The following is a 115,343-nucleotide window of genomic DNA, read 5'->3' on the forward strand; positions in this document are numbered from 1 at the left end:
TTTCTCAGTTTTAGCTATGATCAATGCCGAAGAGCTCGGCATTACCTCGAAAAACGTTGATGAAATGCTCAATAGCAAAAACCCAGTGATCCAACGCTTCCTCGGGGTCTCTCCCGGCAACGGCAAGGCTCTTGGACTGGATGAAAAGTGGGCCTATAACATCATCAAACAAGTTGGTAATTATGGTGAAGTTTTTGAGCGTAATGTTGGTATCAATACGACATTGGGGATCGAACGTGGTCTCAACGCCCTCTGGACCAATGGTGGCTTGATGTATTCACCACCATTTAAATAGTTGATAGGCAGGACACAACATGCCGTCGGAACGTTCATGTTTCGACGGCTCTTTATTGATCTCTTCAGCCTAGGGAACAGTCACTTTGAAACCAGAAGATCACTCTACAGCAACTGACACAGGCGAGGCAGCCGTTCCTTTCTGGCACGATGCGGGAAAACGATCGATTGTTTATCAAGTTTTTGCGCTCATTGCTGTCATTGCCATCAGCTACTACCTTTTCAGCAATACTCAAGCCAATCTGGCACGACAATCGATTGCCACCGGATTTGGTTTTATGGGGAATGAGGCCTCGTTCGAAATCGGTGAATCACTGATCCGTTATTCAGCGGCCGACAGTTACGCCAGAGCTTTGCTGGTTGGTGCATTGAATACTCTCAAGGTTGCCTTTATCGGCATCATCCTGACAACAATCCTCGGCTGTATTGTTGGGGTTGCACGGCTTTCTACAAATTGGCTCATTTCAAAGCTGGCCGGAGCCTTTATTGAAGTGATGCAAAATATCCCCATTCTGCTGCAGCTGTTTTTCTGGTATGCAATTTTTTACGAATCTTTCCCTTCGCCACGACAGGCTCTCAATCCGATTACAGGGGTATTCATTTGTAACCGGGGTCTGATTTTTGCGATCCCGGAACCTCACAGAGCTCATGCGGCAATGGGACTGGCTTTTGTAGCTGTATTGATTGGTGGCTGGTTTCTCAACCGCTGGGGATATAAACGTCAGGAATTGACGGGTCAATTTTTACCCGCCGGGAAAATCACCCTCGCTCTGGCGGTTTTTATCCCGTTGCTGGTTTGGGCTGTCTACGGCGCCCCAACCGCTATGAATATTCCGGAATTACGCGGTTTCAACTTTCAGGGAGGATTAACTGTCAGCCCGGAGTTCAGCGCTTTATTGATCGGACTGGTTCTTTATACCTCCGCTTTTGTTGCCGAAATCGTCAGGGCCGGGATTCAATCCATCAACCGAGGTCAAATCGAAGCCGCCAAAGCGATTGCCCTTCGGCCGGGACAGGTTCTGCATCTGGTCATCTTGCCTCAGGCATTGCGGGTAATTATTCCACCGTTGACCAGTCAGATGTTGAACTTGACAAAAAATAGTTCGCTGGCTGTTGCCATCGGTTATGCCGATTTTGTTGCCGTCGCCAACACAACTATCAACCAAACTGGACAGGCAATTGAGGGGGTCGCTTTGATCATGGTTGTTTACCTGTTCTTTAGTCTGTCCACGTCTATTTTTATGAACTGGTACAATAAGCGTATGGCTTTGGTGGAGAGATAAGATGGCAGAATCAACCACAGTTAAGAGAGAACGTTTAAAGCCACCTATCACCAATGTTGGCGTTCTGGGTTGGCTGCACACCAACTTGTTCAATTCCTGGTACAATTCACTGCTCACAATTGTCACCCTGATCGTCATGGCTTTTTTGTTACCCCCAGCTTTTCAGTGGGCATTCGTTGACAGTTTGTGGAATAGTTCCGCCGAAGCCTGCCGTGATATTGATGGTGCCTGCTGGTCGGTCATCCCTAATAACATCCGCTTCATCATTCTCGGTTTTTTCCCCTCAGGGCAAGAATGGCGACCGATTCTGGCCATGGTGCTATTACTGACATTAGTCGTTTATTCTAAAGAACGCTCACGGTGGAAATCATCGCTGCTTTGGCTCTGGGCTATCAACCTGATTATCATGGGCACTCTGATGTATGGCGGAATCTTCGGAATGCCGGTTGTTGAGACGTCACAATGGAGCGGGCTGCCATTGACCTTTATCCTCTCCTTCTTCGGGATGATCGTCGCCTACCCTCTGGGGATCCTCCTGGCTCTTGGACGGCAATCAAACATGCCGGCAATCAAAACGCTATGTGTTGTCTATATCGAGTTGATCCGCGGCGTTCCCTTGATCAGTCTGCTGTTCATGTCCTCAGTGATGTTTCCCCTGTTCTTGCCTGAGGGGGTCACCATCGACAAAGTGCTTCGGGCATTGATCGCGATCATTCTGTTTACAGCTGCCTATATCGCTGAGGTTGTCCGTGGAGGCTTACAGGCGATGCCAAGAGGGCAATATGAAGCCGCCGATTCTCTTGGGCTAAATTACAGCAATACCATGCGTTTGATCATTCTCCCCCAGGCGCTAAAAATTGTCATTCCACCCTCGGTTGGCATCTTACTTTCAGTTTTTAAAGATACCTCTCTGGTGGTTATTATCGCCTTGTACGATGTTTTAAAGACAACCATGGTGACCCTCTCTAACCCCAAATGGGCAGGATATTCAAGAGAGTCCTATATTTTTCTGGCGCTCCTCTATTTCGGCTTTTGTTACGCCATGTCGAGCTACAGTCGCAAACTGGAAAAAGAACTCCACACGGGACATTAACCAGTATCCACAGCAAGTGAGATCGTCATGAAAGATTTGCAGATGAATAATAAGACCCAAAAGTCAAACCAACCAATCATCGAAATCCACGACATGCATAAATGGTATGGCGACTTCCATGTGCTCAGCAATATTAATCTTCAGGTGCAGCCACAAGAGAAGATCGTCATCTGCGGCCCGTCAGGTTCGGGGAAATCAACCCTCATCCGCTGCATCAACCGCCTCGAAGAACATCAGCGCGGTCAAATCATCGTTAATGGCATCGAACTATCTAATGATATTAAGAATATCGAAAAGGTACGCGCAGAAGTCGGCATGGTGTTCCAACATTTCAACCTCTTTCCCCATTTAAGCATTATTGACAATCTCACTCTCGGACCGATCTGGGTGCGCAAAACCCCTAAAAAAGAAGCTGAAGAAATGGCGATGATGTATCTGGAAAAGGTTCAGATCGCCGAACAGGCAAAGAAATTCCCCGGTCAACTTTCAGGCGGACAACAACAGCGCGTCGCCATCGCCCGCAGTCTCTGCATGAATCCTCAAGTGATGTTATTTGACGAACCGACCTCGGCCCTTGATCCCGAAATGATCAAAGAAGTCCTCGACGTTATGATTGATCTGGCAGGAGAAGGGATGACCATGTTGGTTGTCACGCATGAGATGGGTTTCGCCAAGAGTGTCGCTGATCGGGTGATGTTTATGGACGATGGCGAGATAGTAGAGCAGAACAGTCCGGATGTCTTCTTTGACAACCCTCAGCATGAACGGACTAAACTCTTTTTGAGCCAAATCCTGTAAAGGTTTTCGTCTGCTTCCAAACGACAGAACTTAATGCTCAGCGATATATTGAGCGGCACCAGAGTGCAATTGCAAGCCGTTTTCATCCATCTGCCCAGGTTCCGGGATAAATGGACGCAATGCTTGATGCGCACTTTGTAGATACGCGCTATTCTTATCGAGAACGTCCATGATGCCATAGACCGTCTCCTGATCCAGATTTTCAGAAGCGACCAGCATGGCGCGAGAACCGAAAGTAGTGACTTTCTGGGGCTGAGTAGAATAAATTCCCGCCGGGATCTCAACTTTCCAGAGCGCAGGATCGGCATTAATCAAAGAAGCAATGTCGTCGTCATCCATATTCAGGAGTGTTCCATTGCAGCTCTTAAGTAACCGCCGCAACGAAAAATCAGGATGGATGTCAACATACAGCATCGCTTGCATGGTGCCATAACAAAAGGCCTTGGTGTCACTGTTAGATTGGGATCGAGAGAGATCTCCGACCAGACTAAAATCCTCTCGGCTCCACCCTTTTGCGGTTAAAATTCTTTTCATCTCCCGATACTGAACAGTTCCCGGAGTCCCGCCATTAATCCGTTTCCCTTGCAGATCAGCCAACGATCTGATCCCCGCATCATTGCGAACAACCATCACAACCGGAGTTTCGTAAAGGGAGGTGATCCCGCGGAGGTTATTATAATCAATATCCAGATAAGCGAACATTCCTGTCTTGTTGACGGCCGCAAACAGGGGGTGCGAGTCAACCAGAATCATATCCAGTGAACCACCCTGAAGGTTGGTCAGATTGTAAGCGTCATGATCTTCCGTTGCTGCGACTTGCTGACAGTTAATATCGGTCAGCTGATGATTGATCAACCGGCAAAACACCCGACCGGAAAAATAAGAGAAGGAGCCCGGGGGACCAGTCCCTAAACGAACATCAAAGGCTAAAACAAGACCAGGAGAGAGCAACAGAGCGATAGAGAGCAAAAGACACAGAATCCAGCCAACGGTTTTCGTTTGCATGTTGACCTCCCTGAGAAAGCAACCATATTAAAAAGCAGCATAGGGGGCAAAAGCCTTTGTCACAAAAAAATTATAACAGAGGCCAATGTAAATACAACAAAGCTGCCGTCATCATAGTTCGTTTGACAGAGCTTGGCTGTTGCTCTAGAAACCGGATTGTTCAGTTCTTACTCGATAAGGAGGGGCAATGATAGCGGCAGTGACCTCTTAAATATTTTCAAAGCGGTTCATGGCAACGTTTTTCCGGGATGAGGCCGGAGCAAAAATTTTGCCATTCATTGCAATCCAAACCCCGGGCGGCAACAACTGTACAGAGGTTATGGCACTGGCAATATTGTAGATCGCATCGGTAAAACGAAATCTGGCGGGCTGCATAGCCCCCGTTAACACAATGGTTTTACCGGACACATCCTGTAACCATTGGGCCGTTTTTATCATCGTATCGGTTCCGTGGGTGATCACAATTCTTTCCGCAGCGGATTCAGAGACAACTTTTTTTATTAATTCTCTATCGGCATCACTGAGATCCAAGCTGTCTTTGCGAAACAGAGGAGTTATGCGATAGTCAATGGTAATATTTGCCTCGCGTAACACATTTTCAATCTGTGGTTCACCGATTTCATAACTGCTTTTTGCATCAAAATAAATTTTATCTATCGTTCCGCCCGTCGTTATAATTTCGATCATCATCCCCCCTCACCTATTTAATCATGTGGTTTTATGACCAAAACGTGCCCCGACAATAGAGCCTCAATGATTTTTTTCCGCCCGCTGGTGACTAGCCGCTGAACCGTACCGCGCGAAACTTCCATCTGCTCTCCTGCTTCTGCTTGAGTCATCGCATCACGGTCACACAGAGACAAGGCTTCAAGCTCATCAGCCTCAAGTTCCACAACCTGTAGCTTTGAAACAGGGGTTCCAGCAGGTTTAAACATATGATCAGCAGGGCGTCTGCTTGGGCAACATTTTCTTGGTTTTCGTGGTCTTGGAGACATAGATTTTTCCGTTTAAAGAGCTTCTTTAATGGCCAGAACTAACGACTCACACACTGCCACATGCTGTGCGGGAAATTCCGCATCATCAACTAACTGAGCAACCAGCGCGTCTGAAATTTGCAACATCCGCACTTGAGTCTTGCCATCTTTACTAAAAACAACGATATAGCGGGGCAAAAGAACTGCCCGCTCCAGATTCTTCATCAAAGACTGAGCTGACTTTTTCGGTGCGCATACCTGCACCATATGCAGATCAAAGCCATCCGCCAAGTCAACACCATGGTGGCCAAAGTGATGAACCATTTCCATCCTATCTTCATTATGGATCATGAAACCCTGCATCGCCATCGCTTTGCCAAGGTCTTTGATAAAACGGGGGATACTCTTTTGCGTTTCCGCTAAAAAAACTTCTGCATTCATAAAAGTCCTTTTTGTCACTGCGTCCAATATGTGCATATGCACAGCAATGATTGTAAACGTAAATGTCAAATCTAGCAAGAATAAGGATATGTAAAATTGGCAGCCCCCTTATCCCCCTAATAAACCGTAGAAAAATAATGAGGTTCTCAGCTAGACAATTTCCCTTATCTGAGAAATTGGTAACAATAAAGTAGTTGTTTTTTTTCTCATTATGCAAAATAATACAAAATCCATTTGTTAAATAGCCTACTTGCTCACCCGATAAATGGGTAGCGTCGCATTTCAGAACAAAAAAAGTATCAAAGTATCTAGTAAACGGAAACAAACAACCTTAATCACAGTTTGTTTCACTTATCCAAGCACATACAACAGTACTCTATCGAACCCTAAAACGAGGAGGAACCATGAAACGAACACTAATCACCATATTTATAACTGCCATCGCTGTGATGCTGGCAGTCCCTGCGATGGCAACACAAACCATCAAAATTGGCTTCAATATTCCCATGACCGGTGATATTCCAGAAGTCGGTGAAGGTTCCAAAAATGCAGCGGAAATGTATCTTGCTGACGTGAACGGTGCCGGAGGTCTTGACGTTGGTGGCAAGAAATATATGCTTGAGTTCATTTATATGGACAACGAATCCAAGGCCGATTCTGCTGTTAACGCTGCACTCAAGTTGATCGAACAGGAAGAAGTTGTAGCGATTATCGGCCCCAATTCTTCCAAACAAGCCGTCCCTGGCGGCGGGACCGCTAACGAAAACCGGGTCCCAATGATCAGTCCTTGGTCTACGAATCCCAACACCACCTTGGATCGCCCCTGGGTGTTCCGCGCTGCCTTCCTCGACCCCTTCCAGGGTCCAGTTGTCGCCGACTTTGCCGCTAAAAAATTTGGTGCCAAAACAGCAGCAGTCCTCTTCGATGTCGCCAACGACTATTCTGTCGGTTTGGCAGAAGTCTTTAAGTCTGCCTGGGAAGCCAAAGGGCTGGGTCCTGTGGTCGCCTACGAATCAAATGGCACCAAAGATCAGGACTTTTCCGCTCAGCTGACCACCATCATTAAAGCCAAGCCTGACTTTATCTTTGTCCCGGAAAACTACAACCAAGTCGCTTTGATCATTCCTCAAGCACGTGATCTCGGCTACAAAGGACCATTTATGGGTTCCGATGCCTGGGGGACCCCAGATCTCGTCAAACTCTGTGGTGAGCAATGCAACGGCCAGTACTTCTCAACCCACTATGCTGCGGCTGGGGCAAAGGGTGCGACCAAGGTTTTCATCGACCGTTACATGGAAAAATACGGTGCAGAGCCAGCTGATTACGCTGCCTTGACCTGGGATTCCATTGGTCTGATGGTCGAAGGGATTAAAAATGCCGGAGTGGTCGATTCCAATCCGCGTAAAATGCGTAAAGCTATCCGTGATGGCCTCGCCGCTATCAAATCTTTTGACGGCGTTACCGGATCATCCAAGTTTAATGAGCAGGGTGACCCCATCAAATGTGCTGTTGTGGTTAAAATCTCTGACGAAGGAACCTTTGTCTTCGAAGAGTCTGTTTGTCCATAATACTGCGGTAGTAAAGCGGGGATCTGAAGATCCCCGCTTTATTTTGACAACCAAAGAAGTCGTTATTCACGACCTGCAACTCCAATTATTTTGAAGGACAATTTCCAGTGGATTTCATTATTCAGAATATCCTGAATGCCATGCAATGGGGGAGTTTTTACGCCCTTATTGCTCTGGGCTACACTCTGGTTTACGGAGTTCTGCGCCTGATTAACTTTGCCCATGGCGATATCTTCATGGTCGGAGCCTATATTTCCTTTTTCGTCGCCAGTTTCCTCATCAGTCCCTTCACAGGCCTTTCCCCTGCAATGGCTTTTATCATCACCGTCCCTTTGACGATGCTACTCACTTCGCTGGTTGGTGTGACCTTAGAGCGAATTGCCTATCGCCCCTTACGGCGCAAAGGGGCACATCGTCTTTACGTTGTTATTACGGCGTTGATGTGCGGCTTGATTCTCGAATATTCCAACTTGGCTTTACTGGGCGCCAGCCGCTTGAAATTTCCAGAACTGATCGAAAAACAGGTCTGGCGTTTCGGTGATGTCACCCTGACCAACCTGAAGGTTATGGTCATCGTCACAGCCGTTCTGGTCTTCTTGTTTCTGCAGTGGGTCGTCACTCGGACACGGGTCGGGATGGCTATGCGAGCCATCTCCTATGATAAATTTGCCATTCCACTGATGGGGATTCCCATTGACAGAATCATCGTTGTCACTTTTGTCCTCGGATCCGGGTTTGCAGGACTCGCCGGGCTGCTTTTCGCCATGAGTTATCCAGTTCTAGAACCGTTTATGGGAATGCTCATTGGCTGGAAGGCTTTTATTGCTGCAGTTGTTGGTGGCATCGGTGACATCAAAGGGGCATTCGTGGGAGGCTTCCTACTTGGTTTTATTGAGGTCGGCGTCGTCACCGTTTTCCCCTCAACCTACAGAGATCTTTTCGCTTTCACCATTTTGCTGCTGATTTTGTGGATAAAACCCACGGGGCTGTTCGGCATACCACAGTCGACCAAGATATAGGTTAGTAGATAAAAACATGAAAAAATACACGTTCAACATCCTTCTGGTCGCCTTTGCCATCGGGCTCCTTTTTGCGACTCACTTCCGCATGATTGATGGCTATATCCAGATAGTTGTCATGACCATTGGTATCAACATCATGATGTCCACTAGCCTGAACCTGGTCAATGGCAACATGGGCGAATTCACCTGCGGTCACGCTGCATTCATGTGTGTCGGAGCCTATGTTTCGTCCATTTTGTCGGTCATCTGTTTTGGGACCAAGTTTGGCGACCCGTTGTTGCCCGCCGCTTCAGTGGTCGTTGTATTCCCTCTTATTCTGCTGATTGGTGGAGCTGTAGCCGCTGTCTCCTCTTTGTTGATATCAATCCCTTCATTTAAAACCCGCGATGACTATCTAGCTATCATCTCCATTGCCGTCAATTACATGATTATTTCAGCCATAGAGAACATGGACTTCGTTGGTGGCTCACGGGGATTTCAGGGGATGAAGGATACCGTCTGGGCAATGGTCGATCTTTTCGATGGCCCGTGGATGCTTTTCTGGGTCATCAACTTCACCATCTTCACCGTCTGGGTGATCCGCCGCTTCATCTCTTCCACCTACGGTAAAGGTGTCAATGCCATCTGCCAAGATGAAGTTGCCGCGGAAATCATGAGCGTTAACACCAACAAGATCAAAATCATCAACTTCATGGTCGCAGCTGGCTTGGCTGGTTGTGCTGGCGGTCTTTACGCCCACATCGTCGGCTATGTAAATCCACAGTCATTCAACATTCTCAAATCGACTGAAGCTCTGGTTATGGTCTATCTCGGTGGCATGGGATCTCTATCAGGTGCCATCATTTCCGCCATTATTTTTACTGGGCTGTTGGAAGTGCTCCGTTCTCAGGCAATTGTCGACGGCCTCCTTTCACCTATCACCTTTATGTTTCCTGACTGGGAGCCTTCAGCTGGGGTTATTAAGTGGGTCATGATCCCCCTGATGCTAGTCATAGTCATGCAGTTTCGCCCTGAAGGAATTATGGGCAACCGGGAATTGGGAGATGTCTTCCCCAAGCTGAAAAAATTTTACAGGTTTAAATGATGGTACAGACACAAAAACAAACAGAATCGACACCTGTCCTCGAAGTGCGTGGCTTGACCCAGCGTTTCGGTGGTTTAACTGCAGTCAATGACTTCAATGTCAAGCTGATGCCGGGAGAGCTCTCTGGTCTGATCGGCCCGAATGGCGCGGGGAAGACCACTGTTTTTAACTTGGTCAGTGGCTTCTATCAACCGACTGAGGGGCAAATTTTTGTCGATGGCAAACCCACCGCGGCTCTTAAACCACATCGAGTTACCGCTCTAGGTGTCGCCCGTACTTTTCAGAATATTCGTCTTTGGAACGATATGACGGTGCTCGACAATATCCGCGTCGCACAACATTATCAATTGGGCTACGGTTTTTTCCATGCCATCGTCCGCAGCAAACATTATCGCACCAGAGAAGAACAGGTTGCCAAAGAGGCCGAAGAACTGCTCGATGTTTTCGATCTCAAACGCTATGCAGAAGAGATGCCGAAGAATCTTCCCTACGGCACCCAGCGCAAACTTGAGATTGCTCGCGCTCTTTCAAGTCATCCTAAGCTGTTACTTCTTGATGAACCTGCGGCGGGACTGAACTCTGCCGACGCCAAAGATTTAATCCGTCTGATCCGCTGGATCCATGAAACCTTTGACGTCACGATCTGGATGATTGAACACCACATGGATGTCATGATGGAGCTCTGCACCCAGATCAAGGTTATTGATTTTGGCGAAACCATTGCTGAAGGCAGTGCTGAACACGTACGTAATCACCCTGCCGTCATGAGTGCTTATCTGGGAGATGAAAATATCTGATGTTATTATCAGTTGAAAATCTTGAAGTGAAATATGGCAATATCCAGGCCCTGCATGGCATCAGCTTTCATGTGAATGAAGGTGAAATTGTCACTCTGATCGGGGCTAACGGAGCTGGGAAAACGACCTGTATGCATACGATTACCCGCCTGCCGCCTCCTGAAGCGCCAAGGGTTATTGCTGGGGATATCAAATTTAAAGGGGAATCGATCCTCAAGACCCAGCCAAGTGATGTGGTCAAAAAACTGCACCTCGCCTTGTCTCCGGAAGGTCGGCGAATCTTTGGGAATTTGACAGTTTTAGAAAATTTGAAGCTGGCCACCTACGCCCGCACCAAGGATGCAGACCTAAACACGGAATACAACTATATCTTTAATCTTTTTCCGCGATTAAAGGAGCGGCGTAACCAACGCAGTGAGTCGTTGAGTGGTGGTGAGCAGCAGATGCTCGCAGTGGGTCGAGCGCTGATGACGGGCTGTAAAATTCTGCTGCTGGACGAACCCAGCATGGGATTGGCACCAGTACTCAAATACGAAATGTTCCGCAAGCTGAAACAACTCAATGAAGATGGGATGACCATCCTTCTGGTTGAACAGAACGCCAATCTGGCCCTAAAACTGGCACATCGTGGCTATGTTATGGATACCGGAAATATTGTGGCCGAAGGGACAGGGGCAGAGCTTCTGGATAATCCGGAAGTCAAGAAAGCCTATCTGGGAGGATAGGAGTTCAGGCTGACGCGGAACTCTACTTCTCAACGCGTTCCAATATCACCATAAAATTAATCAGGCACAAGCCACCAGTTGCGAATTGATGCAGTGGTGGCTTGTGCTTTTTTTATCCAGCAACAGTGAATTAAAAAATCTCACTCGCAAAGATTCTCTCACTTGCGCCAAAGGTAAGATCTTCCTATGATAAGCAATAAAATGACATTCGGCAGGCGGCAACAAGTTCTTCATCGATGACATGAGTCAAACAACCTCCAAGGAATGATTATGATAACTTCATTGCGCCACCAGATTTCAGCCAGAATCTTTCTGCTGTTGCTAGGTATCCTGTTCTCAACCAGTCTCTTTGCTGCCGACACAATCAACTCAGGGGAGATGTTCCCGCAAATTGCACTCCCTGCCCCCATGGACCAACTCCAGCGTTCTTATCTGGGATTGACTGACGAACAACCCTTTACTCTCAACCAGATTGATGCCCGTGTGGCTTTAGTTGAAATCCTCAACGTCCATTGTCCCCATTGCATCAAGCAGACTCAACCTTACAATAAACTCTACCGGATGATTGAAGCTGACCCCGAAACCCGAGGTCAGATCAAAATGCTCGGGGTCGCAGTCGCCAACGACGATGAAGCCATTGACGACTTTGTGGTTATTTATTCTGTCGCCTTTCCGGTTATCCCCGATCGCAATTTTAAACTGCACAGTGCCTTACGTGCAGGGCCGACCCCGTTTTCAGTCTACGCAGTACGCAACACCCCCAGGGATCTCTTCGTCGTCACCGATACCCATCTGGGTGGTGATGATAAAATCGATGAACTGTTTGATTACCTCAAAGATCTATTGAGTATGGATTCTGCCGAGTTCACCTCGCTGCCGCAAACAGAGAAGGCAGCCGCCACCGAATTACTGCCGCCACAATCCGAAGCTGAAATCAACACCATGGTCAAGACCGCTTTCGGCCGACAGGGGCAGAATCTCCATGACTTCCGTAAACTTGATCTGCCTAGCGACCGCTGGGTTTACTCCGCCACCCTGGAGCGCAACGGCCAACGTCAACCGATATTTGCCGAAGTGGCAAATCGCTCTGCCATCTGCGATGTCTGTCACAGTGTCCATTTCTTCTATCTCTTTGATCGCAGCGGACTGATCCTCGATTTTATCCCCTTGCAACTGACAAAGTATGGCAATGTCGAGTGGAACAAGGGAGAACTGAACTACTTTAGCCGCCGTGTCATTGGCAAACATCTGGCAGATTCCTGGGCCTTTTCTCCCAAAACCGACGCTGTCACCAGTGCCACGATGACATCAGCAATCATCTTTGATGATCTGGGACAAGGGCTTAAACTCCTTGAAGAATTGCAGCAAGAAAAATTGTTAGAACCTTAAAACGATTATTTTCAAGACGCTGTAGCAGTGAATCAGTTCCACCAACAGAGATGGATAACATGACCACAAACCATAAAAACGACACGCAAATTCCTTGGGAACTGATTGATACCGCCCCCATTCCCGGACAGGGGACAGAGTTACAGCTATTTCAACGAGAAGGCGAATTTTCTATCAGTATCCTCGATGGAGGCGTGTTGATGAGTACCTGGGCACACCAGTCTGAAGATGCTTTGGCTCAATTACCCTGTGCTAAAATTGTCAACCGCAACCAGCCCCGTGTCCTTATTGGGGGGTTGGGGATGGGCTTCACTTTGGCTGCCGCGTTAAAAACCCTTGGTCCTGAGGCCAAAGTTGTGGTCGCAGAATTAGTTCCGGGGCTCATCGAATGGAACCGCGGGACCCTTGGCAAGTATGCCGGCCATCCGTTGCAGGACCCTCGCACTCAGGTTCGGGTCGGAGATGTCGCTAAAGTGCTACGCGAACAACGCCAAGCCTATGATGCCATTCTTCTGGATGTCGATAATGGTCCTCATGCCATCACCCGCAAGAAGAATAACTGGCTTTACACTACCGATGGCTTGACAGAAGCCTATCGAGCCCTGCGCCCAGAAGGAATCCTTGCCATCTGGTCCGCCGGACCGGATCGGGAATTCATGCAGCGACTGCAGAAGATCGGCTTCAAGGTGAAACAGGTTCGAGTTCGAGAGCATCAGAACAAAGGGGATCTGCATGCCATCTGGTTTGCTGAACGGGAAGCCTGGTAACCCTGCCAGCAACAGATAGATTCTGCAATTGAAAGGGACATTGATGAAATCTTTTACCCAGAACATTCAGGTCCGCTGGTCAGACCTTGATCCTAACGGTCATGTGCGTCATTCGGTCTATTTTGATTACGGTGCCCAGGCGCGGATTGCTTATTTGCAAAAACAGGGGTTAGGCATTGACTGGATGCACCGCAAAGGGATCGGCCCGGTATTGTTTCGCGAAGAAGCTCAATTTCACCGCGAGCTCAACGCCGGAGATCAGTTGATCATTGACGTACAACTCTCCGGACTATCCAACGATCATCGCAAGTGGAGCATGCGCCATCGCATCCTGCGGGGTGAAGAGATCTGTGCCACGCTCAATCTGGACGGCGCCTGGCTTGACCTGAAAAGCCGGCGTATTGCCCCGCCGCCAAATGAGCTGGTGGAAAGATTTGAAGATCTGCAGCAGACCGAGGATTTTCAAATCATTGCGGCGCAAAAAAAGACCTGAGACAACCCGACAAATGGATGTCGTGTTTATTCTCAAACCGGCTGTTCCCCTCCGGCGGCGTCATATGAGAATCAGTGGTTCAAAGCAGGAGCAACAAGCATGGATATTGTTTCGATCTACCAATTGCAAGGCGACATGGATCAATTGGCCCGTAATCTCGCCAACGTCCTCGGGACGACCCCCTACGAAGCCCGTGCCCGCGTCAGTATCTCCAGCGGTGGTCCGGCGATCGTTGCTAATTTTGCCACCACTGAACCCGCCGCAGACTGTGCTGCACGGTTAAAAACTCTCGGCTTCAAAACCCTGGTGGTCGGCTCCGAGCAGATAGAATCTGATCAGCAACGTCAGCTGGTCAGACAAATCCAATTCACACGCGACTCTTTTCAGCTTGTCACCCGCGATGACACCAAGCTCGACATCCCCTACTCCGAGATCAAACTGTTGTTACGCGGAACAGGAATCACCAGCAGTATTCAGGTCGAAACCGACACGAAAAAGAAGTTCGCTCTCGGCCGTGCAGTCGCCACCGGCGGGCTGATGATGAGAAAAAAGGTCACGACCACAACGACAAACAACACTCAGGATCGTCAGCCTTTCTGCCACATTTATGCAGCTGGTCAACCACCACTGGTCCTCCGTCAGGCAGAAATTGACTACAGTGTTCTCGGTGACAACCTGCAACCCAGCCGGGATGCAAACTTCAACTGGATTTGCACAGAACTGCGCCGCCATTGCCCGACTGCAGACTGGGACGAGCGCCTGAAAACCCGCTCCGGACTGGCACAACTTCTCGGCCCCGCCTTTGATCCCGAAAGCGACCTCGACCTGGCGATTACTCTCATTGTGCTGGCGAAAGAAGACAACGACAATGGCGGAGAAGTCTAAAAAGATCGGCCGTCAATTCAATCACAATCTCCCGTGTGACGTAGCTGGAATGGAAGAGTTGATTTGAGTATAAGAACGGCAAATGTTTGAAAACATCTACCCTAAGCCGTTAACCCACCATTAGCACAAATATCCTGCCCCGTAATCCAACCTGACTCAGGGCTGGCCAACAATGCCACCGCTCCAGCAATATCTTCTGGAGTACCAATCCGGTTGAAAGCCGCCATCGACCCTAACTGCCTGATCTGTTCTTCGCTCTTGCCTTGGCGAAACAGGTCGGTATCGGTCGGACCGGGAGAAATCGCATTAACGGTAATACCGCGCGCGCCAAGTTCCTTCGCCAACACCTTGGTCAACTCTTCAACCGCCCCTTTACTTGCGGCATAGAGACCATAATTGGGCAACATCATTTTCGTCACCGAAGTGGAAATATTAATAATCCGACCACCGTCAGCCAATTTCCTGGCCGCTTGCTGACAGGAAAACAGTAATCCCTTAACGTTGAGTGAAAATAGCTGCTCGTAGTCGTCCTCTGTCACCTCAGCAATGGGTTTGTAGATAGCCAAGCCAGCATTATTGACAACAATGTCCAGACCTCCGAACTCATGGATCGCTTGATCAAATAACGTCTCAATCGCCGCCGGATCAACCATGTTTGCTTTGATCGCTACAGCCTTTCCTCCTTGTGCGACAATCTTGTCAACAACGTCTTCAGCAGCGGCCGTATTGCTCATATAATTGACCACAACGGCAGCACCCATCGCTCCCAGTTTCAAAGCCGTTGCCCGACCGATCCCACGTGAGCCACCGGTTACCAGAGCCGTTTTTCCTGTTAAAGATTTATCCATGATCGTCTCTCCTTCTTCTAAGCGAACTATTAAGTAAAATCTTTCAGCGGCTAGTTGCAGATTTTCTACATATGATACAATCTTTTATCATGATCAGAAACACCTCAAAGCCCTGAGTTGTTTTTGTTGTTGCATCACTCTTTATAGAGGAGATTATCATTATGAAGTTAAACCTGCTTATGATTATTACTATTATGACTTTAACATTTTCTACCAATGCTTTCGCTCTTGAGGTCAATTTTGCTGACAACACTTGGGATGGTATTAAAGTCCCAGCAGGACAACAGTGTCAGAAGTTTGGTGGCGACAATCCAGCAACACCTAAATGGATCGTCTCTGATATCCCGGCCGGATCAAACGCACTCTTGCTCGAGTACAGTGACCGCGATTCAGAGAGGATGAATAACGGCGGACATGGAAGGATGCAGTTTGCCATCAACACTTCCGCCAGCACCGTGACAATCCCTTCCGTTCCAGGACATACCTATATGTTGCCGCAGGGATTCACAATGGTTGAAGCGCACCGCGGTCCAGGTTGGGATAAAGAAGGTGCTTATATGCCACCCTGCTCCGGCGGTAAAGACCACGCCTATTATTTGACCATAAAAGCACTCAAAGATGAGATGGTTACCGCTGAAACGGTCATAGAAATGGGTAAATATTAGTCACCACTCTTGGTTTATGGGTCGCATCGGGGGGACATCGTATCTGTGACTTCGTCCCCCCGAACATCCATTCATAAATCCGGCTATACTTAGGAAATAATTCAATCGCAGAGAAGGTCGCAGGGTTGTGGCCCCGCTCGACACCATACTCTTTTGTCGCACCACAAATGAGTATGCAGAAAAAGGTGCCCAGCTCCTTGCCCTCTGGGTTCCCTCCACTCCACAACTGCTTTGAGGAGCGGCAAAAACTCGGGCTGAAGCCCTCAAACATTTGCCGCTCTGATCTCAAATCAGCCGTTCCATTCCGGCTGCGTCACATGGGAGTGGCTGACAGAACTTTGAATGGGATAGAATTTCAGTCCTTCTCCCCTTATACCAGCGCTGGAGTGTAGCAAACCAGCGATGAGATAAGCGAGGAATGTTTGAGGGGGTGAAACCCCTGAGTTTTGCGAGCGCATCGCTGGGTTGCGGAGCGGAAGGAACCTGCCTTAGCAGGCGCTGGTATTGGGGCGACCTCTTTTGGAGACTTTTCTATGTCGCGATAGAAAAGTCTCTCGGCTGGCGGGACGAAACCCGCCGGTTTTCTCTCATCAATCACAAGAACGTTTTATCGAGCAAACACTGGAACAAGATTGAATAACGGACAAGGTCACGGGGTTGCGACCCCGCCCGACGCCATACTCTTTTGTCGCACCACAAATGAGTATGCAGAAAAGGGTGCCCAGCTCCTTGCCCGCGATATCGCGGGTTCCCTCCATTCCACGACTGCTTTGAGGAGCGGCAAAACTCGGGCTGAAGCCCTCAAACATTTGCCGCTCTGATCTCAAATCTGCTGTTCCATTTCGGCTGCGTCTCATGGGAGTGACTGACAGAATTTTGAATGGGATAGAATTTCAGTCCTTCTCCCCTTATGCCAGCGCTGGAGCAGAGCAAACCAACGATTAAAAGAATTCCGGGGACATAATACCAATTTCAAGAAATAAGTATTATGTCCCCGGAATTACTCGACATCATAACGGGGTAAAGTATTGTTCCCGGCTTATGACTTTTATCTTGTCCTCATAGGGTAATTTTTCTAATCTCTACTCATCACACTCAATAAAATTCTATGGAAGATTTTCGCATGATGATGACAGCACGGAAGTTGAAACCGTTGAGCCTGTTGGATAAAGGTGCTGCGTTTTTTGTCTTTGAGGTTAGATATGATGTTCTCGTAGATCCAGAACTCGGAACCGGTCAGATTTCAAGATGAGAGGAATAAGACAATATGAGCCATCTAAAAAATAAAACCGTCCTCGTCACAGGTGCAAGCAAAGGAATTGGTGAAGCCATTGCCAGACACTGTGCTGTTCAAGGCGCCAATGTAATTCTCGCGGCACGGAATAAACAGACACTCGACAGAATTGTGACAGAGATTCGGACTCTAGGAGGTCAGGCGCTTGCGGTTCAATGTGATGTCAGTGAGTACCACCAGGTCAATATCGCGGTCGCTCAGGCGATCAAAGCATATAACCGCCTGGACATCCTGATCAACAACGCGGGACTGATTGAGCCAATTGCGCGTCTGGCTGAAAGCGACCCGGAGACCTGGGACTTTGCTATTGATGTTAACGTTAAAGGGGTTTATCACGGCCTCAGGGCTGCCATACCGGAAATGCTGAAAACAGATGGTGGCACGATTATCAATATCAGTTCAGGTGCGGCTAATCGCGCATTGGAAGGTTGGAGCCACTACTGCTCATCCAAAGCAGCGGTCCTGTCATTGACGCGCTGTGCCGATAAGGAATATAGCGGACAGGGAATCCGCGTTATTGGATTGAGTCCGGGGACCGTTGCCACAGATATGCAGAAAAGCATTCGTTCCTCTGGTATCAATCCGGTCAGCCAACTGGACTGGGATGCGCATATTCCCCCAGAGTGGGTCGCCAAAGCGGTCGAATACTTATGCGATAAAGCTGGGGATGAATTCTTAGGAAAAGACTTTTCTCTGAGAGACAACGAAGCAAGGAAGCAGATGGGATTGCCGCAGAGCGCTAAATGAGATAGTCCGCACCACAGAGGTCAGTCGAAAGCAGACTTGACACCTTTTTTCTTGTCCTCGCGAGAGAAATTTACTAACTTGTAGGAATAGTGTTTAAAAATGATCCATGGGGGGATGTTCGCATGAAAGCAACGACCCGAAATTTAAAAGCCGCATTGCCTGTTGGATCAGGTGTTGCGGCTTTTTGTATTTGGGGTTGGTGACATAATACCAATTTCAAGGAATGAATCCCCGAATACTCTCGTCGTGGACACCCAAGACAGTACGCGCCGGGGAAATGGACGTGGGTACAGGCGTGTGTTGTTGGTAGGGGAAAAGGAATTGTTACAAAAGACTATTCTGCAAAGTACGAAAATGCTGCCCCCGAATTATAAAAATCTAAAAAGTCGTACAACAACTTAATCAACGCGGACGGAAAACACTTTTTCTTCAAATTGAAAAGCAAAACCAAATTGAAGGGGGTCACGTAAAATCACATCGCGGCCGGTTATCATGAACCGTCATGCAACAATAAAATATTTGATTTTTACCAAGGCCAGGTCATTTAACCAACACAGGAGGAGGACAACATGCCAAGCTTTGTAATCAACAAGAACCAGCAATCTAACAGTGATCATGAAGTTCACAACGCGACATCGGGCTGCACCTACATGCCAAACCCAGAAAATCAAATAGACCTAGGTACACACGTAGACTGTCATGGCGCAGTTGCAAAAGCAAAAAGTTCATGGCCAGATTCAAAAATTAATGGTTGCTACTATTGCTGTAATGCTTGCCACACAAGTTAAAAGTGGGGCTATCCTAAACGATCAAAATTTACCTAAGGCGAAATTCCAGGGCCAAAATACTGAATTTTGGGGACATAATACCAATTTCAGGAAATAAGTATTATGTCCCCGGAATTAGCCCCACACTTAGCGAACACTGAGGTTATATCGGGGCGCAGTTGTAGGCATCTTCTTTTAAATATTCATGGAGCGAACATTGCCGAAAATTGATCTTCACATACACACTGTACCTACAATTAGCGATGCACACTTTACGTTTTCACTAGCCAAGTTATGTGAATATGTTAATTCAGCTGAACTTGACGCCATAGCTATAACAAATCATGACATGTTCGACCTCGGCCAATTTAACAAGATTACTGAAAAATTAGATTGTGTCGTATTTCCTGGTATTGAAATAAACATTGATAAAAGTCATGTTCTCGTCATATCCGAAAATCAAAACCTAGATGAGTTTCAGCTCAAAACTCAAACTGTATCTGAGAAGATTACCGCCGTAGGAGATTCAATATCCGTAGATGAATTGGTTGATATCTTTGGCGACCTCAATAAATATTTGCTCATACCCCACTATGAAAAGAGGCCTGCTATCTCAGGAGATACCCTTAATCAAATTGGGGGATTTATCTCTGCGGGTGAGGTTGATAGCCCCAAGAAGTTTATTCGTATGGCAAAAGATGAGACTGAAATAACACCAGTAATTTTCAGTGACGTACGAATTCGCGAGGATATGAATAAGTTTCCAACGAGACAAACATACATTGATTGTGGTGAACTCTCCCTAAATTCGTTGAAATTCAGCCTTCGTGATAGGCATAAAGTGGCTCTATCTAAGTCAGAAGGAAACTCACTCTTTCAGGTTTTTGATGATGGTCAAAGGCTTTCCACTGGGTTGAACATTGTTCTTGGGGCAAGGTCTTCAGGGAAAACTGTAACTTTAACTCAGATAAGTAAAGACTGTACAAATGTAAAATATATTCCTCAATTCTCCCTTGTTCAGAGAGACGATGCTAGCTATGAAAAAGAATTCAATGCGGATGTCGCTCGCAAGAAGAGCACGTTCGCTGATAAGCACCTGAGTCCATTCAAGACTGTTCTGGACGATATATTGAATATTGATCTTGGGATTAACCGACGGAAAGTAGAAGATTATCTGGCAACCCTTCTGAAATCGGCTGAAGAAGCCGAGAAACTTGACGCATTTTCTAAAGTAGCTCTGTTCAATGAAACTCTATTTGAGGTTGGGGTGGACCAAGCACTTAGCGACCTTATTGGTTCTGTCCGTCAGTTGATAGAAAATATTGAGTATAGGGAAGTCATTGATAAGCATGTTGATGTTAATAATTTGAAGGCACTGGCGTGTGAGCTAATAGAACTTCTATGGGCTAAAGCATATGAAAGGAAGAAGAGAAGTTTTGTTAATGATACTGTGCGGGATGTTAAAAACAAACTTCAGCTAAGGACATCAGCAACTCAAGTTAAAGATGTCGATTTATACAAAGTAATGATTGAGAACAAGAAGGTCTCTAAATTTAACCAAATTTCAAAGCTATTGCAGACTGAAAAAGTGATATTTGAGGAGAATATTCAGGATTTTAAGGTCGTTTGCAAGCAGCGATCTTTTGAAGGTTCTGGTGAAATAAAGAATATCAGTGGTCAAAAGGTCGCTTTTAGTGATGCGTACCGAAAGTATGCTATTCCCTATGAGTACCTTGTTGCGTTAAAGGAGAATGAAGCTCTGACTCCATCCGAGTTCTACAAATATTTTGCATGTATTGAATATGAAATACTAAACAAAGATGGGTTTAAAGTTTCTGGTGGTGAAAGGTCTGAGTTTCGGCTGCTACAAGAAATCAAAGATGCTCAAAATTTCGACTATCTATTGATAGATGAGCCGGAATCTTCATTTGATAACCTTTTCTTGAAAGGAGAAGTTAACCAGATGTTGAAGGAGATTTCACAGACCATGCCCGTGGTCGTTGTCACGCATAACAATACAGTTGGAGCCTCAATCAATGCAGATTACATAGTGTATACGTCCAAAGAGATTGCAGGGAAGGATATCGTATATAGAAGGTATTCTGGGCACCCATCTGATAAAGAGCTGTGTTCAATTGAAGGTAAAAAGATAAATAATTTCCAAGTGACCATGAACTCATTGGAAGCAGGTGAAGAGGCTTATGTCGATAGGAGAGGTGGGTATGAAAGCATTAAAAATTGAAAATTATCAGGGCCATTTTCTGACGGAAGACGACGACTACGAAACTGTCGATAAAATAGATAAGGCCATTTTACTGAGGTTGGTTAACTTGGCTCTGGAAGACGGCTTTGAAATCGATGACTACGATGGAGGGGAGCTAAGGAACCAAGCCCACCAAATTATCTACAAGAGTATCAGTGAAAAGCTCAACGATCTCCACCAGAAGCGAAATCAGTTCCGTGACGAGTCTGAGCGTTTGTATTTAGATGAATATGAGAAGTACAAGGCTTGATATACCCAAGTTACTCCCGAAAAGTTGACATGTAATGTAAGTATCTGGCCGAATGATGGCAGTTTGAGATTTGTTCAAGTACCGTATAACAAAGCGCTGCTGCCGGACAAATTTTACGCTGAAGAAATTCCGAGGACACAATACTAATTTCAGGAAATAACCCCGGAATTAGTTCCATCTGGCTGAGATGAGACCTTCTCAGGAGGGTTTTTCTACAGCCTCGTTGAGGCTGTAGAAAAACCCTATAAGATAAGGGGTCAAGTCTGTCTTTGGCTCTTACTACCAAGATTTCGTTATCTCCCCCCTTATGCCAGCGCTGGAGCAGAGCAAACCGGCGATGAGATAAGCGAGGAATGTTTGAGGGGTTGCAAACCCTGAGTTTTGCGAGCGCATCGCCGGTTTGCGTAGCGGAAGGAACCTGCCTTAGCAGGCGCTGGTATTGGGGCGACCTCTTTTGGATACTTTTCTATGTCGCGATAGAAAAGTATCTCGGCTGGCGGGACGAGACCTGCCGGTTTGCTTTTATCAGCCACAAGAACGCTCTGCCGAATCAACACTCAGAAAACAATTTAATCACAGACAAGGTCGCGGGGTTGCGACCCCGCCCGACGCCATACTCTTTTGTCGCACCACAAATGAGTATGCAGAAAAAGGTGCCCAGCTCCTTGCCCGCGATAGCGCGAGTTCCCTCCATTCCACGGCTGCTTTGAGGAGCGGCAAAAACTCAGGCTGAAGCCCTCAAACATTTGCCGCTCTGATCTCAAATCAGCCGTTCCATTCCGGCTACGTCACATGGGGTGAGGGGTGAAAGTGAAAAGTGATATTTGGAATATCGCATAGAAAGAACACTTCGCGGCTTGACGGTTGACCTGTTTACGGACTATATTTAGTCTCATGAAGGAGGATGTACATGAAGCTATCGAGTCAAATCAAACCGATCAGTTACCTGAAAGCCCATGCCGCAGAAATCGTGCGCAATATGCCAGAACAAGGTGAACCCTTGATTATCACTCAGAATGGCGAAGCCAAGGTCGTGATGCAGGGCATCGAAAGCTATGAGCAAACCCAGGAGACCATGGCTCTTTTGAAGATTCTCGCGCTCGGCTCGCGGCAGATTGAGGAAGGCAAAGTCCAGTCCGCCGGTGATGTCATTCAGCGAATTCGGGGTAGGAACAAGGGCCAGGCATGACCTTCCAGATATTTCTGACCGACGATGCTTCAGGGGATTTGGAAGAGTTGTACGACTACATTGCATCCCACGACGCACCGGGGAAAGCGGATGACGTTCTCGATCAAATAGAGAAGGTCTTTTCGAGCCTCTGCGAGAACCCGGAACGAGGGGTTTATCCAAAAGAACTGCTGGCCATCGGGCTTCGCGAGTACCGTGAGATATTTTTCAAGCCCTACCGCATCATCTATCGAATCATGGCTGATAATGTTTATATTATGGTGATTGCCGATGGCCGCCGCGATATGCAGACGTTATTGCAACGACGGTTATTGCAGGCATAATCTGGCGAAGTGAAAAACTGCTATGAATTCCTGGGACATAGCTAGACCTCTCAACTCATCTGTCAGATCCCGCGTTACTCCCAACCATCATCCCACCACTCACAAAAACCAGCCCCCCCACTTACATCTACAAACCAGAGTGGAGTAGACTTTACTTATGGCATAGGCCATACATAGAGAACGTCCTGCTGACCGGGATCATTTGATAACCAGTGGAGATAACATGTCGAAGATCCAACCTCCTTCTGGTGCAGACCTGGCGGGGCCGTAACCGCAAACACGGAGTTGACAGACCTACGGTGTCAACCGCATCGGTCTGTAGAAACAACTCTGCTTCACATTTAAAGGAGTCGTTTATGTCTTTCACATTACCCGAACTTCCTTATAGCTATACAGCCTTGGAACCACACATCGATGCTCGAACAATGGAAATCCACCATACTAAACACCATCAAGCCTACATCACCAATGTCAACAAAGCGCTGGAAGGTTCACAGTTGACAGATCTGCCAGTGAACGAGTTGATCACGCGTCTGGACGATGTGCCTGAAGCGGTCCGTACCGCCGTGCGCAACAACGGTGGTGGTCACGCCAATCACAGCCTGTTCTGGACCATTCTCAGCCCGGATGGCGGCGGCAAGCCCAGTGGAGCGCTGGCCACCGCAATGACTCAGGAACTCGGCGGCTTCGACACCTTTAAAGAGTCCTTCAATCAGGCAGCGATGACCCGTTTCGGCAGCGGCTGGGCCTGGCTGAGCCGCAATCCGCAGGGGAAACTGGTCGTCGAAAGCACTCCCAATCAGGATAGCCCGCTGATGAACGGCAATCAACCAATCCTGGGGCTGGATGTCTGGGAACACGCTTACTACCTGCATTACCAAAACCGGCGAGCCGATTACGTCAGTGCCTTCTTCAACGTCATCAATTGGGCGGAGGTTGAACGGCTATATCAGACCTAACCATCCGCTCAGTCGAGCACAATCTACAAAAGCCACCTCGCAATGGGGTGGCTTTTGTTCTGCAACCCTGACTCCTTTGGACACAAAACTCTAAAGGATAAAATTAGTGCCATCCCCCTCTCCTTATACCAGCGCTGGAGGGTTGCAGACCCAGAGCGGTTGGCAGGACGAAGAAAAAGGGGGCAAGTCTTTGCTTGACTCATCTGGCGGTAGAAATTCCGGGGTCAAAATACTAGATTCAGATAATGAGTATTATGTCCCCGGAATTATGCTCATTACCAATGGTTTTGCTATCTGCCCCCCTTATACCAGCGCTGGAGCAGGGCAAACCGGCGATGGAATAAGCGAGGAATGTTTGAGGGGTTGCAAACCCCGAGTTTTGTGAGCGCATCGCCGGTTTGCGGAGCGGAAGGAACCTGCCTTGGCAGGCGCTGGTATTGGGGCGACCTCTTTTGGATACTTTTCTATGTCGCGATAGAAAAGTCTCTCGGTTGGCGGGACGAAACCCGCCGGTTCTTCTCTCATCAATGACAAGAACGCTTTATCGAGCAAACACTGGAACAAGATTGAATAATGGACAAGGTCGCGGGGTTGCGACCCCGCCCGACGCCATACTCTTTTGTCGCACCACAAATGAGTATGCAGAAAAGGGTGCCCAGCTCCTTGCCCGCGATATCGCGGGTTCCCTCCATTCCACGACTGCTTTGAGGAGCGGCAAAAACTCGGGCTGAAGCCCTCAAACATTTGCCGCTCTGATCTCAAATCTGCTGTTCCATTTCGGCTGCGTCTCATGGGAGTGGCTGACAGAACTTTGAATTTTGAATAGGATAACTTTGCAGCCTCCCTCCCCCTATGCCTGCGCTGGAGCAGAGCAAACCAGCGATGAGATAAGCGAGGAATGTTTGAGGGGCTACTAGCCCCGAGTTTTGCGAGCGCATCGCCGGTTTGCGTAGCGGAAGGAACCTGCCTTGGCAGGCGCGGATATTGGGGCGACCTCTTTTGGATACTTTTCTATGTCGTGATAGAAAAGTCTCTCGGCTGGCGGGACGAGACCCGCCGGTTTTCTCTCATCAATGACAAGAACGCTTTATCGAGCAAACACTGGAACAAGATTGAATAATGGACAAGGTCGCGGGGTTGCGACCCCGCCCGACGCCATACTCTTTTGTCGCACCACAAATGAGTATGCAGAAAAGGGTGCCCAGCTCCTTGCCCGCGATATCGCGGGTTCCCTCCATTCCACGACTGCTTTGAGGAGCGGCAAAAACTCGGGCTGAAGCCCTCAAACATTTGCCGCTCTGATCTCAAATCAGCCGTTCCATTCCGGCTGCGTCACATGGGAGTGGCTGACAGAACTTTGAATGGGATATAATTGCAGCCTCCCTCCCCTTATGCCAGCGCTGGAGTGGAGCAAGACGGGGATGAGATAAGCGAAGAATGTTTGAGGGGTTGCAAACCCCGAGTTTTGCGAGCGCATCGCTGGGTTGCGTAGCGGAAGGAACCTGCCTTAGCAGGCGCTGGTATTGGGGCGACCTCTTTTGGTGACTTTTCTATGTCGCGATAGAAAAGTCTCTCGGCTGGCGGGACGAAACCCGCCGATCTTCTATTATCAATCGCAAGAACTATTTATCAGCCAAATACGGGAGCGTGATTCCATAACGGACAAGGTCGCGGGGTGACGACTCTGCCCGACGCCATCTCTTTCTCACCTCATGACCAAATCGTGTATAACAATTGTAGCCACCATGCTTGTTTTTCACCCAACCACTGGTATTCTTGTTATTCATCACATAATTATGTGGAGACAGTTGCTAAGACACCTCCAAAAGGAGAACAAGATGAAATTAATGACGATTGTATTTGCACTTTCGGCTTTTTTAATTCTTTCCGGCTGCAGTAAAGAGGAAGAAACCGCTTCTTCTCCGAGCAGCGCCCCACCAGCGGTTGAAAAATCAGCGGTCGCAGAGAAAACCGAACAAGCGGTAAAAATGGTAGAAGAGAAAGTCGCTGAAGTCACCGAACAGACCAAAGAAAAAATCACCCAGGTCACAGAACAAGGACAGGAAAAAGTAGAGCAGATGAAAACCCAAGCTCAGGGAATGATCACATCGGCTCAAAGTATGTTACCTTCCGGCACTGGGCAGACCGTCTATAGTAAAAGCTGTAGCAGTTGCCATAAAATGGGCATCATCGGAGCACCAAAAACCGGTGACAAGGCAACTTGGGAACCGTTGATCAGTGGGGGGATGGAACCTCTTGTAACGGCCGCAATCAATGGTAAAGGCAATATGCCCGCAAAAGGTGGCAACTCCAGTCTAACCGACGACGAAGTCAAAGCAGCGGTCGAGTATATGGTAGAACAAAGTCAATAATTGCTCATTTGCTTTATCAGGCAAACATTGGAGCACGATTCAATCGTCTCCCTTATATCAATGCTGTAGTGAAACAAATCGGTGATGATACAAACGAGAAATGTCTGAGGGGTTGAAAACCCGGATTTTACGAACGCTTAGGCGGTTTGCGTAGCGGAACAAACCTGCCTTGGCAGACGCAGGTATTGGGACAACCTCTTTTGGAAACTCTTCTCTATCGTGATAAAAAAGTCTTTCGACCGGCGGGTCATGTCCCGCCGGTTTTCTTTAATCAGTCGTCAATAAACATTCGCGCTGGTAAATAGTTTTTTGCTCCCTCCCCATTCACCCACACAACCAAGGATCTTAAAATGGATGGCAGAAATCGCGCAAATATTGCGCCAGGATTAAACGTTAAAATTGTGCTTAAAAAAGACCAGAGATCAGGTCATCTAACAGCAGGAATTGTCAAAGATATATTGACCCGTTCCGCTTTCCATCCTCATGGTATCAAGGTTCGTTTGCAAAGTGGCGACATCGGCAGAGTCAAGACAATCAGCGCCTTCCAGGAAGATAATATCCCTTAAATGGTTGGTTCGATGGATATGTTCTCCCGGTCAGGTTTTCTGAAAACAATGATCTACCCCTGAGGGCCCTCATGTGAAATCAGACAATTTCAAAATAATGCTTATGCGACTGTTTCTGCCATTTGATCTCGGTTCAGTCATAACTGATATAGACCCGAAATAGAAGGTCGAAAACACGAGACATCTCCTAATCACTCTACCCAGCAAAAGAGCAACTTTCTGTCTATAACTACGCCATTCCTGTCCCAAACTGAATCTCAGTATCTCTCCCCCTAAGGCAAAGAGCCGATTGACAATCGTTATGACATATACTATATAACGAAAATAAAGCGTTATTACTTTTATGTATAACGAAAAAGGAGCGCATAAACTGAACGTCAACGTACAGAAAAGATTGGGCACAACCCTTATCAAGGTCGCTTTTGAAGTCCCCGAAGAGGGGATAACAGTGCTTTACGGACATTCTGGTGCAGGCAAAACCAGCGTGATAAACATGCTTTCTGGGCTAATCACACCTGACAGTGGCACCATCTCTCTCAACGGAAAAGTGCTCTTTGACTCTGCAACAAAAATTAATATTCCAACCCATAAAAGAAGAGCTGGCTATATTTTTCAGGATAAGCGCCTGTTCCCTTTTATGTCGGTCCGCAAAAACTTGCTTTTTGGCTGCAGAAACAAAAAAAACGACAAGATGGTGCTCACCAATATCGCAGAACTGCTGGGAATAGCAGACCTGTTGGACAGAAAACCAGACTCGCTCTCTGGAGGAGAAGGGCAGCGTGTCGCCATCGGCAGAGCGCTACTCTCACAACCTGAATACTTGTTGATGGATGAACCACTGTCTTCTTTAGATCAACAGAGAAAAAATGAGTTGATTCCTTACATCAAGCAGATACCGGACAAATTCAATGTCCCGGTGATTTTGGTCACCCATTCTTATGAAGAAGCAGCATACCTTGCAGATCACATCGTTCTTCTGGATGGGGGCGAAGTCACCTGTAATGGCACAAGTGAGCAGATACTGCCGCAGATATCCTGTCAGTCGCCGCTAAGTTTCGCAGTATAAATTCGATAAGGAGAAAATATGAAAAGGCTCTTAACTTTTTTGTTTGTTGTGATTGTTTTCATCTCTTCCACTGCCCAAGCAGATGAAATCATCGTTGCATCCGGCGCTGGATTCAGGAAGATGGTTGTCGACATAGCGGACACCTGCCAGAAAGATTTTGATGTCAAAATGAACATGTCATTTGGCAACTTGGGGCAAGTCATCGCCCAGATTAAAACAACAGGGCTGGTTCAAGCTGTGATCGGCGATCCGAGATTCTTGACCAAAGCGGGTACAGAGATCGCCGAATCCCATCGCATTGGTGAAGGGAAGCTGGTTCTCATCTGGAGAAAAGGGTTGGATATCAAATCGCTGGATGAGATAACCTCAGATAAAGTGGCCAGGCTGGCAATACCTAATATGCAAAAAGCCATCTATGGTCGTGCTGGGGCGGAATACATGACATCCAAAGGCATCACAGAAAAAGTGCAGGACAAGCTGCAAGTGGTAGCAACTGTGCCGCAGGTGACTTCATATGTCGTCACTGGTGAAGTTGATGCTGGATTTTCAAATCTTACCGATACCCTTGGTTCGCTCGACAAAATAGGCGGATATATCCTGATTGATGAAGGATACAGCAAGATAGATATCATCACAGGAATCATCAAAGGCTATGAAACTTCCGCCGCTGTGGCAAAATATCGAGAGTGTATCAATTCTGAACAAACAAAAGCGATTGCGAAAAAACACGGCCTTTAATGGACAGAATCCTTGAACTGTTAAGCGATAAAGACCTGGCATTCACCATCGCTCTGACAGCTAAAACATGCTGTATTGCGGTTGCCCTGCATGCCATATTCGGACTTTTAATCGGCTATTATCTAGCTCGAAAAAAAAGTTTCTGCGCCGCTCTTATTGATTTAATGGTGACTCTTCCTCTGGTCTTTCCTCCAATCGGAACAGGTTTTATCCTGCTTCTGATGTTCGGCAGAAACGGCGTACTGGGCAAGTTGGGGATAACCCCGGAGATCATCTTCACCGAAGCAGGTGTGGTAACAGCAGCCTTCATAGCCGGACTCCCCCTGGTGGTCAAACCAATCCAATCGGCGATCGAAAAAGAAGTTTTCAAACTGGCTGAAGCAGCAAAAACATTAGGGAAGAATGAAGTTCAGGTTTTTTTCCTCATCGTCGTTCCAGCCGTCAAAAGAAGTCTCGGCGCTGGGTTGATATTGGCAGTAGGGCGATCGTTGGGTGAAGTGGGAATCACCCTCATGGTCGGCGGGAATATTATCGGCAAGACCAACACCATATCACTGGAAGTCTACAACTCCGTCATGGATGCTGATTTTCTCCGTGCCGGGGTGTTGTGTCTCATCCTCGGGAGCATATCCGTTTGTGTATTCTTTGCATTAAGGCGTTTATCGGCCCTATAATAGTGCACTATCTCAAGCCAAAGGAGTTCCAACGTGCTATTTCATGATGATCTCATCAACAAGCTCTTAACCGAAGATGTTCCCTATGGAGACCTCACAACTGAAGAAATGGGGATCAGCGGTGTTCAAGGTGAAATGATTTTCCGGGCCAGATTCGACTGTGTCCTTGCGGGAGCAGATGAAGCCGCAGCAATCCTGAAAAAGTTGGGTGCGGAACTGAGCATCTCAGCCGCTAACGGAAAAGTGATGCAGGCCGGTGATCACATCATGACGGCCAAGGCTAACGCCGGGATACTGCACAAAGGCTGGAAGGTCGCACAGAACATCATGGAGCATGCCACAGGCATCGCGACACGTACCGCTGCAATGGTCGCAAAGGGAAGAGCCATCAATCCAGATCTCATCATTGCCTGTACAAGAAAGAGCTTCCCCGGCGGAAAAACCATCTGCATGAATGCAGTCCTGGCCGGCGGCGGAACTCCACATCGACTGGGCATTTCAGAAACATTTCTCCTATTTTCAAACCACAGCAACTTCTTCCCTGATGAACAGTCACTCCTTGCGGCATTGACAAAAGCGGTCAAAGCGCAACCCGAAAAAAAACTCACGGTAGAATGTGAAGACCTCGATTTCGCTGAAAAAGCGATAAAAGCAGGCGCAGGCAATATCCAGTTCGACAAGGTCAAAGCAGATAAGCTGCATGAATATATCCCCTATCTACGACAAAAATATCCGTATGTGACCTTGGAGGCGGCAGGTGGAATTAACATCGAAACGGTCGCTGAATACGCAATGACAGGGATAGATGTGGCGGTTACATCATTTGTCTACACTGGGAAACCGATGGATATTGAGGTGGTGATCAGACCCGTCTGACAGCTATACGGATAAGGGTGTAAAAGGGAGGAAAGCTAAGAGGCAAGTCTGTTTTTTTGATTTGTGTTGCAGCAAAACAGACTTGCCTCTCTCAATTGACTTATCTACGGGAGATCAACCTTAATCTGGTTCTGGATCATTCCTGATCGGGCTGAGCATCGGCACAGTTTTCTTTTGGCTTAACACCGGATCGACCATTGTTTTGACAAAGTGTTCCACCTGTTCCGGAGCTCTGCCAATGAATTTTATCGGATCCGACAGCTCCATGATCTCTTCCATTGACAGTGGAATTTCGGGGCTGTCCGCCATTTTTTGCAGCAGATCATTATCAAGCCCCTCGTTGCGCACTCTTTGAATGGTCTCCATACTCATATCACGGATGAGATGGTGCATCACCTGTCTGTCGCCACCTTTCTTACAGGCCTCCATAATGACATTTTCTGTAATCAAGAACGGGAGTTCTTCGTTGATATTGCGACGGATCATTTTTTCATAAACCACAAGACCGTCTGTCACTCGGATCAAGGTTTCCGCCAGCACATCCGCAGCCAGGAAGATATTGGAAATCGCCAGAATTCGGATGGCCAGATTATCACAGGTTTGTTCCAGCAGTTCCTGTCCTGTTGCCTGATAAACCGCCGGTAAAAGAGTGATGATAAAACGGCTGTAGGCGGCCAGATCCTCGGTTAAAACCGGGTTGCGTTTAAACGCCATGGTGCTCGAGCCCACTTGATCTTTCCCGAACGGCTCCTCCATCTCTTTGAGCATGGCCATGATGCGCATATCATTACCAAACTTCTGACAGGTTTCACCAAATCCGGCCAGAGCCGACATCAATCTTGATTCCAGCTTTCGGGTATAGATCTGCGAGGTTATAGGCAGACGTTCAGTAAAACCCAGCTTTTCGGAAAAACGCCGGTCGAGTTCCTCCACCGTTGCGGAATCATCATCGAACAGTTCCATGAATGAAGCCTGCGTCCCCGTCGCACCCTTGAGCCCGCGAAAATAAAACCCATCTATGGCTTTCTGCAACCCTTGAATATCGAGGATCAGATCCTGCAACCAGACAGAGGCCCTTTTACCGACAGTCACCGGCTGTGCTGCTTGCAGACGCGTCCGACCTAAAATGGGCATATCTTTGTACTTGAGAACAAAGTCCCGCAGATTCGCTGCCGATGTATACATTTTGGACAAGACAAGTTGCGCCGCATCCTTCATGTAGATGGTATTGGTATTGTCCCACAAGTCATTTGTGGTCGCCCCCAAATGGATGATCGGCTTTGCTTTTGGAGCAACCATACCGAACTGTTCAATTGCTGCTGGAGTGATATACAGATATTTCTTTTCCAGTTTGTAGATGAGATCCATATCAATTTCATAGAAGTGGTCTTTCATCTCCTGAATCTGCTCATCAGTGATATTGAGACCTAGTTCCTGTTCTGCTTCGGCCAGCGCAATCCAGATTTTACGGTAAATAAGATACTGGTTCTCGTCAGAAAGAATTTGCTGCATTTCTCGACTGGAATACTTTTTCACCAGAGATTCAAAATTATATTTCATGGCTTTTCCTTATAAAATAAATGAGAGAAAAATATAAGCAACAGCAACTGCGGCAAGCATGCCGGGGATGTTTCGCTTTGCAATCGTCAGCGGATTGGCCTTGGCCAAGGATGCGCAGATGATCGTCGCACCGGCGATAGGTGACATCGTCCGCCCCAAAGCGGCCCCAATGTTCACAAGGCTCCCCATGTTAATGATGGTCATATTATAGTTAGCAGCAAATGGCGTGACAGCTTCATTAAACGCAAGAGATGCCGCTTCGCCAGAACCTGTCATGACAGCGAAAAAAAATGGTCCGAGAGCAGCAGAGATGCTGGCAATACTTTCAGACTTGGCAAGCATGGCATTAAACTCGTCGACAAGACCGAGAGCATTCATCCCACTGACAAATACTGCGGCGGCAATGATGATCCCGACAATATCTCCATAACCTTTACCCATCCCGTCAAAAAATCCTTTCACTGCGATCGATGGGCTGGTCCTGGTAAGCGCAATACCAAGAGCAGCTCCGAACAGCATCGCATGGGGAACCTGGATACTTTTTGCCCAAGGAATAGCCAGCCTTACCGCGTCATTATTAAAGAAGAGCAGCAGGAGAACCGGGATCAGAGGGACGATAGCAAAAGCAGGATTGACCTTCAGATTTTCAGCGACTTTAAAATCATCATCTGCGGGGACATAACCTTTGTCCTCTTTTTTCAGATGGGCAACAATAGCAAGGACTATAGCGCCCGTGATAATCGCAAATATGGTTGCGATACTGTGAGCAGAAACGATTTCAATCGGTTTAACATCTGCAAGTTTTGCCACAAAAGCATTTCCTGACAGACCAGGACTCAACAAACTCCCCATCGTTCCCGCAAGGACAGATGCACCTGCTATCACCGGATGAACCCCCAAAGAGATGAGCAAAGGGATAAATATCGCACCGACGGCCGCGGAGACCCCCGCAGCACTGATGAGCGAAGTATTGATCATCGCGGTGACAATGGCGGCACCGGGAATCAGGGCAAAACGAACCTTCTTTAACCCTCCGGCGAGCAAGTGAATCAGATGCTGATCACATTTGGTTATCTTCATCGCAATCGCAAATCCCATGACGGAACAAATACTCTTGATGAAAACCGGAGTGACCATGCGGCTGGAAAAAGCATCAAAAGCCGCAAGAGGATTCCCCGCGGCCAGAGCGAGCAGAAAACCAGAACAAATAAGAACCATCCGGGTTTCATATTGTTTGACCAGCAACACAATTGCTCCAATAATGATGATCAATCCTACAATCGTTGACATAAACAACCTCCTTACTTAGTATGAGTGTAATGTATTGGTATCATGTAGAAATATGAAAAAAAGTGTTCTAAATCACAGTGCCAATGTGATCTATGTCACAATTTGTTGGAGAACCTGAGAAATGGATAAAATTGAAGAGACAGAAAAGGATTTATCACGGATTTTCAGCAGATATCTACCATGGATGGATAAGCCGGCAAAAGAACTGGAAGCTGTTTTTGAAAAACACGGCACGAAAAAAAGCTTTAAGAAGAATGCCGTTTTTAAATTCGCCTACGAAAAAAACGATTACATGTATTTCACAAAAAGTGGAATATGCTGCACCTTCTCAACCACAGAATCAGGACAGACCAATATCAGCAGACTGCTGACTTATGGCAGCATCTTTGGAGAAGTCGCCCCCTTCTGTCGGGTTGTCTCTCTGACAAACACCATCGCCCTTGAAGACAGCGTTGTCTATAAGCTTAACTATAAAAAGTTTGTTGAATTGATATCTCAAGATGAAGTTCTCGTCGGCGAAGCCATGAAGATGATGGCATGGCGCATCTACGCATATCATGTCGGAGTTTTTGTTAAAAGCACCTATCATAAAGAAGAAATGATGGCTCTGCTGTTTAAATCTCTAATGGACTATGACGCCTTAGAGAACAACCATGCTCCCCTCAAATATCATCTTAACCATCAACAGATTAGTGAACTTATCGGTGCGAGTCGAGAGACCGTTTCCAGAACATTATCACAGTGGCATAAGCACAAAATTCTGGTGAAGGAAGATAAAGATACCATTGTGAACTACCAAGCTCTGGATCTGATTCTCGCAAATTGCCCTTACCACCTCTCCCAGGGGTAAAACTGGTGTTATTTCCAGATAAAATTCATCATACGATAGCGATGAAGCCACTTGATTTCTTTAAGCCATAGAGCAAATGTGAAAAGAATCCGCACACCAGACTTGAGTCCACCCACTACGAAAATTCCGGGGTAACATAATACCTGTTGGCCAAATTAATATTATGTCCCCGCAATTCCCAGATGGAAATTTTCATAATGCATTCAATACCGATTCTTTACATCGCCAACCTTGCGGAGATTGAAAAAATGGTCCATGGTCGTTGCCGACGCTCTCTTTGGATTTTATATCGCTCTCATCACTCAGGTTCCAGCCATGATTAACTCTACTTACAAAGCCCCCTGGTTATTCCGTAATGGGCATGTGCATACCATCTACCCAAATCTATTTCGCAAAGTGGAAGATGTCGTCTACCAACGTGAGCGCATGACCACCCCCGACGAGGATTTTCTTGATCTTGACTGGTCAGTGGTCGGCAGTGACAGCCTGGTCATCATTTCGCATGGACTCGAAGGAAATTCGCTCCGAGCCTATGTCACGGGGATGGTTCGGACGATGAATCAGGAAGGGATTGATGCACTGGCTTGGAACTTTCGCGGCTGCAGCGGCGAACCGAACCGACAGCTGCGGCTCTATCACAACGGCGACTTTGAAGATCTGCAGAGCGTTGTAACGCATGCCGCGCCCGCCTACCGGAATATCTATCTGATCGGTTTCAGCATGGGGGGCAACATCAATCTCTTTTACCTTGGCAAGCACGCAGCAGCGGTGCCAAAATGTGTCAAAGGAAGCATCAGCTTCTCGGTCCCCTGTGACCTGACCGATGCATCCATTGCCTTGGGACGCAAAGCGAACAGCCTGTACATGAAACGTTTTCTCCGCTTGCTGCACGAGAAAATCAAAACTAAACAGACGCAGTACCCACAACTGATTAACGATCTGAATTATGAGCAATTGAAAACCTTCAGCGATTTTGACAGTCGCTATACCGCGCCCATCCACGGATTTAGCAGTGCCGAAGACTATTGGCAGAAGTGCAGTTGTCGTCCATGGTTGGAACAGATCAAGGTACCATCCCTGATCGTCAACGCGCTGGATGACCCGTTTCTGGAAGGTGGATGCTATCCGCGAAAAGAATGTGAAAAGAATCCCCATACCAAACTGGAAGTCACTCGCTACGGAGGACATGTTGGCTTTATAGCACTGAATCGACAGCATCGGTATTGGTCGGAACAGAGAGCGATGAAATTTATTAAAGATGAGGTTTGAGCCCACGAGAAATATAGAAGAGTCACACTTTCTCGTGTAACACAGTCAGGATGGAACAATTTATTTGAGATCAAAGAAGAACCGGCGGGTCTCGTCCCGCCAGCCGAGAGACTTTTCTATCACGACATAGAAAAGCCACCAAAAGAGGTCGCCCCAATTCCCGCGCCTGCTAAAGCAGGTTCCTTCCGCTACGCAAACCGGCGATGCGCTCGCAAAACTCGGGGCTTGTAGCCCCTCAAACATTCCTCGCTTATCTCATCGCCGTCTTGCTCCACTCCAGCGCGGGCATCAGGGGGAAGAAATGCACTTTAGTGGTCATTTCCCGTGTGACGCAGCCGGAATGGAACTGCTGATTTGAGATCAGAGCGGCAAATGTTTGAGCGAAGCGAGTTTTTGCCGCTCCTCAAAGCAGCTGTGGAATGGAGGGAACCCGTAGGGCAAGGAGCTCGGGTGCCTTTTTTTGCTGACTTTTTTGTGGCACGACAAAAAAGCCAGGCGTCGAGCGGGGCCGCAACCCCGCGACTTTATGGATTTATTATTTTAAGATCAGAAGGGAATCCGCACAGACAAACTACCAATCACTCGGATAATCATCCTCAACCTGTGCCGGATCATTATAAAGCAGGATAGAATCCTCATCGCGTTTGAGAATCTTTAAAACCGCTTCAGTGGGGATCAGCACAACATCTTTATCTCCCATGGCTAACCCCGCACGCCCCGCAGACAGCTTATCCGCAACATCCTGGGTGACAGAGATCTGTTTGATCTTGCCACTAGCAACATAACGATAGACAACATCACCTTCGTCGAGAGCCAATTGATTGCTTTTGATCAATTGCTTCGCCGCAGCTTGATCCGCTTTACGTTGTCTTTGCTGATTCTGTTCCGCGCTTAATTTCTGCTGTTGTTTTGCCAGTTCAGCTTGTTGCTGCTGCAACTTGATTTTGGCGCTATCCTCAGCAGGGGCTCCATATTTTCTCTTCTTTTTGTTTTTGACTCTTTTCTCATGCTCAGCTTGTTTCACCTGCTTTTTATTGACCATTCCAGCCTTAAGCAATTGTTCTTGTAAGGAAAGACCCATTAATAACTCCACGTGATATTTGAATTCGTCAGTGTCAGCGGACAAGGATTAATAACTTATTGAGCGTGGAATCACAAGCCTCTATGCTTAACTTGTAGATCTCACGCCCCCTCCTGATAGGAGAAACAGGAACCAGACAGATGTTGTGCTACAATCTCGGACAGTTGACGTATTTCCAACACACTTGCAACTTTTACCTTGTCCTGGCGGGAGAAATTCTCTAACTTGGTGGAATAGTTTTTAATCATGTTCTGTGGGGGGATGTTCGCATGAAAACAACAACCCGAAATTTGAAAACCGCATTGCCTGTTGGATAAGGTGCTGCGGTTTTTTGTGTTTGGGTGTTGAGATAGTGCCTTAGAACTCAAAGAGGGCTCAAAAATGATTGATTTTACAAATGCAGTCATTGGTGGTGTATTGGTTTTTATTGCATCACAATACATTCAAAAATTTATCTTTGAACCTATACTTGATTATAAAAAAACCACAACTGAAATTTCACACTTACTACTATTGAATCAAGCGAAATTGCATAATGACGGTGAAGATGAAAATGAGCTAAAAAACAATCTTCACGCATTGTCATCAAAATTAAGGGCATTCACAAAAACAATCCCATTTTACTGTTTTCTCAGGTGTATTAGAATTTTTGGGTTACCAGAAAAAGAAAATATCTTAAAAGCCAGTCATTGTCTCAACATTTTAGGGTACGGCGTTGTAAACAACGGAGAATCAAGAAAAAAGAAAATAACAAAAAATATTGAATCAATAAATGAATTACGAAATTTATTAAATATTGAAACTAGTTATTCAAATGCAGTTGACAAACCCTAACAATTTAACCAGACGATAAATACTTCTATCCTCAATTGAAAAGCAAAACCCAATTGTGGTGGTGGCCAAAACTTCGCGTCGCCGCCGGTTATTTTCTCAAAAGAAATCGAGGGACATAATACCAATTTCAATAATTCTTGGGACAGCATATCTAACTAAGGGTTAATACACACGTTGCCCCCAGAATTTAAAAAAAAATCGATGTATCCAGTATTCGTGGACAAGATCATTCAATTAAGGAGGGGACCTTATGAAAACGACTATTTTTGCTCTAACCGTTCTTATCTCTGTATTAGTACCTATCACACCTGTCATCTTAAAACTTTTAGGATTAGGTGGCATGTACGGTAAATTCTGGGGACAGTTCCCACCCTCTCTGTATATAGCATCAGTACAGATATTTCATTTCGGTATCTCACTTCTACTAGCACTTTTAATCATAAACCGATTGAATTTGCGAACCCGAATTCCGTCACCTATCGCCGGGAAACAACTGATATGGATTGGCGGATTATTACTTATTACACCTGGTTTTTTGAGAATATTTACATCAATGATTGAAGGCGGTGGCGCATCATTTGCGTTGATGTCTGTAGCGGCACCCATTGTACGCATAGCTAAGCCTTTGTTTTTCATAGGAGTATTTTTTTTGTTATTAGCTATCAAACCGAGTAAGAAATACTCATTTCCAGAATAAGAATCTGGGGACATAACACCTATTCCCTGAAATTGGTATCACGCCCCCAGAATTACCGTTATGGCTATGAATCATAAAATCATCATAATCCTCATTTTTCTACTCATTCCACTGCAGACACACGCTTCATGCGTTGTCCTTCTTCACGGTCTGGCTCGTAGTAACAGCTCCATGAAGAAACTGAACATTGAACTTCAAAAGGAGAACTTCCAAACGGTCAATGTCGATTATCCTTCCAGGGACTACACCATAGAGAAACTTGCAAAAATCGCCATTCCCCCCGCACTTAAGCAGTGTTCAAGTCATGACGAAATCAATTTTGTGACTCACTCCTTGGGCGGCATATTGGTTCGTCAATATCTATCAAACCATGCAATTCCCAAGCTGGGACGGGTTGTCATGCTGGGGCCGCCCAACCAAGGAAGTGAAGTTGTCGATAAACTGAAACGCATCCCCGGCTTTCACTTCATAAATGGCGACGCTGGAGTGCAACTGGGCACAGGCGATATGAGCATTCCCAACCAACTTGGTCCAGCTAATTTTGATGTAGGAATTATTGCGGGGACAGAAAGTATCAACTTAATTTTGTCTATAATCATACCCAGCACAGACGACGGCAAAGTTTCCGTCGCAAGAACGAAACTAGAAGGGATGCATGACCATATTGAAATGGAAACGTCTCACCCCTTTATGATGAAAAACAAAAAGGTCATTGCTCAAGTTATCCATTATTTAAAATATGGAAACTTTGAGCGGAAAAAGCTCCAGCAAGATCCAGAGACATAATACCCATTTTGTTTTAGAGCCCTCTTCCCCGTGTGACACAGCTAGGATGAAACAGCTGATTTAAAATCAAAGAGAACCGGCGGGTTTCGTCCCGCCAGACGAGAGACTTTTCTATCACGACATAGAAAAGTATCCAAAAGAGGTCGCCCCAATACCAGCGCCTGCTAAAGCAGGTTCCTTCCGCTACGCAAACCGGCGACGCGCTCGCAAAACTCGGGGGGTTCACCCCCTCAGACATTCCTCGCTTATCTCATCGCTGTTTTGCTTCGCTCCAGCGCGGGCATCAGGGGAAAGAAAATACTTTGCTAGTCAATTCCTGTGTGACGCAGCCGCAATGGAGCAACTGATTTGAGATCAGAGCGGCAAATGTTTGAGGGCTTTAGCCCGAGTTTTTGCCGCTCCTCAAAGCAGCTGTGGAACGGAGGGAACCCGTAGGGCAAGGAGGTCGGGCACCTTTTTCTGCATACTCTTTTGTGGTGCATCAAAAGAGTATGGCGGCAAGCGGGGCCGCAACCCCGCGACTTTCTAGGTTATTATTTGGATATTAAAAGAGAATCGAGAGTGACAAATATCTAAGAATTTAACCCAAGGACATAAATTAAATCGTGGCGATAAAAAACTAAATCAGCAACACTCAACTTCAATCTGATGTAACAGTTTTAACGCCTCTTCGTCCTCATAGAGCTCAAAAAGTTCTTGAATATTATTGATATAGCTGTGGATCAAAAAGAGATAATCTTTCCCTGTGCCATTTTCTGAATCGGCAAGCAGGCCTTTAAACTTATCCCAAAAGGCGTTGTTTTTATCTGGATCATCAATATGGCGCCGCAATAAAGCTACTAATTTAGCGGCGTTTTTTTCACACTCAATACCTTTATAACTCACATATCTATCACTTTTGACACTCATATAGTCTATAGCTTCCTTTTCTATAAACAGGGAGTTGCAGTTTGTCACTAACACAACATCTCAATTGAACCACATCAAAACACAAAAAACGGACAAAAGACAAGAAATGCCCATGCGCTTATACTAGAGTTTTAAGTCTTTACAATAACAGGCAACAACACCCCAAAATCTTATGGGATATTGTCCCCTTCCCGTTGTGTGGCAATCTTATCCAACGCCTCTTCTACCGTTGCTAAAATCGACCTAACAATAACATCCACACCAGCGCGGGTTGGATGAATGCCATCCGCTTGATTTAACTCAGGATCGCCAACAACTCCAGCGAGAAAAAAAGGATAGAAAGGGAGGTCGTACTTTTGCGCCAGATCGGGGTAAATCTGATCAAACTTGGTATAATAATCTTCACCCATGTTGCGCGGTGCCTTCATCCCTGTCAGCAACGCTTGTACCCCCTGCTGCTGAAGTCGAGCAAGGAGACGGTCCAGGTTTTCCCGAGTCTGTTGCGGGCTGAGTCCACGGAGCGCATCATTCGCCCCTAACTCGACAATCATCAAATCAGGATCATCACCAAGGGACCAGTCGAGGCGAGCTAAACCACCCATACTGGTATCACCGGAGACACCCGCGTTCACCACCCGAACCTGGCGCCCTCGATGCTTCAGGGCCTCTTCCAGTCGGGCCGGAAAAGCAGCCTCTTGCGGCAAACCGTAGCCAGCAGTTAGACTGTCTCCAAGAACGACAATGCGTAATTCGGCAGATGGAGCCGCAAAACAATCGCAGCAACAGAGAAGTAGAACCAACAGCAGAGTGCCAACAGGAGTTTTCATGAGTCATCCCATAGTCGATATCCAGAACCTGCATCTCAGTCTAGTCGGCGGGGCTGGGCGAGTCAACATTTTGCGCGGGGTGAACCTGCAGGTTGAGACGGGAGACACTCTCAGTATTGTTGGCCCCTCAGGGGCAGGCAAGACCAGCTTGTTGATGGTCCTCTCAGGGCTGGAAAAAGCCGATTCGGGATTGGTTCAGATCGCCGGCACCGATATGCAGCAATTGGATGAAGATGGGTTAGCGCGCTTTCGACGTCAACAGATCGGCATTGTGTTTCAGTCCTTTCATCTGGTACCGACCATGACGGCTTTGGAGAATGTCGCTCTGCCATTGGAATTTGCCGGGGTCGATGATGCTCTCGATCAAGCGGCAACGGCTCTGGCAGCGACCGGTCTTAAAGCTCGCCAGGATCATTTTCCGGGGCAACTCTCAGGTGGAGAGCAACAACGGGTCGCTCTGGCCCGCGCATTTGTGGCGCGACCAAAACTAATTCTAGCTGATGAACCCACGGGAAATCTTGATCAGGAAACCGGTGCCATGGTGATGGAACTGCTGTTTGGCTTGCAACATAAATTTGCGACCACCTTGATTCTGGTAACCCACGATGCTCGTCTGGCTGCCCGTTGTCAGCGCACCGTGCGGATGGCGGATGGTCTCATCTATGAAGCAACAGAGGCCCGTGCATGAGTCAGACCTCTGTTGTGCATCAAGCGGTACGGTTGGTTCGACGTGAACTGCGATCTGGTCTGCGTGGTTTCGGCGTCTTCCTCTCCTGTCTGTTTCTCGGTATTTTTGCTATCAGCGCAATTGGCAGCTTCAGCGCCGCAGCTCGCTCTGGCTTATTAGCCGATGCCAGTGCCCTCCTCGGCGGTGACCTGGAAATCCGCTTATCCCAGCGACCGGTCACCACAGAACAGCGCGATTTTCTCAGTCAACAGGGTCAGCTCTCCGAAATCCTCGAATTGCGCACTATGGCTACAAATCCCAATAACGACCAACGTGCTCTGGTTGAACTTAAAGCCGTCGACAGCACTTATCCCCTCTACGGAACGCTACCCCTGGAACCACCACAACCACTGGCAGTCGCCTTAACGGGTGCTGAAGCAGCATTTGGAGCGGTGGTGGAATCCAGCTTTCTTCAACGCTTCAACATTCAGGTAGGGGAACAACTGCAGGTCGGAAAAGCAACCTTGACCATCCGTGGGGTTTTAACCTCTGAACCGGATCGCAGCTTGCGCGCTTTCCATATCGGCCCCCGCTTGTTGATCAGCCAGGCAGCTCTGACGGCAACCCAGTTGCTGCAACCGGGCAGTCTGGTCACCTATCGTTATCGCCTGAAATTAGCTGATCGTAACCAGGCAGAGCCACTGAAGCTGATACTACAAGAACGTTTCCCCGATTCTGGCTGGCGGATACAAAGCTGGCGAGAAGCTGCACCTCGGGTGCGTTTCTTTCTTGACCGGATGGAAACCAATCTGTCGCTGCTCGGCCTCTGTGCCTTGCTGCTTGGCGGATTGGGGGTTTCCGGGGCTGTGCGCGGTTATTTGAATGGCAAAATAGTTCATATCGCAACCATGAAGTGTCTTGGTGCTTCCAGTCGGCTCATCTTTACCACTTATCTCTTACAGATCCTGTTGCTGGGAACCATCGGCGCTGGAGCAGGATTATTACTGGGAAGTTCAGTTCCATGGCTGCTCACCAAGATTAGCGGTAACGCCTTGCCAATCCCCTTGCATCCCGGATTTTACCCTCTAACGTTAGTGGTTGCCGGGTCCTTCGGTCTGTTGATCGCCCTCCTCTTTTCGCTTAAGGAACTGGGGATCGCTCGACGGGTTCCTCCAGCAATGCTGTTTCGGGGTTACCTTGACAATAACCGTAAAGGTCCTGGTGGAAAAATCTGGCTGGCAATTTTGGTCTGTGCTCTGGTTTTAGCGCTCATCGCTATTTTCAGCAGTAGCGATAAACGTCTGGCGATCTGGTTTATCATTGGGGCCAGTACCTGCTTTATCCTCTTCCGACTGTTAGCTGTTGCCGTGGTCCGGTTGATACAACGTTTACCTAAGCCCAAAAATCCACGCCTGCGCCTAGCTAAAGCAAACATCAACCGTCCCGGAGCCCCTGCCAGCGGGATCATCTTTTCGTTGGGGCTGGGCTTAACTGCGCTGGTCATGATCGCCTTGGTGCAGACCAATCTGAACGACATGGTCAACGACACCATCCCCGAAGAAGCGCCAACTTTTTTCTTCCTCGATATTCAACCAGATCAGGTCGCCCCCCTCGAAACCCTGCTGGGCAGTTATCCCCATGCTCGGATGGAGCGCTCTCCAACCCTGCGTGGTCGCATTACCGCCATTGCCGGAATTCCTGTTGCAGAGGCCAAAGTTGCACCCAATGTGAGTTGGGCTGTACGCGGTGATCGCTTTCTCAGTTACAGCGCAAAAATGCCACCTGGGACAGAAGTGACGGTTGGTGACTGGTGGCCAAGTGACTATAATGGCCCACCACAACTCTCGCTCACGGCTGATCTGGCAGAAGGGTTTGGTGTGGGGATTGGTGACAGCCTGACAGTGAATATCCTTGGTCGGGAAATCAGCGCCAGAATTGTCAATCTGCGCACCGCTGACTGGTCTTCTCTCAAGCTCAACTTTGCTCTATTGTTCGCCCCTGGGGTATTGGAGAATGCTCCACAGACTCACCTCGCCGCAGTCCACTTGGCCGACGAAGATGAAGATGCGGTTTATCGGGCGGTGACCGGTCGCTTTACAAACATCTCGGTCATTAGCACCCGAGATGTTCTGCAGAATGTTTCCCGCACCCTCACCCGCATCGGCAGCGCCTTTCAAGGGATGGCTGGGATCGCCCTGTTGACCGGATTCCTTGTCCTAATCGGCGCAGTTTCTGCCGATCAGCACCGACGAATTCATGATGCTGTGATCTTTAAAATTTGCGGTGCTACTCGGCGCGATATCCTGCTGATTTTTGCTACGGAGTTTACCTTACTTGGAACCATCGCCGGACTACTCAGCGCATTGATCGGCAGCCTGGCTGCCTTCGCCATCCTTAAAGGGCCACTCAACGCCCCCTTTAATTTACATCCAGAAATTATTCTCCTGACGTTGCTGATGGGGATCGGACTGACATTGCTACTGGGATTGTTCGGCACCTGGAAAGCCCTAGGTGGAAAGCCTGCGGGATATCTGCGAAGTGAATAAAGATCATTTCATCGCTGGATCTCCAACACGTTGATTAACTGATGTTTTTATTCTTGTTGTCAAATTTAAGGGGGATGTGTAAGATTGCCAAAATCTAATCCCACAGTTGTCTTGCGATCTCAACGTGGCGTTCAACCGCATCTAGCCGTCAAAACTCAGCATAGACATCCGGGCGAACCTTATTGGAATAGTGATTTCTCAAGCGCGTATTAAAACAAGAACTCGCGACAGGCCATTAACATTTATACGCTTTGTTGACAAACAGGATTCACAACCTAGCACCGTATCCCGCAGCCATCACAGAGAGGTGAGCATGTATATTGTCATATTGATTCTGGCGTGGATCACGCCTGCGGCCATAGCTGGAGCATTGGGTTGGTCCGGAATCTGGGGCTCGGGATCGGCTTTTGCCGAGTATCTGATCCCGATACCCGTTGCCGGTGGGGCTTTTCATGTGCCGAGTTTCGTGATCACCGCTGCAATAATTCTGGTGTGCCGCAATGCGACAGGAACCAAAATTCGCTTTTTACCTGTTCTGGCGTTTAGCGCCTTGGCCGCAGCGCTGTCCCTGATGTTGGAATTCGATCGGCTCCACGCTTGGTTTTTTACTGATTACCAACCCTTTGGCTCACCGTTCAGGCTTGATGGCAACCCGTTACTCTTGTTTATCGCAACCGATGCTTTCTGGGTTGGAGCCTACGCATTAATGAAAGGCTTCGTACCGCCCGCACGGTATTGGCTTGCTCTGCCACTCGTTCCTGCTGCGATCATAGGGCTGAGCGTCATTAACTATCAAACGAGCGGACCAATCTTCAAAAAGGGTGGTCCAATGTATTCCGGCGTCCGTGGCGAAGAAATCGTCATGGTTTATGCCTCAGAAAACTATGATGAAAAAGTTTTTCTCAACTGGGTAAAGCAAAATAGTAACTTCGCACGCCCTTGGCTAAACGTAAACACTGAACATGTTGCGATTCTATTCACAAATAGTATGCAGGTGATCAAGTGGCGCCAGTATGATCAAATGACAAAGGATAGCACGATAGCGACAGTGTGCCTGTATGAAGAAGATCGCTCGATCATCCCACATGATGGTTACTACGATTGTTTCACAGATCATCCCACTGTCGACCAAGAGCTTGCTACCCTGATTGCGAAGAATTCACAAGATCTTGGTACTGATATTGATCATTGGTATGCACGTCTCCTGATGTGTGAAGGCATGGACATATCCGACACAACTCCGACAGATATCGCCCGTCTGGACGTGTGCCGAGCTATGCATCGTGGCTATTCGAGAGATGTCATGAGATTTATAAAAAAGTATGGTGAAGATTCGGACCAGGTAAACTTCATCAAGACCAAGGCTATAAGCGGTGGCTTGACCACAGAGTAATGAATCCAATTCTTGATTCAATATGACCTTTAAGCTGTCTCAATCCAGTTGACGGCAGAAATAATTGCATGGATCTTCTATTACAGGTTTGGGGTGGTAGCTTTTACCTTGCCAATAAGATTTTACTCGCCGTCGCCCTAAGCCGAACGGATAAAAACAAGAGGCTCTTTAGACTGCTTGGATGGTGGATTTACATTCTCGGAGTACCGGCGTGGGTGATTGTTCTGGCGTCAAAACAGAATTGGATCGCGGCCTCGATTGAGGCTGGCGGCGTCCCTTCAATGCTGCTGGGACTTTACAGTGTATACAAACAATCTCAAGCAGCGCCCAAAAAGCTGATACGACTTGCCAAATCAGTGACTTACGCAGCGATCATTTTCGGGATTGGATATAGTATCTATACAAATGGGGGCATCAATTCACTGACCCAGTTACTTGAAATCGGGACTGTGGTCGGCTTTTTGCTAGGGAGCTATTTATTGGCATTAAATCAGTTGACAGGTTGGCTGTTTTTCGCCTTGATGAATGGTAGCATGGCGACCCTGATGTTGATTCAGGATAAGCCCATACTCTCGATTCAACAACTCTGCTCATTATGCTTTGTTGTCTATGGTTTCATTGTGGCAACCAAGATGAAAAACAGATCATAATCACATTCATTGGCCATAAAAGAGGAGCGCCATGCCACAACTCAGTGCATCGCAACAAAAACTATTAAAAACAATCCATCTGCTTGCGGCGGGACTGTGGTTATCAAGTGTTATCATTTTAATGCTGCTACCATTGCTCTCGAGAGGAATCACTTCAGGAGATGAGATCTACATGTATAACCGCGCCTATCACTTTATCGATATGCTGATCCTCACCCCCGCCGCGATTGTTACGTTTCTGACCGGTCTTATTTACTCATTGTTTACCCAGTGGGGATTTGTTCGACACGGATGGATCATTTATAAATGGATCATTACATTATTGATCATTATTACAGGGACATTTTATCTTGGTCCCATGGTCACAAAACTTCTGGCAATTGCGGATGCCAAGCGAATCGTAGCACTGCAGGACTCTTATTATATTCAAGGGGAAGTCATCGGTCTTTCTGCCGCAATCATCAATTCATTACTGCTCATTGTTGCCGTGTTATTCTCTGTTTATAAACCCTGGAAAAATGTAAAAAGATAAGAAGAGACAGCGATTCAACGGTAACATCAACGATCTGCCTCAATCGTGGAACGGGGTCCTGGTCGGCCTTTCGACGCTTCGCATTTCGAAGAGATTGTACTTATGCGTGCAAACAATTTTTCTGGCTTTTAACTCACGAAAACAAAATTCTTTTTTCCTATATGACAAGTCAACACTATTGCAACTTCGCACCATCTGTTATACTGACAACTCAAAGACGGTCTCACCTAACAAATGACCGTAATATTAACTACCAGGAAAACAATCCGTGCCTCTAGAACCCAGAATCAGCCTCGCTTGCCCTTACTGCGACGAATTGATCTACGAAACCCTCAGTTGGTTTAAGCAGCCCTATTTCAACTGCCCCGCTTGCGACAATGGCTTAGCCGCTGGTCAATTCACCAGCGTTATCCGTGAATTAGAGCATGCCATGGATGCAAGGGTCGAAGAAATAATTAATGATGCGCCGCACACCAGTTGTTGTGGCAAGAAATCTTGCTGCCATTAAGGGGCTTTTGATTCACATTTAAGTAACAAAAAAGGGAACTCTCCCTTTTTATTTATCCCTGTTCGTGAAAAAGCGGATTCGAGCTACCTCGAAAAACATGAACAACTCGATGTAAGGAATTAATTTATGTTCGAAGACAACCACCCTGACCTACGAAAAATCGTGAATACTTATCTAGGAGTTGATGCCGGTGGGGCGTCAAAGACGGCCTTTGATAAGGCCAAGTTGGAGATTATCTCGACTAAAACCGCCCTGGCCAAAGCCATCGGTCACATCACAATGGACAAATATCTTGAAATTGTTGGCAAAGATTCTCCGGATGTGGCTCAGATTGTAAAAGATGCGGTCGCAATGTTGGATAGCTACTATATCCCCCTCCCGAGTGAATCAATCAACGCAGGTTTTGCTCGGGCAAAAAAAGAATCGATCGCGAAATTAAAAAGTCATGCGTCTCAGTTAAAATACTTTTCCTTTAAAGACTATACCGTCAGGAAAAAGAAAAAGGCTGCTGCCAAAAAAGCACGCTCGACAAACTTCGATAATGTTCGCGTCGAAATAAGAAAAAGTGTAAAGAGTAGTTGAGATCCCCAGTAACATGATCTGATGAGCTTATCGTAACCCTGCAACAACTCTCTTATTTTATAAAATCATAAACGAAGGGATAATCCGGTTTCAATCCTCCGCAAGGAGAGCTGCAAGGGTCGCAAGGATTGCCGCTACATCATCCGGGGCGACCTCAGAAAACCAGATTTTCTGTGGGTAAATCATCACATTTGCCCCTTTTTCACAGAGCCCCATACACCCGGAGGTCGAAACTCTGACAATCCCCTTCCAACCCTTTTCCTCAACCCCGGCTTTTAATCTCGATTTCACCTGCTGACTGTTATTGTCGGCACATGACTTCCTCGCCCCATCACGATCATTAGTACAAACAAAAACATGAGCAGCATAAGGGGATTCATTTTGTTGAAGCATCAGAAGATATCTCCTAAATATAGGTTAGTTTCGTAAACAACAGATTTCAGAGCACCTGAAAAGACCCATCAAATAAAGGCCCGCCCTGACCTAGATTAAGTCGATCCCGCTTAAAATGGAAGGGGGAGCCCCACTGATAGCATTTATTTTACCAATAGATGATATCGATTATATTTATATTAACTGTTTGTTTTTTCATCCGAATTCAATTAGGCTTCAGGAGTTGTCATCCTCAGTACCATGTTTCAAAAAGGATGCTGTAGCTGTGGAGTGAAAAGATGATGATCGTGGCAGGTCACCCTTTTCGCAACACAAACAGCTCCAACCTGTTAAGGCGGGGAATCTCTTTCCCCGCTTTTTCTTTTGGTCGTAAATCCCGTCAACAAGACAGAAATATCCCAAAGTAGCCTGAGAAAAAAGGGTGACTAACCTTAACTTAACGTAAAAATAAAATGAGGATTTTGGTAAAGAAGATCATGCCGATAAGCGCCACTGGATAAACGGTTGCGTAGGCAGCAGCAGCATAGGGTTCGTCGGAAATAGCCGAGGCACTCGCCAACCCCGGGGTACTGGTCATCCCTCCAGTCAAAACACCAATCATACGTAAAAAATTGATTTTGAGCAGATAACGGCAAATGAGCATACTCAGCAACAATGGTACAGTCGTCACGACCAGGCCGGAAATGAAGAGTGGCAACCCTTGTTGAGACAGGGTCTCTAGAATTGTGGCTCCGGTTCGGGTACCGACTGTCGCCAAAAAAAGCAACAACCCCAATTCACGGATAAAGGTGTTGGCAGTGGAAGGGATTTCCCAGACAATAGGTCCAGTTTTATACAGGTTGCTTAAAATCAGACCAGCGAGTAAAACCCCGCCCGTAATCCCTAACGAAAAAGATCCAATCCATGGCAAAGTCAGGGGGATTCTCCCCAGCAGGAAACCGGCAAGAAGCCCTAAAAATATGGGTAACAACTTAATCCGGAAAGTCTCTTTGACGTCATTCCCAAGGATTCGGCTGACGTTTTTAATGGCATTTTCTTCACCGACAACGTGCAGGATATCGCCCAAGTGGAGTCGGGTATGCGTTTCTGCTGGCAGCTCAATGCCGTTACGGACCACCCGCGACACCCGCACATTAAATGCGTCTCTGAGGTTCAAAAACCCGATGGAATGTCCCACCACTTTCTGCTGGGAAACAATAATGGTTTTCTTGGTCATCCCCCGAGTAAATTCAAGCTTACCCTCGACTGGATGTCCCATATAGAGTTCCATTTTTTTCAAATCTGCTTTGCGACCGACAATCCGCAGCAGATCTCCCTCGCGCAAAATGGTCTCACCGGAAACAAGAATCGGCTCTTCTGCCCCGCGCCGCAATAATCGGGTCAAAACCACGGGGGCAATATTTTTTAAATAGATATCGTGAACCTTTTTGTCAAACAGGTTCGGATTGGTCACTTCTATGTGGTGGTAAGTGAATGGGGGATTATTATCGGTCAACTCACGATGGAGCGACTCTTCTTCATCCTTAATATTCAGGTTGAGGACTTTCGGTAGCAGATTGATGAAAACAATCACACCGACAACACCAAAACAGTAGGTGAGCCCGTAAGCCGCCGGGGCCTGACTGTGTTCAACGGCTTCGACAGCAACGGCGAGTCCCGGCGTACTGGTCAACGCTCCGGCAAAAAGTCCAGCCGCAATCCCGAGGTCAAACTTAAAAAACCAGGAACAGACCAAAGTCATCAAGAAACCAACAAAAACAACAGAGATGGCCCCTAATGCGAGACTTAAACCATGACTCCTGAATGAAGGGATGAAGCCCGGCCCCGCCTGAAGGCCGACCGAATAGATAAATAACACAAGCCCAAGGGTCTGAAACTCTTGCGGAAGAGAATAACCAAAGTGGCCAAAGGCCAGAGCGACAAAAATAATCGCTGAAGAGCCTAAAGAAAATGATTTGAGTTTGATGTGACCCAACATCTCTCCAAGAATAACAACCACCAAGAGGAGAAAAATCGAGTTATGCATAAGTGTCATAAAAGTCTATCTCGCTTTATTTTTAATTCGCTAGAACTGTAACAAATAAGAGAGCTTTCCGCAATCACCTGAACTGCAAAAAAACTTTTAAATTTAAATACTTACAAACATTGTTTTAGTTCTAAGGAGCGTAACAATAGTGTTACAAAAAACTGCCTACAACAGTCGAGGGATAAACCGCTAAAAACTCCGAAAAAAGGGATATAAATTATATCTCTCTTCAAAATCGCTTATGATAAAATGACATCGTCGTCAAAAATAACGCTTTTTGCTGCGCCGGGTACCAATGAAAAAGTTTTATTACATAATATTCACAACTTTATTGCTGGTCACCTTGCTGCTGTCTGCTAGCAGTTGGTTTTATGCTGAACAGATCCTGAATCAGTTGCTTCGTCCTGAAATTGAAAAAACCGCGACCCAGTGGCTTCAAGCTCAGGTCCAGATCAACCAATTGACGTGGTCTGACGGCGAGCTAAAAGTCTTGGGGGTAAACATCAAGTCCCCGCAACAACTGATCATTACCATCCCCGAAGTGATGATAAAAGTGACCCTGAGAAACCTCTGGTCCCATCAGTTGGATGTGCTGCACCTGAAGAGACCGCGAATAGAGATACTCCAACCACCGCATGAGGAAGAGGCTGTCAGCATTGGGCTGAAAATTCCCGACCACCTCCCTTTCACCATCTCGGAAGTGATCCTTAGCGATGGTTTGTTGTTGTTCAACCATGCAGACCAGAAGTGGCAACTACGGAAACTGAACTTTTCGGGGGCATTGCAACCAAACAGCCGCTTCACTCTGTCCAGTTTTTGGGGAGCAGACGACAGCGCCCCTCTCGATATCGCGGGAAAGATTGAGATATCCCCGCAGCAAATTCTGACCCTGAACAAACTCACTTGGCAACAACAGCAGTTACTCACGACCCCCATGCAGATTGCCTTTTCTGGCGCCGACATGAATCTGGATCGCACTCACCTGCAACTTGAACAATTTGACCAGAGCAAATTACAAGAACTGTTAAACGCCTTTGGACAACCGCTGCAGCTCCCTGAAGCATTGACCTTCTCTCTGCGCGATGCGGATCTTGTTTTTTCTCTCCACGATCAGGCGATCACTTTTGAATTGCAGATCGCCACAGGACAACTGGGGTGGGACCAGAAAGAAGGGTCATTGACTGAGTTTAACATTTCAGGACAACTCACCCCAAAAAACAACCAATGGGTTGCAGCTACCACCGTAACGATCGATGAGGTGGGCCTCCCAGATCTGACTATCAGGAAATTGCTTGCGACGGCCAAACTGAACTTCAGACCAGATCAACTCCATCTCGATAACACGGAGGTTAAATTTAACCTCGCGAGTGATCATGGATTAAGCGGTCAGGTCAATATGCGCGGGTCTGGAGAATTCTCGTCACAGCAGGGATCACTGGAATTACAACAATTATCCCTATCTCACTGCGATTATATGTCGACAGATGGAATGGCCGGAGTGGGAGAAGCAGGGATCAAACTCCAAGGCCGTCTTCATGGTCTCTGGAGTGAAGGGTCGACAAACTTGGATCTGCATGGCACTGTGACCGCGCACGAAGCTCTTCTGGGAGAACTCTACGCCAACCTCTCCCCCTATCGAGGCGAGTTTTCCTTCACTGGAGAGATCAACCCTCAGCTGAAAACAGTCACGGCAACAGCAGTCACAATCAACATTCCCCAGGTTGGTCAGCTGACGGCTAGGGGACGACTACACCGTCAGCAGTTCAGCGTTCAGGGGGATATGCAGATGGCCGATCTGCACCGCAGCTACGGAGAACACCTGGGACCAGTCCTCGCTGAAATCCTGCCGACGTTAGCGGATCTCAAGCTTGAAGGGGCTATATCCCTCGACTACAAGCTAGACTGGAACCCGGCCGACTGGCAAACTCATGGGGCATTACAATTCAGAGATGTGAATGTCGATTGGGGTGAGCAAAAACTGCAAATTGAGTCAGCGAACGGTTCCATCCCGTTTGTCATTCATTCAGGAACAAATCCATCGGCACCACCAATAGAAGCCACAGGAAGAATGGTTTTTTCCACTATTTCTAACGGATTGACAACCCTTAAACAAAAATCTCTTGACCTGCTTGCAACAGACAATCGACTGACCTTTTTGTCGCCATTGCAACTGCAACTTGCCGGCGGGCAGGTGACCGTTGACGACCTGAAATTGCAATGGGCAAAGGGGGAACCACAGGGCTCAGCACTCATCAATATTGACAATGTTAACCTTGAAACCTTGACCAAAGAACTGAACCTTCCGATCATGCAAGGGCAACTGAGTGCTAACCTGGGAACCCTTCATTATGCCGACCAGAACCTCATGACGACGGGTCTTGCCAGAATTCAAGTTTTTGATGGTCTGCTGCAACTCCGCAACATGAAGTACAGTGCCCCATTCTCCCGCTACCCGAGTTTTGAAACCGATATCGATTTTTATGGATTGAATCTGTTACAGGCAACCAAGGTTTTTGATTTTGGCGAAATGAACGGCGTTATTGACGGACACATCCATGGACTAAAACTCTTTGGCACCACCCCGGCAGCCTTTGAAGCAACAGTTACAACCCGGGATACAGGGAAACGGAACATCAGCGTTAAAGCCCTGAATAATCTCAGCGTCATCAGCCAAGGGGGGATGACTGCGGCACTATCGAGAGGGATCTATCGTTTCATCGATTTCTACCGTTTCCAAAAGATTGGTTTCAAATGTGCGTTGGATAATGATAACTTTACCCTGTTGGGGACGGCTCTCAGCGGATCAAACAAATATCTGGTCTATGGTGGGTTCTTACCCCCAAAAATCGATATAACCACCACCACGCCAACCATATCATTCAAAGAGATGATGAACCGACTCAGCCGCATTGACCGGACTGGGAATTGAAGCTAAAACAGAAGAGAGAGGATCAAAGATGAAAACAATCACTCGCAGCCTAATGTTATTACTGACGCTGACAGTTATCTCTTGTGTGACTATTAATATCTATTTCCCAGCCGAGGAACTTCGTGGCGCAGCAGACAAGATCGTCAACGAGGTTTGGGGGGACCCTTCGCAAAATGGAGCTGATGAAGCCTTACCACCAGCAGAAGGAAAAACTCCCGGCAGTAGCTTTTTCCACCTTCTTGCTCCCACAACTGCGGTTGCTGCTCAGGATATCAACGTCAGCACTCCGACAATCCGAGCCATCAAAGAGGCAATTAAAAATCGCTCTGCCGAGTTGATAGAGTTCCTGAACTCGGGACATATCGGTCTCAGTTACGATGGTCTGCTCAAAATCCACACCGCTGCAGGCCTATCCATGAAACAGAAAGCTCAAGTAAATAAACTGATCAAGGCAGAAAATCAGGATCGGCAACGACTCTACAAAGAGATAGCCAGCGCCAATAATTTTCCTGATAAAGCGAACGAAATCCAAAATATTTTTGCGGAGTCATGGCGCAAGCAAGCGCAAACAGGGTGGTATATAGAAAAGTCAGACGGTAGCTGGGGGGTAAAATAGCCTGTCTGATCTGGAAAGCCCTCACCTGGCTCTCCTCTGAAGAGAGAACCAGGTGAGGGGAAAGAAACCATGACAACATCCCCCCTCATTCACTCTTCGTCTACCCGACTTACTGACCGCAACACTTCTTATACTTTTTCCCGCTGCCACAAGAACAAGGGTCATTCCGTCCAATTTTAGTCACGCTGATCGGCCGGGGCTTAACCATCTCACCCTCACTGAACAACCACTCTTTCCCTTTGCGTAAGAAGTGGCCACGCTCATGATGAGTGCGAGTTCCATCATCGTTACGAAAGCGGGCGACAAACTCAACCTCACCCTTCTGATCTTCCGCACCACCAGCCTCAGTTGTAAGGATCTCCAGGCCCAACCATTCGGACTTCTCCGCCCAGATCTTGGTTCCCTTATGGTCATAACCCTCGCGAAAATCGGGATGAGTACTCTCATAGATAAAATCGACATCGACAACAACATGAGCCGAATAACGTGCCCGCATCAGTTGTTCCGCCGTTTCGGCTAAAGTCTTCCCGGTAATAATCGGTTCGCAACAAGCGGCGTAGTCAATGCCACTACCACAGGGACAGCTGTTCATAAGTAATCTCCTTCGCAAATCGGATTTAAAAACCTGCCGGAGTTTATTCACCCGTGAGCAAAGAGTCAAGATGGTCTTGAAACTTAAAATTTATGATCAGGTCAAACCTGAATCTCAAGAAAGATGCTATAGTTCCAAGCAACAAAATTCAGGCCAATCAAAATCAATCTTTAACTCTTAGTCGCGAACAGATAGAAACAAGGCAGAGAGATGCATATAGCAATCATTGGTGGGGGGGCAGCGGGTTTCTTTGCGGCGATCAACGTCAAACGTAATCACCCGGCGTCGACAGTTATCATTTTTGAGAAGTCACAACACCTTCTGGCCAAGGTCAAAGTTTCAGGTGGAGGCCGTTGTAATCTCACCAACAACTGCACCGGTATAAAAGAGCTCTCAGCCGCCTATCCACGCGGCAGAAATGCTTTAAAAAAAGCTTTTCGGCGGTTCGACAACCAGCAGGCTATCCACTGGTTTGAGTCGCGGGGCGTTCCCCTGGTCACTCAGGAAGACAACTGTGTCTTCCCTGTCTCACAAAACTCCCAAAGTATTATTGATTGTTTTCTAGAACAGGCCGCTAAAGCCAAGATCAAAATTGAACTGAGGATGGGGGTCAAAGCGATCACTCCGATCGATACTAAGTTGCAGCTGGACTTTGTGGGTAAAGAGAATCCAGCCAGGATCTTTGACAAGGTCATCGTTGCCACAGGAGGATCACCGAAAAGGGAAAACTTACTCTGGCTGGAAAAGCTGAAACACCAGATTGAGCCGCCAGTTCCATCGCTATTCTCGTTCAAAATAGCGGACGATCCGATTACCGAACTCATGGGGATTGTTGTGGAAAATTCCTTGGTCAGCATTCAGGGGACCAAGTATAGATCTGCAGGGCCCTTGCTGATCACCCATTGGGGAATGAGTGGCCCGGCAATCCTGAAATTGTCATCCTTGGCCGCCCGCTGGCTCAGTGAAGAGAACTACCATTGCAATATCCTGGTGAACTGGACAAATCAACGTAATCAAGATGAGGTTCTGACCCAATTGCATAACATGGCAACTGCACACCCAAAGAAACAGTTGGCAAATCTCAGACCCTACTCTCTGACTGATCGCATGTGGAGTTACTTGCTAGACAAAATTAACCTGTCGACAGGTAAACCATGGGGCGAGATCGGCAAAACCGGATTCAACCGGCTGGTCAATGTGCTGACCAATGATATTTATACCGTCAAGGGACAGACTCAATTTCGCGACGAGTTTGTGACTTGCGGGGGAATCAGCTTGAACAGTATCGACGTTAATACCATGCAAAGTAAAACCTGCAAAAACCTCTACTTTGCTGGGGAGATCATGGATATCGACGGGATTACCGGTGGGTATAACCTTCAAGCGGCATGGACGACAGCTTTTATCGCCGCCCAATTGGATTGACAGCAGGGGCGCAATCAACTACTGTCCCGCCCAATTAGCTTTATTTATCAAACGTTTCTGGCAACCGGACAGGCTAGTCCAGAGCCACGACAACATAGCCATAAGGATTTGTCCATGTCGTTTCAATCTCTGGGATTATGTGCCGAACTGCTGAGCGCAATTGCCACTCAAGGGTACACCACCCCCACTCCGATCCAGACCCAAGCAATACCGGTGGTGTTTGCAGGTCTTGACTTACTCGCTGGCGCGCAGACAGGAACCGGAAAGACAGCGGCGTTTGCCCTGCCCATTGTGCAGATGCTAAGCGCAACCACTCCAACAAAAAAACGTCGTAACCCACGTGCTTTGATCCTGGTACCAACCCGCGAACTCGCGGCTCAGATTAGTGAACACATGCAGAATTATGGCCGCCGGTTATCATTGCGATCAACCATGATCTACGGTGGAGTGAATATCCAGGCACAGATTGAACGGCTGCACCGGGGAATTGATATTGTCGTCGCCACACCGGGACGGTTGCTCGATCACGCCGCTCGCGGAACCATTAAACTCTCTGAAATCCAATTCCTCGTCCTCGATGAAGCGGATCGAATGCTCGACTTAGGATTTATCGATGAAATCCTCAAAGTCGCAGAGTATCTGCCACAAGAACGACAGTCGCTGCTTTTTTCAGCGACCTATTCCCAAACCATCAAGCAGCTAGCGGATGAATTGCTCAAAAACCCAAAACAGATTCAAGTCGCACGGCAAAACATTGCTGCGGATGATATCAACCAGGTCATCTATCCGGTAGAACGCAGCCGCAAGCGGGAGATGATCTCTCACTTGATCCGCCATGGTCAATGGAATCAAGTTCTGGTTTTCACCCGAACCCGCTACAGCGCTGACAAACTCACCGCTGAACTCCTCTTTGATGGGATCAACGCCGCAGCGATCCACAGCAATAAGAGCCAGTCGTTGCGGACACGCACTCTGAAACAATTTAAACAGGGGGAACGACAAGTTCTGGTCGCAACCGATGTCGCATCACGGGGGCTCGATATCGCCCACTTGCCCTATGTGGTCAACTATGAGTTGCCTGATGTTCCCGAAGACTATATCCACCGCATTGGCCGCACTGGACGCGCAGGTGAATCAGGCCAAGCACTGTCACTGGTCTGCCCTGCTGAACAACCCAAGTTACAAGCCATTGAAAAATTACTCAAAGGGACCATCCCGAAACAGACCATCGCAGAATTTCCGCTGTTGCCGGTGAAGCGAGGCGCGCTGAAAAAGCCCCGCAAAGCGACCATCAGCAAACCGGATCCAAAGAAAGTTGCGGCAAAAACGAAGGCCAACGCACCCCATAAAGGCAAGTCGACACCAAAACCTAAAAAAGTGCAGAAGTCGAACAAATCCAGAACCGTTGGTCGAAAAAAGGCAGCCCCCGCTCGCGCAACATCTCAAGGCGGACGTCGAGGAAACAGGTCATAGCGTGCAGCAAGAGTCGCAACAATTGACAATGCGCAAGCTGATACTTTGCGACGGTAACAATAGTCGAACTTAAAGGTATCGGCATTTTTTGAAACAGGATCAGCATGAAGATAACAACAAACACTCTCCATATTATAACCATTGCACTCTGGCTAACTCTTTGCTCCGCCATACCAGCGATGGCAGTTCAATCGGGCTGTCGACAGGCAGCAGATCGCTGGATTTTGCAGTTAAATGACCCAAAGAATACCGAACTATTTCAACGCTATGCGGACAACAACTGTCAATTCTCGGGAAAGTGGGTCAAACGCTCTGAGGATAATACATCCAAACCTCAAAGAGAGAGGATGTGCCAAGATCTGGTTCTGCTCTGGTCATACAAAAATTGTATTTATTTCCGGGACGTCATCAATCCCGAAGCTTATGAACCCTGTAAAGCCTGGAGCCGGGAGATGCATCAGCACTGTATGGATAATGATGTTCAGTGGTTTCCTTGAGTGCAGCAGCGCAAGTTTTCTAAAAGAGAAAATTCGCCACGTGGTCAGCTTGTAAATACCAGGGCATAATTCCTCATTGATACCATCCTTGCTTCTCTTGCAACTTTAATTGCCCATAGTTATGGCGTAAGTCTAAAGATATGCTAGAGTGGAAGCGCCCTTTCACCCGCGCAGATTGCAGGTGATTTTTTAATTCCTCTCATCCCTTTTGGAATCACCATGAAAAAAACGTTTAAAATGTCCCATCCAAAGATTAAACTCCCGAGGTTGGTTGAAGCCTTCAAATATGAAGTTAAAAAGTATATCCGCAGAGAACGGCGCAAAGAGCTCCCCCCCGGTGTAGATTTTTGGGACTTTGACTGTCGTTATGGTGCTGATGAAGCTAGCAGTGAGGTCATCCATCTCTCTGCGATCAATAAATGTATTTCCCAGGCCGAAGCAGAACAGCTCGATTCCTTTTATTTGGAAATTCTCGTCAAACCGGGATATCGAAGTAAAAAACCCAAGGACGAGCGGCAAACAGAAGAAGAAGGATCAACGACTCAAGTCCCGGAATATAAACAGTAGCGACTCAAGTCACTTGGGGAAGAACGAAATTCCAGATAATTTTAACCTTGCAGTTCTGATTGGAGCATCGCCGTGACCAACAATGACGTCTTACGCCGCATCCGCTTTATTTTCGATTTCAGTGATTCAAAGATGATGGCACTGTTTGCCCTGACAGAGCATCAGGTCACCCGGGAGCAGATCAGTGACTGGCTGAAAAAAGATGATGATCCTGCATATCAGAGCTGTAACGATGCACAACTGGCAATTTTTCTGGATGGATTAATTATTGAGAAACGCGGTAAAAACAATGGGCCACAGCCCGAACCAGAGCAACGGTTGAATAATAATATTATCTTCAGAAAATTGAAGATCGCATTAAATCTACATGCCGAACACATCTTGGAAATTATGGCTTTAGTTGATGTGCAGATCAGCAAGCACGAACTCAGTGCCTTTTTCCGTCGTCCGGGACACAAACACTACCGTGTTTGCAACGATCAAATCTTCCGTAATTTTCTCAAAGGGTTACAACTCAGATATCGTCCCGATTCTTTGACAGTGAACGCTGTAGAGTTGCCCGTGGATTAATCCACCTCTGAACCCTGGACTTTCACCCTGCGGTAAAGCAGCTAACACATCAACTGAATATGCGTACTTTATAGAAACGTCCTTTAATTTTATTGCGGCTCAAAAATGCCAACGCTTCCTTTGCACTCCCACGGCGGATGGCAACATAGGTATGAAAATTAAAAACATTTATCTTCCCAACCTCACTTCCAAGAATCCCCCCCTCACCGGTTAAGGCCCCAAGGACATCACCGGGACGCATCTTGTTTTTACGTCCACCATCAATACAGAGAGTCACCATAGGTGCTGCGAGGGACGCAGAAGAGGGCATAGTTAAACTCTCCAACTCTGCCCAGGGGACACTGGAGCCCAGATAGTTTTCTATCGCCGTTGCGCGACGATTCTCCGCTGCCGCCACCAGGCTTAAAGCCACCCCCTGTTCCCCGGCTCGCCCGGTGCGACCAATACGATGAATATGCACCTCTGGATCGCGGCTCAGTTCATAGTTAATAACAGCAGCTAACTCCTTAATATCGATTCCCCGCGCAGCGACATCGGTTGCGACCAGAACCGAGACACTTTTATTCGCAAAACGTGCCAGCACTTGATCACGCTCACTCTGCTCCAGATCACCATGGATCGCTAACGCTGAAAAGCCACGTTCCGTTAAGGCATCTGCCACCTCCTGGCACCCTTTTTTGGTGTTGCAGAAGATCAGCGTTGATTCAGAGCGGTAATGTCCGAGAATCCGGGCCACAGCAGCAACCCGCTTGTCTGCTTCAACAACAAAGAAGCGCTGCTCGATTTGCTGATCATCGTGGGTAGCATCGACTTTCACCGTCAGCGGATGCTGCTGTATCGATGCGCTCATCGTGGCTATCGATGGTGGATAGGTCGCTGAAAACAAAAGGGTTTGACGATTTCTTGGAGTCGCAGCAACAATCACGTCCAGATCGTCTTTAAATCCCATATCGAGCATCCGATCGGCTTCATCAAGCACTAACATCCGCAACGATTTCAGATCAAGACTACCGCGTCCCAGATGATCCAGAATTCGTCCCGGGGTCCCAACGACAATATGAGCACCGTGCTCTAAAGAACCAAATTGAGGCCCAAAAGGGACTCCTCCACAGAGGGTGAGAATCTTGACATTTTCAATCAAACGGGCCAACCGCCGTAATTCTTTGCTGACTTGGTCGGCAAGTTCCCGGGTTGGACACAACACCAGCCCCTGAATACAAAAGCGGGGGACCACGATCCGCGACAAGAGACCGATACCAAAGGCCGCAGTTTTACCGCTTCCGGTTTTTGCCTGAGCAATAACATCGGTTCCCGACAGAATCAGAGGCAAGCTATCGGCCTGAATCGGGGTCATCTCATGATAATCAAGAGAAGCGAGATTTTTGAGCATTGCAGCTTTCAGGGGCAAAGAGGCAAACAAGGTCGATTTCATGAAGGGCTCTTCTTTAAAAGGAATAAGTTCAGATGGCACGAACAAAGTTCGTCAACCATTTCGTTCAGCACATCAATAGCACAATTTACGGAGGAATGGTGGGGTAGTTACCAAGGATCGGGAGAGAACACAGCAAGGCTCCCTGTTGCCAGGCAGCCTTGCTGTAACTTTGAGAGCTAGTATTTAACCGATAAACATCTGTCCAAGAACATAGCCAACCAGACAGGCGACGATAACTCCAATCAAACCCGGCATCATGAAACTGTGATTAAAGTACCATTTACCGATTTTTGTCGTCCCCGAAGTATCAAAGGTCACCGTAGCGATATCTGACGGGTAATTAGGAATGAAGAAATAACCGTAGCAAGAGGGCATGATCCCGATCAGTAAAGCTGGTGACAGACCGAGTCCCAGACCGACTGGCAACATCATCCGGCAAGTTGCAGCTTGGCTGTTAACAACAACCGAGACAATAAACATTGCCAGAGCGAAAGTCCACGGATAAGCGGTTACCATTTCAGTAATTCCACCTTTAAAGCTTGGCATCGCGAATTTAAAGTAAGTATCACTCATCCAGGCAATACCAAAGATAGCAATTGCAGCGACCATTCCAGATTTAAACACAACACCTTCAGGAACTTTGGCGGTTTTGGTTTTAGTCGCAAGGAGAATAATGCCACCAAAAGCAAGCATCATCATCTGGATGATAACCGACATTGAGACGGGCTTGGATCCTTCAGACAGAGTACGGATACTCGGAACCATCGCGATCACGACAATGGTTGCCAACGCGAGCAAGAAGATCAACACGGCATTCCGAGCGGAAGTCGGTAATTTCTCATCAAGAGTCGTAGCGGTTGTTTCTTCAATGCGTTTTTTCCAAGTGGGATCTTTTAGACGTTCTTGATATTCAGGATCATCCTTCAACTCACGCCCCCGCCGCAGACTATAAACCGACATGGCCAAGACACCAAGCAGAGTAGCAGGAATCGTCACCGAAAGAATGGTGATCAAAGTAATATTGGCACCAAGGCCGGACATTTGTGACAGATAATAAACAACCGCAGCGGAGATTGGACTGGCGGTAATCCCCATTTGTGAAGCCACTGAAGATGCTGCCATAGCCCGTTCTGGGCGGATATCATTTTTCAAAGCAACATCGCCAATAATTGGCATAATGGTGTAAACGGCATGGCCAGTTCCGAGCATAAAAGTCATGGTATAGGTAACCAATGGGCCCAAAATCGTGACCATTTTCGGCTTGGACCGGAGGATCCGTTCTGCCACCTGCAACATATATTTGAGACCACCTGCTGCTTCAAGAATTGCGGCACAGGTGACAACCGCCAAAATAATCAACATAACCGTGATCGGAGGGCTGGTTGGTGGCATCTTGAAAATAAAGACTTCAATGACCAGACCGATACCGGAAACCACACCGAGACCGATACCACCGTAGCGACTACCAAGATAAAGCATAAGCAACAGAAACAGGAATTGAATGTACAGCATGACAAATCTCCTTTGTCGAGGGGTGAGCGTCAATTGACGGATCATCGTTCGTAAGGATACTTTATTTGTCCTGCAACTATCTGTATACAAAAGGAATTTAAAAAAGGTTTATTCTTTTGTGGTGATTTTGGTGATTGTGCTCACGGAGCAGATTTCTCAATCAGTGGGGGCAGATAAGTTAGCCGATACGCAAATAACGCCGCTCCGGCCGGCCGACGACTCCGTAAATCAAGTCGGCCTTGAGAAACCCTTCCGTCACCAGGAACTCAAGATAACGGCGCGCGGTTGAACGACTGATACCAACAGCTTTACCAACTTCTTCCGCGTTCATATTCGACACTTCTGTATTTTCAAAAACTTCACGGACCTTACCGAGGGTCAACGCGTCAATCCCTTTAGGGATCGCTCCGCTCTCGGTGGTTGCCACATGGTGAGGATGGAGCAAACGGTCAACATCTTTTTGTTCGAGCGCCCCACCTGTCTGTAATTGCCGAAAGTAATCGTGGAATTTATGTAATGACTCCTGAAAACGGGGGAAAAACACCGGCTTGATGATATAGTCAAATACGCCGCCACGAATAGCCTCTTGCAAAGAAGACATCTCTCTGGCAGCGGTGACGAGGATCACATCACAAGGCTGATCACTACTGCGGATCTGTTTCAGCAGATCCATCCCGTTCCCTTCGGGAAAAAACAGATCAAGCAGAACCAGATCAGGTTGTAAAATTTCAACCATATCTGATGCGTCGGCAATATTGTTAGCCACCCCGACGACCTCAAATTCCGCGAGTTTTTCAACAAAGCGTTGGTGTAACTCGGAAATACGCATGTCATCTTCAACCACCAGAACCCTGACTTTTTCCTCAGTCATACCTTTATCCATTTCCCTTAAAAACAGGACTACTTAGGAAGAATAACCGTAAATAAAGCACCACCTAATTCACCATCGCTAAAAGTCATTTGCCCGTTGAGGCTCTCGACCGCCCGCTTAACCAGGCTCAGACCGGTGCCACGGCCATGACCCGCCTTGGTTGTCACTCCAACGGTAAACAGATCATCGACAACCTCAGCAGCAACCCCCTTCCCCGCATCTTCCACCTCAATAATCAGATCGTGGCCAAGATCTGTCAGATAAAGCCTGACGAGCTGTTGCCCTTTGGCTTCACGCACAGCATCAAAAGCATTATCAAGCAGATTCCCCAGAATCGTCACTAAGGACTCCCGTTCAATGTCTGCAGGTAAGTCGACAAAAGAATTCTGGGCATCAAACTCCAATTCGATTTTCAATTCGCAGGCGCGATTATACTTACCCAGAATCACCCCGGCAACTACCGGATCGGGAACGGACTTGGCCAGATTATGGATTAATTGCTGATAACCGCTGGACTCGTTAATCACCAGATCAAGGGCTTCCTGATGGGCTCCGAGCTGAATCAATCCAGCAATCGTGTGCATCTTATTGGAATACTCATGGGTCTGGGCGCGCAACAACTCTGAATACTCTTGCACATGCGACAATTCCCGTGCCAATCGATCCAGCTCATCTTTGGGGCGGAAACTGACAACCAACCCTCCCCGTTTCGGATCAAGCGGCAAGATATTGACAATCATCGGTCGATTCAGCATCTCCATCTCTTGATCTAAAACTTTGACACCGGCGTGCAGGGCTTCTGCGAGGTCGGGACAGGGACAGACTTCTTTAAGTGGCTGCCCATGCAAATTCTTATCAAAATCATTCCCCAGGTAACGCCGTGCCGCCGTATTGACGAAGGTCAGCTCACCCCGGCCGTCAACTGCAATTATCCCTTCACGTATGGCTCCAATAATGGCGTTACGTTCGTGAAATAATGCTGCAATTTCATGGACTTCTAACCCCATTATGGCGGCCTTTAATCCACGGGCAATAAGGGTGGCACCGAAAACGCCAAAAAGGAGAACAATCCCGACATAACTTAAGATTTCCAGCTGTTTGTCATGAATCATCTGATTGATATCACTAATCAGATAACCGACAGCGACAAACCCTGCAACGTTTTGTTGATCATCGCGAATAGGGACAATGCCACGCAATGAAGGTCCCAGCGTGCCAACGGCAAGGGAAGCATAAGATCTCCCTTCCAGCAATGCTTCGCCCAGATCACCACCGACAAAATGCTTGCCAATCCTTTCAGGATTGGGGTGGGACAGACGGATCTCCTCGGTATCGCCCACGACCACATATTCGGCCCCTGTTGCGTAACGTATCGCTTCAGCTACGGACTGGACAAGTTGCACGTCTCGATTCAACAGACCCGTTCGGATTTGTTGATTAATCGCAACAACTTCGGCAACGGATACTGCCTTTTGCCCGATTTGTTCGCGTAGCAATTTCTCTGCTGAGTCGGAGAAAAGCGCGCCGATCAAACTCACCAAAATCATCAATAACGCCGTCACCAGCAAACTGAGTTTAGTCTGTAGGCGGCGGGGCAAAAATTTATCGATCAACTGATAAAATAGCAAACGGTCTCCTGATCTGCTGGTTTGGATCTCAACCTGATCATCGTTGGAAAATATAGAAATTGATAAATAGCACTGAACACAAATTTCAGTACAGGAAGTGTTTGATTTTCTCCCCTTTTTCACCAATTTCAGTCATCGCGTCTATCCCGATCTGCAAATGGGTATCGGACCAATCTTGGGTCACCTGCTGATCGGATTCTTCTGTTTTTATCCCTTCGGGGGTCAATGGAACATCGGAAACCAGCAACAAAGCCCCACGGGCGATCACATTATAGTGACCAACGATAAAGATCGTAGCGGTCTCCATATCGATGCCGATACTGGTCATCTGTTTAAGCTTTTGCAGAAACTCCTGATCGTGTTCCCAGATACGTCGATTGGTGGTGTAAACCACCCCGGTACGGTAATCGTGATGATGCTCAAGAATTTTCTCTGAAACAAACTTGTGGAGTTTAAAAGATGGCAGCGCCGGAACCTCGGCAGGAAAATAATCGTTACTGGTTCCGTCACCACGGATAGCGGCGTTAGGTAAAATAAAGTGCCCAATTTCAGTCGATTTTTTCAGCCCACCGCACTTACCGAGGAATAGTGCCCCTTTCGGGTGGATCGCGCTGAGGAGATCCATAATAGTTGCGGCGTTGGCAGAACCGATGCCAAAATTTATAATTGTCAGTCCGCGACTATTTGTTGCCGCTTGCATAGGGCGGCTTTCACCCTGAATATTGCAGTCAAACCTCTGGGCAAATTTATCGACATAGTGACGAAAGTTGGTGAGTAAAATATAGTCGCCAAAGTCATCAAGGGGCATCCCGGTATAACGCGGCAGCCAATTTTTAGTAATATCCAGACGATCAACCATAGAGCCTCCTAGATCCTCCTAACGACAGACGACCAGATTTGCCGTCTGTGCCTTTAAATCAAAGACAACTTTCACCTGCTTGTTTCTGAGCTGGTGTAGCACCTGTTCCACCTTATCTTCCAGAGTACAACCAATATCTCCCCAATCGGCACCGTCTCGGCTGACAAATTCTTCAATCATCTGCCGGAGAGTCTCGGCTTTAAGTTGCTGGTAAGGAACATCGATCCCCTCTTCATGAAGGTCAGCTATTTTATTTTCGGACACAAGTCATCTCTCCATCCCATTTATTGCTTTTATTTTATTGTTAGATGAGGCTATAAGATCCTTTTTATGCTCACGCGTCAGCTTCTTAATCTGCGCTTCCCGACGACTCGCGCTGCTACGGTTGTGACCGGTCTCTAGATAGACCACCTGCTGCGGCGAACAACGACGGAAGTATTTTGCGCCGGCCCCGGCGACATGTTGGTCAAAGCGGCGTTGGACATCAGTTGTAATGCCGGTATAAAGTGAATCATCCGAACAGAGGATCATATAAACGTGCCAATGCTTATGCATCATAACTTTTCTTTGTTGCCTGTCAATTTGTAGACGTTTTTCACGGTAACATGCAAATGGAATCAACACCATCGACATCGGCTTGCAGAGAAATCCTGCAACATACACTTCTGCCACTTCTCTAACCCAAAAAGGGACATTATGAGCCAACAACAGAGTCAAGATCCACTCCACGGAATAACTCTGGAAAAGATTCTGGAACGACTGGTTGAACATTACGATTGGAGCGAACTTGGGCAGAGGATTGATATCCGCTGTTTTAATAGCAATCCTTCCATAAAATCCAGTCTGAAATTTCTCCGCCGGACCCCTTGGGCACGTAAAAGGGTCGAAGACCTTTATCTCGCCATGGGTTTGGATAATCAATAGAAAAGGATTCAAATCTGGAGAAAAAATATTAAACCCATCATTCCCTTTGCGATCAACTGACGCGACACCGCCCTTGACACCGGCAGCAAAGCCGATTAAATTGCGCCCCATTAAAAGAAGATATAAAACAGTGCCACAATAAATCCCTCTCAAAGGCTTGCAGAATGATTGAACCTTTTAAAATGGGCTATACCGCAATTGGCGGTCTGGGTATCTTTATCCTCGGCATGAAATACCTCTCCGACAGCTTGCAAATGCTGTCCGGAGGCCTGATCCGCAAGGCCATCTCTTCTGTAACGACGAACCGCTTTCTGGCCGTACTCGTCGGCCTGTTTGTCACCACCTTTGTCCAATCTTCATCAATTACGACCGTTATGGTTGTCGGTCTGACCAACGCCGGCTTAATGCAATTGAATCAAGCGATCGGGGTCATTCTCGGCGCCAATATAGGGACCACCATCACCGGTTGGATTCTCGCTGTTAAAATAGGGAAATATGGCTTGCTGCTGATCGCCCTGGGGGTTTTCCCCATGCTCTTCTCAAAGAATGAGCGGGTCTCTGCTAGCGCCAGAATTCTGGTGGCTCTGGGGATGATCTTTTTTGGGCTCGAAATCATGAGTGATGCTTTTAAGCCACTCCGTAGTGACGATGGCTTCATGAGCCTGATGCTCTCTCTGGATGCTCAATCACTGCTGAGCGTCCTCGGTTGCATTGCTATCGGTTGCATGATGACCATGATTATTCAGAGCAGTTCGGCGATGCTTGGTATCACCATTGCCCTCGCGACCACGGGTGCCATTCCGCTCTACACCGCTATCGCCCTGGTTATGGGTGAAAATATCGGCACAACAATTACCGCTCAATTTGCCGCTCTCGGCGGAAGTATTGCCTCTCGGCGGGCAGCCATGGCTCACAGCGTCTTTAACGTGCTTGGGGTGGTCATCATTGTCTCCTTTTTCTCTCCCTACGTCGGGATGGTTGAAAGGATCGTCCCCGGGGTTGCCACCTTCACCAATGCGGATGGGAACCATCCCTACATTGCCGCCCACATCGCCATGGCGCATACGATCTTTAATGTCACTGCCACTTTGGTGATGTTGCCCTTTATCAACTACCTTGCTCGCCTTGTCGTCAAAATAGTGCCAGAAAAGCAAGGGGCAGAAAAAGGCTCGTTCAAATATATCGGCGCACCAGGAACCATCCCTATCGCCATGGGGATTCCAATGATCTTTGAAGAACTCAAAAGAATGCAAAGACGAGTCAACAAAGCTCTGCGTCACTCTGGAAGTTTTCTACAACGTGACTTAAAAGGACGCGATCGGTTCTACCGTAAAGTCGCTGATCTTGAAGACGAAACCGATATCATTCAACATGAGATTACCACCTTCACCGTCACCTTGATGCAAGCCGGAAATGCGAGCAACACCCAGTCAGACAGAGCCTACAGCTTTATCCGCGCAGCTGATGAGTTAGAATCTATTGCTGACTATGCCGCCTCCCTCTGTTCCTATATGAAGCGTCTGGATAAATACGAACTCGATTATAGTCAGGATGGCTGGGATGATCTGATTGGCTTTCATCATGAAGTCTTTTCTTTTTTCACCCAAGTGTGCAAGGCATTTAGTACCGATGATGCGAGCAGCACACGGAAAATCTACGATGAAGCCAGCAGGCTTAATGACTTGGCAGATAGAATTCGGCGAGCCCACCTTGACCGGATGAAAGATGGGAGCTGTGCCGCCCTCCCCGCTCTGACCTTCAGCGACATGGCTGTTGCCCTGCGCCGCATCAAGAACCACACTGTCAACCTGCACGAAGCTCTCTTTGCCGACACCTCATTAGGAGCCTGACCTGAAACTCCTGATTGATGGTAGTGTGGATACGCAATCAAAGGTCGGTTATGGCGCTTATCTCGCTGTTTCTGAGACTGACGTTTCGTTATCTGAGCTCAAACAACGGGTCAAAATTAAACGTTTTGAGCAGACCTCATCGACCCGATTGGAACTGCAAACCTTATTGTGGGCACTCGGTGATATTTCACTATTGAACCACCACATAACCATCTACACCGATTCGCAGAACATCATTGGCTTACCCGCAAGACGTCATCGGCTAGAGCAAAACAAATACCATTCAAGTCAAGGTAAACTGCTTAAAAATTATCTTCTTTATCAACAATTTTATCAGTGGACAGATCAGTTTGATTGTCAATTGATTAAGGTCACCGGACACCAACCGACAACGCAAAAAGAGACTCTGGATCAGTTTTTCAGCCTGGTAGACAAAGCTTCGAGAAAAGCATTGCGAGAAGATCTTCGTCATCGGGAGGACGGATAAAGATTCGTCTTGACGGCAACGCAAACCCCTTGACAAAAGCGCCCCCGCTTCTCCTTATAGATAAGAGTTATGACAGACACAACACAAAAACACCCCCTGCCAATCTATTTGACCCCGGCCGGCGCTCGAAAGCTCAGGGCTGAACTGAAACAGATTCTCTATCAGTTACGCCCGGAAATGGTCAAAACTGCAACTTGGGCGGCAAGCAACGGCGACAGAAGTGAGAATGCCGACTACCACTATGCAAAAAGAAAGCTAAGGCAGTACGATGGACGCATCCGTTTCCTGACCAGACGTCTGGAAGATGCCACCATTGTTGACCCGGTAGAACAGCAAAAAATTGCCAAAGGAAGGGTCCTCTTCGGCTGTACCGTCAGCATCGAGAATGAAGAGGGGGAAGAAAAAACCTTCAGCATCGTTGGCCCCGATGAGCTCGATCCCTCACGCGGTTATATCAGCTGGGTCTCCCCTATTGGTCGCGCCCTGCTAGGCTCGTCAGAAGGCGATGTGGTTTCATTTGTCACCCCCGGGGGCCAAACTGAACTTGAAATTATCAAGGTCGAATACAAAAACCTTGAGTCACAGGATCCTACAGGAGAATGACAATATGGAGCTTGATCTGGAAAAACTGCGGCACCTGATCACAAAACGCGGCGATAAAATTGAAACTATTGTAGCTGGAACCGGCTATCTACCAAGAACAGTCATCGGCGTCGCGACTTTTCTACTCGATAATGATGGCGATATTGACTTATTGACTGCAAAACAACAGGTCACATTTGAAAAATTTTTGCGCCCCCTGCTTTAAAGCCCTCATGCCCGTAGAAAAAACTCCATCTGCCCCTTTCCATTGGCCGCAGCAACAGTTCAATCGAAACGTTGTTGCGGCCGATGGTTTGAAAAGAATGGGAACGATATTGACTCCTCAAGATCAATTTTCACCTTGATAATCTTTAATAAAGATATTATTATTCTTTTTATTTTACAGCAAAAAATACTCAATTTTATGTTTTAAGGAGCATTGACATGCGTCCACTTTCATTGCGCACCAAACTGATTTCAGGGGGGGTCTTATTTCCTGCAGTTCTCCTGCTGGGCCTGTTCATTTCATTTTATGTCCACGAGAAGAATACAGCATTGGATTCTGTCGTTGACAAGTCCAGAATTCTGGCAAGGACTGTCGAATCAACTCGGATGGAGATGGAAGACAAGTGGCAACAAGGGCTATTCAGTGTTGCCATGTTAAAGGATTGGGCTGACCAGGGAGAGCAGAATAAAGTCCTCGCTGCCGTTCCCGTGGTCTCTGCCTGGAACGCAGCGATGCGAAAGGCGGAAGAAGGGGGTTACATTTTCAAAGTCCCCAAATTCCAACCGCGTAATCAGGATAACACTCCGAACACCATGGAAGCCCGCGTTTTAAAACTGATGAAAGATCAAAACCTGAAGGAACACTACGAGATTAATGAAGGGACAAACTCAGTCCATTATTTTCGCGCTGTTTACTTGACAGAAACCTGCCTGAATTGCCATGGCGATCCCGCTGACTCGGAAAAGTTATGGGGAAACACCGCGGGAGTCGATCCAACCGGAACGCGCATGGAGAACTGGAAGGTCGGAGAACTGCATGGCGCATTTGAAATTATCCACTCTCTCGATAGAGCTGATGCCGCGCTAGTTTCAACCCTGTCATGGTCAGGTGGCCTGTTTATTCTCCTTTTGGCTGTTGCTGGAAGCTTAATCGCGTTGTTTACAACCAAAGCCGTTGTCAACCCGGTCAGAGAATCAATGAAAATGATTGAAGGTCTGGAAAAAGGGGAACTGGACTATCGGATCAAAACCGAACGCGTTGATGAATTAGGCCGTTTAGCCAACTCACTCAACAGCTTTGCGGACAACTTGCGTGATGAAGTCCTTGAAGCCTTTAATCGTCTGGCACATGGAGATTTCAGTTTTCAGGCCAAAGGTTTGATTGCGGTTCCCCTGGCAAATGCCTGCCAAGGACTCACCGGAGCAATGCACACTGTTCAGGACGCGAGCGACCAGATCTCTTCTGGGGCCATTCAAGTTTCGGAAACCAGTTCTTCTCTTGCCAATGGTGCGACTCAACAGGCAGCAGCGCTCGAAGAGATCTCTGCCTCCATGGTCGAAATGAATAAACAGACCACCAACAATGCAGACAATGCTGCAGCCGCCAATAAGTTGTCGGATGAAGCAAGGTTGGCCGCAGATAAAGGCAATCAGCAAATGCAAACCATGGTGAGTGCCATGGAAGAGATCAAAGGTTCTGCCCAGGATATCAGTAAAATCATTAAAGTCATTGATGAAATTGCTTTCCAGACCAACCTGCTCGCCTTAAATGCGGCCGTAGAAGCGGCTCGCGCAGGACAACATGGCAAAGGCTTTGCGGTGGTTGCCGAAGAAGTTCGCAACCTCGCAGTCCGAAGTGCCAAAGCCGCCCAGGAGACCACGGCTTTAATCCAAGGATCTGTGGATAAAACCAACAATGGCTCTGAAATTGCCCATGAAACGGCAAAGTCACTTGATGCCATCGTCACGGATGTGACCAAAGTTTCAGATCTCGTCGCTGAAATCGCAGCGGCCAGCCACGAACAGTCGTTGGGGATTTCTCAGGTCAATGAAGGTTTGTCACAACTTGATGAAGTCAATCAACAAACCACTTCAACCTCTGAAGAGAGTGCTGCCATTGCTGAACAGCTTTCCAGTCAAACCGCGGATATGCAAAAAATGTTGCAACGGTTTACCTTAAGCGACGCCGGATCGCGGAGAACATTCACTCCGCCGCCTAAAAAAACCGCACCGACACCACCGCGGCAGATGCAACACCGGCCGACGCCAGCACCGGCGGCGTCAGAGTGGGGTGGAACTCCAGCATCCGCAGTGATTAAACTGGACGATGATGATTTTGGAAAATATTAAGTTACGCTAAGTCCTCACTCACTCCAAAGCTCTATCGGATATCTGGTAGAGCTTTTTTTATTCATTTACAGCACAGGAGTATGACAACCGAGTTGATGCAAAGGACCAGGGGAAGAGGTTCCATGGAAGATCTACAGATTACTGAAGATATTATTATTACAAAGCAGGAGATCGATTTAACTGCAATTCGCTCTCAAGGGGCCGGTGGACAGAATGTGAATAAGGTCGCGACCGGTATCCATCTCCGCTTTGATGTTCAAAACTCTTCCCTCCCTGATGACATTAAACTGCGTCTGCAACAATCGGCTGACCAACGGATCAGCAAAGAAGGCATTATTGTTATCAAATCACAGCAAACCCGGAGTCAGGAAAAAAACCGGATTATTGCGCTGCAGATGTTACAATCCCTCATTCAGGCTGCCATGGTGACACAAAGGCCCAGAAAGAAAACCCGACCGAGCAGAAGCTCACAGAAGAAGCGGATTGAGAAAAAAAAGCTACATAGCCGGATGAAAGAGTTACGTCGAAAGATCACGGATTAACTCCCCCTCCTAACTTATTATTCCTCGATTTTCCACTTTTATAATGACTCTTTTTCCCCTTGCTGTATTTTCTTAAACAATATACATTAGCAAAAATTACTTCTTTGGTGGATGAAGAAACCCATGCCTCAACTTCACTATTTAATTGTCCAACAACAACTAAAACCAGCTGAGAATCTCCCGGAGGTCCTCAAAGAACTGGCGCAAAAATTTCAGCTCGACATCTATCTGAGTCGCCAGCTGTTAACGGGGCGGGGATTATCCCTGCTGACAAAAGGGAGCGCCGAAACTCTAGGGAAAATTTCAAAATTTCTTCAGAGTTCCGGTGTGACCCACTGGCTAGTGGAACCATCCAAGGCTGGATTTGTCCCCCTCAGAATCCGTAACCTGCAGATCAATCCCGATAAAATAACCTTTGGCTGCCAGAAAAAAGATGTTGTCTTTTCAAAAGGGGCAACCATCCTCGCTATTTTTGCAGAGATCACTGGTGAACTTGCAGATAGAAGTGTGAAACAGCTCCTCTCCAGTCATGCCTACCGGGGGCGTGACGACATCCGCAGACTGGAAGCAAAGAAAATCCATAAAATCATCCTTCAGGGTAAACCGGTCCTGGATCTTTATCTCCTTGATGAGAAAAGAGAGGTCAAAGACGCCGTTCGCATTTTCCCAGGCAAATTTGATCCACAAGGTCTAGGACAAAGAGCGACCCTCAGCAGTCGACAAAATCTAGAAAAAATTCTAGAACTTGCTGAAGAGTATGCTGGAGATTTTCACCTGCAAACCGATTTTGGGTTGGTCAACTTCCCCGGCACGATACTGCGTCGGGAAGACCTGGAGAATCCAGAGACACAACGACAGAACTTGTTAAGTCTGGCCCGTTACGGTTGGTTGATGGCAGACTTATTGAAAGCGGGCCCGATTTCCCCGCCACAGGAGGAGCAGCAGGAAGAGAGTCTGGGGCAAACCGCCACAGCAGCAATTTTAATGCAGAATCAGGCTCTTAACGCAGCAGAAGAGATGGCGGACCTGCTCCCCTTGAGCAAAAGAATCGGTGCAGAAATCGACCAAGCAACCACTACGGAGGCAGAATCTTCCTCCCCCGCGACCAGAGCTTCCGACCCTGGACTCCCCCCTCCCCCACCAGCAAAATCGGGAATAGGCTGGTCAAAGCCAAGTTTTTGGTTTGGTAGTGCCGGAGCCGTTCTCTTTATTGCCATTTTTTCACTGTCGCAAATATTTGAAAATGATCTCTTGAATCAGATTGCTTATTCCTCTTTTGCTTCGGGTGCCATCCCTTTATTGATCGCCACGCTCTTTCTCTGGTACGGATTCTATTTTCTCCGGATGAAGCGACAAATAGAGAATACACCAACCAGCAAAGTGCGTTCAGCCGCAATGGGTATGGTTGAAGTTAAAGGACAGGCTATTCGTCGTTATGCGTTAATTTCTCCCATGTCCAATACTCCCTGTGTCTTCTACCGCTTAACCAAGTACCGCCGAGACAAAAACAATCAATGGCGGATAAGCAGTGTTAGTAGTAGCGATAATGTCCCATTTCTACTAGAAGATGACACCGGTCGTGTCGAAATAAACCCTACGGGATGCCGAGTCAGTGCCGGAACGAAACAAGAGGGGTCGCCGGGACAAATTGGTTTACTTCGGGGCGATAATGATAGTGACGATAAGTGGGTGGAAGAGGTTATTGTTGACGGAACCCTCATCTATGTTTTGGGTTATGCCGCTGTCAAGAAGGCTGGTGGTCAAACAATGGCTGAGAAAAAAATTGCCGCTCTACGGGCATTAAAACAGAACCCTCAGGACCTCAAACAGTATGATGTTGATGGTGATGGGGCCATCAGTGCGGAGGAATGGGATGCGGCCCGCAGTACCGTAGGCGAACAGGTACTCCGGGAATCATTGCAGAAACAGCAGCAACGACGCAAACAAGAGGAGCATATTGTCATCGGCAAGAAGAAGGGACGCCCGTTGATCATTACTGAAACCCACTCAGAAGACAGTCTCACAAGTCGCTATTTGTATTACAGTATTCCTCTGTTTTTTGCTGCCGCGGCAGCCACAGCCGGGGCGATCTATCTCTTGTTGAAGTTTCTAAAATAATCACCACAAAAATAAAAAAGGAGAATCATTATGGGCAGTTTAATAGCATTAGGAATTTTTCTACTGATTGTGTTCGGACTGGTTATTTATACCGTCATCATCTATAACGGTTTTGTTGCGCTGAAAAATAATATTGAACAGAACTGGAGCAATATCGATGTCCTCCTGAAACAGCGCTATGATGAACTCCCCAAATTGATCAAGGTCTGTGAAGGCTACATGCAGCACGAACAAAAGACTTTGGAAGCAGTCGTAAAAGCTCGCTCCATGGTGAACACAGCCCAAGATGATGAGCAGAAGCTACAAGCACAGAACACCCTGACCGATACCTTGAAATCATTATTCATGGTGGTCGAACGTTACCCGGACCTCAAAGCCGACGCTGGCTTCAGGCAGCTCAGCAACCGCATCTCTGAAATTGAAGATCAGATCGCTGACCGGCGTGAACTTTATAATGCCTCCGTCACTATTTACAATACCCGGTTGGAACAATTTCCCGATGTCATCATTGCCAGAGCCTTCAATTTTGACAGCCGTGCCCTCTGGAAGATTGATCCAGCGCACCGTCAGGATGTTGAAGTTAACTTTCAACAGGGTTAATTGCCTGCGACATCCGGAACTGGCATTGGGCAGGGAAAAGACGGCGTAACCCTGCCCTTTGTCAACAGGCTCAAAAAAAGATTAAATTCGGAGTCAGAAACGGTCGATGAGTGAATAGTCTCTTGGTCCCAAGACCAATCAGGACCGAATATACAAGGATGGATTCAAGTTTTAGAAGGTCTCTTCATGGCGATCAATCATTACCGACTCCTCGGAGTTCCCCCTGATGCCGGACAGCGGCGGATAAAGTCCGCATATCGCAGTCTGGCTAAACGTTTTCATCCGGATCGCAATCATGGGGGCGAAGCAGCAACGGAATTGTTTCGCCAGATCAACCATGCTTATAAAGTTCTTTCAGATCCCAAGTTACGACAACAATACGATTTAGAACTGTCGCTACACGAGGGACAGCAACAAAGCTCCGGCAAGACAAAAACCACACCCCATTTTGACCCGCAACAAAAATTCAACCATTTCATAAATTCGCTCCTTGATGCTTTGTTTGGTAAAGTCAACGACTCACCTCAGACCCAAGGAAGCAGCGGCCAAACAGCCAGAACTGCGACCCATAAAAGGGCTAAGCCAACCTTCAATTTTCATTACAATCTTGCTTTGGAAAAAGAAAAATCTCCTTATGTCCGCGGCAAAGATGGGGTCTTCAGAAAAGTATCCCCAGAAAACCAGAACCGCTAGATTCTCCTTATGCTGGCCACAGCATCCCCGCAGCAGGGTTATTATTAAAATCCCCCTTCACCGATGAACTAATCACAAACTCCGGTTGATGTTTCTACTAAACTACGCGTATCATTCAACGATGTGAGTGTCCTGCTGGACTCTCTTCTTTACCCTTCCCTGGAATCACCTTAACAGGGCTAGATCATGGAGGACTTAATGGCAGAAATCCCTGACATGAAGATGTGTGAACTCAAAGCGCAAGGATTGATGGAGGAGATTGACCGACGCTCAATCAATCCCATTGTTGTCTGTGGAAAATGTGGAGCTAAAGCAGACAAACCAGAGGATCTACATAATCCTCGTCCATTGATGAAAAAAAAGCTCGATAACTTTTGGAGTTAAAACGGATGCAGAACATGCAGCAAATAATGGATTTTTTTGTTGAAAACGACCTTTTTGCGCGGCACTGTGGCGTTGAACTGATAGCATTGCAGTCGGGACATGCGAAGGCAAAAATGGAGGTTAAACCCTTCCATATGAACGGTGCAGGCACAGTTCAGGGAGGTGCAATATTCACCTTAGCCGACTTCACCTTTGCTGCCGCTGTCAACAGTCGGGGGCGATTATCCATGGCGATTAACACTTCATTGACTTTTCTTAAACCGACTCTTGGAGGAACCCTCTACGCCGAAGCGGAAGAGCTCTCCATAAGCCACAAGTTGGGTTATTATCAGATCAATATCACCGATCAAGAACAGCAACTTGTCGCTTCCTTTCAAGGAACCGCTTACCGTAAGCAGAAACCCGTACTGACTGATAAAATCGCATAAACACAAAATCCTGGCACCGCAGCGTGTCAGCGACAGGAGAATCACAGAATGATTAACGCAAATGATTTACGTAAGGGGATTGTTTTTCTACTCGACTCAGCTCCTTGCATTGTTATTGATGTCAGCTTCCAATCCCCAACCGCACGTGGGGGCACAACCTTGGTCAAAACAAAATATCGTAATCTCATCACGGGACAAGTCTTAAACAGTTCATTTAAAGCTGGAGACAAAATGGATGAAGCTGACTTTGCCCGCCGCAAAGGTCAGTTCCTCTACGCCATGGGTGATCAGGGTGTATTCATGGATCAGGAAAATTACGAGCAATACGAAATCAGCGGTGACCTTTATGATGAAATTAAAGGTTATCTGCTTGAAAATGGCGAGGTCAGTCTGGGGGTATTTAATGATCAAGTTGTCACCCTTGAGTTGCCGCAGGTGGTCGAATTGATCGTCACCGAGACGGCTCCCGCTATCCGCAACGCCACAGCAACAGCGCAAACCAAGGAGGCGATTCTTGAGACCGGCATCTCAGTTCAGGTGCCCGGCTACCTTGAGTCAGGTGAAAAAATTAAAATTGACACCCGTGACGGCCGCTTCGTCTCTCGCGCTTAATGATTTCGGTTCTAACCCTAAAAATATTATCCATAAAAACGGTACCACGAGATGATCAAGATTGAACGGATAAAAGCTAAGCTTCCCGATGTTCAACCCCAGTCGGTGAAGCAGCAATTTGAGCGACATGCCGCCGTCGCCATGTTGCTCCGGGACAAAGACCAAAGGACTGAAGTCATGCTCATCCGTCGCGCTGAAAATGACAAAGACCCTTGGTCGGGAGATCTCGGTTTTCCTGGTGGAAAAATAGAAGAAGATGATAGTAGTCCGCGCGCAGCCGCAGAACGGGAGACATACGAAGAGGTAGGCTACCGATTAACCGCCGAAAATTATCTGGGCCAAAACGATGATCTCATCGGAGCTTACCTGTCGGTACATATCTCTTGTTTTATCTATCAGATCGACCATGAAATCCCATTCAAGCCCAACAACGAGGTCGTTGATCTGTTCTGGGTGCCGTTACAGACGCTGCTAGATCCTCCCCGCAACCAGCAGCTGACTTTTTTTTACCGGGGCAGAAATCGTAAACACCCAGCAATCAAACTTGATGAGTGGAGTGAGCGACCACTCTGGGGAATTACCTACCGTCTGCTGGATAATTTTCTGCGTCATTTTGATCTTTCTTTCACTTATCCCGAACGCAGATAAACAAACTGATATAATTTAAGAGTTAAACATCGTTTGCACCCCACAGGGAAACGGCAACACCTCAGGAGAAGACAATGGAACGGACTACCCGCCTCGTCAATTTTGATGCTTTTCATCAAGGACAAGACATGGACCTGCCTCGAACAATCAACCCTCCCATTTTTCGCGGCTCCACGGTTCTATTTGACAACTTTGCTGAGTTAAGTCTGGCTAACTCCGGTAAATATCAGGGGATAACCTATGGCACCGACCGTATGCCCACGCAACGGGCTTTTGAAGAAGCGGTCAGAGAGCTTGAAGGGGGAGCATTAACCCGCGCGTTCCAATCGGGTATCAGCGCTATCATCAATACCTTCTTGGCCTTTACCAAAAGCGGTGATCATATCCTCGTGTGCGACAATGCCTATGCTCCAACAGTCCATTATTGCACCCAGATTCTGACAAAATTCAATATTGAAACAACATTCATCCCCCCCGCTGCGGGAGAGGAGATTCAATCCTACCTGAAAGACAATACAAAACTCATATTTCTTGAATCTCCCGGCTCCAATACCTTCGAGCTGCAAGATATCCCGGCAATAACCACTTTGGCAAAAAAACGTGGCATTATCACCGTACTTGATAACACCTGGGCAACACCGCTCTACCTTGACCCCTTTGCTCTCGGCATTAACATCTCAATTCAATCGGCCACCAAATACCTTACAGGCCATTCTGATATCTTAATGGGAACCGTCACGACAGATCACCCGCATGCCGCCACTCTACAAGAATATTACCGTATTACAGAAACTTACACAGCAGAAGAAGATTGCTATACGGCTTTACGGGGGCTGAGGACTCTGGCACTACGTTTACGTCAACATGAGCAGTCCGCTTTAGCCATTGCCCAGTGGCTGGAATCGTTACCGCAGATTGGAAACGTCATCCATCCGGCATTACCAAGTCATCCCCAACACCAGATCTGGCAAAGAGACTTCAGCGGATCGTCAGGTTTGTTTGCCTTCACCTTCAAAGAAGAATATCCAGCCGAAAAGTTAGCCGCCTTCATTGATTCGCTGCAATTATTCGGTATCGGTTACAGCTGGGGTGGCTTCAGAAGTCTGATCACAGCAGCTAAATACAATCGAACACAGACGTCAAGATACGCAGGGAAAATGGTTATCCGATTGAATATCGGCCTTGAAGATCCTGGTGATATCATCAAGGACCTGACCGCAGGCTTTGAGGCGATGACATGAAATATTTCAGTAAACAGGGGTTCATGAATCATTCATCCTGACTGGAGGAGAATCACCAGGGGGACATTATGAATATATCCAGATTGATTTTTAGACTGAATGTGGGCCTTCTCGTTTCACTGACAATGTCCTGTGCTGGGCTCCACTCAACAACTCAAAGTGTCGATACGTCACACCAATCAATCGCAGTAGCTGAAGACGGAACTCTCTTAGCCCGTCACGCGCCAATCTTTGTCATTGAAGAGAGTTCAAAGGAGTTCAACCGGATAGGAACCCCTGCCGTCCGCCCGGACAATAGCGGCAATCCTGATGTTTATGTTGACCCGAACCAGCCCACCATTTATGCAATGGAGCAACGGTTTAAAAATAAAGACAGAGATTTCACCAATCTCATCTACCGGGTCCATTTCGAACTCACTCCGCTATACCACCTCACCGCCGGTAAAAACCCTGGCCTCATCATTATTGTGACCCTGGACCAGAATAACAGACCACTGCTCCTCACAACAGTTCACACTTGTGGTTGCTATCTGGCGATTATCCCGACATCGTATCTACCTCAATGGGCGTATCCTCCCGACTGGCCTCAAGAGACTCAGGATATTTACGGAGAGTCGTTACCCTCGCGATTCGTGTTTACACCCACCTTGAATTCACAGCAAAAATTTGTTCTCCAGATAAGAAGTAAAACACATCGGGTTATGGACATCAACCTGTTGTCAGAAACTGACCCTATGGCAACGATCAATCCGGTTATCGCGACACTAAAGCCCATGTCGGCCCTGTCAGAACTGCCATTTGAGGGGTCACAGCTCTCCTTTTTTGAGACTCATGGGGTGAGAAAAGGGTACGTCCGCAACAGCTATAAACCACTGGAAAAACTTCTGCTGAGTTGGTGGAGCCTGGATTGGCGAGTTGGCGAAGACAAAGATTTGGGGCCCAAAGATCAAACCGGGACAACCTTCTACACGACCCTCAAGTTCTGGGAGAGAGAGGAATCTGATCTGTGGAATTTCTATAATTTTCTGCAATATTGGGGCTGGGATCTATAAATCCGGCCAGAGATCAGAAACACGAACGGGGACTGAACCCGCCCCTTGGTGCGATTAAAATTGTGTCAACAGACAATATAAATGTTATGCTAACAGCGATATGATAATCATTTATTGTTCATTACGACGGAGAGATTAAAAAGGAGGATCAAATGGCTGAATCGTTTCGCATCAAAGACTTTATGAATCCCAAGCCCGTGACCGTTCCACCAGAAATGAATATTGCAGATATTGCCAAACTCACCTTAAAAAACAAAATCTCAGGGGTTCTCGTGGTTGATAGTTCGATGAACCTTATGGGGATGATTTCAGAATTAGATTGTCTTCGAGTGATGTCAGACAGTATCTACCATGACGGCCGCAACACCTCATCATTACGAGCTCAAGATATCATGACCAAAGAGGTCACGACAGTCTCACCCAGTGCTCAACTCTTTGATGTTATGACCTCCATGTTAAATCAAGGACAACGCCGGAGACCGGTTGTTGAAAATGGCAAGGTTATCGGTCAGGTGACTTGTCGGCAGCTCCTGAAGATCATAACCTCCTACTCTTAACACCACCAGATCAAGTCCAAAAAAGGGGTGTTAAGTCGATTAACTTAACACCCCTTTGGGATAAAACATCAATTCACAACTAGCACAAATGAGAAGGGCTCCGGAGTGATACTGCCAAAACCACACGGAGATCCCCGCTGAGAGACTAAACCAAAACAATTGTCAAAGGGTCTACAGATCAGGCTTTGACGTCAAGACGTCCGCCTTTACCTGTCTGTTCAGCTATTTGCAGCCGCTGCTGTTCCCCCGTCTGCATTTGCTCGGTCTTCTCCAGGGTCTTGGTGAGGACATCAAAGCCCGCTTGGGTTTTATTCGTTGACATTGCTTGAGCTGCAATACTCATGGAACCTGAGACTTCCATTGCCATTTTCTGCTCCTTTCGCTGGTCTAAACAACGTCTAAAATAACAGTAAGGACACAAGCAGGTCAAGTTATTTTATTTAATTGCTTTAATTAAAATACAAACTAGACAACTATCTTCTTTATTTTGCGCTCTTTATTGCGACAAACTGACGACTGCTTTATACTATTTTAAATTTTTTTGACCCTCGTTGAAAACAAACCACACAAACTATGAATTGTGAGCTAAATAATGAGTGTTAACGATAACGTCAGTCCCGAATGGATAGAAACCCAATATCAGATCTTTAAAAACAACCCTAACGATCTATCACAAGAGTGGCAGTCCTTTTTTCAGGGGTTTGAACTGGGAATAGACAATCAAGAGTCACCGGTTCTAGATCACAAACCGGCCGCTGTACAGACAATGATCCACCGCTATCGCGACATCGGTCACCTTTATGCTTGTGTTGACCCATTGACGCCATGTTCTCTGGATCATCCCCAGCTGCGGATATCCGAATTTGGATTAGAAGAAAAAGATCTCGAGCGAACTTTTGCAACCAGCAATTTTATCCTTCCTGAAGCCCCCCTCAAAGAGATCATAGATGTGCTTGAACAGACCTACTGCCACTCACTGGGGCTGGAATTTATGCATCTGCCTCTGCTCGAAGAGCGGAAATGGTTACAATCTAAAGCCGAAGCATCGCGGCTACGCACCGATATAAGTCGTGACAAGAAGCTCTCCACCATGAAGATGCTGTTGCAGGCGACAAAGTTTGAATCTTTCTTGCATCGCAAGTTTGTTGGGCAAAAGCGATTTTCTCTTGAAGGGGCAGAATCAGCCATTCCACTGTTGGACCATCTGGTGGAGAAAGCCGCTGAACTTTCTTTGAAGCACGTCGTTATCGGGATGTCGCACCGTGGACGACTCAATGTTCTGGTTAATATCTTCAAAAAACCTCTGGGCAACCTGTTTGCCGAATTTGCCGACAATGCCGGATGTAAAGTTGTCGGTGAAGGGGATGTCAAATATCATAAAGGTTATTCAACCGATCGCTGTTTTACTGATGGTTGTGTCCACCTTTCCATGGCCTCAAATCCAAGCCATCTGGAAGCCGTCAATCCTGTTGTTGAAGGAAAGTGTCGGGCGCGCCAAGATCGCATCGAAGGCGATGGAGAGCAATTGGTAATGCCGCTTCTGATCCACGGGGATGCCGCATTTGCCGGACAGGGTGTTGTCGCTGAAACCCTCAACCTCTCTCAGCTTGCAGGATATAGAACCGGCGGCACTCTGCATGTAGTCATCAACAACCAGATTGGTTTTACAACCTTACCGGTTGATGCCCGCTCGACCTGTTACTCCACCGATATTGCAAAGATGTTGATGGCACCGATCTTCCATGTCCACGGTGATGACCCTGAGGCGCTGATTCAGGCCGCCACGATGGCTATTGAATTCCGGCAAAAGTTTCATAAAGATGTTGTGATTGAGGTGATCTGTTATCGCCGCTACGGACATAACGAGGGAGACGAACCCTTCTTCACACAACCACTGATGTACGAAAAAATTCGCAACCATCCATTGACGACTGAGATCTACAAGAACCAACTACTCTTGGAAGGCTTTTCAGAACAGGAATTGGACGCGATGGAAAGTGAAATCGATCAAACGCTGGAAGACGCACTCACCCATGAAGTTTGCCCTCTCCACGAGGAATTCATGAAGCAGTGGGCCCATGTATCCCGTGAGTTCAGCTTTGAACCGGTTGAAACGGCCATAGATCAAGAGACATTGCAACAGTTGAGTGCCTCGCTTACCACAGTGCCTGAAGGTTTCACCCCCCATCGAAAAATAACGTCGCTGCTGAAGAAAAGGCGTAAAGCCATCGTTGAAGGAGATAAGATTGATTGGGGCAATGGTGAAGCTCTGGCGATGGCAAGTCTAGTCCATGAAGGCACCTCCGTTCGCCTCTCGGGACAAGATTCCCGCCGTGGAACCTTCAATCATCGCCATGCAACCCTATATGACATTGCCACAGCCAAAGAATATACTCCGCTAACAGATATAGCCAAACAGGCGGGATGCCGTTTTGATGTCTTCAACAGTATGCTCTCGGAAATGGCCGTCCTTGGTTTTGATTATGGCTATGCCGTAGAAACACCCGATGACCTGACGATCTGGGAAGCACAGTTCGGTGATTTTGCCAACGGTGCTCAAGTCATTATCGATCAGTTCATTGCCAGCAGTCAGGCAAAATGGGATCGGCCCTGTGGCATCACCATGTTTTTACCTCATGGCTATGAAGGTCAAGGGCCAGAACATTCCAGCGCCCGGATGGAGCGGTATCTACAACTTTGTGCTAACAATAATATGCAGATTGTCAACGCCAGTACCCCAGCTCAATTATTTCATTTATTGCGACGCCAGGTTCGCACCCACCATCGCTGCCCGCTGATCCTTTTCACCCCTAAAGCGCTGTTGCGCCATCCTCTCTGCGTATCGACCACGGCAGACTTAACCAGCGGACATTTTCAAGAAATTTTGGCCGATGACCTCAGCCCCAAGCAATGTCGACGGGTGATTCTCTGTGCAGGGAAAATCTACTATGACCTGTTGCAACAACGCCAGCAGGGTCAACATTCCGACGTTGCTATCGTCCGGATTGAACAGATTTATCCTTTACATAGAGATCTGTTGAAAAAGATCCTCAAACCCTACAAAAAAACGGTTGAGTATTGTTGGGTTCAGGAAGAAATTGCCAATGCTGGAGCTTGGGATTATCTGCGTCAGCAGTTGCGTGATCTGATCGGACGCGAACCAAGATACATCGGTCGTAAGCGCTCAGCGAGTACCGCAGTTGGTTCCAACCGGCTCCATAGAATAGAGCAACAGCAAATTTTGGATAAAGCCTTTGCAACCCCAGATGAGGATTAATATGGACATCATAGTACCCCAGGTAGGTGAATCAATCGTTGAAGCAGAAATCGGAGAATGGTTCAAAAAAGATGGTGAGTATGTCAACAAAGATGACTTGCTCCTGGAACTGGAGACGGAAAAAGTCAACGTTGAACTCAATGCTGACGCTTCCGGAAAACTAACAATTCTGGTTGAGCAGGGAGAAATCATCAAAATAGGTGCTGTCGTCGGAAAAATCGATGAGACGGCCACAGCACCTGGGGATGCTGAACAAGCAGCTGGCCCAAAAGAAGAAGCTGTCGCTGCTGCTCCAGTCGTCGCCAAAGTGGCAGTGATGAATCCCGCAGTCCCCAAACTTGCAGCTGAACGTGGCATTGATCCAGCAACACTCAAAGGGAGTGGTCGCGACGGCAGGATTCTCGTTGACGACATCCCCGCAGCAAAAGCGCCGGAGCCAAAAACTACATCTGTTGCGCCCCAGACTGCACCCGCTGCTCAACCGGTAACGACAACTGACAAAACAGAGCGCACCACACGAGTCGCCATGTCACAATTTCGTAAAAAAATGGCTGAGCACCTCTTGCGCGCCACGCAAGAAACAGCCATGCTAACAACATTCAATGAAGTCGACATGAGTCGGGTCATGGAGTTACGGCGGCGTTATAAAGAGACCTTTTTAGCAAAGCATGATGTCGGTCTCGGTTTCATGTCTTTCTTTATCAAGGCCTGCGCTGAGGCACTGAAAGATGCACCAGAAGTCAACGCCAGCATCGATGGCAATGATATCGTTTACCACAACTATTACGACATTGGCGTTGCCGTTGGTAGCAAGCGTGGTCTGGTTGTCCCCGTCATCCGCGATGCTGATCAACTCGATTTCGCCGGTGTCGAAAAAACCATCCGTGACCTCGCAGTCCGCGCCGGCGAAGGGAAACTGACATTGGATGAGCTCCAAGGGGGAACATTCACGGTCAGTAATGGTGGTGTTTATGGTTCTGTCCTCTCCACACCGCTTTTAAATCCACCACAGTGTGGGATCCTTGGAATGCATGGTATTCAGGAGCGAGCCGTGGTCGTGGATGGCGAAGTTGTCATCCGTCCGATGATGAATATTGCCCTCAGCTATGATCACCGGATCATTGATGGTAAACAGGCTGTCGGCTTTCTCAAGCAGGTTAAGAACTACATTGATAATCCAGAAACGTTGCTACTCAAGATTTGAACTCTAAAGGAGAACAAATGTCTGAACAAATATATGATCTGATCGTCATTGGCGCCGGTCCTGGTGGCTACGTTGCCGCTATCCGCGCAGCGCAGCTGGGCTTTACTGTTGCTGTGGTCGAAAAGCGCTCTGCATTAGGCGGGGTCTGTCTGAACGAAGGCTGTATTCCCAGCAAAGCACTGCTTGAATCCAGTGAACATTTTGCCCGAATTGATCATGAACTGGCTGAACACGGGATTGCAGTCACTGGAGCTAAGTTGGACCTGCAACAAATGATGGTGCGCAAAGAGAAGATTGTCAAAAAGCTTACCGGGGGAATTGCTGGACTCTTTAAAAAGAATAAAATTGAAGCCTTTACCGGCGTAGCAGAGATTTTACCTCCCAGTGAATCAATGCAAAAAGTTAAGGTATCTGGCACGGATAAAAACTTTGAATTAACAGCTAAAAATCTTCTCCTGGCAACAGGGAGTGAGGCCATTGAACTTCCCCACCTCCCCTTCAACGGTGATACAACGATCAATGCTCGTGATGCCCTCAACTTGACCGCAGTGCCAAAACGGTTACTGGTTGTTGGTGGCGGTGTCATTGGTCTGGAATTAGGTTCGGTCTGGAGTCGCTTGGGTGCAGCAGTGACCGTCGTAGAAATGCTCCCACAGATTGTCCCGCAAGCCGATCCGCAAGTCGCCCAGACATTACAACGCAGTTTAAAAAAACAGGGGCTGAACATCCTCCTTAAAACTCGGCTGGATAAGATCGAGACCACCAAGGATGGCATCGTTGCCAGCCTGACAACCAGCAAGGGTGAAGAGCAGATCATCTGCGACAAGGTTCTGGTTGCCACCGGGCGACGTGCCCATACAGAGGGACTTGGACTTGAAGCTGTCGGGCTGACAACCAACAAACAAGGACAACTGGAAGTTGATGAAAACTACCAGACTGCAATTCCGGGAATCTACGCTATCGGTGATCTGGTTCCCGGTCCGATGCTGGCCCATAAAGCCAGTGAAGAGGGGGTTGTGTTTGCTGAACGGCTGGCTGGACAAAAATCGACCATCAATTACCAGATCATCCCGGCGGTAACCTATACCTGGCCCGAAGTTGCTTCTGTCGGTCAGAATGAAGCGGAGTTAAAAGCAGCAGATATCCCTTATAAAGCAGGAAAAGTCTTCTTTGCTGCTAGCGGTCGAGCCCTTTGTACTGGTATGAGTGAAGGCTTCGTCAAGGTTTTGGCAACCCCGGAGAGTGGTCGTATTCTCGGCATCCATATTGTCGGTCCGCAGGCGTCGGAACTGATTGCCGAAGCAGCAATCATCCTCTCGTTCGGGGGCAGTGTCCATGATCTGGCGGTGACCTGTCATGCACATCCAACCTTAGCAGAGACACTTAAAGAAGCTGCGTTGGCTGTAAATCAGGAGGCTATTCACGCTTGATATTAATTGCCGGCCTTGACAAACGGATAAAGACAACGAAAAGATAAGCATGGTCTTGGTGTGGATTTTTTATGACTCTGTCACTCATCATCTGCTTTTTTCACCAAATCACAATTTTTTGCCAATAAGGTTTTATCTTGAAATCAATAAAAAAACTGTTCTTGTTACTTGTCGTTGTTGGGCTAATTGCTGCTGGGATTTTTTATTTTCGCGATACAAACCCACCACAGCTCAGCTTAACTCCTGGTAGTGGTCCTATTTCAAAAAACACCAAGATTCTGTTATCCCTCACTGATGAAGGGACGGGGATCAAAAATATACAGGTTGTTGTCATCCAGAAGAACAATCAACTCCCGCTCCTAAAACGGGCCTTTGCACCGCAAACAGCTGTTGCTGACATGGACCTGGATCTTTCTGCTCTGAAATTGCAGGAAGGAGAGCTACAGATTGAGGTCACCTCCACGGATCAATCGATTTACCATTTTGGTAAAGGCAACACCATCAAACAACTTTTCACTTTGACCTATGATTCTCGGGCACCGGTCATTTCACTCCACAGCAAAGCACATAATTTCACTAAAGGTGGCAGTGGTTTGGCAACATTCAGCCTGAATGAGAAAGTCTCCTCAACTGGAGTCCTGTTCGGTGATTACTTCTTCCCCGCCTACCAACAGGAATCAGGGAACTACGCCTGCCTGTTTGCCTATCCTTACAATGTTAAAGAGAGCGACTTTGTCCCTCGAATCATTGCTCGTGACCTCGCCGGAAATGAACGTCAACTGGGAATGTACTACCGTGCTAATAATAAAAAATTCCGACAGCGAAAAATCAATATCACGGACAAATTCCTCTCCCAAAAAGCACCGGAATTTGAAACGTTAGCTCCTGACATTGAGAACCCTCTGGATGTTTTTCTTTATATTAATCGGCAAATTCGCCAACAGAACAGAGACAAAATAACGGAACTCAGCACCCAGACATCACCAACACCGCTCTGGGATGGTGCTTTTCTGCGACAACCACAGGCCGCGAGCCTGGCCCAATTTGCTGATCACCGCACCTATTACTACAACGGCAAAGAAATCGACAAGCAAGTTCACCATGGACAGGATCTTGCTTCAATCGCGCAGGCGGAGATCGTTGCAGAAAATGCTGGTGAAGTTATCTGGTCGGACTATATGGGAATTTATGGCCTCTGTGTCCTTATTGACCATGGACTCGGACTACAGTCCCTCTATGCGCATATGAGCCAACTCGATGTTGCCCCAGGAGACACTGTGACCCGTGGGCAGGTGATTGGTCGAAGTGGGACGACCGGAATGGCTGGCGGAGACCATCTCCACCTCGGTGTTTTTGTCTCTGGAGTTCCAGTGCAGCCCATCGAATGGTGGGATGGTAGCTGGCTGCAGAATAATATTGACAGTAAATTGTAGCTGCATCTATTTCTTGAGTCTTGGATTAGCTTGGATGTCTTGACACTCCCTCTGGACTGGTCTAAAAGATTCTTTTTAAATTTATTTTCCCCCAACAACGTGAGGATGATTTTATGAAAAAAGCGACTCTGTTTCTGCTGGCGACTCTGGCACTCTGCTTTACTGCGAACTCTTTTGCAATGGCTCCGGCAAAAGAGATTAAAGCTGGTTTTATTTATGTCGGACCGGTTGGTGATGCTGGCTGGACATACGCCCATGACCTGGGACGTCAAGAGATGGAACAACTTCCCTTTGTGCAACCATCGACTTTCATCGAAACGGTCCCTGAAGGGGCAGAGTCAGCCCGGGTTATTAATGGTCTGGTGCGTAAAGGGCACAACCTCATTTTTACCACCAGTTTTGGTTACATGGATGCCACAATTGATGTAGCTAAGCGCAATAAAGATATTGTGTTTATGCATTGCTCCGGGTTTAAAACTGCAGAAAATGTCGGAACCTATTTTGGCCGGATGTATGAGCCCCGTTACCTCTCAGGAATCGTTGCCGGGAAAATGACGAAAACCAACGCCATCGGATATGTTGCAGCATTTCCAATTCCAGAGGTCATTCGCGGCATAAACGCATTTACCCTCGGGGTTAAAAGTGTTAATCCACAAGCCGAAGTCAAAGTTGTCTGGACCCAAACCTGGTTCGATCCAGGCGTCGAACGCGATGCAGCTGATAGTCTTCTGGATGTTGGCACCGATGTCTTGGCCATGCACCAGGATGCCCCGGCAACCATGCAGGCAGCTGAAGCACGTGGTGCATACGTAATAGGCTACAACTCAGATATGCGCACCTTCGCCCCCAATGCTTTTCTGACCGCTCCGATCTGGAACTGGGGAGCCCTCTACACCCAATTGGCCAACGAGGTTCACAATGGCACTTGGAAATCAGAGCAGATCTGGGCAGGCATGAAGGAAGATCTGGTTCGCTTAGCTGATTTCAGTCCAGCTGTTCCTGCTGATGTACAAGCTCTGGTAACTGAAAAAGCTAACGCCATCAAAGCAGGCACCCTCCATCCGTTTAGCGGACCAATCAAAGATCAAACTGGAAAAGTGGTCGTTGCTGCTGGACAGACTCCGACTGACGGTGAACTCCTGGGTATGAACTATTTTGTCCAGGGTGTTCAGGGTACGATTTCCAAATAACCAGATAGCACTCTCGAAGGCACGCTTTTTTAGCGTGCCTTTTTTAGTCCCTGACTCGCAGTAAAAGCATCAGCTATGACCGATTTCTTGCACATCAAAAATATCCGCAAAACATTCCCTGGTGTCGTCGCTCTTGATGACGTCTCCTTCTCCGTCGCACGAGCAGAGATTCATACGCTGTTAGGTGAAAATGGTGCAGGGAAAAGTACCTTGATGAATGTCTTGACTGGACTCTATCACCCGGATCGCGGAGAGATCAGCATTGCAGGAGAGCGCGTTCATTTCACCAGCCCGCGCGACTCCCTTGCTTACGGGATTGGGATGGTGCATCAACACTTCATGCTGGTACCGGCCCATTCTGTGTTTGAAAATATTCTCCTGGCTCTCGAAAATGTGCCGAACTTTTTCAATCGTAAAAAATATCAGGAAAAGATACAAAACCTGATCGATGAATTTGACCTGGATCTGGATCTGGACACCCCCGTCTGGAAACTGTCCATTGGCGCACAGCAGTGGATTGAGTTGATCAAATTGTTGATGCGCGACTGCCAACTTCTCATTCTCGACGAACCGACAGCGGTCCTCACCCCGCAGGAAGCTGATCGCTTATTTGCCGTGTTACGCCGCTTGAAAGAACAGGGGAAAAGCATCATCTTCATTTCTCATAAAATGCGTGAAGTCATGGAAATTTCTGACCGCGTCACCATTCTGAAAAAAGGGTGCAGTCTTGAAACCCTGAACCGGGGTGACTTTGATGAGTCCAGGCTCGCTTCATTAATGATCGGTCAAGATAAGATTCCCCAATGGCAAAAAACCCTGCAAATGTCAGATCAAGTTGTCCTCGATATTCAAGGTCTTTCAGTTCGCAATGAGCGGGGACTGTCTGATCTGGATAACTTTAACCTCAGTTTAAAAAAAGGTGAAATCCTCGGGATTGCCGGAGTTGCCGGAAACGGTCAAAAAGCCTTAGCCGAAGTGTTGACCGGGCTGAAAAATACCAATCAGGGACGCATTATGGCTGGGGATAAGGATATCACTAACAGCAATGCCAGATACTCTTATATTGCTGGCATTGCTCACATCCCTGAAGACCGCAAGACCATTGGTATCGCCCCCGATATGAGTATTGATGACAATTTGATTATGAAAAGCTTTAAAAGTGGCCTATTCAGAAACTGGATTTTTCAGAATAAACGGGCAATCCGGCGTAATGCCGCAGAAAAAATAGCCCAGTTTGCGATAAAAACGGGCCCTGATGGCACCCCTGTCCGCTACTTGTCAGGTGGCAATATTCAAAAGGTTATCATTGCTCGCGAACTCTCCGAACACCCTGCTGTTCTGGTTGCCCTTTACCCGACACGTGGACTCGATATCGGGAGCGCAGAATATGTCCACAAAGTGATCGCAGATGGCGCTCATCGGGGGATGAGTACGATTTTAATCGCTGAAGATCTGGATGAATTGCTCAAACTCAGCGACAGGATTGCCGTCATGTTTCGTGGCAAGTTGATCGGATATGTTGATCCACGTAAAACGACACGCGAAGAAATCGGCCTGATGATGAGTGGTGAAACCCCTGGAGCGACAACATGAAATTAGTCATTGAACGCCGTGAAATTTCTTCCGCCCTGCTCCGCTTCAGCGCCCCCATTGCTTCTATTGCTGTGGCCCTGTTTGTCGCTGGCTTCTTGTTGCTCGCCAGCGGTGTCAGTCCCTTAGCTGCTTACAAAGAAATCATCATTGAGTCTCTGGGCTCGCTCTATGGCCTGTCAGAAACCCTAGTTAAGACAACGCCTTTGATTTTCGCGGGATTGGGGGTCAGTCTCGCTTTCCGGATGCAAATCTGGAATATCGGTGCTGAGGGACAGATTTACGTGGGTGCGATGGGGGCAACCTGGGTCGCGCTGTTTTCCGGGATTCAAAATCATTGGTTAATGATGACTGCCATGTTCTTTGCCGCGTTCTTTTGTGGAGGATTATGGGCAGGAGTTGCAGGTTTCCTCCGAGCGCGTTGGCGGGTCAATGAAGTCATTGTCACCTTGCTGATGAACTATATCGCCATCCTCTGGGTGGACTATCTGATCTATGGTCCGTGGAAAGATCCCAAGGGATTTAATTTTCCCCTAACCGCCCAATTTGGCGATGCTGCACGTCTTGCTGAATATTTTAATACCCGTATGCATAGCGGTTTTTTCCTCGCCCTGTTTTGCGCTCTGCTCCTCTATTTATTTATCGAACGGACAGTCTGGGGATATGAAATCAAGGTGATCGGCAGCAATCAAAAAGCGGCCCAATATGCCGGAATGAACACCGGTATCGCCATTTTCTTCGTCCTCTTTCTCAGTGGTGCTATTGCCGGACTCGCAGGATTCAGTGAGGTCGCCGGTCTCCAGCACCGCCTCCAGCACGGTCTTTCTCCCGGTTATGGTTATACCGCCATTATCATCGCCTGGTTGGCTAAGCGTAGCGCCATCGGAGTGGTCATTGTTTCGTTTTTAATGGGAGTTCTCCTCGTTGGTGGTGACAGCTTGCAGCTATTATGGCAACTCCCCGTTGCCTTTGTTTATGCTTTTCAGGGGTTGATCCTGTTCTTCCTGCTGGCATCAGATTTCTTCATCATCTATCGTGTTAAACGAGTTAAAGGAATCGCCCATGCTTGAAATACTCCTTGATGCCACGGTACGCGCTGGCACCCCGATTTTATTTGCCACTCTGGGGGCAATCATCAACGAACGCGCTGGCATCATCAATCTGGGCATTGAAGGATTGATGTTGATCGGTGCCCTTGCTGGTTTTTCTGGCACCTATTTAAGCGGCTCTTTACTGGTCGGAGTTTTGGCCGCATTCTGTGCAACTTTCGCCGCCGGGAGTATTCACGCTTTTATTACGGTGCAGCTACGCGGCAATCAAATTGTCAGCGGGTTGGCCTTGACCATGTTCGGCATCGGTATTACGGCGCTGTTTGGCAAAGAGATGGTTGGACAGACCATCGTCGGCTTTAAACGTCTGGCTATTCCCGGATTCAGTCAAATACCGATCATCGGCAGAGCTTTTTTTAACCAGGATCTACTGATTTATTTCAGTTTTCTCCTGGTATTTCTGATCTGGTTTTTCTTTTACCGCACCCGCTGGGGATTGGGTGTCCGCAGTGTCGGTGAAAACCCTGCTGCAGCAGACACCTGTGGCTTCTCTGTCAGCAAATACCGTTTCTTAGCCGTGTCAACCGGTTCAGGTTTGGTAGGAATTGGCGGAGCTTACTTAAGCTTGGCCAGCACTCCCATGTGGATTGAAAACATGTCTGCTGGTCGTGGTTGGATCGCTGTAGCGCTAGTTATTTTTGCTGGATGGTCAAGTCCAAAGGCGATGCTGGGTGCCTATCTGTTTGGTGGCATTACCGCAATGCAGTTGCGCTTTCAAGCGATGGGGACAACTGTCAGCGCCCATATTTTACAGATGTTACCGTACTTTTTCACCATTCTGGTTCTGGTCATTTCAACCTTGCGATTACAAAAAGGGGCTAGCCAGCAACCTGAAGGTCTGGGACTTCCCTATGATCGAGAGGATCGTAAATGACAGCAGCAGAGATATTACTGGAACGCATCCACCGCGATGGAGAAATCAACGGAGAACTCGTCAAGGTTGATCAGTTTCTTAATCACATGGTTGATCCAGTTTTGATCCATCAACTCGGAGATGATATCGCCGCCCGTTTTGCTGATGTACCGGTTGCGAAGATTTTAACAGCCGAAACCAGCGGTATCATGCTTGCGCAAGCAGTCGCTCTGAAGCTCAAAGTGCCTTTCATCTATGCCAAGAAAAAACGCCCCATCACCATGCCGGACTATTACGCTGCGGCCAGTTATTCCTTTACCAAACAGGAATCAACCACCCTTTATGTTTCCAAGGAAGTACTCCAAGCAGAAGATAATATTTTATTTATTGATGATTTTTTTGCCAAAGGCTCAACCCTGAAAGCAATTGAAGAGATCATCACCCAAGCCAAGGCAAATCTGCTCGGGGCGGCTGTCATCATTAACAAATCAACACGCAGAGACATTGAGTCAATTTTGACCTTGGATGATCTCAGTTAAATCGTCTCCTGTCCCTCACTCTTTGAACCAGGCAAGCTCCGCGTCGCAACCACCGCAACACCGGTTCCAGCAACATTCTCGAGGATAATTTGCCCCACCTGCACCGGGGCTTTGACCTTATATCTATGAAGCTCTCGCACCACAGCTAAAACAGTTTCTTTGGGTATGCTTTCCGCTGTTTTAACGGGGACACGAGGCCACAAACCACCACTACAAGCAACAGTCGTACTCACCATTCTTCTAGGAGCTGTGTACTCCTGCCGTGCATACTCTTCCCCTTTTTTGCAGCTATAGCCGGTAATTTCCTCTATTTCACCATCAACTATCGTCAACTGCAGGGGGCAACTCATCGGGCAACCAATACAAGTCATATTTTTTATCTCTTTCATATCATTCAACCTCCTGCGGGCGAACTTCTATTTTCAAGTTGTCGCCAAAGTAACGATCAAGAACCTCAGGAGCAAGGGTAAGCCGGATCATCTCAGCAGGAATCAACATACGGAACTTTTTCTGATAGCGATCACCAATAGATAAAATACAATTCTTCATCGGTTGTTTGACTCGCAGGTAGATAACCTGCTCACGATCAGGGGAAAGGCTATGCGGCACGCAGGAAGCAATATTTGCCCCTTTCTGCAGGGCGATATTATCACCTGGACGGCGCCTACCAAGCGCAAGATCCGCCGCAAATTGTCCAGCCCGCAGTGATTCCTCCGAGACAAAATCGACAATGTCGTGAACGTGTAACACGTTGCCACAGGCGAAAACTCCTGGCAGAGAGGTTTCCAAAGTGCTATTCACCTGTGGGCCTCCAGTGGCCGGATCCATATGTAATCTGAGTTTGGTCGACAGTTCATTTTCAGGGATCAAACCGATAGAAAAAAGCAGCGTATCACAATCAACATCCCAAGACTTGTTAAGGTCGGGGAGACGTTGCGCATCGACCGGTGCAATGGTCAGGCGATTGACGCGATCACGTCCATGGATGAAGGCGACCGTTGCTGAGAGTTGTAGAGGAATATCAAAATCATCGAGGCATTGAACCACATTGCGGGTCAAGCCATTGGAATATGGAAAGATTTCATAAACACTGACAACTTCACAACCTTCCAAAGCCAGTCGTCGGGCCATGATCAGACCGATATCACCTGAACCGAGAATGGCAATCTTGCGTCCCGGCAGAACCCCTTTCATATTGACCATTTTTTGTGCTAATCCGGCAGTCATCACCCCGGCAGGCCTGAATCCCGGCGTACGAATAGCGCCTCGAGTCCGCTCTCGACACCCCATCGCCAAAACCACCGCACGCGCCTGCACGTTCAAATAGCCATGTCTGCCGCTGAGAACCGCCACCTGCAAGGCTGGACTGATATCAATAACATAAGAATCGGTCAACATCGTAATATTCTCAGACAGGGCATGAGCAACAAAGCGCTCGGCGTATTCCGGCCCAGTCAGTTCTTCTTTGAAATAGTGCAATCCAAAACCACTATGAATACATTGATTGAGAATTCCCCCTGCTTCAACTTCCCGTTCAATAATGAGAATATTCTCGGCCCCGGACTTACGGGCACCCAAGGCGGCGGCTAATCCAGCAGGTCCGCCACCGACGATCACCACATCATACTGTTTTTTCAGTGGATTATTCATACTTCATCCTCTGCTAAGATTTGATCTCGACGTGGGATACAGACCTCCGACCCTTGACCACGCTTACTTATTGTCGTCAGGGGGACATCCAGATGCTGGACTAAAAGATCCATAATTCGTGTGGTGCAAAATCCCCCTTGACAACGTCCCATTCCGGCACGGACCCGGAACTTCACCCCATCGAGGGTACGGGCACCATGTTGAATCGCGTAGAGCACCTCTGCTTCAGTGACGGACTCACAACGACAAACGATACGTCCGTAAGCCGGATCTTCCAAGATTGCGGCCTTCCGCTCTGTGGGTGTCATCTGCGAGAAACGGGGGGGGCCATCGATATCTGCTTTCCATCGCTCCTTTTCAGTAAGAGCAATGCCATCAGCACGGAGCATCTCGGTCACATAGGTGGCAATAGCCGGCGCTGCGGTAAGACCGGGAGACTGAATCCCGGCAATATTATAGAAACCACGGACAGATGACCCCTCAATAACAAAATCATTGCTGTCGGCAACAGCCCGCAACCCGGCAAACTCGGTAATAGTGTCACGGTCAGAGATGGCCGGACAATATTCCTGTACCGATGCGAAAACTTTCGCAGCCCCAGAAAAACTGGTGGTAAAATCTTCACGATCATCCACATCTTCTGCGGTTGGCCCCACCATAATCGGGCCATCAACAGTCGGAATAATCAGAACCCCCTTACTGGTGGCGGTAGGGGTCGGAAAAATCAGATGGGTGACAATTCCCTGTAGACGACGATCCAGCATATATTCTTCGCCCTTGCGCGGAGAGATTTTAAAATTATCGGCACCGACCATCGCCGCGACACGATCGGCATACACTCCGGCCACATTAAGGACAATACGACTCTGAAAATCCTGCTGCTGGGTATGGATCAAAAACCCAGATTCAACCGCCTTGATGCTCTGGACCGGGTGAGCACAAAAAAGCTCAACACCATTCTGACAGGCACATTCAATCAGCCCAAAGCAGGCTTCGTAGGGATTAATAACCCCTGCAGTTGGGGCATGGAGAGCTTGAAGGATGGTATGGCTGAGATTGGGCTCCTCTTTTTGCAGCCGCTTCGGATCCCATAACTCAAGGCCGGTCACCCCTCGTGATTCTCCCTGTTTTTTAAGATCCTGTAGATATTGCAGGTCCTCAGTTTGCCGCGCTATGAGCAGTTCACCGATGCGCCTAAAACCAAACTTCAGATCCTTGGCGAGATCGTCCCACATCTGGTTACCAGCCCACTCAAACTTCCCCTTAAGAGTGCCGGCTGATGAATGATGTCCGGCATGAATGATTCCTGAATTGGTTTTACTGGTCCCGAAACCAACCTCAACCTCCTTTTCAAGCAGCGCAAGGTGCAAATTGTAACGTGACAGCTCTCTGGCCAGAGCGCAGCCAACGACTCCGCCACCGATAATAATAACATCGTACATTCTCCAACCTCCTTGAACAATCAACCCACAAGGGGACTACAACTCATTCCAATCCGTCAATCGATCCATCCGGCTGCAACCGCCAACGTTCCGCTGCGGGATGCTTCGGCAAGCCCGGCATGCGTAAAATATCGCCAGTGAAAACCACCAGAAAACCCGCTCCTGAATTTATTTGCAGTCGCCGTACGGTGATATCAAAGTGACGTGGTCGGCCCAGTAACTTAGGATCATCCGAAAGCGAACCCGGTGCTTTGGCAATACATATAGGCAGGTTGGCAAATCCAAGTTGTTGAATCTGACGCAGATCTTTGGCCGCCTGTCGGGTAAAGGCAACATCATCAGCACCATAGATCTGGCGACTAACAATCTTGATCTTTTCTTCCACCGGCAACTCGAGCGAATACAAAGGTGAGTATGGCTGGCTCTGACCGGCAACCTGAATCACCTGTTTGGCCAATTCAATAGCACCGTCGCCTCCGCTGGCATAATGATCACACAGTACAAACGGAGTCTTAACCTTTTGACAGTGATTCTTAATCACATCCAGTTCTTCAGTCTCATCTCCTGAGAAATGATTAAGAGCAACCAACGGCTCTTTATTAAACTTGCGCACATTCTCAATATGCTTGTCGAGATTGTCCAACCCCTGGCGTAATGCCGACACATCTTTACCACCAAGACTGTCAACAGCCCTCCCACCATGTAATTTCAGCGCTCTGGTTGTCGTCACCAAGACCACGGCCAAAGGATCTAAATGACCAATTCGACATTTGATATCAAAAAACTTTTCCGCGCCGAGATCAAAACCAAATCCAGCCTCTGTGATCGCCCAGTCGGCATAATGTTGCGCCATCTGGGTCGCCATTAGACTGTTGCAACCATGGGCAATATTGGCAAAGGGGCCACCGTGGACAAAAGCGGGAACCCCTTCCAGGGTCTGCACCAGATTGGGATGGATGGCATCACGCAGGAGAGCAAGCATGGCCCCGGTGATCTGCAATTGCTTGGCAAAAACCGGCTCACCCTGATAAGTAAAGGCAACTAAGGTATTTTCGAGGCGTTGGCAAAAATCATCCATATCCGCGGCCAGACAAAGCATCGCCATCACTTCAGAAGCTGCGGTGATGTCAAAACCTCCCTCACGCGGAATCCCCTGCTGCTTCCCCCCCAATCCGAGAACGATATGCCGCAAGCTACGATCATTCATGTCCATCACCCGCCGCCAGAGGATCCGGCGCGGGTCAATATTGAGTTCATTACCCTGAAAAATATGGTTATCAATGGCCGCAGAAAGGAGGTTATTGGCGCTGGTGATAGCGTGAAAATCACCGGTAAAATGGAGGTTGATCCGATCGCTAGGAACAAGCTGGCTATAACCGCCACCGGTCGCCCCACCCTTCATCCCCAGACAGGGACCGAGTGAAGGTTCCCGTAATGCCAGACAGACCGATTCCCCCAACCGGGCAAAAGCCTGCCCGAGTCCGATCGTCGTCGTAGTTTTCCCTTCGCCGGCAGCCGTGGGGGTCGTCGCAGAAACCAGAACCAAGCGCCCCTTCTTGCCTGTTGGTCGGTGTAAAGCGTTCAAATCAACCTTCGCCATATCCCGACCATAGGGCCACAGATCAGACTTAGCGATCCCTAATTGATCCGCAATCTGACCAATCGGCTTCGGTCTGATCTGCCGCGCGATCTCGGTATCACTCAGCATAGAGAATCCCTCATCCAAAAAAAATTTAATGCATCTTCATCTTCATATTTTACCACTTGAGGAGGAATTTACTAATTCTGGATGGCGATAAAACGAGAAATATCGACAATATGAATCCTTGCAGATACGGCCCCCATCTCCCCGATGACACTGAGCCTTGAAATATTCTGATCCGTATCCAAAAAAAGAAAAAGCCCCTGAAACATTTAAGTCCAGGGGCACTGATTACAAGTTTTATGGTTATCTCTAGCGGCAATAAAGGCTTTAACGTCTGTTGCCCATAATCCGTAACAGCATCAGAAACAGGTTGATAAAATCAAGATAAAGTCTCAGAGCTCCAAGAATAGCCGCTTTATGGCGCTCTTGTTCGTTAGCAAAACCAGCCTGGCCGATCAATTTAATTTTTTGGGTGTCATAGGCCGTCAAACCCACAAAAACCAAAACACCAATATAACTGGTGACCCAGTAAATCATTTCACTTTGCAGAAAAATATTCACCACCGAAGCAATAATGATTCCCACCAACCCCATAAACATAAAACTTCCAAGGCCGGTCAGGTCACGTTTGGTCGCATAACCATAGAGACTCATGGCGCCAAAAGTCCCTGCTGTGACCAAAAAGGCGCTGGCAATTGAACTGTTGGTATAAATGAGAAAGATTGCCGCAAAAGTGATGCCGTTTAAGGCCGAATAGCCCAGAAACATCAAGGTAGCTGTTGCTGCGCTGATCCGGTTGATAGCGGCGGACATAGCAATCACCAGTCCCAGTTCAGCAAAGATCAGTCCATAAAAAACCACCCGGTTGCCAAAAATCATTTGTTGAGCTGCTGCACTGGAAAGCATCATGAAGGATGCCAGAGCTGTCACCGCAAGCCCCGCAGTCATCCACAGGTAGACTTTGCGAAAAAAGGTGTTAGTAATCGTTATTGGGGCACTATCAGTGTAAGTTCCGTTCGGGCTGTACATTGTTATGTCCTTCTCCTTGTGAAAATAAAAAGTAAAGTTTGTACCTTTATACAAGTGACCAATGGGTATTATACCACAATGACTCCATACGGGATATCTATACCGAAGCAGTTTCGCTGTTCTTGTCGCGTTGCTTTTTTTGCTTGTCTTTTGCCAAAAATAGACACTAAGCTCGCATAAGAACGGCAATTTTTGACCAAAGAGTTTGCGGCTTTATTTGCTAAAAAAACGCCTTCATTGCAGACAGGTTGAATTATGACTCGACAAAAAACTGTAGAACAACTTGAAATCCGTGCCATGACCATTGATGACCTCGCAGCAGTTTTCCACCTGGGTGAAGAACTTTTTACCTCGGAATTTTCTCAAAGCATGTACCGAACCTGGGATGAGTATGAAATCACCACTCTGTTCAACTCTGACAACGAACTCTGCATCGTCGCCGAGTTTGCCGGAGAAGTCATCGGTTTCGCTCTCGGCACCACCGTTGAGAAAAATAACTCAGCCTGGAAATACGGCTATCTGGTCTGGATTGGTGTACGGCCAGGCACACAAAAATGTGGCGCCGGTGATAAACTCTTCACAGAGATTAAGCAACGGATGTTAGATCAAGGTGTGCGGATGATTGTTATCGATACCGATGCTGACAACAAGGGGGGAATCCGCTTTTTCAAAAAGCAGGGGTTCGGCAATACCCAGAAGCATGTCTACATGACCTTGAATCTTTCTCGGGAACAAAAAAAGCGCAAGAAGGATTAGTATGAGTGTCGCTCTTGAACACGTCTGGAACGCGATCGATCCAATCCGTCTCCGGCAAACCTTGATGGAAATGATCGATATTTATTCCCCTTCGGGAAAAGAAGAAGATATACAACTCTATCTGGAAGAACGTCTCGTTGCGACCGGCATTCCAGTCCGCAGACAGATTGTCGAGGGTGAGCGTTACAACCTGATCACCACCATGGGTCAAGGTGAGCCGTCCTTATATTTCGTTGGCCATGTTGATACAGTTACCGCATGGGACATTGATAAATATACCGCTGTGGAAGAATGGGGGGTCGTCCGCGGTCTGGGCAGTGCCGATATGAAAGGTGGTTGCGCTGCGATGGTTGAGGCCTGGCTGGCACTGGCAACCCTGGCCGAAGAACAACGTCCCACACTCGGACTGTTACTGGTGGTGGGAGAGGAAGAAAATGGTGATGGCAGTAGCAGATTTCTAGCTGAGCAATGTCCAGACTGGGCAATTATCGGCGAACCAACGTCATTGCGCCCGGCATTTAACCATTATGGTTATATGGAGATTGCGCTGGTCACTCTGGGACGTCGCATCCACTCTTCGCTGCCAGAATTGGGGCACAACGCAATTGAGTCAATGTTACGCGTTCTACTACAAATTGAGCGCTCACCATTGTTTGCACAACAACCGTCCAAATTAGTCTATTCAATCCGTGAAATGAGTTCATCTCGAGCCGGATTCGTTGTCCCTGACCGCTGTGACACATGGATTGATCTGCACCTTTCTCCAGACGTTCAACCGGCGACAGTCCGTGCAGAACTGGAGCAGACCCTCACCCATGCACGGCAAACAATTAAAGGACTTTCCTTAGAAGCCCGTTTTGACTTTGAATCCGGGGGCTATGAATTACCCCTGAATAATCCATTGATGGTGGCCTTGGAAGATATTTTCCCACGACTCAATTTGCCCCTTCAATTTGTTCCATTCCGGTCTCACTCCGATGGTAATCTGTTTTATCAGGCGGGGAGCAAGCCTTTGATCCTTGGACCAGGATCGCTGGAAACGGCACATACCTCAGAGGAACAAACCAGCTTGACCGAGGTTGAAGCAGCAGCACGAATTTATGCAGCACTGGCACTCGCATGCCCTCATACAGACCATCACCAGGAACCAGTCCGCTAACAAGACCAGCGCCACAAGGAGATAACCATGGAGCCACTTGAGCCGGGGAAAAAGCTGGAAAAATTGTGGGAAGAGCTTTCAAGCCAAATTAACACGGATGATCCACAACAGATTGTCGCCTTTCTGGACAAAATAACTCCTGCCGACACCGCTTTAGCCGTCTCCCGATTGAACCCCGAAGAGCAAACCCGCTTATTAACATTGCTCAACCCAGAAGATGCTGCTGATGTCATTGCCGACATCTCCGACACCCAGGGTGCGGACCTGATTGAGGAGCTGCAACCGGGACACGCGGCAGCTATTCTCGAAGAACTGGACAGTGATCATATCGTTGACATCCTCGGGGAACTGGACGAAGCAGATGCCAGCGCAATTATCGATCAGATGACCCCGGTGGAAGCGGAAAAAGCCCGCCAGTTTCTCACTTATGCCCCTGATAGCGCCGGCGGGTTGATGATCTCAGAATATCTTGATTTTCAAAGTAACCAGACCGTTCAGGACGTCCTTGAGGAATTGCAGAACAACCGTGAAAAATATGCGGAGTACGATGTTCAATACCTCTATGTCACAGATGACAACAATCACCTGCAAGGGGTGCTGCGGTTGCGAGACCTGCTGTTTCCAAAACGGACGACAAAACTTGCCAGTCTGATGATCAGCAACCCCTTTCGGGTCAACGCCAATGACTCTCTGCTCCAACTCCATAACTTTTTTGAAGAACACAACCTCTTCGGGGTACCCGTTGTCAACGACGACTCACGCTTACTCGGGATTGTCCTTCCAGAAGCTGTCGCAGAGGAAAAACACAATCGAAGTACAGACCAGTTTCTCGGTTTTTCAGGGATTATCGGTGGTGAAGAGTTTCGTTCCATGCCGCTGCTGGCCCGTTCTGGACGACGCCTGTCCTGGCTCTCTTTGAATGTTGTTCTGAACATCCTCGCTGCAAGTGTGATCGCCTTCTATCAAGACACCTTAGCAGCCGTCATTGCCTTGGCTGTTTTCTTGCCCATGGTCAGCGATATGAGCGGTTGTTCCGGTAACCAAGCCGTTGCCGTCAGCATGCGTGAACTCTCTTTAGGCTTGGTGCGTCCGACCGAGTTACTGCGGGTGCTGGCAAAAGAGGCGAGTCTCGGCGTCTTGAATGGTCTGGCTCTTGGAATCCTGCTCGGAGCAATCGCTTATGTCTGGAAGGGAAATGCATTTTTAGGCCTGGTGGTTGGTGGAGCTCTCGCCGTCAACACCATTGTCGCTGTTTCTCTCGGCGGATTGATTCCTCTGTTGTTGAAACGGGCAAAACTTGATCCGGCTCTGGTTTCAAGTCCGTTGTTAACAACCGTGACAGATATGTGCGGATTCTTTTTTGTCCTCAGCTTCGCTTCTCTCGTTCTGGAAAAGCTCTGAGAGAACAACAATTCCTTTCCCTGCAAATAGATAGTTCCTTTATCGGTTGAGGTCATCTTTCACAGCTTTTCAAAGACGCTAAGCTGCTAAACCTATCTACCTGATTTTAAACGACAATAAACCCTGCTTAAAAAAATAAATAGCGCCCCTATTTTTTATATTGACGCCACAAAAATTTGAGCGTATAGCTTCGCTGAAATGACATTTTAGTCGGAAGAGTGCAACGACCAAGCGACAAAAGCGACCCCTTTTTAGCCACAGCCGCCAAGCCCTTCCGATACATAAGTTGTCGCCTCATGGGTGAGGTTTTCAGTAGCAGTGGCTTGTATTTTTAAAAGGGGTTGATCATGCATATTGTACTCTCTTTCAATCAGAGTGTCGCTGAGGAGGACGACCAACCTCCCTCACTCACACATTTCGACACTCAGCATCTCCCACAAGATTTCTATGCCGAATGGGATGACATCCAGACGATTCAGGCTGTCGCTTCAGCTCTGGCACAAAAACATCAAGTGACATTAGTAAACGCCGATCTGGACGCTTTTGAAAAGTTCCGCGCATTGCGACCTGATCTGGTTTTCAATATGGCTGAGGGGCTGTATGGTGGCAGTCGTGAGTCACAGATTCCTGCGATGCTGGAGATGCTGCAAATTCCTTATACTGGCAGCGATCCCATCACTCTCGGCATTTGTCTTGATAAACTCCGCACCAAAGAAATCCTGGCTTATCATCGAATCCCGACTCCGGCCTTCGTCCAGCTCCGTCATGCTGCTGACCTTCCTGCCGATTTCCAGTTTCCGCTGCTGGTGAAACCGGCACTGGAAGGATCCAGCAAAGGGATCACAGACAAATCATTAGTTCACAATGCAACCGAATTACAGAGGCAGCTTGACGACGTCTGGGCCCACTATCTACAACCGGTGCTGGTCGAAGAATTCCTCTGTGGTCGTGAATTCACCGTCGCTCTGATTGGTAACGGGACAGCCGTTCAGGTTCTTCCTATTGTCGAGATTGACCTTTCGACCCTCCCTCCGGGGGCAAATCCGATCTATTCCTACGAAGCCAAATGGCTCTGGGATACCGAAACCGCCCCCTTGCAGATTTTCCATTGTCCGGCACAGCTTGCGCCGCTCCTACAACGAAAAATCGAAGACCTCTGCCGCAAGGCGTTTTTCCACCTGGGTTGTCGCGACTGGTGCCGTATTGATGTGCGGCTGGATACCGGTGGCCACCCACAGATCATCGAAGTTAATCCGCTTCCGGGGGTTCTGCCTCGGCCGGAGCAGAACAGTTGCTTCCCGAAAGCTGCCCGTGCCGCTGGATTAAGCTACCCGGAGATGATTCTCAGTGTCGTCACTGCTGCCTGCGAACGACTCGACCTGGTGGAGAAAAATGATGCGCATCGCTGTTTGTTATAACCAGACCCCCGAATATTCCAACCACGGAGAGGTTCGTGATCGGATTGCGGATAGAGGTTCCTACGATCAAGCAAAGGCAGTATTACAGGCCCTCCATCAGCTCGGACATCAGCCGGAACTGATTTCGCTCGCGGACAATTTGATGGATTTTCTCCGCAAGATAGAACGTTTCTCTCCAGATCTCGCCTTCAACCTCTGTGAAGGATTCTGGGGCAATGCTCATCTGGAGATGAATGTGGCTGGCATTTTTGAACTCCTGCATCTCCCCAGCAGCGGTTCACCACCACTCTGTCTTGGACTGACCCAGGATAAATTGCGTAGCAAATCACTATTGCTGCAACACGGCCTGCCCACACCACCATTCTGCGTCGCAAAACTTGGAAACGGGCATCATGACACCGCTGGTCTAAACTACCCGCTGATTGTCAAGCCGCCCTTTGAAGACGCTTCTCAGGGGATTGAAGCCCTCAGTGTGATCGACACCTCGCAACAACTCAAACAGCGAATTCAATTTATTCACGATGTCTACCGCCAGCCAGCCCTGATTGAAGAATTCATCGATGGCAGAGAAATCAATGTCGTTATCCTCGGCAGTGAAAACTTAACCGTACTGCCACCAGCTGAGATCACCTTTGCGCCTGAGTTATCGCGAAAAATCGTCTGTTTTGAGAGTAAATGGGCCCCGCAGAGTCTTGCCTACCGAGGGACCATCCCCGTCTGTCCGGCAACAATAACATCAGCGGAAACCCGGTTGGTCAACAACGTTGGACAACAGGCTTACAAATTATTTGGCTGCCGTGACTACGCTCGGGTCGACATCCGCCTACGCAACCAGATTCCCTATATTCTTGAGGTCAACGCTAACCCAGATATCTCACCAGATGCAGGTTTGGCTTGCGCAGCCGGCGTCTCAGGATTGACCTACAACCAACTCATTGAACAGATACTGGAATCTGCCAGTCAACGAAAGGAACCGTACTAATGCACAAGCTACAACCTGCTGACATGTCAGAGTTGAAGGGTATCCTCAACCGACTCAGAAAGATTGATGTGTTTACATCGTCAGAAGTTGAATGTGCCGTTGAACTGCTACAGATCGTCCTTGATCAGCCAGAACAACGCGATTATCAGGTCCTGGTCACAAGCAATGATGACCGCCCCGTGGGATATATCCTTTATGGGCCTATTCCACTGACTGACGGTAACTTTGACATCTACTGGATCGCCACCGATCCAAAGATCCATGGTAAAGGATTCGGCCGTGAATTAATCGAGTCAGCCGAGTTTGATATGCAACAGCAAGGTGCTCGTATGATCTGTCTGGAGACATCCTCCAAAGAAGCATATCTCAAAACCCGTAATTTTTATGAAAAGTCCGGCTACCGGAAAGAATCGGTCATTGCCGATTTCTATAACCCGGGAGACGACCGGATCACCTATATCAAACGTTTTTCCTAACGCGGAGATCAGTTATGGAATCCTGGCAAAAAATTTTGCAAAACAGTTTAACAGAACCGACAGCAATAGCTGCACGTTTCGGCATTGATCCGGCCCCCTTACTCACCGTCGCTGAACGCTACCCGATGCGGATCAACCCTTACTATCTGGGTTTGATCCAAACAATGGGTGACCCCATCTGGAAGCAGGCCGTACCCGACGAACAGGAGCTACAAGATCAGGTCTGCCATGTTGACCCTCTCAATGAAGAAAATCAAAGCCCGATTCCTAATCTGGTGCATCGTTACCCCGATCGTGTCCTCTTCATGATCAGCTCAACCTGTGCCATGTACTGCCGCTTCTGCACTCGTAAACGGAAGGTTGGTTGTGCCAATATGGCGATCAACGCAGAGAGTATTGATGCCGGCATTGATTATATCCGTGAGCACCGTGAAATTCGCGATGTTATCCTTTCTGGTGGCGACCCGCTGCTACGTAGTGATGCCAGCCTTGACAATATTCTCAGTCGCCTCAGGGCGATCCCACATCTTGAGATTATCCGCATCGGCTCCAGAATCCCTGTGGTTCTACCGCAAAGGATCACTCCGAGCCTGGTGCGGGTATTGAAGCGCTATCATCCACTCTACATCAACACCCATTTCAATCATCCTGATGAGATTACTCCACAATCAGCGAAAGCCTGCGCCCGGCTAGCCAATGCGGGCATCCCTCTGGGGAATCAAACCGTTTTGATGCGCGGGGTTAATGATAATCCTTTGGTCATGCGACGACTGATGCAGCGCTTGTTGATGATCCGAGTCCGCCCTTACTACATTTATCAGGCCGATCAAGTTCAGGGGACGGATCATTTCCGCACCAGCGTCGAAGAGGGTTTGGAAATTATGCGCGCTTTGCGTGGCTACACCTCGGGAATGGCAGTACCAACCTATGTCATTGATGCCCCCGGTGGCGGTGGCAAGATCCCCTTACTTCCTGACTATCTCCAGCAACTTGGCAGCGATGTTGTGCTGAAAAATTACCTTGGCGACGTCTATCATTACACCAACGCCGAACCAGCTAAACCAGCAGAGCAGTTGGAGTGGCAACAAGTGGTAGGCAGTTAGGGAATTCACTAAGGAGCACGGCATATGTTTAGAATACGGCGTCTTTTCGACACTCGGCTCTCCTCTGATCAGAGGGTCATGGAACAGGTTCAGGGAATTCTTCGCGAACAATTCCCCGGCTTGAGCGACAAGGACGTGAACAAATTGCCACAACAATTAGAGAACCCGCTCAAGCATAAATTTCGTGCCGTCCTCTATGTTGCTGAAGGAGTCCGTAGTGGGGTCAAGGGATTTGCCTTGCTGCTGCATGAACCGCAGCTAGGCTTCGACTATCTCGATTACATTTCAGCAGCGACCAACATGACTGGCCGAGGTATTGGTGGGGCTCTCTATGAACGGCTGCGCGCCGATGCGACCGCCTGGAGCAGTCGGGGGATATTTTTTGAATGCCTGCCGGATGATCCAGAACTCTGCAAAAGCCCCAAGCATCGGGCCCAGAACCGGTCTCGACTTAAATTCTATGAACAGTACGGTGCTCGACCAATCAATGGAACCGCCTATGAAACCCCGGTCAAACCGGGAGATGACAGCCCTCCCTACCTGGTCTTCGACCCCTTGGGGAGTCAAGAACCACTGAACCAAAACCATGCTCAAGTCATAGTTCGGGCCATTCTAGAGCGCAAATATCAGCAACATTGTCCGCCGGAATATATCGAGAAGGTCGTTCATTCTTTCACTGACAACCCGGTACAGATTCGTCCTCCCCGTTATCTGAATCCCGAAACCTGCAAACCACCACAGCACAGAGAACTCCCTGAGGATGAAAAGATTATCCTCGTTGTGAATGACCAGCATGATATTCACCATATTCGTGAGCGCGGCTATGTTGAAGCTCCAGTCCGAATCCGGGCGATTACCCGCAAACTTTTACCCACCGGGATGTTCCGCGAGATCAGAGCGAAGCGCCATCCAGAAAAGATGCTTAAGCGCGTTCATGATCAGGGTTTTATCCGCTACTTAAAAGCCGTTTGTTTGCATTTCCCCGAGGGGAAATCCGTTTACCCTTACGTCTTTCCGATTCGCAATCAAGCCCGTCCTCCGGTGGATCGTGCGATTCGTGCAGGCTATTACTGCATCGATACCTTTACACCGCTAACTGCCAATGCTTATCCGGCAAGCCGACGTGCCGTTGATTGTGCCCTGACTGCCGCCAACAGCCTACTGGGGAGACAACGCCTCGCCTACGCCTTGGTCCGTCCACCGGGACACCATGCAGAGCGCAGGTCTTACGGAGGCTTTTGCTATTTTAACTCCACAGCGGTAGCAGCTGAGTTTCTCTCTGCCCATGGGCGCGTTGCCGTGCTCGATATCGACTATCACCACGGCAATGGTACGCAGGATATTTTTTATCGTCGCGCCGATGTTCTCACTCTCTCTATCCATGGGCACCCCCGCTTCGCGTATCCCTACTTTACCGGCTTCGATGACGAAATGGGCGAAGGTGAAGGACTGAAATATAATCAAAACTACCCCCTTCAAGAGGAGTTAGAAGGGGGAGGATATCGGAAAATTTTGTCTCAGGCATTACAACGCGTCAACAAGTTCAAGCCACAATTCTTCATCATTGCCCTCGGTCTGGACACTGCCAAAGGGGATCCAACCGGAACCTGGAGCCTGAATGGGGAAGATTTCTTTGCCAATGGTCTACTTATCGGGAAATTACATCTGCCAACACTGGTGGTCCAGGAGGGAGGGTATGATAGTCGGGCACTAGGAAGCAACGCTCGACAGTTTTTCCAAGGGCTCTGGGCTGGAACTTTTCTGGAATAATAGGTTGACGATTTCCTCTACCGCTACTAACTTGAAACTGTGCTGCAAACAAGAGTTATGGATTGGGCGTAATTGATTTGTGCAACGTCCCATTCATCACCGCCCTGTTGACAGGGACTCAATCTTCTTACATCCGTCTTTTGGCCCTTTTGTATGGGCAATAAAGATCAAGGAGAGCTAAATGAAGAACATCGAGCTGCATAATGAATAATTCCCTCAGCCTGCTGAAAAAAATTGTTCAAGAAGCGGCGTCTTTAGCTTCTCCATCCAAGCAGATGGTCTACATTGTTTCAGCCGTGCGTGCGGCAATGCAGGTGAGTGTCTGCAGCCTCTTCATCGCGGATGAGACAAATGTCCTCACCCTGACGGCGACTGATGGCCTTGATCCCGCAGCTGTCGGAAAAGTGAAATTAACCTATGGAGAGGGCTTGGTCGGCACCATCGCCCGCAATAGCCATCCGCTGAACATTGAAGATGCATCAAAACATCCCGGTTACCGCTACTTTCCTGAAACCCAGGAGGAACAATACCAGGCATTTCTGGGAGTCCCCTTGGTTCATTTACGCCGTCTGGTCGGAGTTCTGGTGGTGCAGGAAAGTCAGCGCCGCAAATTTACAGACGATGAAGAAGCGTTTCTACTCACGATCGCAGCACAGTTAGCCGCCACTTTATCGCTGGATCAGAGTCATTCCTGGGTCGATATGACTGCGCAAGATAATCAGTCGATGCAACGTGTCCTCGGAGTGAAAGGGGCCATAGGGATCGCTTCTGGTGTGATTCACCTCTTGAGCGAAGATTCTCTGGAGCAGGTTGCTGATCAGGAATGCAAGAACATTGATGCTGAGATTGATAAGTTTCATACGGCACTACAGCAATGTCAATATGAAATAGATCAAGGATCACTAGCTCTTAAAGACTCCCTATCCGGGGATATAGCGACCATATTTACCGCCTATAAAATGTTGCTCGAAAGTAAGGAACTGATCGACGACGTAGAACGAGGGATTCGCCAGGGGAATTGGGCTCAAGGGGCGTTGCGAGCTGCGATCAGCCAGTATGCTGACCTCTTTGGCAATATGGAAGATCCTTACCTGCGCTCGCGGTCTGAAGACGTTTGGAACATTGGCAACAAACTCCACTCTAAACTTCATGGGCGAAAAACAGCGGTCAGCCAAGATCAGAACCTGATCCTAGCGGGCGACTTGATCAGCATTACCGACATAGCCCGCTATAAACGTGAACAGTTGGTAGGGATCCTCTGCCAGACAGGCTCAAGCCTTTCCCATACTGCCGTCCTTGCCAACGCTCTCGGTCTACCAGCAGTTATGGGAACCGGAAAAATCAAGAACCTGCAACAGGGAATTCCCGCCATCCTAGATGGCTATCAAGGGCAGGTGATTTTATACCCGTCTCAGGAAGTCCTCAGTGAATATCAGAAGCTCGCCAGTCGCGAGAAAAATTTATTTACAGAACTGGAAGGACTGAAAGAACAGCCGGCAATCACTCCAGATGGTCACAGGGTTCACCTCTATGCGAACACGGGACTGATGGCCGATATCTCACCCGGTCTGAAGCGTGGCGCTGAAGGGATTGGCTTATACCGCTCAGAAATCCCTTTTATGATCCATGAGAATTTCCCTACAGAAGAAGAACAACGGCTGATTTATCGCCATGTTCTAAACACATACGAGGGAAAACCAGTCACCCTCCGCACGTTAGATATCGGCGGCGACAAAGCCCTCCCCTATTTCCACTTTTCTGAGGAAAACTCCTACCTCGGTTGGCGGGGTATTCGCTTCACCCTTGATAATCGTCCCATTTTCATGACCCAGATACGCGCCATGTTACGTGCATCAGAAGGGCTCGACAATCTCCATATCCTGTTACCGATGGTCAGCCGGGTCGATGAACTTGACGCTTTCAATCTTTTACTTGAAGATGCCTGCACCCAGCTCAAGCTGGAAGGCTACCAAGTCAAACGCCCCCCTGTGGGCATCATGGTTGAAGTCCCTGCGGCAGTCAATTTGCTCCCCTTCTTTGCCAGTCGCATCAATTTTATCTCGATCGGATCAAATGATTTGACCCAGTACCTGCTGGCTTTGGATCGGAACAACTCCCGCGTTTCGCACCTTTTTGATAATTTACATCCGGCAGTGTTGCAGGAGATCTATCGCATTGTACAACTGTGCCGCACGATTCATCTTCCCGTCAGTCTTTGTGGCGAAATGGCAGCCGATCCTCTGGCCGTTATCCTGCTGCTAGGGATGAAAATTGAAGCCTTAAGTATGAGCGCCTACAATTTATCGAAAGTCAAATGGCTCATCCGCACCATGCCGGTCAAAGTTGCCGAGGAAACTCTGCAGAAAGCATTGACCATGGAAAGTGAAGTGCAGATTCGGGAACTGACCAAAGGAGTACTGATCAAGCATAAACTCGGAAAACTGGTGCACTAAAACCATGGCAACAGTCCAGCGGTGGATTTTTTGTGGGGGCGAGAAAAGTCCGTGGATGACAAGAGTCAACTTTTCTCGCCCTGTTCAGTAAAGACACAATCTGCTGAATTAGATGCTGAGAGCACCTAGATCAGTTGCAGAAGTCGCTATTATTCTTCCCCACTGATGGTGACTGTCTTATCAATCATATCAATGATAGGGACTGTCGGTATTTCTTTGATGCCGTAGATTGCCTCCAGATTCATATCGTCAGGAACATGACTAAGCAACTTTTCAGCAACTTTTTGATTGGCTTGGCGAAAGCGCAGTTTCACATTCAAGTTGATCGGATCATCACCAGTGCCAGTCAAACCATAATGGACTTCTCGATACCCTTTAGGGGGAATCGTGTCATGCTTGGAAAAACTGACAATCGACCAAGGATCGATGGCAAAATGCATATTATCCCCCATGCCATCCGAGTTAAAACGTCTCGCATCGGCAGGTAACTGCCCCTTTGAGTTGACCTGACCGCTGCTCAAGATCGTCTTTCCAGAAGCATCAGTGGCTGTCACTTCAAGCCACATTTGCCGAATATTGGTCAAAGATGTCGGCAGATAATGTCCGGCCCGCTGATTATTGATCCGCACTACCACTTCGGCCAGTTTTCCATGCCGATACACTGGGCTGATATCCAGAGTTGCAGCGGCTTGCAAGCGACCAACGGCCATCTCGTATTTCTGACGTGAACTTGCTGCCAGCTCTTCATCACCAGACTTTTGCGCCGCCATCTCCGTCAGTGCATACATCAAAAAATTGGCACCGTTGAAATAGTGGTGATATTCATCCCGTACCGGCTTCTGAAAGGTATCAGCAGAGCGCTTAAATGTCTCCAATTCCACCATATGACAATCCTGACAATTGATCCCCTTTGCCGCATAGGGGCTATTCTTCCACTCTGAATAAGTCATCTCCAGAGGGGTATGCTTCTCATAGTGGGTGATCTGATGGCAGGAACCGCAAAGTTCTGTCTGTTGATGTAAGGGCGATTCAATACATTCATGAAAACCATCACCACAACCCTCTTCAACAGGCAAAGGGCCAAACTTTGTCAGCACCGCTTCGCCATCCACCTCTTTCCCCGGGGAAAGAATCATTGAACCATTTTCCGGTTGATGGGTTGGGGTCTGCCAATGACTATGGCCTTTAATGGAGTGGCAGACATCACACGAAACTCCTGCCATGGCGAGCGGACTCAAACCTGTCAACCCTGCCCCTTTGACTTCTCCAGTGACCACAGCAGCGGCAGAATGACACCCCTCACATTGCCTTGCGACATCATGACCCACTGCTTCAATAGCCAGCATTAGCTCCCCTTGATAGATCGGATCCTGGAAGGCCAGAGAATGCATTGATCCGCGCCATTCTTCATATTGTTGAGGATGACATTCGCCACAGGTTTCAGGTTCTGTGAATTCCGCAGCAGTTTTTTCCCACTGAATCAGTGATGGAGCATAGGGGTATTGCTCTTTATCCACCACAGCAAATTCTGCCGCTGCGAGAGATGAAAAAACCGCAAGGATTATGCTTACTCCCAAAAAAACACAGACTTGTTTCAATTGCATCGCCAGCTCCTTTTCCTCTTGATGGGTTGGTGTTTCCACCTAAACAGAGTACCAAAGATCTACGCATAAAACCCTCTTTATTTGGTGTAGTTTTTACTGTTGATCATTATTGGTGACGATGAGTCCTTATAATTAGGATCAGTTTTGGGGATAAAGAGACAAAGAAGGGAAAAACGGATGGAAACGGTCTGACAAAAACCGGCACATGTTAAAAGATTTCTTGTGTCACAACCTGAGATAGGCTAAATCAAGGATTATCTAAAGAAAACTTCAAGAAGACGTGTCGGCTATTGACCGGTTACTTTATTCCATGCATCACAAGGCAACAATGAATCACAAAATAGACATGCGCAAATTTCTAAATACCTGTGTCGCAATCGAAAAATCCATTGCTTCAATCTATCGCCAGTTTGCAGCCACCATTCCTGAGGATGAAGAGCTACAAGCCATCTGGATTAAGTTGGCAAAAGAGGAAGATCAACACGCCATGGATATCAGTTTCGCTGCCCGGTTACCCCATGAAGGGGTTTACCAGGTTAAAAATCTGACTCAATCCAGGGTTGACCAACTGCTTACGATCACAAAGGACGTCCTTAACAAAGCCAAGTTGACAAATCTATCGGCACAAGCGGCAGCAAATATCACCCTGAAACTGGAGCAGGAGTTCTTGGACGTGCATATTGCAGCATCCGTCGAATTTGAAACCGCAAGCATGCAAAAAATGTTTCAATCCATTTCCAAAAATGAAGAGGAGCACTGTCGGGAGATCAAAGCATACTGCGATAAAATCAAACAATGAAACATCGACTTTAAACCTGCTACAGACAAGCAATACGAGCTGATAGACACTCATCTTCGCCCATCTCAAACTCACGACAAATCCATGGTCTTATGGTGTAGATAGTACAAGACATTGTTTTCCGGTCCAGCGCTGAACACCAGCCATCTTCTAAGCGTGCCATACTCCTCCTCCCCCGAGCATCTGTCACCGTCAAGGAATCAGGGACTTCAGGGTCATCAAAAAGCATTGCTTCCAAACGGCAGCAACAGGCCTTACAGTTGGCACAGGTTGGTTCGTTAGCGAGCTGGGACTTGGTTTGGTTTGACATAAGATCCTTTTTATTCAAAAAAACGATAACGGCAACATAACAAAAACCCCGCAGTAAGTTGCGGGGTTTTTGTAGATAACAAGACAAAAAGTTCAGCCTATTTCAGCTTAAAACCAATCAGGGCTTCAGGAGCTATGACTCGGAAGGTGAAAGATTCCGTCGCAAAAAAGTTAATTTCTGTCGCGGTATGGCTGTGATAACCAACAGCAAAATCTTGGCCGACAGTCAACTCCAGATCACCACTTCGATTAGCCACAAGCAAAGCATCCTTGACCAATTCCGAATAAATAACCTGCCCCGCAATCTGCCTTTCAACAATGGAGCGCAATGTTCCACCAGGGGATGTCCGCGCAAGGAACTTCCAAATATCCGCTGAAACAATCAGATTGGCAGGACCTTCAACACCATCTTTGAGCATCTGCGTCTGCCCTTCAGAGATGGCATCCACCAAGGCATCCATTTCAAGAACAAACGATAGCTCATTCCCTTTTACAATATCCTGTAAACCAATGATCATACCAGGCTTGAAACCACTATAAATAGCCTTTTCTTCAAACATGGCCAACTCGCGACATGCTTCTACCAGTGCGTCCAGTTGGAGATCCTTAGCTCCTCTCTCAACATTGTCCAACTCCCAGGTCTCCAAGGTAAAGTTAACTCGTGCTTCGACGAGCGGCAAAACCTGATGCAACCCGTAACCAACCTTCTCACCCTTTTGTGCTTTTGGAAGCGATAAACGTCCTAGAGTCACGCAAGCATGACCGATTCCATGAGGACCATCGATATCGATATATTTCCGTCCTGACAGGGTTGCAACCAGAGTTTCTTTAGCCATCGAGTCGATTTCATCCCAACCTTTTGGGCTGATGGGGGCAAGTTCTCTACGTAGTAAGTCCATAAATAAATTTCTCCTATCCAAAATTTCCTATCTTTTTAAACTACCGATTCCCAATCCCTGACCTGCAAGAGAAGCAGCAACATCTTTATTCGCGTCCAGAGTTGCACCCAGAAACTCCTCTTCAACTTCCTGTGCCCCTTCCTGATAAAATTTTTCTTCTTCGGGATCGAGTTCTTTCAAAAGACGTAAAAATTCCCCGGCATGCACTTTTTCCTCATCGGCGATATCAATCAGAACCTTCTGGGCAAGGACATTATCCGTTGATTCTGCAAGTTGCTGGTAGAGCTGAATCGCTTCGTATTCAGCTGCGACCATAAAGCGTATAGCACGCACCAACTCTGGGTGAGTCAGCATGCGATCATGTTTGAGAACACTGAATGGGTGACCAAATTCCGGCATTTTTTCCTCCTTGACAGCTATTAAGTGTGTCTCCAACGGGAAACTTCAGTTGGAGACGATGTCCGCGTTTAACCAGGCTATAAAAATAAGCTCAACCAAAAGCATAGCACTTAGCTACCTACATTCAAGTGTTTAGACTGACGCCGGGATGGTAATACAACGCTCGCGGCCAGACCGAAATGAGAGGAAAAATCCGCAGGTTAAACGGGGAAAAAAGACAACATGGACGAGGATAAAAAGACGGATTTCGGGTCTGGAACACAATCACGAGGGAATAATTTAGACGTGCCAGAGCAGAGGGTTAGACGCTAGGAACTCATCAACAGCCCCCCCTCAAAACTTACTTTGGTTTCAATGATTAAAAATCAGCGTGATCCTAGCTTGAGAGTCGTAAGCAGGAAGGGTGTCAACTCGGTGCTAAACAAAATCTGTTGCGCCCCTGTTCCTTCGCACGGTAGAGAGCACCATCAGCTAAAGAGATCAATGTTTCCGGTTGATATTTATCAATTGGAATCAAGGTTGCTGCTCCGATACTGATGGACACAGTGCTGCCCACTTCAGAATTCCGATGGGGAATCTGCAACGCGCTAACCGCTTCGAGGACCCGTTCCGCGACCTTCATCGCCCCCTCTAAGGCAACTTCGGGGAGTAAGAGGACGAACTCTTCTCCGCCGTAACGAGCCGCCAAATCCGCGGGCCGTAAAACTGATCCAGCCAGTGCTGCAGCAACATCACGCAGGCAATCATCACCAGCCTGATGGCCATAATGGTCATTAAATTTCTTGAAATAGTCGATGTCACAAAGCAGCAAGCTGACCGGCTGACCTGAGCGCTTGAGCCGTAACCACTCTTTGGCCAGCGTGTCATCAAAGCAACGACGATTCGCAATCTGGGTCAGGCCGTCGATGTGAACCATCTTTTCCAATGCCTCCTGAACCTGTTTACGACTGGTGATATCTTTAAACTGGGCGACGATACCAGGACTACCATCAATCATGATAAGGGGGGCCGTCGTTAGCAGATAACAACTATCTTCTGCCACCTGACCGGACAGACAAAGTTTGACTTCAGTGGTCTTGGCAGTGCTACGACTTTTCAACGGACAAGTTGCGTCTTGACACAGATTATGACTGAGAAACGATGAACAGGTCTTGCCAAGCACTTCATCATCGGTCTTGTCGAGCATCGCCAACATCGCATCATTCACCCTGATAATGCGTCCATCCTCCCGCAACACCCACATAGGATCGCTGTAAGCGGAAAAGATTTGTTCCAGCTGCATGCAGGCGATATCAGATCGGAGTTGTCGAGTATTATTTTCTCCGAGAATCTGCTCATAACTGGTCTGAATCTGCTTCATCTCGTCATTTAACTGCAACAGGCGTTGATTTTCCTTCTCAAGTTGCAGAATTTTATTTTCCAGTTGCTTCTTACTTTCAGCCATCTCAGTCCCTACAATCAAATTTATCAGTGCAATAGATATCAGAAATAGAAAACCTGGAGAGCAACAAAACTGTCTATTCTGTAATCACCTCAAACTCTGGTGGATCTGCAATGGCTTTTTTCACTGAACACATGCCCGCAGCACGGACAATCGCCTTTTGATACTTATCCGGAAAGCCATCGGGGAGCTGAATCGCCATCTTGACTTTTTCCAGTCGACGGCTCTCTGGATGGCGATCAATATCCAGGGTCATTGTCATCCCTTCTGTGGATAACTGCCGCTGCTGACAAAACCGTTGCGCATAAAACCCGGCACAGGTCA

At 47.8% G+C, this 115,343-nt stretch carries 116 protein-coding genes and 1 pseudogene (2 of these 117 running past the window's edge); 85 read left to right on the forward strand and 32 right to left on the reverse strand.

Translation table 11 applies throughout. The features are described from left to right. The 4 genes from BLU87_RS03900 to BLU87_RS03915 form a co-directional block, all read left to right on the forward strand. Positions 1-295, forward strand: the 3' portion of a protein-coding gene (locus BLU87_RS03900; protein WP_092344926.1) for an amino acid ABC transporter substrate-binding protein. Its footprint begins 725 nt before the window's first position; 295 of the gene's 1,020 nt are visible here — the last part of the coding sequence; its start codon lies beyond the left edge, outside the window; its stop codon occupies positions 293-295. Positions 296-380: 85 nt separating this feature from the next. Then, complete coding sequence (locus BLU87_RS03905; RefSeq protein WP_092344928.1) at positions 381-1,577, forward strand: amino acid ABC transporter permease; 1,197 nt, start codon at positions 381-383, stop codon at positions 1,575-1,577. A gap of 1 nt (position 1,578) precedes the next feature. Beyond that, positions 1,579-2,670 (forward strand): amino acid ABC transporter permease, encoded by a 1,092-nt coding sequence (locus BLU87_RS03910; protein WP_092344930.1) that lies wholly within the window; start codon positions 1,579-1,581, stop codon positions 2,668-2,670. Between the two features lie 27 nt (positions 2,671-2,697). Further along, positions 2,698-3,468 (forward strand): amino acid ABC transporter ATP-binding protein, encoded by a 771-nt coding sequence (locus BLU87_RS03915; protein WP_092344932.1) that lies wholly within the window; start codon positions 2,698-2,700, stop codon positions 3,466-3,468. A gap of 30 nt (positions 3,469-3,498) precedes the next feature. Here BLU87_RS03915 and BLU87_RS03920 read toward each other — a convergent pair whose 3' ends face one another. The 4 genes from BLU87_RS03920 to BLU87_RS03935 all read right to left on the reverse strand — a co-directional run bounded on the left by BLU87_RS03920 (position 3,499) and on the right by BLU87_RS03935 (position 5,888). Next, entirely contained in the window at positions 3,499-4,473 is a 975-nt protein-coding gene (locus tag BLU87_RS03920) for a TAXI family TRAP transporter solute-binding subunit (RefSeq protein ID WP_092344934.1), read from the reverse strand. Between the two features lie 207 nt (positions 4,474-4,680). Continuing rightward, positions 4,681-5,163: an asparaginase domain-containing protein gene (locus BLU87_RS03925; RefSeq protein ID WP_245706363.1), complete on the reverse strand. Its 483-nt coding sequence runs from the start codon at positions 5,161-5,163 to the stop codon at positions 4,681-4,683. Positions 5,164-5,177: 14 nt separating this feature from the next. Then, complete coding sequence (locus tag BLU87_RS03930) at positions 5,178-5,468, reverse strand: DUF134 domain-containing protein (RefSeq protein WP_092344936.1); 291 nt, start codon at positions 5,466-5,468, stop codon at positions 5,178-5,180. A gap of 12 nt (positions 5,469-5,480) precedes the next feature. Continuing rightward, the gene (locus tag BLU87_RS03935; protein ID WP_092344938.1) at positions 5,481-5,888 is read right to left on the reverse strand and encodes a DUF302 domain-containing protein; all 408 of its coding nucleotides are present in this window, start codon (positions 5,886-5,888) and stop codon (positions 5,481-5,483) included. A gap of 404 nt (positions 5,889-6,292) precedes the next feature. On the opposite strand from BLU87_RS03935, the gene BLU87_RS03940 reads away from it, so the two are divergent. The 9 genes from BLU87_RS03940 to BLU87_RS03980 all read left to right on the forward strand — a co-directional run bounded on the left by BLU87_RS03940 (position 6,293) and on the right by BLU87_RS03980 (position 14,618). After that, positions 6,293-7,456, forward strand: coding sequence for an ABC transporter substrate-binding protein (locus tag BLU87_RS03940; RefSeq protein ID WP_092344940.1), 1,164 nt, complete (start codon positions 6,293-6,295; stop codon positions 7,454-7,456). Between the two features lie 107 nt (positions 7,457-7,563). Next, positions 7,564-8,475 (forward strand): branched-chain amino acid ABC transporter permease, encoded by a 912-nt coding sequence (locus tag BLU87_RS03945; protein ID WP_092344942.1) that lies wholly within the window; start codon positions 7,564-7,566, stop codon positions 8,473-8,475. Positions 8,476-8,491: 16 nt separating this feature from the next. Then, positions 8,492-9,562 carry a branched-chain amino acid ABC transporter permease gene (locus BLU87_RS03950; RefSeq protein WP_092344944.1) on the forward strand — a complete coding sequence of 357 codons (1,071 nt, stop codon included), beginning with the start codon at positions 8,492-8,494 and terminating at the stop codon, positions 9,560-9,562. Continuing rightward, on the forward strand, positions 9,559-10,359 hold the full coding sequence (locus tag BLU87_RS03955) for an ABC transporter ATP-binding protein (RefSeq protein ID WP_217637440.1): 801 nt from the start codon (positions 9,559-9,561) through the stop codon (positions 10,357-10,359). Before BLU87_RS03950 ends, BLU87_RS03955 begins: the two co-directional genes overlap by 4 nt. After that, entirely contained in the window at positions 10,359-11,084 is a 726-nt protein-coding gene (locus BLU87_RS03960; RefSeq protein WP_092344948.1) for an ABC transporter ATP-binding protein, read from the forward strand. The genes BLU87_RS03955 and BLU87_RS03960 overlap by 1 nt, the downstream gene beginning before the upstream one ends. Before the next feature lie 270 nt (positions 11,085-11,354). After that, positions 11,355-12,473, forward strand: coding sequence for a peroxiredoxin family protein (locus BLU87_RS03965; RefSeq protein WP_092344950.1), 1,119 nt, complete (start codon positions 11,355-11,357; stop codon positions 12,471-12,473). A gap of 59 nt (positions 12,474-12,532) precedes the next feature. Then, positions 12,533-13,240 (forward strand): spermidine synthase, encoded by a 708-nt coding sequence (locus BLU87_RS03970; RefSeq protein ID WP_092344951.1) that lies wholly within the window; start codon positions 12,533-12,535, stop codon positions 13,238-13,240. Positions 13,241-13,283: 43 nt separating this feature from the next. Further along, positions 13,284-13,733 (forward strand): acyl-CoA thioesterase, encoded by a 450-nt coding sequence (locus tag BLU87_RS03975; RefSeq protein WP_092344953.1) that lies wholly within the window; start codon positions 13,284-13,286, stop codon positions 13,731-13,733. Between the two features lie 99 nt (positions 13,734-13,832). Further along, positions 13,833-14,618, forward strand: a complete 786-nt coding sequence (locus tag BLU87_RS03980; RefSeq protein ID WP_092344955.1) for a hypothetical protein — start codon at positions 13,833-13,835, stop codon at positions 14,616-14,618. 101 nt (positions 14,619-14,719) lie between these two features. On the opposite strand, the gene BLU87_RS03985 is transcribed toward BLU87_RS03980, so the two are convergent. Continuing rightward, positions 14,720-15,466, reverse strand: a complete 747-nt coding sequence (locus tag BLU87_RS03985) for an SDR family oxidoreductase (RefSeq protein WP_092344957.1) — start codon at positions 15,464-15,466, stop codon at positions 14,720-14,722. 161 nt (positions 15,467-15,627) lie between these two features. Between BLU87_RS03985 and BLU87_RS03990 the strand changes: the two genes are divergently transcribed. The 17 genes from BLU87_RS03990 to modD all read left to right on the forward strand — a co-directional run bounded on the left by BLU87_RS03990 (position 15,628) and on the right by modD (position 30,215). After that, positions 15,628-16,131 carry a YbhB/YbcL family Raf kinase inhibitor-like protein gene (locus BLU87_RS03990; protein WP_175498258.1) on the forward strand — a complete coding sequence of 168 codons (504 nt, stop codon included), beginning with the start codon at positions 15,628-15,630 and terminating at the stop codon, positions 16,129-16,131. 632 nt (positions 16,132-16,763) lie between these two features. Then, the gene (locus BLU87_RS04000) at positions 16,764-16,952 is read left to right on the forward strand and encodes a hypothetical protein (RefSeq protein WP_092344961.1); all 189 of its coding nucleotides are present in this window, start codon (positions 16,764-16,766) and stop codon (positions 16,950-16,952) included. Positions 16,953-17,254: 302 nt separating this feature from the next. Next, the gene (locus tag BLU87_RS17760; RefSeq protein WP_281242494.1) at positions 17,255-17,383 is read left to right on the forward strand and encodes a hypothetical protein; all 129 of its coding nucleotides are present in this window, start codon (positions 17,255-17,257) and stop codon (positions 17,381-17,383) included. Positions 17,384-17,398: 15 nt separating this feature from the next. Next, positions 17,399-18,172, forward strand: a complete 774-nt coding sequence (locus BLU87_RS04005) for an SDR family oxidoreductase (protein WP_092344963.1) — start codon at positions 17,399-17,401, stop codon at positions 18,170-18,172. 699 nt (positions 18,173-18,871) lie between these two features. Further along, on the forward strand, positions 18,872-19,057 hold the full coding sequence (locus BLU87_RS17265; RefSeq protein ID WP_175498259.1) for a hypothetical protein: 186 nt from the start codon (positions 18,872-18,874) through the stop codon (positions 19,055-19,057). A gap of 99 nt (positions 19,058-19,156) precedes the next feature. Beyond that, entirely contained in the window at positions 19,157-21,181 is a 2,025-nt protein-coding gene (locus BLU87_RS04015) for a PHP domain-containing protein (RefSeq protein ID WP_092344967.1), read from the forward strand. Beyond that, positions 21,162-21,452, forward strand: coding sequence for a hypothetical protein (locus BLU87_RS04020; protein WP_092344969.1), 291 nt, complete (start codon positions 21,162-21,164; stop codon positions 21,450-21,452). Before BLU87_RS04015 ends, BLU87_RS04020 begins: the two co-directional genes overlap by 20 nt. A 910-nt stretch (positions 21,453-22,362) precedes the next feature. Next, positions 22,363-22,641 carry a type II toxin-antitoxin system Phd/YefM family antitoxin gene (locus tag BLU87_RS04030; RefSeq protein WP_092344973.1) on the forward strand — a complete coding sequence of 93 codons (279 nt, stop codon included), beginning with the start codon at positions 22,363-22,365 and terminating at the stop codon, positions 22,639-22,641. Next, positions 22,638-22,964 carry a type II toxin-antitoxin system RelE/ParE family toxin gene (locus tag BLU87_RS04035; protein WP_092344975.1) on the forward strand — a complete coding sequence of 109 codons (327 nt, stop codon included), beginning with the start codon at positions 22,638-22,640 and terminating at the stop codon, positions 22,962-22,964. Before BLU87_RS04030 ends, BLU87_RS04035 begins: the two co-directional genes overlap by 4 nt. A gap of 356 nt (positions 22,965-23,320) precedes the next feature. Further along, entirely contained in the window at positions 23,321-23,923 is a 603-nt protein-coding gene (locus tag BLU87_RS04040; protein WP_092344977.1) for a superoxide dismutase, read from the forward strand. Between the two features lie 106 nt (positions 23,924-24,029). Beyond that, positions 24,030-24,308 (forward strand): hypothetical protein, encoded by a 279-nt coding sequence (locus tag BLU87_RS04045; protein ID WP_092344979.1) that lies wholly within the window; start codon positions 24,030-24,032, stop codon positions 24,306-24,308. A 1,453-nt stretch (positions 24,309-25,761) separates the two neighbouring features. Beyond that, a complete protein-coding gene (locus BLU87_RS04055) occupies positions 25,762-26,295 on the forward strand; it encodes a c-type cytochrome (RefSeq protein ID WP_217637429.1) in 534 nt (177 codons plus the stop codon). Between the two features lie 350 nt (positions 26,296-26,645). Further along, entirely contained in the window at positions 26,646-26,861 is a 216-nt protein-coding gene (locus tag BLU87_RS04060; protein WP_092344983.1) for a YwbE family protein, read from the forward strand. A 343-nt stretch (positions 26,862-27,204) separates the two neighbouring features. Beyond that, complete coding sequence (gene modC, locus BLU87_RS04065; protein ID WP_092344985.1) at positions 27,205-27,927, forward strand: molybdenum ABC transporter ATP-binding protein; 723 nt, start codon at positions 27,205-27,207, stop codon at positions 27,925-27,927. An 18-nt stretch (positions 27,928-27,945) separates the two neighbouring features. Beyond that, positions 27,946-28,665, forward strand: a complete 720-nt coding sequence (gene modA, locus BLU87_RS04070; RefSeq protein WP_092344987.1) for a molybdate ABC transporter substrate-binding protein — start codon at positions 27,946-27,948, stop codon at positions 28,663-28,665. After that, complete coding sequence (locus tag BLU87_RS04075) at positions 28,665-29,339, forward strand: molybdate ABC transporter permease subunit (protein WP_092344989.1); 675 nt, start codon at positions 28,665-28,667, stop codon at positions 29,337-29,339. Before modA ends, BLU87_RS04075 begins: the two co-directional genes overlap by 1 nt. Before the next feature lie 33 nt (positions 29,340-29,372). Further along, positions 29,373-30,215, forward strand: coding sequence for a ModD protein (gene modD, locus BLU87_RS04080; RefSeq protein ID WP_175498260.1), 843 nt, complete (start codon positions 29,373-29,375; stop codon positions 30,213-30,215). Positions 30,216-30,335: 120 nt separating this feature from the next. Here the strand turns inward: modD and BLU87_RS04085 are convergent, their stop codons facing one another. Together BLU87_RS04085 and dcuC are read right to left on the reverse strand one after the other, a co-directional pair. Next, a complete protein-coding gene (locus BLU87_RS04085) occupies positions 30,336-31,775 on the reverse strand; it encodes a lyase family protein (RefSeq protein ID WP_092344993.1) in 1,440 nt (479 codons plus the stop codon). Positions 31,776-31,784: 9 nt separating this feature from the next. Next, positions 31,785-33,065, reverse strand: a complete 1,281-nt coding sequence (gene dcuC, locus BLU87_RS04090) for a C4-dicarboxylate transporter DcuC (RefSeq protein WP_092344995.1) — start codon at positions 33,063-33,065, stop codon at positions 31,785-31,787. A gap of 121 nt (positions 33,066-33,186) precedes the next feature. Here dcuC and BLU87_RS04095 point away from each other — a divergent pair, with 121 nt between their 5' ends. Together BLU87_RS04095 and BLU87_RS04100 are read left to right on the forward strand one after the other, a co-directional pair. Next, positions 33,187-33,915 (forward strand): Crp/Fnr family transcriptional regulator, encoded by a 729-nt coding sequence (locus BLU87_RS04095; RefSeq protein ID WP_092344997.1) that lies wholly within the window; start codon positions 33,187-33,189, stop codon positions 33,913-33,915. Between the two features lie 240 nt (positions 33,916-34,155). Beyond that, positions 34,156-35,184 carry a YheT family hydrolase gene (locus tag BLU87_RS04100; protein WP_217637430.1) on the forward strand — a complete coding sequence of 343 codons (1,029 nt, stop codon included), beginning with the start codon at positions 34,156-34,158 and terminating at the stop codon, positions 35,182-35,184. A 571-nt stretch (positions 35,185-35,755) separates the two neighbouring features. On the opposite strand, the gene BLU87_RS04110 is transcribed toward BLU87_RS04100, so the two are convergent. Next, positions 35,756-36,265, reverse strand: coding sequence for a DUF2058 family protein (locus tag BLU87_RS04110; protein ID WP_092345001.1), 510 nt, complete (start codon positions 36,263-36,265; stop codon positions 35,756-35,758). Positions 36,266-36,646: 381 nt separating this feature from the next. On the opposite strand from BLU87_RS04110, the gene BLU87_RS04115 reads away from it, so the two are divergent. The 3 genes from BLU87_RS04115 to BLU87_RS04125 all read left to right on the forward strand — a co-directional run bounded on the left by BLU87_RS04115 (position 36,647) and on the right by BLU87_RS04125 (position 38,582). Further along, complete coding sequence (locus tag BLU87_RS04115) at positions 36,647-37,099, forward strand: hypothetical protein (RefSeq protein WP_092345003.1); 453 nt, start codon at positions 36,647-36,649, stop codon at positions 37,097-37,099. A 250-nt stretch (positions 37,100-37,349) separates the two neighbouring features. Next, positions 37,350-37,796, forward strand: a complete 447-nt coding sequence (locus BLU87_RS04120; RefSeq protein ID WP_092345005.1) for a hypothetical protein — start codon at positions 37,350-37,352, stop codon at positions 37,794-37,796. A 171-nt stretch (positions 37,797-37,967) separates the two neighbouring features. After that, positions 37,968-38,582: an esterase/lipase family protein gene (locus BLU87_RS04125; protein ID WP_217637431.1), complete on the forward strand. Its 615-nt coding sequence runs from the start codon at positions 37,968-37,970 to the stop codon at positions 38,580-38,582. Positions 38,583-39,206: 624 nt separating this feature from the next. Here BLU87_RS04125 and cowN read toward each other — a convergent pair. Beyond that, positions 39,207-39,545 carry a N(2)-fixation sustaining protein CowN gene (cowN, locus tag BLU87_RS04130; protein WP_245706365.1) on the reverse strand — a complete coding sequence of 113 codons (339 nt, stop codon included), beginning with the start codon at positions 39,543-39,545 and terminating at the stop codon, positions 39,207-39,209. A gap of 116 nt (positions 39,546-39,661) precedes the next feature. Continuing rightward, positions 39,662-40,318 carry an arylesterase gene (locus tag BLU87_RS04135; protein ID WP_092345009.1) on the reverse strand — a complete coding sequence of 219 codons (657 nt, stop codon included), beginning with the start codon at positions 40,316-40,318 and terminating at the stop codon, positions 39,662-39,664. Between BLU87_RS04135 and BLU87_RS04140 the strand changes: the two genes are divergently transcribed. The 7 genes from BLU87_RS04140 to BLU87_RS04165 all read left to right on the forward strand — a co-directional run bounded on the left by BLU87_RS04140 (position 40,317) and on the right by BLU87_RS04165 (position 47,196). Then, positions 40,317-41,006 (forward strand): ABC transporter ATP-binding protein, encoded by a 690-nt coding sequence (locus BLU87_RS04140; protein WP_092345011.1) that lies wholly within the window; start codon positions 40,317-40,319, stop codon positions 41,004-41,006. The two genes, BLU87_RS04135 and BLU87_RS04140, sit on opposite strands and share 2 nt — an antisense overlap. Next, entirely contained in the window at positions 41,003-43,531 is a 2,529-nt protein-coding gene (locus BLU87_RS04145) for an ABC transporter permease (protein WP_092345013.1), read from the forward strand. The genes BLU87_RS04140 and BLU87_RS04145 overlap by 4 nt, the downstream gene beginning before the upstream one ends. Before the next feature lie 313 nt (positions 43,532-43,844). Next, positions 43,845-44,924 (forward strand): hypothetical protein, encoded by a 1,080-nt coding sequence (locus BLU87_RS04150; protein ID WP_092345015.1) that lies wholly within the window; start codon positions 43,845-43,847, stop codon positions 44,922-44,924. Positions 44,925-44,992: 68 nt separating this feature from the next. Further along, on the forward strand, positions 44,993-45,574 hold the full coding sequence (locus BLU87_RS04155; RefSeq protein ID WP_092345017.1) for a hypothetical protein: 582 nt from the start codon (positions 44,993-44,995) through the stop codon (positions 45,572-45,574). Positions 45,575-45,605: 31 nt separating this feature from the next. After that, positions 45,606-46,106: a hypothetical protein gene (locus BLU87_RS04160; RefSeq protein ID WP_092345019.1), complete on the forward strand. Its 501-nt coding sequence runs from the start codon at positions 45,606-45,608 to the stop codon at positions 46,104-46,106. Positions 46,107-46,374: 268 nt separating this feature from the next. Next, positions 46,375-46,614: a hypothetical protein gene (locus tag BLU87_RS17080; RefSeq protein ID WP_139167459.1), complete on the forward strand. Its 240-nt coding sequence runs from the start codon at positions 46,375-46,377 to the stop codon at positions 46,612-46,614. A 126-nt stretch (positions 46,615-46,740) separates the two neighbouring features. Then, positions 46,741-47,196 carry a hypothetical protein gene (locus BLU87_RS04165; RefSeq protein ID WP_092345021.1) on the forward strand — a complete coding sequence of 152 codons (456 nt, stop codon included), beginning with the start codon at positions 46,741-46,743 and terminating at the stop codon, positions 47,194-47,196. A 90-nt stretch (positions 47,197-47,286) separates the two neighbouring features. Here BLU87_RS04165 and BLU87_RS04170 read toward each other — a convergent pair whose 3' ends face one another. Both BLU87_RS04170 and BLU87_RS04175 read right to left on the reverse strand, forming a co-directional pair. Continuing rightward, positions 47,287-47,589, reverse strand: a complete 303-nt coding sequence (locus tag BLU87_RS04170; protein ID WP_092345023.1) for a (2Fe-2S) ferredoxin domain-containing protein — start codon at positions 47,587-47,589, stop codon at positions 47,287-47,289. 436 nt (positions 47,590-48,025) lie between these two features. Next, positions 48,026-49,624 carry an aspartate:alanine exchanger family transporter gene (locus BLU87_RS04175; protein ID WP_092345025.1) on the reverse strand — a complete coding sequence of 533 codons (1,599 nt, stop codon included), beginning with the start codon at positions 49,622-49,624 and terminating at the stop codon, positions 48,026-48,028. A gap of 286 nt (positions 49,625-49,910) precedes the next feature. On the opposite strand from BLU87_RS04175, the gene BLU87_RS04180 reads away from it, so the two are divergent. Together BLU87_RS04180 and BLU87_RS04185 are read left to right on the forward strand one after the other, a co-directional pair. Continuing rightward, positions 49,911-52,544: an AsmA family protein gene (locus BLU87_RS04180; RefSeq protein ID WP_092345027.1), complete on the forward strand. Its 2,634-nt coding sequence runs from the start codon at positions 49,911-49,913 to the stop codon at positions 52,542-52,544. 28 nt (positions 52,545-52,572) lie between these two features. Beyond that, positions 52,573-53,160, forward strand: coding sequence for a DUF1318 domain-containing protein (locus tag BLU87_RS04185; protein ID WP_092345029.1), 588 nt, complete (start codon positions 52,573-52,575; stop codon positions 53,158-53,160). A gap of 109 nt (positions 53,161-53,269) precedes the next feature. Here BLU87_RS04185 and BLU87_RS04190 read toward each other — a convergent pair whose 3' ends face one another. Beyond that, positions 53,270-53,752, reverse strand: coding sequence for a YchJ family protein (locus BLU87_RS04190; RefSeq protein ID WP_092345031.1), 483 nt, complete (start codon positions 53,750-53,752; stop codon positions 53,270-53,272). A gap of 210 nt (positions 53,753-53,962) precedes the next feature. Here BLU87_RS04190 and BLU87_RS04195 point away from each other — a divergent pair, with 210 nt between their 5' ends. The 5 genes from BLU87_RS04195 to BLU87_RS04215 all read left to right on the forward strand — a co-directional run bounded on the left by BLU87_RS04195 (position 53,963) and on the right by BLU87_RS04215 (position 58,284). After that, the gene (locus tag BLU87_RS04195) at positions 53,963-55,177 is read left to right on the forward strand and encodes a BaiN/RdsA family NAD(P)/FAD-dependent oxidoreductase (protein ID WP_092345033.1); all 1,215 of its coding nucleotides are present in this window, start codon (positions 53,963-53,965) and stop codon (positions 55,175-55,177) included. A gap of 114 nt (positions 55,178-55,291) precedes the next feature. Next, complete coding sequence (locus BLU87_RS04200; RefSeq protein WP_092345035.1) at positions 55,292-56,650, forward strand: DEAD/DEAH box helicase; 1,359 nt, start codon at positions 55,292-55,294, stop codon at positions 56,648-56,650. A 104-nt stretch (positions 56,651-56,754) separates the two neighbouring features. Then, positions 56,755-57,147, forward strand: a complete 393-nt coding sequence (locus tag BLU87_RS04205) for a hypothetical protein (RefSeq protein ID WP_092345037.1) — start codon at positions 56,755-56,757, stop codon at positions 57,145-57,147. Positions 57,148-57,366: 219 nt separating this feature from the next. Continuing rightward, positions 57,367-57,714, forward strand: a complete 348-nt coding sequence (locus tag BLU87_RS04210; protein WP_092345039.1) for a DUF6172 family protein — start codon at positions 57,367-57,369, stop codon at positions 57,712-57,714. Between the two features lie 72 nt (positions 57,715-57,786). Beyond that, the gene (locus tag BLU87_RS04215) at positions 57,787-58,284 is read left to right on the forward strand and encodes a YehS family protein (protein ID WP_092345041.1); all 498 of its coding nucleotides are present in this window, start codon (positions 57,787-57,789) and stop codon (positions 58,282-58,284) included. Between the two features lie 49 nt (positions 58,285-58,333). On the opposite strand, the gene dbpA is transcribed toward BLU87_RS04215, so the two are convergent. The 7 genes from dbpA to BLU87_RS17765 all read right to left on the reverse strand — a co-directional run bounded on the left by dbpA (position 58,334) and on the right by BLU87_RS17765 (position 65,303). Beyond that, positions 58,334-59,716, reverse strand: a complete 1,383-nt coding sequence (gene dbpA / locus BLU87_RS04220; protein WP_092345043.1) for an ATP-dependent RNA helicase DbpA — start codon at positions 59,714-59,716, stop codon at positions 58,334-58,336. Positions 59,717-59,899: 183 nt separating this feature from the next. Beyond that, entirely contained in the window at positions 59,900-61,228 is a 1,329-nt protein-coding gene (locus tag BLU87_RS04225; protein ID WP_092345045.1) for an anaerobic C4-dicarboxylate transporter, read from the reverse strand. 178 nt (positions 61,229-61,406) lie between these two features. Then, positions 61,407-62,099 (reverse strand): response regulator, encoded by a 693-nt coding sequence (locus BLU87_RS04230; protein ID WP_092345047.1) that lies wholly within the window; start codon positions 62,097-62,099, stop codon positions 61,407-61,409. A 29-nt stretch (positions 62,100-62,128) separates the two neighbouring features. Then, positions 62,129-63,727: an ATP-binding protein gene (locus BLU87_RS04235; RefSeq protein ID WP_217637432.1), complete on the reverse strand. Its 1,599-nt coding sequence runs from the start codon at positions 63,725-63,727 to the stop codon at positions 62,129-62,131. A gap of 85 nt (positions 63,728-63,812) precedes the next feature. After that, positions 63,813-64,586, reverse strand: coding sequence for an AMP nucleosidase (locus BLU87_RS04240; RefSeq protein WP_092345049.1), 774 nt, complete (start codon positions 64,584-64,586; stop codon positions 63,813-63,815). An 18-nt stretch (positions 64,587-64,604) separates the two neighbouring features. Beyond that, positions 64,605-64,850: a YheU family protein gene (locus BLU87_RS04245; RefSeq protein WP_139167461.1), complete on the reverse strand. Its 246-nt coding sequence runs from the start codon at positions 64,848-64,850 to the stop codon at positions 64,605-64,607. Between the two features lie 3 nt (positions 64,851-64,853). Next, positions 64,854-65,303 (reverse strand): GIY-YIG nuclease family protein, encoded by a 450-nt coding sequence (locus tag BLU87_RS17765; protein ID WP_281242496.1) that lies wholly within the window; start codon positions 65,301-65,303, stop codon positions 64,854-64,856. Between BLU87_RS17765 and BLU87_RS04255 the strand changes: the two genes are divergently transcribed. The 17 genes from BLU87_RS04255 to BLU87_RS04335 all read left to right on the forward strand — a co-directional run bounded on the left by BLU87_RS04255 (position 65,283) and on the right by BLU87_RS04335 (position 79,659). Continuing rightward, entirely contained in the window at positions 65,283-65,510 is a 228-nt protein-coding gene (locus tag BLU87_RS04255) for a VF530 family protein (protein ID WP_092345051.1), read from the forward strand. The genes BLU87_RS17765 and BLU87_RS04255 overlap by 21 nt on opposite strands. Before the next feature lie 164 nt (positions 65,511-65,674). Further along, on the forward strand, positions 65,675-67,360 hold the full coding sequence (locus tag BLU87_RS04260; protein ID WP_092345053.1) for a Na/Pi cotransporter family protein: 1,686 nt from the start codon (positions 65,675-65,677) through the stop codon (positions 67,358-67,360). Between the two features lie 13 nt (positions 67,361-67,373). Then, positions 67,374-67,847, forward strand: a complete 474-nt coding sequence (locus tag BLU87_RS04265; protein ID WP_281242506.1) for a ribonuclease HI — start codon at positions 67,374-67,376, stop codon at positions 67,845-67,847. A 69-nt stretch (positions 67,848-67,916) separates the two neighbouring features. Continuing rightward, a complete protein-coding gene (greB, locus tag BLU87_RS04270; RefSeq protein ID WP_092345057.1) occupies positions 67,917-68,450 on the forward strand; it encodes a transcription elongation factor GreB in 534 nt (177 codons plus the stop codon). Between the two features lie 4 nt (positions 68,451-68,454). Beyond that, positions 68,455-68,655, forward strand: a complete 201-nt coding sequence (locus BLU87_RS04275) for a hypothetical protein (RefSeq protein ID WP_092345059.1) — start codon at positions 68,455-68,457, stop codon at positions 68,653-68,655. 218 nt (positions 68,656-68,873) lie between these two features. Continuing rightward, complete coding sequence (locus tag BLU87_RS04280; RefSeq protein WP_092345061.1) at positions 68,874-70,784, forward strand: methyl-accepting chemotaxis protein; 1,911 nt, start codon at positions 68,874-68,876, stop codon at positions 70,782-70,784. Between the two features lie 122 nt (positions 70,785-70,906). Beyond that, the gene (gene arfB, locus BLU87_RS04285) at positions 70,907-71,326 is read left to right on the forward strand and encodes an alternative ribosome rescue aminoacyl-tRNA hydrolase ArfB (protein ID WP_092345063.1); all 420 of its coding nucleotides are present in this window, start codon (positions 70,907-70,909) and stop codon (positions 71,324-71,326) included. Between the two features lie 123 nt (positions 71,327-71,449). Next, positions 71,450-73,444 (forward strand): hypothetical protein, encoded by a 1,995-nt coding sequence (locus BLU87_RS04290; protein ID WP_092345065.1) that lies wholly within the window; start codon positions 71,450-71,452, stop codon positions 73,442-73,444. Positions 73,445-73,474: 30 nt separating this feature from the next. Further along, positions 73,475-74,044 carry a LemA family protein gene (locus tag BLU87_RS04295; protein ID WP_092345067.1) on the forward strand — a complete coding sequence of 190 codons (570 nt, stop codon included), beginning with the start codon at positions 73,475-73,477 and terminating at the stop codon, positions 74,042-74,044. Positions 74,045-74,230: 186 nt separating this feature from the next. Then, positions 74,231-74,737 carry a J domain-containing protein gene (locus tag BLU87_RS04300; protein ID WP_092345069.1) on the forward strand — a complete coding sequence of 169 codons (507 nt, stop codon included), beginning with the start codon at positions 74,231-74,233 and terminating at the stop codon, positions 74,735-74,737. A gap of 198 nt (positions 74,738-74,935) precedes the next feature. Beyond that, the gene (locus BLU87_RS04305; RefSeq protein ID WP_092345071.1) at positions 74,936-75,121 is read left to right on the forward strand and encodes a hypothetical protein; all 186 of its coding nucleotides are present in this window, start codon (positions 74,936-74,938) and stop codon (positions 75,119-75,121) included. Between the two features lie 14 nt (positions 75,122-75,135). Continuing rightward, a complete protein-coding gene (locus BLU87_RS04310; protein WP_092345476.1) occupies positions 75,136-75,549 on the forward strand; it encodes a PaaI family thioesterase in 414 nt (137 codons plus the stop codon). Between the two features lie 48 nt (positions 75,550-75,597). Beyond that, positions 75,598-76,161 (forward strand): elongation factor P, encoded by a 564-nt coding sequence (locus BLU87_RS04315; RefSeq protein WP_092345073.1) that lies wholly within the window; start codon positions 75,598-75,600, stop codon positions 76,159-76,161. A gap of 51 nt (positions 76,162-76,212) precedes the next feature. Further along, entirely contained in the window at positions 76,213-76,809 is a 597-nt protein-coding gene (locus tag BLU87_RS04320) for an NUDIX hydrolase (RefSeq protein WP_092345075.1), read from the forward strand. A gap of 74 nt (positions 76,810-76,883) precedes the next feature. Then, positions 76,884-78,050: a cystathionine beta-lyase gene (gene metC / locus BLU87_RS04325; RefSeq protein ID WP_092345077.1), complete on the forward strand. Its 1,167-nt coding sequence runs from the start codon at positions 76,884-76,886 to the stop codon at positions 78,048-78,050. A 68-nt stretch (positions 78,051-78,118) separates the two neighbouring features. Further along, positions 78,119-79,102 (forward strand): hypothetical protein, encoded by a 984-nt coding sequence (locus BLU87_RS04330; protein WP_092345079.1) that lies wholly within the window; start codon positions 78,119-78,121, stop codon positions 79,100-79,102. Between the two features lie 152 nt (positions 79,103-79,254). Further along, complete coding sequence (locus tag BLU87_RS04335; protein ID WP_092345081.1) at positions 79,255-79,659, forward strand: CBS domain-containing protein; 405 nt, start codon at positions 79,255-79,257, stop codon at positions 79,657-79,659. 178 nt (positions 79,660-79,837) lie between these two features. Here the strand turns inward: BLU87_RS04335 and BLU87_RS04340 are convergent, their stop codons facing one another. Then, positions 79,838-80,026: a hypothetical protein gene (locus tag BLU87_RS04340; RefSeq protein WP_092345083.1), complete on the reverse strand. Its 189-nt coding sequence runs from the start codon at positions 80,024-80,026 to the stop codon at positions 79,838-79,840. Between the two features lie 225 nt (positions 80,027-80,251). On the opposite strand from BLU87_RS04340, the gene BLU87_RS04345 reads away from it, so the two are divergent. The 9 genes from BLU87_RS04345 to xpt all read left to right on the forward strand — a co-directional run bounded on the left by BLU87_RS04345 (position 80,252) and on the right by xpt (position 92,284). Then, positions 80,252-82,936, forward strand: coding sequence for a 2-oxoglutarate dehydrogenase E1 component (locus BLU87_RS04345; RefSeq protein WP_092345085.1), 2,685 nt, complete (start codon positions 80,252-80,254; stop codon positions 82,934-82,936). Position 82,937: 1 nt separating this feature from the next. Beyond that, positions 82,938-84,140: a 2-oxoglutarate dehydrogenase complex dihydrolipoyllysine-residue succinyltransferase gene (odhB, locus tag BLU87_RS04350; protein ID WP_092345087.1), complete on the forward strand. Its 1,203-nt coding sequence runs from the start codon at positions 82,938-82,940 to the stop codon at positions 84,138-84,140. Positions 84,141-84,157: 17 nt separating this feature from the next. Further along, entirely contained in the window at positions 84,158-85,570 is a 1,413-nt protein-coding gene (gene lpdA / locus BLU87_RS04355; protein WP_092345089.1) for a dihydrolipoyl dehydrogenase, read from the forward strand. Between the two features lie 137 nt (positions 85,571-85,707). Further along, a complete protein-coding gene (locus tag BLU87_RS04360; protein WP_092345091.1) occupies positions 85,708-87,003 on the forward strand; it encodes a M23 family metallopeptidase in 1,296 nt (431 codons plus the stop codon). Between the two features lie 113 nt (positions 87,004-87,116). After that, positions 87,117-88,193 carry a BMP family ABC transporter substrate-binding protein gene (locus tag BLU87_RS04365; RefSeq protein ID WP_092345093.1) on the forward strand — a complete coding sequence of 359 codons (1,077 nt, stop codon included), beginning with the start codon at positions 87,117-87,119 and terminating at the stop codon, positions 88,191-88,193. Between the two features lie 75 nt (positions 88,194-88,268). After that, on the forward strand, positions 88,269-89,786 hold the full coding sequence (locus BLU87_RS04370; RefSeq protein ID WP_092345095.1) for an ABC transporter ATP-binding protein: 1,518 nt from the start codon (positions 88,269-88,271) through the stop codon (positions 89,784-89,786). Then, entirely contained in the window at positions 89,783-90,853 is a 1,071-nt protein-coding gene (locus tag BLU87_RS04375) for an ABC transporter permease (protein WP_092345097.1), read from the forward strand. Before BLU87_RS04370 ends, BLU87_RS04375 begins: the two co-directional genes overlap by 4 nt. Then, positions 90,846-91,766: an ABC transporter permease gene (locus BLU87_RS04380; protein WP_092345099.1), complete on the forward strand. Its 921-nt coding sequence runs from the start codon at positions 90,846-90,848 to the stop codon at positions 91,764-91,766. Before BLU87_RS04375 ends, BLU87_RS04380 begins: the two co-directional genes overlap by 8 nt. Beyond that, positions 91,763-92,284, forward strand: a complete 522-nt coding sequence (xpt, locus tag BLU87_RS04385) for a xanthine phosphoribosyltransferase (protein ID WP_092345101.1) — start codon at positions 91,763-91,765, stop codon at positions 92,282-92,284. The genes BLU87_RS04380 and xpt overlap by 4 nt, the downstream gene beginning before the upstream one ends. Here xpt and BLU87_RS04390 read toward each other — a convergent pair. The 5 genes from BLU87_RS04390 to BLU87_RS04410 all read right to left on the reverse strand — a co-directional run bounded on the left by BLU87_RS04390 (position 92,281) and on the right by BLU87_RS04410 (position 98,050). Then, positions 92,281-92,673, reverse strand: a complete 393-nt coding sequence (locus BLU87_RS04390) for a DUF1667 domain-containing protein (RefSeq protein WP_092345103.1) — start codon at positions 92,671-92,673, stop codon at positions 92,281-92,283. The two genes, xpt and BLU87_RS04390, sit on opposite strands and share 4 nt — an antisense overlap. A 1-nt stretch (position 92,674) precedes the next feature. Beyond that, positions 92,675-93,934, reverse strand: coding sequence for an NAD(P)/FAD-dependent oxidoreductase (locus BLU87_RS04395; protein ID WP_092345105.1), 1,260 nt, complete (start codon positions 93,932-93,934; stop codon positions 92,675-92,677). Continuing rightward, a complete protein-coding gene (locus BLU87_RS04400) occupies positions 93,931-95,376 on the reverse strand; it encodes an NAD(P)/FAD-dependent oxidoreductase (RefSeq protein WP_092345106.1) in 1,446 nt (481 codons plus the stop codon). The genes BLU87_RS04395 and BLU87_RS04400 overlap by 4 nt, the downstream gene beginning before the upstream one ends. A gap of 43 nt (positions 95,377-95,419) precedes the next feature. Further along, positions 95,420-97,084, reverse strand: a complete 1,665-nt coding sequence (locus BLU87_RS04405) for a formate--tetrahydrofolate ligase (protein ID WP_092345108.1) — start codon at positions 97,082-97,084, stop codon at positions 95,420-95,422. A 264-nt stretch (positions 97,085-97,348) separates the two neighbouring features. Beyond that, a complete protein-coding gene (locus BLU87_RS04410) occupies positions 97,349-98,050 on the reverse strand; it encodes a Bax inhibitor-1/YccA family protein (protein ID WP_092345110.1) in 702 nt (233 codons plus the stop codon). Positions 98,051-98,305: 255 nt separating this feature from the next. Between BLU87_RS04410 and BLU87_RS04415 the strand changes: the two genes are divergently transcribed. The 9 genes from BLU87_RS04415 (at position 98,306) to ptsP (ending at position 109,568) form a co-directional block, all read left to right on the forward strand. Further along, a complete protein-coding gene (locus BLU87_RS04415; RefSeq protein ID WP_092345112.1) occupies positions 98,306-98,806 on the forward strand; it encodes a GNAT family N-acetyltransferase in 501 nt (166 codons plus the stop codon). A gap of 1 nt (position 98,807) precedes the next feature. Then, positions 98,808-99,965: a M20 family metallopeptidase gene (locus BLU87_RS04420; protein ID WP_092345114.1), complete on the forward strand. Its 1,158-nt coding sequence runs from the start codon at positions 98,808-98,810 to the stop codon at positions 99,963-99,965. A 27-nt stretch (positions 99,966-99,992) separates the two neighbouring features. Further along, on the forward strand, positions 99,993-101,366 hold the full coding sequence (gene mgtE / locus BLU87_RS04425) for a magnesium transporter (RefSeq protein ID WP_092345115.1): 1,374 nt from the start codon (positions 99,993-99,995) through the stop codon (positions 101,364-101,366). Positions 101,367-101,713: 347 nt separating this feature from the next. Further along, positions 101,714-102,784, forward strand: a complete 1,071-nt coding sequence (locus BLU87_RS04430) for a D-alanine--D-alanine ligase family protein (protein ID WP_092345116.1) — start codon at positions 101,714-101,716, stop codon at positions 102,782-102,784. Beyond that, complete coding sequence (locus tag BLU87_RS04435; protein ID WP_092345117.1) at positions 102,759-103,766, forward strand: D-alanine--D-alanine ligase family protein; 1,008 nt, start codon at positions 102,759-102,761, stop codon at positions 103,764-103,766. The genes BLU87_RS04430 and BLU87_RS04435 overlap by 26 nt, the downstream gene beginning before the upstream one ends. Then, positions 103,766-104,242: a GNAT family N-acetyltransferase gene (locus BLU87_RS04440; RefSeq protein ID WP_217637433.1), complete on the forward strand. Its 477-nt coding sequence runs from the start codon at positions 103,766-103,768 to the stop codon at positions 104,240-104,242. The genes BLU87_RS04435 and BLU87_RS04440 overlap by 1 nt, the downstream gene beginning before the upstream one ends. 14 nt (positions 104,243-104,256) lie before the next feature. Next, the gene (locus BLU87_RS04445) at positions 104,257-105,345 is read left to right on the forward strand and encodes a KamA family radical SAM protein (RefSeq protein WP_092345118.1); all 1,089 of its coding nucleotides are present in this window, start codon (positions 104,257-104,259) and stop codon (positions 105,343-105,345) included. 24 nt (positions 105,346-105,369) lie between these two features. Next, positions 105,370-107,115, forward strand: a complete 1,746-nt coding sequence (locus BLU87_RS04450) for an acetylpolyamine amidohydrolase (protein ID WP_092345119.1) — start codon at positions 105,370-105,372, stop codon at positions 107,113-107,115. 203 nt (positions 107,116-107,318) lie between these two features. Then, entirely contained in the window at positions 107,319-109,568 is a 2,250-nt protein-coding gene (gene ptsP / locus BLU87_RS04455; protein WP_092345121.1) for a phosphoenolpyruvate--protein phosphotransferase, read from the forward strand. Positions 109,569-109,717: 149 nt separating this feature from the next. Here the strand turns inward: ptsP and BLU87_RS04460 are convergent, their stop codons facing one another. Beyond that, positions 109,718-111,172: a multiheme c-type cytochrome gene (locus tag BLU87_RS04460; RefSeq protein ID WP_092345123.1), complete on the reverse strand. Its 1,455-nt coding sequence runs from the start codon at positions 111,170-111,172 to the stop codon at positions 109,718-109,720. A gap of 328 nt (positions 111,173-111,500) precedes the next feature. Here BLU87_RS04460 and BLU87_RS04465 point away from each other — a divergent pair, with 328 nt between their 5' ends. Further along, entirely contained in the window at positions 111,501-111,971 is a 471-nt protein-coding gene (locus tag BLU87_RS04465) for a hypothetical protein (protein WP_139167463.1), read from the forward strand. 19 nt (positions 111,972-111,990) lie between these two features. Here BLU87_RS04465 and BLU87_RS04470 read toward each other — a convergent pair whose 3' ends face one another. From BLU87_RS04470 to BLU87_RS04490, 5 genes and pseudogenes are all read right to left on the reverse strand, one after another. Continuing rightward, positions 111,991-112,281, reverse strand: a complete 291-nt coding sequence (locus tag BLU87_RS04470; protein WP_092345127.1) for a YkgJ family cysteine cluster protein — start codon at positions 112,279-112,281, stop codon at positions 111,991-111,993. Between the two features lie 97 nt (positions 112,282-112,378). Next, entirely contained in the window at positions 112,379-113,179 is an 801-nt protein-coding gene (locus tag BLU87_RS04475) for a family 1 encapsulin nanocompartment shell protein (RefSeq protein ID WP_092345129.1), read from the reverse strand. Between the two features lie 117 nt (positions 113,180-113,296). After that, a pseudogene (locus BLU87_RS04480) lies at positions 113,297-113,578 on the reverse strand (ferritin family protein); the annotation flags it as partial. Between the two features lie 406 nt (positions 113,579-113,984). Further along, positions 113,985-115,022: a diguanylate cyclase domain-containing protein gene (locus tag BLU87_RS04485; RefSeq protein ID WP_092345133.1), complete on the reverse strand. Its 1,038-nt coding sequence runs from the start codon at positions 115,020-115,022 to the stop codon at positions 113,985-113,987. Positions 115,023-115,095: 73 nt separating this feature from the next. Further along, positions 115,096-115,343, reverse strand: the 3' portion of a protein-coding gene (locus tag BLU87_RS04490) for an OsmC family protein (RefSeq protein ID WP_245706367.1). 145 nt of this gene lie beyond the right edge of the window; only the last 248 of its 393 coding nucleotides appear in the window; its start codon lies off the right edge, out of view; it ends in the stop codon at positions 115,096-115,098.

Origin of the sequence: Desulfuromusa kysingii (assembly GCF_900107645.1) — a bacterium.
In the GTDB taxonomy this organism is placed as follows: Bacteria; Desulfobacterota; Desulfuromonadia; order Desulfuromonadales; family Geopsychrobacteraceae; genus Desulfuromusa; species Desulfuromusa kysingii.

Coding starts and splice junctions, on each gene's coding strand:
- BLU87_RS03910 (WP_092344930.1), top strand. CDS start 1,579: ATGGCAGAATCAACCACAGTTAAGAGAGAACGTTTAAAGCCACCTATC.
- BLU87_RS03915 (WP_092344932.1), top strand. CDS start 2,698: ATGAAAGATTTGCAGATGAATAATAAGACCCAAAAGTCAAACCAACCA.
- BLU87_RS03920 (WP_092344934.1), bottom strand. CDS start 4,473: ATGCAAACGAAAACCGTTGGCTGGATTCTGTGTCTTTTGCTCTCTATC.
- BLU87_RS03925 (WP_245706363.1), bottom strand. CDS start 5,163: ATGATGATCGAAATTATAACGACGGGCGGAACGATAGATAAAATTTAT.
- BLU87_RS03930 (WP_092344936.1), bottom strand. CDS start 5,468: ATGTCTCCAAGACCACGAAAACCAAGAAAATGTTGCCCAAGCAGACGC.
- BLU87_RS03935 (WP_092344938.1), bottom strand. CDS start 5,888: ATGAATGCAGAAGTTTTTTTAGCGGAAACGCAAAAGAGTATCCCCCGT.
- BLU87_RS03940 (WP_092344940.1), top strand. CDS start 6,293: ATGAAACGAACACTAATCACCATATTTATAACTGCCATCGCTGTGATG.
- BLU87_RS03950 (WP_092344944.1), top strand. CDS start 8,492: ATGAAAAAATACACGTTCAACATCCTTCTGGTCGCCTTTGCCATCGGG.
- BLU87_RS03955 (WP_217637440.1), top strand. CDS start 9,559: ATGATGGTACAGACACAAAAACAAACAGAATCGACACCTGTCCTCGAA.
- BLU87_RS03960 (WP_092344948.1), top strand. CDS start 10,359: ATGTTATTATCAGTTGAAAATCTTGAAGTGAAATATGGCAATATCCAG.
- BLU87_RS03965 (WP_092344950.1), top strand. CDS start 11,355: ATGATAACTTCATTGCGCCACCAGATTTCAGCCAGAATCTTTCTGCTG.
- BLU87_RS03970 (WP_092344951.1), top strand. CDS start 12,533: ATGACCACAAACCATAAAAACGACACGCAAATTCCTTGGGAACTGATT.
- BLU87_RS03975 (WP_092344953.1), top strand. CDS start 13,284: ATGAAATCTTTTACCCAGAACATTCAGGTCCGCTGGTCAGACCTTGAT.
- BLU87_RS03980 (WP_092344955.1), top strand. CDS start 13,833: ATGGATATTGTTTCGATCTACCAATTGCAAGGCGACATGGATCAATTG.
- BLU87_RS03985 (WP_092344957.1), bottom strand. CDS start 15,466: ATGGATAAATCTTTAACAGGAAAAACGGCTCTGGTAACCGGTGGCTCA.
- BLU87_RS03990 (WP_175498258.1), top strand. CDS start 15,628: ATGAAGTTAAACCTGCTTATGATTATTACTATTATGACTTTAACATTT.
- BLU87_RS17760 (WP_281242494.1), top strand. CDS start 17,255: ATGATGATGACAGCACGGAAGTTGAAACCGTTGAGCCTGTTGGATAAA.
- BLU87_RS04005 (WP_092344963.1), top strand. CDS start 17,399: ATGAGCCATCTAAAAAATAAAACCGTCCTCGTCACAGGTGCAAGCAAA.
- BLU87_RS17265 (WP_175498259.1), top strand. CDS start 18,872: ATGGCGCAGTTGCAAAAGCAAAAAGTTCATGGCCAGATTCAAAAATTA.
- BLU87_RS04020 (WP_092344969.1), top strand. CDS start 21,162: ATGAAAGCATTAAAAATTGAAAATTATCAGGGCCATTTTCTGACGGAA.
- BLU87_RS04030 (WP_092344973.1), top strand. CDS start 22,363: ATGAAGCTATCGAGTCAAATCAAACCGATCAGTTACCTGAAAGCCCAT.
- BLU87_RS04035 (WP_092344975.1), top strand. CDS start 22,638: ATGACCTTCCAGATATTTCTGACCGACGATGCTTCAGGGGATTTGGAA.
- BLU87_RS04040 (WP_092344977.1), top strand. CDS start 23,321: ATGTCTTTCACATTACCCGAACTTCCTTATAGCTATACAGCCTTGGAA.
- BLU87_RS04055 (WP_217637429.1), top strand. CDS start 25,762: ATGAAATTAATGACGATTGTATTTGCACTTTCGGCTTTTTTAATTCTT.
- BLU87_RS04060 (WP_092344983.1), top strand. CDS start 26,646: ATGGATGGCAGAAATCGCGCAAATATTGCGCCAGGATTAAACGTTAAA.
- modC (WP_092344985.1), top strand. CDS start 27,205: ATGTATAACGAAAAAGGAGCGCATAAACTGAACGTCAACGTACAGAAA.
- modA (WP_092344987.1), top strand. CDS start 27,946: ATGAAAAGGCTCTTAACTTTTTTGTTTGTTGTGATTGTTTTCATCTCT.
- BLU87_RS04075 (WP_092344989.1), top strand. CDS start 28,665: ATGGACAGAATCCTTGAACTGTTAAGCGATAAAGACCTGGCATTCACC.
- BLU87_RS04085 (WP_092344993.1), bottom strand. CDS start 31,775: ATGAAATATAATTTTGAATCTCTGGTGAAAAAGTATTCCAGTCGAGAA.
- dcuC (WP_092344995.1), bottom strand. CDS start 33,065: ATGTCAACGATTGTAGGATTGATCATCATTATTGGAGCAATTGTGTTG.
- BLU87_RS04095 (WP_092344997.1), top strand. CDS start 33,187: ATGGATAAAATTGAAGAGACAGAAAAGGATTTATCACGGATTTTCAGC.
- BLU87_RS04110 (WP_092345001.1), bottom strand. CDS start 36,265: ATGGGTCTTTCCTTACAAGAACAATTGCTTAAGGCTGGAATGGTCAAT.
- BLU87_RS04115 (WP_092345003.1), top strand. CDS start 36,647: ATGATTGATTTTACAAATGCAGTCATTGGTGGTGTATTGGTTTTTATT.
- BLU87_RS04120 (WP_092345005.1), top strand. CDS start 37,350: ATGAAAACGACTATTTTTGCTCTAACCGTTCTTATCTCTGTATTAGTA.
- BLU87_RS04125 (WP_217637431.1), top strand. CDS start 37,968: ATGAAGAAACTGAACATTGAACTTCAAAAGGAGAACTTCCAAACGGTC.
- BLU87_RS04140 (WP_092345011.1), top strand. CDS start 40,317: ATGAGTCATCCCATAGTCGATATCCAGAACCTGCATCTCAGTCTAGTC.
- BLU87_RS04135 (WP_092345009.1), bottom strand. CDS start 40,318: ATGAAAACTCCTGTTGGCACTCTGCTGTTGGTTCTACTTCTCTGTTGC.
- BLU87_RS04145 (WP_092345013.1), top strand. CDS start 41,003: ATGAGTCAGACCTCTGTTGTGCATCAAGCGGTACGGTTGGTTCGACGT.
- BLU87_RS04150 (WP_092345015.1), top strand. CDS start 43,845: ATGTATATTGTCATATTGATTCTGGCGTGGATCACGCCTGCGGCCATA.
- BLU87_RS04155 (WP_092345017.1), top strand. CDS start 44,993: ATGGATCTTCTATTACAGGTTTGGGGTGGTAGCTTTTACCTTGCCAAT.
- BLU87_RS04160 (WP_092345019.1), top strand. CDS start 45,606: ATGCCACAACTCAGTGCATCGCAACAAAAACTATTAAAAACAATCCAT.
- BLU87_RS04165 (WP_092345021.1), top strand. CDS start 46,741: ATGTTCGAAGACAACCACCCTGACCTACGAAAAATCGTGAATACTTAT.
- BLU87_RS04170 (WP_092345023.1), bottom strand. CDS start 47,589: ATGCTTCAACAAAATGAATCCCCTTATGCTGCTCATGTTTTTGTTTGT.
- BLU87_RS04175 (WP_092345025.1), bottom strand. CDS start 49,624: ATGACACTTATGCATAACTCGATTTTTCTCCTCTTGGTGGTTGTTATT.
- BLU87_RS04180 (WP_092345027.1), top strand. CDS start 49,911: ATGAAAAAGTTTTATTACATAATATTCACAACTTTATTGCTGGTCACC.
- BLU87_RS04185 (WP_092345029.1), top strand. CDS start 52,573: ATGAAAACAATCACTCGCAGCCTAATGTTATTACTGACGCTGACAGTT.
- BLU87_RS04190 (WP_092345031.1), bottom strand. CDS start 53,752: ATGAACAGCTGTCCCTGTGGTAGTGGCATTGACTACGCCGCTTGTTGC.
- BLU87_RS04195 (WP_092345033.1), top strand. CDS start 53,963: ATGCATATAGCAATCATTGGTGGGGGGGCAGCGGGTTTCTTTGCGGCG.
- BLU87_RS04200 (WP_092345035.1), top strand. CDS start 55,292: ATGTCGTTTCAATCTCTGGGATTATGTGCCGAACTGCTGAGCGCAATT.
- BLU87_RS04205 (WP_092345037.1), top strand. CDS start 56,755: ATGAAGATAACAACAAACACTCTCCATATTATAACCATTGCACTCTGG.
- BLU87_RS04210 (WP_092345039.1), top strand. CDS start 57,367: ATGAAAAAAACGTTTAAAATGTCCCATCCAAAGATTAAACTCCCGAGG.
- dbpA (WP_092345043.1), bottom strand. CDS start 59,716: ATGAAATCGACCTTGTTTGCCTCTTTGCCCCTGAAAGCTGCAATGCTC.
- BLU87_RS04225 (WP_092345045.1), bottom strand. CDS start 61,228: ATGCTGTACATTCAATTCCTGTTTCTGTTGCTTATGCTTTATCTTGGT.
- BLU87_RS04230 (WP_092345047.1), bottom strand. CDS start 62,099: ATGACTGAGGAAAAAGTCAGGGTTCTGGTGGTTGAAGATGACATGCGT.
- BLU87_RS04240 (WP_092345049.1), bottom strand. CDS start 64,586: ATGGTTGATCGTCTGGATATTACTAAAAATTGGCTGCCGCGTTATACC.
- BLU87_RS04255 (WP_092345051.1), top strand. CDS start 65,283: ATGAGCCAACAACAGAGTCAAGATCCACTCCACGGAATAACTCTGGAA.
- BLU87_RS04260 (WP_092345053.1), top strand. CDS start 65,675: ATGATTGAACCTTTTAAAATGGGCTATACCGCAATTGGCGGTCTGGGT.
- greB (WP_092345057.1), top strand. CDS start 67,917: ATGACAGACACAACACAAAAACACCCCCTGCCAATCTATTTGACCCCG.
- BLU87_RS04275 (WP_092345059.1), top strand. CDS start 68,455: ATGGAGCTTGATCTGGAAAAACTGCGGCACCTGATCACAAAACGCGGC.
- BLU87_RS04280 (WP_092345061.1), top strand. CDS start 68,874: ATGCGTCCACTTTCATTGCGCACCAAACTGATTTCAGGGGGGGTCTTA.
- arfB (WP_092345063.1), top strand. CDS start 70,907: ATGGAAGATCTACAGATTACTGAAGATATTATTATTACAAAGCAGGAG.
- BLU87_RS04290 (WP_092345065.1), top strand. CDS start 71,450: ATGCCTCAACTTCACTATTTAATTGTCCAACAACAACTAAAACCAGCT.
- BLU87_RS04295 (WP_092345067.1), top strand. CDS start 73,475: ATGGGCAGTTTAATAGCATTAGGAATTTTTCTACTGATTGTGTTCGGA.
- BLU87_RS04300 (WP_092345069.1), top strand. CDS start 74,231: ATGGCGATCAATCATTACCGACTCCTCGGAGTTCCCCCTGATGCCGGA.
- BLU87_RS04305 (WP_092345071.1), top strand. CDS start 74,936: ATGGCAGAAATCCCTGACATGAAGATGTGTGAACTCAAAGCGCAAGGA.
- BLU87_RS04310 (WP_092345476.1), top strand. CDS start 75,136: ATGCAGCAAATAATGGATTTTTTTGTTGAAAACGACCTTTTTGCGCGG.
- BLU87_RS04315 (WP_092345073.1), top strand. CDS start 75,598: ATGATTAACGCAAATGATTTACGTAAGGGGATTGTTTTTCTACTCGAC.
- BLU87_RS04320 (WP_092345075.1), top strand. CDS start 76,213: ATGATCAAGATTGAACGGATAAAAGCTAAGCTTCCCGATGTTCAACCC.
- metC (WP_092345077.1), top strand. CDS start 76,884: ATGGAACGGACTACCCGCCTCGTCAATTTTGATGCTTTTCATCAAGGA.
- BLU87_RS04330 (WP_092345079.1), top strand. CDS start 78,119: ATGAATATATCCAGATTGATTTTTAGACTGAATGTGGGCCTTCTCGTT.
- BLU87_RS04335 (WP_092345081.1), top strand. CDS start 79,255: ATGGCTGAATCGTTTCGCATCAAAGACTTTATGAATCCCAAGCCCGTG.
- BLU87_RS04340 (WP_092345083.1), bottom strand. CDS start 80,026: ATGGCAATGGAAGTCTCAGGTTCCATGAGTATTGCAGCTCAAGCAATG.
- BLU87_RS04345 (WP_092345085.1), top strand. CDS start 80,252: ATGAGTGTTAACGATAACGTCAGTCCCGAATGGATAGAAACCCAATAT.
- odhB (WP_092345087.1), top strand. CDS start 82,938: ATGGACATCATAGTACCCCAGGTAGGTGAATCAATCGTTGAAGCAGAA.
- lpdA (WP_092345089.1), top strand. CDS start 84,158: ATGTCTGAACAAATATATGATCTGATCGTCATTGGCGCCGGTCCTGGT.
- BLU87_RS04365 (WP_092345093.1), top strand. CDS start 87,117: ATGAAAAAAGCGACTCTGTTTCTGCTGGCGACTCTGGCACTCTGCTTT.
- BLU87_RS04370 (WP_092345095.1), top strand. CDS start 88,269: ATGACCGATTTCTTGCACATCAAAAATATCCGCAAAACATTCCCTGGT.
- BLU87_RS04375 (WP_092345097.1), top strand. CDS start 89,783: ATGAAATTAGTCATTGAACGCCGTGAAATTTCTTCCGCCCTGCTCCGC.
- BLU87_RS04380 (WP_092345099.1), top strand. CDS start 90,846: ATGCTTGAAATACTCCTTGATGCCACGGTACGCGCTGGCACCCCGATT.
- xpt (WP_092345101.1), top strand. CDS start 91,763: ATGACAGCAGCAGAGATATTACTGGAACGCATCCACCGCGATGGAGAA.
- BLU87_RS04390 (WP_092345103.1), bottom strand. CDS start 92,673: ATGAAAGAGATAAAAAATATGACTTGTATTGGTTGCCCGATGAGTTGC.
- BLU87_RS04395 (WP_092345105.1), bottom strand. CDS start 93,934: ATGAATAATCCACTGAAAAAACAGTATGATGTGGTGATCGTCGGTGGC.
- BLU87_RS04400 (WP_092345106.1), bottom strand. CDS start 95,376: ATGTACGATGTTATTATTATCGGTGGCGGAGTCGTTGGCTGCGCTCTG.
- BLU87_RS04405 (WP_092345108.1), bottom strand. CDS start 97,084: ATGCTGAGTGATACCGAGATCGCGCGGCAGATCAGACCGAAGCCGATT.
- BLU87_RS04410 (WP_092345110.1), bottom strand. CDS start 98,050: ATGTACAGCCCGAACGGAACTTACACTGATAGTGCCCCAATAACGATT.
- BLU87_RS04415 (WP_092345112.1), top strand. CDS start 98,306: ATGACTCGACAAAAAACTGTAGAACAACTTGAAATCCGTGCCATGACC.
- BLU87_RS04420 (WP_092345114.1), top strand. CDS start 98,808: ATGAGTGTCGCTCTTGAACACGTCTGGAACGCGATCGATCCAATCCGT.
- mgtE (WP_092345115.1), top strand. CDS start 99,993: ATGGAGCCACTTGAGCCGGGGAAAAAGCTGGAAAAATTGTGGGAAGAG.
- BLU87_RS04430 (WP_092345116.1), top strand. CDS start 101,714: ATGCATATTGTACTCTCTTTCAATCAGAGTGTCGCTGAGGAGGACGAC.
- BLU87_RS04435 (WP_092345117.1), top strand. CDS start 102,759: ATGATGCGCATCGCTGTTTGTTATAACCAGACCCCCGAATATTCCAAC.
- BLU87_RS04440 (WP_217637433.1), top strand. CDS start 103,766: ATGCACAAGCTACAACCTGCTGACATGTCAGAGTTGAAGGGTATCCTC.
- BLU87_RS04445 (WP_092345118.1), top strand. CDS start 104,257: ATGGAATCCTGGCAAAAAATTTTGCAAAACAGTTTAACAGAACCGACA.
- BLU87_RS04450 (WP_092345119.1), top strand. CDS start 105,370: ATGTTTAGAATACGGCGTCTTTTCGACACTCGGCTCTCCTCTGATCAG.
- ptsP (WP_092345121.1), top strand. CDS start 107,319: ATGAATAATTCCCTCAGCCTGCTGAAAAAAATTGTTCAAGAAGCGGCG.
- BLU87_RS04460 (WP_092345123.1), bottom strand. CDS start 111,172: ATGCAATTGAAACAAGTCTGTGTTTTTTTGGGAGTAAGCATAATCCTT.
- BLU87_RS04465 (WP_139167463.1), top strand. CDS start 111,501: ATGAATCACAAAATAGACATGCGCAAATTTCTAAATACCTGTGTCGCA.
- BLU87_RS04470 (WP_092345127.1), bottom strand. CDS start 112,281: ATGTCAAACCAAACCAAGTCCCAGCTCGCTAACGAACCAACCTGTGCC.
- BLU87_RS04475 (WP_092345129.1), bottom strand. CDS start 113,179: ATGGACTTACTACGTAGAGAACTTGCCCCCATCAGCCCAAAAGGTTGG.
- BLU87_RS04485 (WP_092345133.1), bottom strand. CDS start 115,022: ATGGCTGAAAGTAAGAAGCAACTGGAAAATAAAATTCTGCAACTTGAG.